Origin of the sequence: Amycolatopsis sp. cmx-11-32 (assembly GCF_047608695.1) — a bacterium.
Lineage (GTDB): Bacteria > Actinomycetota > Actinomycetes > Mycobacteriales > Pseudonocardiaceae > Amycolatopsis.
Genome location: NZ_JADNQN010000017.1, coordinates 57,672 through 173,014, shown reverse-complemented (window position 1 = coordinate 173,014; position 115,343 = coordinate 57,672). Strand labels below are relative to the sequence as shown.

Below are 115,343 nucleotides of genomic sequence, written 5' to 3'. Positions count from 1 at the left end.
GATCGGGCCCCAGAGGGCGAGCGGGGTGACGCATATCGTCGCCAAAGTTTCCCAGCCGTCGCTGAGGTAACCGACACTTTCGGTCACGCCGAACACGGTCAGCTGACGGTCGCCGCCGAGTGGAACGGAGCTGAACAGCGCGGTGAGGACCAGGCCGCCGAGGACGGCGGGAACGACGGCCGCCATCGGCCGGACGGGTTTGCCGCCGAGGAACGGAATCCATCGGGGCGCCACCTCGCCCCAGCCGCGGACCAGTCCGATGGCGAGGATCGCGGTCACTTCGGTGAGCACACTGAGCGAGAGGACGTACGGGACGCTCAGCCAGAGCGGCGGCATCCCGCGATCGTGGAGCTGGCCCATCTCGAAGTGGACGGCGAAGGGCAGCCGCCACAGGCACGAAGGCAGCAGGAGCCAGGGAAGCGCGTACGCCAGGCGCATCGCCCAGCGGGGGACCGGCTGTTCGGTGTCACCCACGGCCGGGGGCAGGTGAAGGATCTTCTTGAGCATGAAGCCGATCTTCGGGCGGCGGGTGTCCCGAAAGATCACTCGCGCGGACCGGTTCGCTCCTTCTCAAGGGTGAGCGCGCGAGAAGGCCCGGCCTCGGGGCAGTCGAGGCCGGGCCGGTTCCCGCAAATCAGGCGTCCACCTTGTCCTTGGGCTCCGTCTCGTCTTCGGCGGTGGGACGGGCAGGCAGGAAACGCTTGATCAACGGAAAGAACAGGATCACCAGGATGATCACGTAGACCACTATCGCGAACGGGGTGTCGAACAGCCCGCCGAGGTTGCCGTCGCTCAGTTGCAGCGCGCGTCGCATCTGCTGTTCGGCGGCCGGGCCGAGGATGACGCCGATGATCGCCGGCAGCACCGGCAGGCCGTAGCGGCGCATCGCGAAGCCGATCAGGCCGATCACGAACATCACCAGCAGATCGAAAATGTCCGCGTTGACCGCGTACGCGCCGACGCTGGCGAAGAACAGGATTCCCGCGTAGAGGTACGGCCGCGGAATCCGCAGCAGCTTCGCCCACAGCGGCGCCAGCGGCAGGTTCAGCACCAGCAGCAGCGTCAGCCCGACGAACAGCGAGGCGATCAGGCCCCACACCAGCGAAGACTCCCGCTCGAACAACAGCGGTCCCGGCTGGATGCCGTACTGCTGGAACGCCGCCAGCATCACGGCCGCGACCGCGGTGGTCGGCAGGCCGAGCGTCAGCATCGAGACCAGCGTCCCCGCAGCCGAGGCCGACGCCGTCGCCTCCGGACCCGCGACGCCTTCGATGGCACCCTTGCCGAACTCGTCCTTGTGCTTCGAGAGCCGCTTTTCCGTGACGTACGAGAGGAATGTCGGGATCTCGGCGCCACCGGCGGGCACCGCGCCGAACGGGAACCCGATGAGCGGACCGCGCAGCCACGGCTTCCACGTCCGCTTGAGGTCGGCGCGCGACAGCCACGGCCTGCCGACCGGGATCGGCTGATGCGCGGTGCGCCGCAGGTGCGCGGCGACCCACAGCGACTCGCCGACCGCGAACAGCGCGACCGCCACGATGACGACGTCGATGCCGTCGGCAAGGTGCAGCGAGCCGAAGGTCAGCCGCTGCTGCCCGGTCATCTCGTCCAGCCCGACGAGACCGATGGTGAGGCCGATCAGCAGCGACGCCACGCCGCGGACGCGGGAGCTGCCGAGCACCGAGGTGACCGCGATGAACGCCAGCACCATGATCGCGAACAGGTCTGGCGCTCCGATGTCGACGGCGTGCTTCGCGATCACCGGGGCCAGCACGACCAGCGCGATCGTGCCGAGGATGCCGCCGACGAAATGCCCGATCGCCGCCGCCGCAAGCGCTTGCGCCCCGCGACCCTTGCGGGCCATGGGATTGCCGTCGATGGCCGCGACGACCGCCGCGCTCTCACCGGGGGTGTTCAGCAGGATCGACGTCGTCGAACCGCCGAACATCCCGCCGTAGTAGATGCCGGCGAACATGATGAACGCGCCGGTGGGTTCCAGCCCGTAGGTCACCGGGAGCAGCAGGGCCACCGCCATGGCCGGGCCGATGCCCGGCAGCACGCCGATCGCGGTGCCCAGCAGGACACCGATCGCCGCCATCGCGATGTGGGTCGGGGTCAGCGCGGTGCCGAAGCCGTCGATGAGTTGCTGGAACATCAGAACACCTCCATCAACGGGCCACCGGGGAGTGGGACACCGAGCAGGTTGTTGAAGACCAGGAAGGTCACGACGGACATGCCCGCCGCGATCAGCGGGTCACGGACCAGGTTGCGGCTGCCGAGCGCGTAGGCCGCGCCCCAGAACAGGAACGCGCCCGAGATCGGGAACCCGACCAGCCCGATCAGTGCCGCGTTGGCCAGGAAAGCGCCGCACAGCAACAGGACCGTGCGCAGGTCGGCGGGCTCGGTGAGGTCGATGTCCTCGCCGCCCTCGGCCTCTCCCTTGCCGCCGCGCAGCACGTCGCGCGCCAGCAGCACCGCGACGATCAGCAGCAGCGAGCCGACCAGGATCGGCACCGCCTTCGGTCCTACCGGGCCGCGCTGGGCGAAGTCGGTGGGAATGCTCAGCGCGTCGGTCAGCACCAGCACGCCGAGCACCACGAGCCCGACGCTCACCCCGAGTTCGGAGCGCTCCTTCAGCCACGTGGTCGTCATGCCAGACCCAGCTCTTTCAGCACCGTTGCCACTCGAGTGTTCTCCTCTTCGAGAAACGAACCGAACTGCTCCCCTGGGGCGAACGCCCCGGTCCATCCGTTGCGTTGCAAAGCTTCCTGCCACTGCGGTGTCTTCTGCAGCCGCTCGAACAGGCTCACCAGCTTCGTGCGGTCCGACTCGGAGATGCCGGGCGGCGCGACGATGCCGCGCCAGTTGGTGAACTTCACGTCCACACCGGACTCCGACAGCGTCGGCGCGTCGATGCCCGGGATCCGCTTCTCGCTGGTCACCGCCAGCACCCGGAGCGTGCCCGCCTGGATCTGATCGCGGTACTCGCCGACGCCGGACACGCCGAACGCGACCTTGCCGCCGAGGACCGAGGCGAGCAGTTCCCCGCCGCCGTCGAACTGGACGTAATTGACCGCCTTGGGCGCGAGCCCGACCGCCTTCGCCATGAGCATCGGCGCCAGGTGGTCCGGCCCGCCCGGTGACGAACCGCCGCCGACCTGGACCGCGCCCGGATCGGCCTTCCACGCCGCGATGAGCTGGTCGATCGTCTGGTACGGCGAATCCTTGCCGACCACGACGATGTCCGACTCCTCGATCAGCTTCGCCACCGGTGTGGTGTCGAGCAATGAAGACGGCGACTTGTTCGTGAACACGCTGCCGACGACGCCGAGCCCCATCGACATGACGAGCTTGCCGTTGCCGCGTTCGGCCACCGTCCGGCCGAGGCCGACCGTGCCGCCGGCGCCGGGGAGGTTGAAGACCTCCGCGTTGCCGAGCAGGTCCGCGTCCTCCATGGCCTTGGTCGCCGTGCGGGCCGTGATGTCGTAACCGCCGCCGGGTGCGTTGGGCACGAGTACCCGCAGCGACCGGATCTGCGAACCCTCGTCGGCCTCGCCGCCCGGGGTGAGCAACGGTGGCACCAGCAAGACGGCGACGAGCGCCGCCGCGATGGCCAACCAGCTACTGGGCTTCACTGTGATCCCCGCCTCTCTGCCGCGTGGTTGGACATGGTGCACTCGGGTCAACAGAGATGTCCCGCTTGCGGGCCCAATGGTTGTTGTGGTCGTTTTGGTCACGCGGAGGTGGCGATGGGTGCTCGGGGTTCCTTGGCCCGCCAGCTCCTCGCGTGGCAACTGGTGGTCGTCAGCTGCCTACTGTGCGCGGTCGGCGTGCTGGCCGTCGTCCAGGCGGGGAACAACTTCCGCACGACCGAGGGACGCCGGGCGCTTTCGGTCGCGGAGAGTGTCGCCGCGCAGGGTGTCGTGGGTGATCTTGAAAACGGCCCGTGGGAACTGAACGCCCCCGCCGAAACCGCGCGAAGCTTCTCCGGGGTGGATTCCGTCGTGATCGCCGGCGCGGACCGCTACGTGCTGGCGTCACCCGATCCGGGTCAGCTGAGGACAACGCTCGACATCGGCGAGAGCACCGTCCTTTCCGGACGGTCCTGGGTCGGTGATATCGACGGCTCGATCGTGGCGCACGTCCCGGTGCTCGACGAGAAGGGTGGCAAAGTGGTCCGCATGGTCGCGGCCGGTTCGAAGTCGCCTGGTTTCTTCGCCGGCGTGCTCGACTCGCCGGACAACGCCCTGCGGGTGCTGGGGGTCGCGCTGGTGATCGGTGTGAGCGGTTCGCTGCTGCTGGCGCGGCGGGTGAAGAACCAGACGCTCGGCCTGGAGCCACACGAGATCACCGCGCTGGTGGAGAACCGGGAGGCGCTCCTGCACGGCATCAAGGAGGGTGTCGTCGGCCTGGATCCGCAGCACCGGATCACCCTGGTGAACGAGCACGCCCGCGAACTCCTGGCCCTGCCGGAAGACGCCGTCGGCCGGTCGGTCGAGGACCTCGACCTCAACGAGCGGATCCGTGACCTGCTCACCGGCCGCGCGACCGGCGCCGATCAGATCGTACTGAGGCAAGGAAAGGTGCTGACCCTGAACCGGATGCCGATCGACGTGCGCGGTGCCGTGGTGACCCTGCGGGATCGCACCGATCTGATGACCCTGCGGGACGAACTCGACGCCAGCAGGCACGCCACCGACACGTTGCGGGCCCAGGCGCACGAATTCAGCAACCGGCTGCACACCATTTCGGGCCTGCTGGAACTCGGGGAATACGACGAGGTCCGCGGTTACGTCAGCCGGATCAGCTCGGCGCAAGGCGAGTGGCGCGCGGAGGTCGGCTCGCGCATCGGCGACCCGGCGGTGGCGGCGCTGCTGATCGCGAAGGCGTCGCTGGCCGCCGAACGCGGGGTGGGCCTGCGGATGGCGCCCGACAGCGAACTGGACCGCGTCGAGGACGCGCTCTCCACGGATTTGGTGACGGTGCTGGGAAATCTCGTCGACAACGCGCTGGACGCGCTGAGTTCGGCCAAGAGTGGTGAACGCGGCTGGATCGAGGTCGGCGTGTGGCAGGAGGAGGACGAAGTGCGGGTGGAGGTCCGTGATTCCGGGCCCGGTGTCGCGCCGGAAATCGCCGAAGAGGTGTTCGAACACGGCTTCACCACGAAGGCGGCGGCGCATGGTCAGCGTGGTCTCGGGCTCGCGCTGATCCGGCAGGCGTGCGTCCGGCGGGGCGGCTCCGTCGAGGTGCACAACGACGACGGCGCGGTGTTCACGGCGAGGCTTCCGCGATGATCAGGGTCCTCGTCGTCGACGACGATTTCATGGTCGCGAAAGTCCACAGTGGATACGTCACTCGCACGGAGGGATTCGCCGTCGTCGGGGTCGCGCACACCGGGGCCGACGCGATCCGGCTGGCGCGGGAGCTGAAACCGGATCTGGTGCTGCTGGACGTCTATCTCCCCGATCTCGACGGGCTTTCGGTGCTGCGGGAACTGCGCGCCACCGAGGACGTCGACGTCATCCTGATCACCGCCGCCACTGACGTCGAGACCGTGCGGCAGGCGATGCGCGGCGGGGTCCTGCACTATCTGATCAAACCGTTCGAGTACGCGGCCCTGCGGAATCAGCTCACCCATTTCGCGACGTTGCACCAGCGGCTGGACCGGCTGGCCGAGGCCGGGCAGGCCGACGTCGACCAGGTCTTCGGCGCGCGGCCGAGCGCGAAACCCGTGCTGCCCAAGGGACTCACCGCCGAAACCGCGCGGCTGGTGGAAACCGCGCTGCGGGGCGCGCCGGGCGGGATGTCCGCGAGCGAATGCGCCGAGGCGACCGGCGTCGCGCGGGTGAGCGCGCGCCGGTACCTGGAGCATTTCGTGGCGACGGGGAAGGCCGAGGTGACCCTCAAGTACGGCGGGACCGGGCGGCCCGAGCGGCGCTACCTGTGGTCCTGAATGCCCGCTGCCGCATTTAGTCCTCTACTTGCGGCGGTCCGTGTGACTGGACGGACAACACGCGTGTCCAGCCGGACGACACGCGTGATTGGATGGATAACACGCGTGTGTGGACGGATAACACGCGTCCGAACCGGCCGCAGGTGTGTTGTCCGTCCAGTCACACGTGTTATCCATCCAGTCACACGTGTTATCCGTCCAGTCACGTGTGTTGGCCATCCAGTCACGCGTGACGTCCGTGTCGGTACGGGGATCGCCGCCCTGTACCGACGGACCCCGCGCAACTAGAGGACTACTTGCGGCCGGCCAGGAGGTCGTTGAGGGTGCCGTAGTCCACGGCCTCCTCCAGCCGCGTGTACGTGCCTGTCGAGAACAGGTCCCGTGCGCTTTCCCGCGCGACGGCGTAAGCGGCCTGGCTGATTCCGGAGCCGACGCTCACCCGCGCGACCCCGAGTGCGGCCAGTTCCTTGACACTCGGCGCGCCGGGGTGGGCCATCACGTTCACCGGTGCGTCGATGCCCTCGACGAGCGCGGTGATCACGGCGGGGTCGGTGGCGCCGGGGACGAAGATCCCGTCCGCGCCCGCCGCCAGGTACGCGGCGGCGCGCTCCAGGGTCTCCGGCACCCCGCCGAGCCCCCTGAGGAAGGTGTCGATCCGTGCGTTGACGAAGACCTCGCCGCTCGCCGCGCGGGCCGCCGCGATTCGCGGCACCACCTCTTCGGGCGGCCGCGGGCCGTCCTCGATGTTGATCCCGACGGCGCCCGCGGCCACCACGGCGGCGACGGTTTCGGTGACACCTTCGGGCGTGCCCGCGTAGCCGCCTTCGATGTCGGCGGTCACCGGGACACCCGCGCCGCGGGCGATCCGGGCGATCAGGTCCACCGCGAGGTCGCGGCCGAGCAGGTCGCCGTCGGGAGCGCCGAGGCTCCAGGCCGCCCCGGCGCTGGTGGTGGCGATCGCCGCGGCGCCGGCGTCCTCGACGATCCGGGCGCTCGCGACGTCCCACGCGTTGGCCAGCACCAGCGGTTTCGAAGGGAGGTGCAGGGAGCGGAACAGCCGGGCGTCGTCGGTCGTCATGCCGCCATTTCAGCAGCTATGCGACATCCTGGTCTGGCGGATTTGCGACATCGACGTCGGCGCGGAGCCCGGTGATCAGCCGGGAGAGGCCGTATTCGAACGAGGCGGCCGGATCTTCGGCGTGGTCGACAGCCGATTCGCCGTCGACGTGCTGCTGTTCGTCGATCGCGCAGCCGAGGGTGTACCGGCTGATGGCGAGGATCGCGTGTGTCGCGTCCTCCGCGGTGAAACCCGCTTCCAGCAACGGTTTGATCAGCGGCGTCATCGCCGACCGCCCGGTCGGGCGGGAGCCGGCGTGCAGGCGGGCGCCGTCCCGGTAGGACAGCAGTGTGCGGCGGATGGTGCGGGCGCGGCGGGTCAGCCACTCGGCCCAGTCGCCCACCGCCGCGGGATCGTCCAGCGGGGCGAGGTGGTCGTCCAGCATGGTTTCGGCCATCTGGTCGAGCAACGCCTGCTTGCTCTTGAAGTGCGTGTAGAGCGCGGGACCCCGCACACCGAGTTTCTCCCCGAGCTTGCGCAGGCTCAATCCGTCCAGCCCGACCTCGTCGAGGAGTTCGAGCGCGGCTCGAACGTAGCCATCGCGTCTCACGACCATGCGCACACCTTCGCCGGTCCGTATCGGACTTGACAAGCCGAAGGAATCTTATCACTGTTAAGATCTTAACGCTGATAAGAACGGCTGGTAGGATGATCGGGCATACCGATGACGAGCGCATCACCCCCGCTCTGTGGGGGATGACTTCGATCTTGACCCTCGGCGGGTTCCTGTCGATGTTCACGTCAACCGTCGTCAACGTCGCGCTCGGCACGATCGCGGCGGAGTTCCGCGCATCGCTCGGCACCGTGCAGTGGATCGTCACCGGCTACCTGCTCGCGCTCGCCGCGATGGTGCCGGTAAGCGGATGGGCGAGCCGTCGCTTCGGGGCGGCCAGGCTCTGGCTGGTGTGCGTCGGCTTGTTTGCGGTGTGTTCCGCGCTCTGCGCGACGGCGACGTCGATCGAGGCGCTGATCGTTTTCCGTGTGTTGCAGGGCGCCGCGGGCGGACTGCTGGTCCCGGCCGGGCAGATCTTGTTCGCGGTGACGGCGGGGCCGAAGCGGCTCGGCCGGATGATGGCCGTGCTGAGCATCCCGATCTATCTCGCGCCGGTGCTCGGCACACTGGGCGGCAGCCTGCTCACCGAAGGACTCGGCGTGCCGTGGCTGTTCCTGGTGAACGTGCCGATCGCGGTGCTCAGCCTGCTGCTGGGCTGGAAATGGCTGCCGATGCAGACCCCGGCGGGCGCCGAGCCGCTGGACCGGCGCGGTCTTCTCCTCACCGTGACCGGTCTGCCGTCGCTCGTGTACGGCGTCGCGGAAGGCGCCCCGATCCCGGCGATCGCCGGCGTCGTCCTGCTCGCGATCTTCGCTGCCACCGCGTCGCGGTCGCGTGCCCCGCTGCTCGATCTGCGGCTGTTCCGCGACCGCGCGTTCTTCTCGGCCGCCGCCGTGATCTTCGGCATGGGGGTCGCGCTGTTCGGCGCGATGATCGTCCTGCCGCTGTACTACCTCGACGTCCGGCACGAGAGTCTCGTCGCCACCGGGCTCCTGACCGCACCGCTGGCGCTCGGCACGGTGGCGGCACTGCCGCTCGCGGGCAGGCTGACCGACCGGATCGGCGGCGCCAGGGTGATCTTCGCCGGGCTGATCGTCACGATCATCGGGACGGTGCCGCTCGCGCTGCTCACCGGATCCGACGACTACTGGTGGCTCTCGGCCGTGCAGGTCGTCCGAGGCTGCGGCATCGGGCTGACCACGACACCGGCGCTCGCCGCCGGGCTGATGCTGGTGCCCAAGGACCGGATCTCCCACGCGATGCCGATCTTCGCCATGCTGCAACGGATCGGCGGATCCTTCGGGACGTCGATCCTGACGGTGCTCGTCTCCACGGGCCTCGCCGCCACTCCGGGGGCCGCGGCGGCGATCGCGGACACGCACTGGTGGATCACCGGGATCACCGGGATCGTGCTGATCCCGTCGTGGATCCTGGTGCGCGCCGAAAAGTCCACAGTGGACTAGGGCGTGTCTCGCGAACTGGGGTTGGCAGGTTGGGCGAGGACACGCGTGCGTCTTTTCGGTTGGAGGCCTCGGGTTTGCGGAGGCGGGCCGCTGGTACGGCTGGGTGAGGGATCAGCTGGTGTCGCGGCCCGGCTGCGGAAATCCGAAAGCACGCTTCGATAGACACAGCCTAGACGGGCGCCGGTGGGTTTGTTCCCGCCCGGGCACCCCCGAGGGTTCCGAATGTCATGTGCGAGTCTCCGCCGTGGCATTCGGGACACCCCGGGGCGAACGCCGTAGGCTCGGCTGAATGAGCACGGCATCCACCACGGAGCATCCGATGGTCGAAACCCGGCACCAGACCCAGTTGCTCACGTTGCTGCGGGACGAGGGCCCGATGTCCCGCGTCGAACTGGGGGAGCGGCTGGAGCTGCCGCGTGCCCGGGTGGGTGCGGAGGTCGCACGGCTGGCCGAGGTCGGCCTCGTCGAAACCGCGGGTCCGTCGGCGAGCCGGGGCGGTAGGCGGTCGACCCTGGTGCGGCTGGCGGGGGACCTGCGCGTGCTCTCCGTCGACGTCGGCGCGACGTCGGTCGGGGTCGCCCTCACCGACGCTTCGTGCGAGGTGCTGGTGCACACCGTCGAGGACTGCGACGTCCGGCAGGGGCCGCACGCCGTCCTCAAACGCATCGCCGGGCTGGCGGAGAAGATCCGCGAAGACCTACCGGGGAAGCTGATCGCCGCGGGGATCGGTCTCCCGGGGCCGGTGAGCTTCGCCGAGGGCATGGCGGTCGCGCCACCGATAATGCCCGGCTGGGACCGGTTCTCCGTACGCGACCATCTCGGCGGACTGCTGGGCTGCCCGGTCACCGTCGACAACGACGTGAACTCCATGGCGCTCGGCGAACGGCACGCCGGGGTCGCCCGCTCCATCGACGACCTGGTGTTCGTCAAGATCGGCACCGGTATCGGCTGCGGGATCGTGCTGGGCGGCAAGGTGTACCGCGGCGTCGCGGGCACCGCGGGCGACATCGGGCACATCCGCCTCGACGACTACGGACCGACCTGCGCCTGCGGTGAGACCGGATGCCTCGAGGCGTACTTCGGCGGCGCCGCGCTGGCCCGCGACGGACTGACGCTGGCCCGCAGTGGCCGGTCGGCGTACCTCGCCGACGTCGTCGCCGACCGCGGCGCGATCACCGCCCAGGACGTCGGCCGCGCGGCGGCGTCGGGCGACTTCGGCGCGGTCAACCTGATCCGCGACGGCGGACGGCGGCTCGGCCAGGTGGTCGCCTCACTGGTGAGTTTCGTGAACCCGGGGATGGTCGTGATCGGCGGCGGCGTCGCGCAGCTCGGGCATCAGCTGCTCGCCGAGATCCGCAGCTCGGTCTACCGGCGGTCGCTGCCGCTCGCGACCGGGAACCTGCCGATCGTGCTGTCCGAACTGGGGGACACCGCCGGGGTCATCGGGGCCGCTTGGTCGGCCACGGACCGGGCCTTCACCCTCAGTAGCTGACGTTCTTCGGTGCTCGTGAGCGGTAAGGACGCCAGGATCGCGGTCCATGAGGGACTCCTTGCCTCCCCTCAGGGTCAGGGCGCGGCAAAGTCGAGGTTGCGGGCCGGGCTGCTATTGGTCGCTGTGTGAGGTCGCGGGGTCACACCGGTTGCGGTTCTTGATCAACAGGGGTTCAGGGACAGGTCCCCCGGCATACGCCCGAGTGGGGAAGATTTCGGACGTTGAACGTCTCAAATCCTCCCCGCTCGGCCCCTCGCCGGCACCGACGATGTCAAGTCCGGATTGCCGGCAGCAGCGCTGACCAGCAGCTCTGCGACTTTGCCGGGAACCCCTGACCCTGTGAAGGTAGAAAAGGGGGCCTTCACAGCCTCGGACACCTGTCTGCGGCCTCCGGGGTCCCACCAGTCACAAAGATGGCCAACCCGGTGAGCTAGAAGACGCCCTTCTCCGCTCTCCACGCGGCGAAGGGTGCGTTCATCTCACGCGGCAGGACCGGTCGGCGGCACGCGGAGCAACCGACGGATTTCGGTGAGTAACGTCAATATCGTACAGACTTTAGCTTGTAAAGTGCAAAAGTCTGTACCAATCTGGACGGCTATTCGGGTGACGGCGGCCATTTCTGTCCTGTTGTCACCTTGACGAGTGACACGGACCACCCTACTTTCGCTGGCTAAGTAACAAAGTTTGTTACGGCCGATTCGTAAGTGAGGGCAGTGTGGCCGCGACTGATCCCGGGCAGTTCGACCCGGTCAGCCCACGCACGGCGAACCTCGCCGCGCTCCTGCGGGCGCTGCGCGCGGGGTCGCTCTCGCGTACCCAGCTCGCGGCGCGGTGCGGGCTCACCAAAGCGGCCGTCTCCGGGTTGATCACCGAGCTGTCCGGACGCGGCCTCGTCCGCTCCGCCGGACTGCGGGCGGGCGGCAACGGCAGGCCCAGCCAGCTGGTCGAGCTGAACGGCGACAGCGCGTACGGGCTCGCGCTCAGCGTCGAGGCAGACCGTTTCGCCGCCGTCGTCGCGAACCTCGAAGGCCGCGTCATCGCCGAACGGGTCGAGACCGCCGACGTCGCCGGGCTCGGCCTCCACCGGAGCATGGACGAACTCGCCTTCCTCGCCGGGCAGGTGCTGCGTGACGAGCGGCCGGTCGGCGTCACGGTGTCCGTTCCCGGCCTGGTCGACACGGCCGCCGCGGTGTTGCGGTTCGCGCCGACCCTGCGCTGGCGCGACGCCGAGATCGCCGACCTCCTGGCGGCCCGGCTCGGTCTGCCGGTCGACGCCATCGCGGTCGACAACGAGGCCAACCTCGGCGCGGTCGGCGAAGCGGTCGCCGGGGTCGGTGCCGGGGTGAGCGAACTCTTCTACCTCAGCGGCGGGATGGGCGTCGGCGGCGGGCTCGTGTCCGGCGGCGCGATCCTGCGCGGTGCCAGGGGGTTCGCCGGCGAGGTCGGGCACATCACCGTCGACCCCTCCGGCGAACAGTGCCAGTGCGGCCGGGTCGGCTGCCTGGAGACCAAGGCCGGGCTCAACGCGGTGCTGCGTGGCGCCGCCTCGCCCGGTGACCCGTTGCACGATCCCGCGCCCGGCGTCGACGGCCGGGTCGGGCTGCTCAAGCACCGTGTACAGCGCGGTGACCAGCGCGCGGTCGCGGCCGTCTCGGAACTCGGGGTAGCGCTCGGCATCGCGGTGTCCACTGTGGTCGACGTGCTCGACCCGGACGTCGTGGTGCTCGGCGGCTACTTCGCCGAACTGGGCGAGTGGCTGGTCGAGCCGGTGCGCCGCGAACTGTCCGCGCGTCCGCTCGGGCACGAGCCCGCCTGCCGCGTCGAGCCGTCGCCGCTGGGCACCACCGCCCCGCTGCGCGGCGCCGCCCACCTCGCCACCGAACGGCTTTTCGCCGATCCGACGCTCGTTCCGCTTGCCACCACCGAGGCCGAGGAGGCGCCGGCATGACCTTGCTATCCGTCCGGGGGATCGTGAAGACCTTCCCCGGGGTGCGCGCGCTCGACGGCGTCGACTTCGACGTCGAGCCCGGCGAGGTGCACTGTCTCCTCGGCCAGAACGGCGCGGGCAAGTCCACGCTGATCAAAACCCTCGCCGGGGCACACCGTCCCGACGAAGGCGAGATCACCTGGCAGGGCGAACCGGTCACGCTGCCCTCGCCGGTCGCCGCGCTGAAGATCGGCATCGCCACGATGTACCAGGAACTCGACCTGGTACCCGGGCTTTCCGTCGCCGACAACATCTTCCTCGGTCGTGAGCGCGCCACCTTCGGTTTCACGCGGATCAGCGAATCCCGGCAGAAGGCCGCCAAGCTGATGGCCAGGCTCGGACATCCGGGGATCGCGCCGTCGACCGAGGTCGGCAAGCTTTCCGCCGCCGGACAGCAGCTGGTCTCGATGGCGCGGGCGCTCGCGTACGACGCGAAGCTGCTGGTGATGGACGAGCCCACCGCGGCACTCGCCGGGGAAGAGGTCGACAACCTCTTCCGCATCGTCGGTGAACTGACCGCCGAGGGTGTCGCGATCGTCTACATCTCCCACCGGCTCGAAGAACTGCGCCGGATCGGGCACCGCGTCACCGTGCTCAAGGACGGCAGGACCGTTGCCACCGGTCTCGGCGCCAAGGAGACACCGACCTCGGACCTCGTCGCGCTGATGGCGGGCCGCAAGGTCGAGACCGTCTTCGGCCCGCGTCACCAGGAGCACGTGGACCCGGACACCGAGGTCCTCAAGGTGGAGAACCTGACCACCGCCGGCGAGTTCGAGAACGTGAACTTCACCGTGCACGCGGGCGAAGTCGTCGGGATCGCGGGCCTCGTCGGCTCGGGGCGCAGCGAGCTGCTGGAAACGATCTTCGGGGCACGCAAGCAGGACACCGGATCGGTCTCGGTCAACGGGAAGACCATCCGGCCGGGAAGCGTGTCCGCGGCGGTCAAGGCCGGGATCGGCCTGGCGCCGGAGGAACGCAAGAGCCAGGGCCTGCTGCTGGACCTGTCCGTCGCGCACAACGTGACTTTGGCGAGCCTGGGCAAGTACGCGACGTTCGGCTTCTCCGACCGGTCGCGCGAACTCGAAGACGCCGGGGAAAGCCTGCGGCGTCTCGATCTCCGGCCCGCCGACCCGCAGCGGATCATCCGCACGCTCTCCGGTGGCAACCAGCAGAAGGCGGTGCTCGCGCGCTGGCTGGTCCGCGGCTGCCGGGTGCTGCTGCTGGACGAGCCGACGCGCGGGGTCGACGTCGGCGCGCGGGCCGAGCTGTACCGGCTGATCGCCGAACTGGCCGCGACCGGGGTCGCGATCGTACTGGTCTCCAGCGAGATCCCCGAAGTACTCGGACTGTCCGACCGGGTGCTGGTGCTGCGTGAAGGACGTGTCCTGGCTGAAAAGCCGTCTGCGGAGCTGACAGAGGCGGATGTGCTCGACGTGATTCTCGAGGGGAGTGCGGCGTGACTGACCAAGCCGAGTCGGTGCGTACGGGAACCGTCGTGGAACCCGTACCACCGAAGAAACAGGGATTCAAGTTCACCGTCGACCCCCGGTTGCTCGGGCTGGCCGGTGTGCTGGTGATCCTGTGCGTCGTCGGGAGCGTGACCCGGCCCGACCAGTTCTTCACCGACGGCAACCTCTCGACGATCCTGCGGCTCGCCGCGGCCATCGGCGTGGTCAGCGTCGGGATGACGTTCGTGATCATCGCCGGCGGCATCGACCTCTCGGTCGGGTCGATCGTGGCGCTCTCCAGCGTTTGGCTGACCACCTTGGCCACCCAGTCGTACGGCCCGTTCGTGATGATCCTTTGTGGACTCCTGGTCGGCCTCGGCTGCGGTCTGGTGAACGGGATCCTGGTCTCCTACGGGAAGATCGTGCCGTTCATCGCGACCTTGGCGATGTACGTCTCGGCCCGCGGGCTCGCGGAGCGCATCAGCGGCCGCCGCACGCAGGTGGTGTCGGAGGCCGGGTTCCTCGAATTCTTCCGCGGTGACCTGCTCGGTATCCCGGTGCTGATCTGGATGTTCGCGCTGGTGTTCGCGGTCGGCTGGGTGGTGCTGAACCGCACCACGTTCGGCCGCCGCACCTACGCCGTCGGCGGCAACGCCGAAGCCTCGCGCCTGGCGGGCATCAACGTCAAGCGGCACACCGCTCTCGTCTACGGCGTCGCCGGACTGTGCTGCGGTATCGCCGCGCTGATGGTCGTCGCCCGCACCACCGCGGGCGCCTCGACCAACGGCATGCTCTACGAGCTCGACGCCATCGCGGCGGTCGTCATCGGCGGCACGCTGCTCACCGGTGGCCGCGGCTCACTTATCGGCACCCTGATCGGCGTGCTGATCTTCACCGTGCTGTCCAACATCTTCACGCTCAACAACCTGGACACCGACATCCAGAACATCGCCAAGGGCGTGATCATCGTGCTGGCCGCGCTACTGCAGTTCCGCTCCGTGAAGAAAACCAAGACGAGTACTTGATCACCGTGGATGGAGAGTCGTCATGACCGAACAATCCCTGCATCGCCGCCGCTTCCTGCTGGGAGGCGCGGCCGTCGGAGCGGGTGCGCTGCTGACCGCGTGCACCTCGAACGAGGCACCGGCGCAGAACAACGCCGCCAACGTCGCGAACGCGGGCGGCAACGCGCAGCCCGGAACTCCCGTCACCATCGGGTTCTCGGCGCCCGCCGCGGACCACGGCTGGATGGCGGCCATCACCAAGAACGCCCGCGCGCAGGCACAGAAGTTCAGTGAGGTCACGCTCAACGCGACCGAGGGCACCAACGACGTCAACCAGCAGATCTCCCAGGTGGAGACGCTGATCAACGCCAAGGTCAACGTGCTGGTGATCCTGCCGTTCGACGGCAAGGCGCTCACCGCCGTCGGCCAGCAGGCGATGGACGCCGGCATCCAGGTGATCAACCTCGACCGCGTCTTCGACACCCCGCTCGCGTACCGCATGTGGATCGGCGGCGACAACTACCGGATGGGCGTCAACGCCGGGAACTACATCGCCCAGCAGATGAAGGCGAAGAACATCGCCGGCCCCGTGATCGGCGAGGTCGCGGGTATCGATTCGCTGCCGCTGACCCAGGAACGCAGCAAGGGCTTCAAGGACGCCTTGGCGCGTCAGGGTTTCGCGGTCGGCCCACGCGTTTCGGCGCAGTTCACGCCGGAGTCGGGTGAGCAGCAGACGTCGAACCTGCTGCAGTCCGCGCCCAAATTGGACGCGCTCTGGAACCACGACGACGACCAGGGTGTCGGTGTCATCGCCGCGATCAACAACGCCAACCGCAAGAACTTCCTGATGGTCGGCGGCGCCGGGTCGAAGAACGCGATGAACCTGATCAAGTCCGACGCCGAGCCGTTGAAGGCGACGGTGCTCTACAGCCCGTCGATGGCGTCTTCGGCGATCTCGCTCGCGCGGCTTCTCGGCCAGAGCAAGGGTGCCGCCGACTTCGCCGAGCACGAGATCCCCGCCGAGATCACCACGTACTCCGCGGTGGTCACCAAGGAGAACGTCGACAAGTACATGGACGTCGGCTTCGACTCGTAAACCCGCGTTCCCGACACGCAGCAGCACGATCTAGGAGGGGCATGAGCACGGCAAAGGAAACGATCGGGATCGGCATGGTGGGCCACGCGTTCATGGGTGCGGTGCATTCGCACGCGTGGCGCAGTGTGCACCGCTTCTTCGCGCCACCGCTGATCCCGAGACTCGCCGTGCTCGGCGGCCGTGACGAGGTGCGGGCGAAGGCCGCGGCGGAACGGTTCGGCTGGGAAGACGTCGAGACGGATTGGCGCGCGCTGATCGCCCGCGACGACGTCGACCTGGTCGACATCTGCACGCCGGGCGACAGCCACGCCGAGATCGCGATCGCCGCGCTCGAAGCCGGGAAGCACGTGCTGTGCGAGAAACCGCTGGCCAACACCCTCGGCGAAGCCGAAGCGATGGCCGAGGCGGCGGCGAAGGCACGCGCGAACGGCGTCCGGTCGATGGTGGCCTTCAACTACCGCCGGGTGCCCGCGCTCGCGCACGCCAGGAAGCTGGTCGCGAGCGGGGCGCTCGGCGAGATCCGCCACGTGCGGTCGGTGTATTTGCAGGACTGGCTGTCCGACCCGCGGTCGCCGATGACCTGGCGGCTGCACAAGGACAAGGCGGGCTCGGGTGCGCTGGGGGACCTCGGCGCGCACATCGTCGACGCCGCCCAGTTCGTCACCGGCGAGACGATCACCGGGGTTTCCGCGCTCACCGACACCTTCGTCAAGGAGCGGCCGGACGGCGACGGCGGGACAGGGCAGGTCACGGTCGACGACACCGCCCTGTTCCTCGGCCGGTTCACCGGCGGGGCGGTGGCGAGTTTCGAGGCGACCCGGTTCGCGCTGGGCCGCAAGAACGCGATGCGGCTGGAGATCAACGGGTCGAAGGCGAGCTTCGCGTTCGACTTCGAATCAATGAACGAACTGTCCTGGTTCGACGGTGGGCAACCCGCCACCGAGGCCGGGTTCCGCCGGATCCTGGTCACCGAACCCGAGCATCCGTACGTCGGGGCGTGGTGGCCGCCGGGGCACCTCCTCGGCTACGAGCACACCTTCACCAACGAGGTCGCCGACCTGCTCACCGCGATCGGCGGCGGCACGGATCCCGAGCCGTCCTTCGAGGACGGATTGAGGGTTCAGCAGGTTCTCGACGCGGTCGAGCGCAGCGCGGCCGAAGAGGCGCGATGGACCGCTGTGCCCGGTGTCACTGCGAAGGGGAGTAACTGAGGACATGGGGAAAAACCGAGGAGGCGGGGTGGTAACAGCAGCGTAGATCCAGCCGAAAGTCGCATGACGGCTATCACTGCGACTTGGTTTGATCCGGAAACGTCCGACCATCCGATGGTGAACACAATTGACGTTTTCGGGTTTGGGAAAGGTGGAGAAATGCCTGCTCACGAGCGTACGGGCATCTGGTTGATCGGTGCGAGGGGGTCTGTCGCCACCACCGCCGCGGTAGGGCTGCTCGCCCTCCGCGCGGGGGTGACGGGCGGTGGCGGTTGCGTCACCGAACTGCCGGCTTTCGCTCGCGTTCCGTTGCCGGACTGGGATGATCTGGTCCTCGGCGGGCACGACATCGTGCACACCCCGCTGGAGAAGCGGGCCGAGCAGCTGGCGCACGCCGGCGTGTTCGGACATTCGGTGTTCTCGGCGGTCCGGTCCGGGCTGGCCGAAGTGGACGCCGAGATCCGCGACGGCTACCACCCGGCGACGCATACGGGTGCCCAGTCCGACGCGGCCGCCCGGCTCACCGCGGACATCCGAGCTTTCGCCGGTCGGCACGACCTCGCGCGGGTCGTGGTGGTCAACGTGTCCTCCACCGAGGCCCCGTGCCCCCACCTGCCCGAACACGAGGACCTCGACGTCCTCGAAAACGCACTCGCGGATCCGGCGCGGGCGGTCCTGCCCTCCAGTTCGCTTTCGGCCTACGCGGCACTGAAGGCGGGTTCTCCGTACGTCGAGTTCACGCCGTCCGCCGGGATCACCCTGCCCGCGCTGCGGCAGCTCGCCGAGCGGGAAGGCCTGCCGTACGCGGGTTCCGACGGCAAGACCGGCGAGACCCTGCTGCGCACCGTCCTCGCGCCGATGTTCAGCGCGCGGGCGCTGAAGGTCCGTTCCTGGGCGGGCACCAACCTCCTCGGCGGCGGTGACGGCGAGACGCTGGCCGACCCGGTGACCGCGAACAGCAAGCTGGAATCGAAGGCACGCGGACTCGCGGCACTGCTCGGCGAGGACGTCGTCGCACCGCTGCACATCGACAACGTGCCCGACCTCGGTGAGGTCAAGACCGCGTGGGACCACGTGTCGTTCGAGGGATTCCTCGGCGCGCGCATGAGTCTGCAGTTCACCTGGACCGGGTATGACTCCGCGCTCGCGGCACCGCTGATCCTCGACCTCGCCCGCCTGGTCACCACCGCGCACGCCGCCGGACACAGCGGCGCGCTGACCGAACTCGGCTTCTTCTTCAAGGATCCACTGGGCAGCGACGAGCACCGCTTCGCCGAGCAGTCCACCCGCCTGATCGCCTGGGCGGCCGCCCTGTGAAGGCTCCCGCTTTGAAACCGTACGTGGAACTCGTGCGAGCGCCCGCCGCGCTGACGGTGCTCGGCGACACGGTCGCCGGGTCCGCCGCGGCGGGACTCAAGATGACCGGGCGACGACTGCTGCTGCCGCTGTCCTCGGTCGCCTTCTACTGGGCCGGAATGGCCCTCAACGACTGGGCGGACCGGAAGCTCGACGCCGTGGAGCGTCCCGAGCGGCCGATCCCGTCCGGGCGGGTGAGCGCGGGCGCGGCGCTCACCACCGGGGCCGCGCTGACCGCGGCCGGGCTCGGCCTGGCCGCGCTCGGCGGTGGCCGTACGGCGATGAAGGTCGCGGTCCCGCTCGCGGCCGCGGTCTGGGCCTACGACACCGTCCTCAAACCGACCCCGGCCGGACCGGTGGCGATGGCGGCCTGCCGCACGCTCGACGTCCTGCTGGGTGCGGGTGGCGAAACTCGTCGTGCTCTTACCTCCGCGGCGGCGGTGGGCGTTCACACGCTCGGCGTCACGGCGTTGTCCACCGGGGAAGTACACGGTGCGAGCCCGGGAACGGCTCGTGCCGCGCTCGCCACGACCTGTGCGGCGACAACGTTGGCATTGACCGGTCCGGCCCGCGGTGGCAGGCACCGGATGGCGTCGATGGCCGCCGGCTCGGGATACGCGGGGATGGTCGGCCGGGCGCAGGCGGACGCCGTCCGCGACCCGTCGGCGAAGGCCGTGCGCACGGCGACCAAGACCGGCATCCACGGCATGGTCCCGCTGCAGGCGGCGGTCACGGCCAAGGGCTCCCTACTGGGGGCGGCGCTGGTCGCGGCCGCGTTGCCGATCGCCCGCAAGCTGTCGCGGAAGGTGAGCCCCACATGAGCTTCCAGCTGGGATACGGCACCAACGGGTTCTCCAACCACCGCCTCGACGACGCGCTCGCCGTGCTCGCCGACCTCGGCTACACCGGGGTGGCGCTGACGCTGGACCACGACCACCTCGACCCGTTCGCCGACGATCTGGCGCGACAGGTCGACCACGTGGCCTCCCGGCTTTCGGCGCTCGGCCTGAATCGGGTCGTGATCGAAACGGGTGCGCGCTATCTGCTCGACCCGTGGCGCAAGCACTCGCCGACGCTGCTCTCCGACGATCCCGCGCTTCGGATCGACTTCCTGGCGCGGGCCTTGCAGATCGCGAAGGACCTCGGTGCCGATTGCGTCTCCTTCTGGTCAGGCGTGTCCACTATGGACAATGACGTCGCGTGGTCCCGGTTGCGCGAGGGCGTCGCGGTGGTACTGGAGCACGCCGCGCGGCTGAACGTCCGGCTCGCGATGGAACCCGAGCCCGGGCACCTCGTGCAGCAGCTGAGCCAGGTCCTTGACCTGCGCAAAGAACTCGGCGAACCGGAACTGTTCGGCGTCACGCTCGACGTCGGGCACTGCGTCGCCGTCGAGCCGGTGGACGCGGCCGAATGCGTCCGCCTCGCCGGTCCGCTGCTGTGGAACGTGCAGCTGGACGACATGCTGCCAGGAGTCCACGAACATCTGGAGTTCGGCGACGGGCAGCTGGATCTGCCCGCGACTTTGGGGGCACTGGCCGAGATCGGCTACACCGGGTTGGCCGCGGTCGAGCTGCCCCGGCACAGTCACGCCGCCCCGGACACCGCACGGCGTGCCTTCACGGCATTGACCGCGGCGATGCCGGAGTCGTGGCTGGAAAGGGCGGAAGGCAGGATCCGGGAGAAGCCGTCGGTCGTCGGCTCGCTCTTCCCGGCCGCCGGTCGTGAGGTCGGCCGGGCCGCGCTGCGACCCGGTACCGATCCGCAGGGGCTGGTCCACGGCACCATCGACGACCGGGCACGCGTCCGGCTCGTCATGGTGCTGGCCGACGTCCTCGACGCCTCGGCACTGGCCGCCGAACTGCGGGACCTCTACCGCTACGGCGACGACGCCGAGCGGCGCGGAGTGCTGCGGGGGCTCAACGCGCTGGAGTCCCCGGCCGCCGAGGTCATCGACGCCGGTGTCCAGCTGGTCCAAGACGCGCTGCGCGCCAACGACATCCGCCTGGTCGGCGCCGCCATGGGTGCCTTCGCCCGGCACCTCGACGGGCACACCTGGCGGCACGGTGTCCTCAAATGCGTCTTCGTCGGCGTGCCACTGGCCGCCGTCGCGGACCTCACTTCCCGCGCGGACGACGAACTCAGACGCATGCTCGCCGATTTCGCCGACGAACGCAGGGCGGCCGGACGTGACGTTCCCGCCGACGCCCTCGAACTCCTCAAGGAGAACTAGCACAATGCGCATCTTCGATCCCCACATCCACATGTCCTCCCGGACCACCGACGACTACGAAGCCATGTACGCCTCCGGCGTCCGCGCACTGGTCGAACCCGCGTTCTGGTTGGGGCAGCCGCGCACCAGTGTCGGCTCGTACACCGACTACTTCGACGCGCTCATCGGCTGGGAACGGTTCCGCGCCGCCCGGTTCGGCATCCGGCACCACTGCACGATCGCGCTGAACCCCAAGGAAGCCAACGATCCCCGCTGCCGCGAGGTGCTCGACGTGCTCCCGAGGTACCTGGCCAAGGACGGCGTCGTCGCGGTCGGCGAGGTCGGCTACGACTCGATGACCAAGGAAGAGGACGAGGTCTTCGCGCGGCAACTGGCGCTGGCCCTCGAACACGACCTCCCGGTGCTGGTGCACACCCCGCACCGCGACAAGCTGGAAGGCACCAAGCGCACACTCGACGTCGTCCGTGAGGCAGGCGTCGCGCCGGAGCGCGTGGTCGTCGACCACCTCAACGAGGTCACCGTCGAACTGGTCAAGGATTCCGGTGCCTGGATGGGTTTCTCGATCTACCCGGACACCAAAATGGACGAACACCGGATGGTCGAGATCCTGCGCCGGTACGGGCTGGACAAGATGATCGTCAACTCGGCCGCGGACTGGGGCCGCTCCGACCCGCTGAAGACCGCCAAAACCGGTCAGGCGATGCTCGACGGCGGGTTCACCGAGGCCGACGTCGACAAGGTGCTGTGGCAGAACCCGGTCGACTTCTACGGCCAGAGCGGCCGCCTCACGCTCGACCCGCTGCCCGGGTTCACCGGTGAGGCAGTGACCTTCGAGGGCAACTCGGTCCTGCGAGGTGCCCGCAAATGATCTCCTACTGTACGAACGTCCACGCGGGCGAGGACGTCGAGGGCATCGTCGCGCAGCTGGAGCGGTACGCGCTCCCGGTGCGTGAGCGGCTGGGCGCCGACCGGCTCGGCGTCGGACTGTGGCTCTCCGCGCCGGTCGCGCGCGGACTCGCCGACAACGCTCAGGCGCGCAAGGACTTCCGCGCCGAACTCGACGCGCGCGGGCTCAGCGTCTACACGCTCAACGCGTTCCCGTATGGCGGTTTCCACGACGAGGTCGTCAAGCACGCGGTCTACCGTCCTGAGTGGACTGATCCGGATCGGGTCGCGTACACGATCGACTGCGTGAACGTGCTGTCCGACCTGCTCGCCGAGGACGCGACGTACGGCAGCATCTCCACGTTGCCGCTCGCGTGGCGCGAGCCGTGGACCGAGCACGACGACCGCCGCGCGGCCGAGGCTTTCGGCCAGGTCGTCCGGGCGATCGGTGACCGGCCGATCAAGTTGGCCGTCGAACCCGAACCCGGCTGTGTCCTCGACACCGTCGCCGACGCGCTCGACTGGCTTTCCGGCCGCGTCGACCCGGAGTACGTTGGGCTGTGCCTGGACACCTGTCACCTCGCGGTGTCCTTCGCCGACCCGGCGGAGACCATCAAGGCGATCGTGGAGTCCGATGTGGACATCGTCAAGGTGCAGGCCTCCGCGGCGTTACACGTCGAAAAGCCTGCCGAGGCACGTGAAGTTCTGGCCGCCTTCGCCGAACCGCGCTACCTGCACCAGGTGCGGGAACTCGGCGCCGACGGCGTCGTGCACAAGGCCGACGACCTGCCAGAGGCATGGACGGAACTGCCGGGGGAAGGCCCGTGGCGGGTGCACTTCCACCTGCCGCTGCACCAGGCCCCGGCCGCGCCGCTGGCCACCACGACGGACGTCCTGCGCACCGTCGCCGCCGGGCTGCCCGGCGAACCGCACATCGAGGTCGAGACCTACACCTGGAGCGTGCTCCCGGACGCGGGTGACCTCGTCGGCGGGATCGCCGCGGAACTCGAGTGGGCCGAGGCGAACCTCACCAGGGAAGGGGTTTCCGCATGAAGCCACTGGTCGTCATCGACGTCGTCGGGCTGACCCCGAAGGCGTTGCGGGACATGCCGAACCTGTCCGCCGTCGCCCGCGACGGCTGGCAGGCCGAACTGGGCACGGTGCTGCCCGCCGTCACCTGCAGCGCGCAATCGACGTTCCTCACCGGGCTCATGCCCGCGCAGCACGGGATCGTCGGCAACGGCTGGTACTTCCGCGAACTCGGCGAGATCTTCCTGTGGCGCCAGCACAACCGGCTCGTCGGCGGCGAGAAGCTGTGGGAGACCGCGCGGGCGGCGCACCCCGGCTACACGTCGGCGAACGTGTGCTGGTGGTACGCGATGGGGATGAGCACCGATGTCACGGTGACCCCGCGGCCGATCTACCACGCCGACGGCCGCAAGTCCCCCGACGCGTACGTGCGCCCGCCGGAACTGCACGATCAGCTGACCGGCGCGCTGGGGGAGTTCCCGCTCTTCCAGTACTGGGGCCCGACGGCTTCGATCAAGTCCAGCAAGTGGGTCATCGGCGCGTCCCGGCAGATCCTGCGCGAGAAACGCCCGGATCTGCTGCTGACCTACGTCCCGCACCTGGACTACGACCTGCAGCGCTTCGGCCCCGACGCGCCGCGGGCCAGGAGCGCCGCGCGGGAACTGGACAACGCGCTCGCGCCACTGCTCGACGACGCCCGCGACGCCGGGGCGACCGTGGTCGCGCTCAGCGAGTACGGGATCACGAACGTCAGCAGGCCGGTCGACATCAACCGGGCACTGCGTCGCGAGGGCTTGCTGGAGGTCTACACCCAGGCGGGCATGGAGTACCTCGACCCGTGGGCGTCACGCGCGTTCGCCGTCGCCGACCACCAGGTCGCGCACGTCTACGTCCGCGACTCCTCCGAGGTGGAGCGAGTGCGTTCGATCGTCGGCGAACTGACCGGCGTCGACGAGGTCCTCGACCGCGAGGCGCAGGCCAAGTACGGGATCGACCACGAACGCGCCGGTGAACTCGTCGCGGTCGCGGAGCCGGACTCGTGGTTCACCTATTACTACTGGCTCGACGACGAGCGGAAGCCCGACTTCGCACGCGGCGTCGAGATCCACCGCAAACCGGGTTACGACCCCGCCGAGCTGTTCTTCGACCCGGAGGACAAGTTCGCCAAGGCGCGGGCCGGGCTCAACCTGGCGAAGAAGTTCGCCGGGCTGCGGTACGCGATGGACGTCGTCCCGACCGACCCGCGCTGGGTGCGCGGTTCACACGGGCGGCTGCCGGATTCCACCGAGGACGGTCCGGTGCTGCTCTGCTCCGACCCGGCCTTCCAACCGTCCGGCCGCATCGTCGCGACGGACGTCCACCCGCTGCTTCTTTCCCTGCAAGGCCTGAAATGACGGGAGGGTCAGAGGCCGGCTAGCCGGGACGTGTCGCGAAAGCCACTTTCGCGACGTCTGGTGTCCCGAAAGTGGCTTTCGCGACACACCCCATCCCCAGATCTCACGAAAGGAAGCTCCACTCGCATCCGGTTCCTTGATCGCCGCCGCTCATCGAAAGGATCGCCACAGCTATGTCCTTGAAACGACGACTAAGCGTGCTCGTCACGTCGATGGTCACGGCTTTGACAGGCGTCGCGCTACCGGTGCAGGCCGCACCGGAGCACGAAGCGGCGACGGTGCTCGTGTTCTCCAAAACCGCGGGCTTCCGCCACGATTCGATCCCCACGGGGATCCTGGCGATCAAGGAACTGGGTGCGCGAAACCACTTCGGGGTGGAAGCCACCGAGGACGCGGCGGTCTTCACCGACGCGAACCTCAAGCGCTTCAACGCGGTGGTCTGGCTTTCCACCACCGGTGACGTGCTGAACGCGGACCAGCAGGCCGCGTTCGAGCGGTACGTGAAGGGAGGCGGCGGGTATGTGGGCGTGCACGCCGCCTCCGACACCGAATACGACTGGCCCTGGTACGGCGACCTGGTCGGGGCGTATTTCAAGTCCCATCCGCGGATCCAGAAGGCGAACGTCAAGGTCGAGGACCACGACCACGTGTCCACTGTGGATCTGCCGGAGACCTGGCCGCGTACCGATGAGTGGTACAACTATCGTGAGAACCCGCGGAGCAAGGTCAACGTCCTGGCCAGCCTGGACGAGAAGAGCTACCAGCCCGGCGACGGCGCGATGGGCGACCACCCGATCGCCTGGTGCCACGAGAACTCCGGCGGCCGCTCCTGGTACACCGGCGGCGGGCACACCAAGGAGTCCTACACCGAACCCGCGTTCCGCTCGCACCTCGTGGGTGGCATCAAATACGCCACCAAGCTGAGCAAGGCGGGTTGCGCCAAGCAGGCGGAGGCGGATCCGGTGGACGCGGACTTCGACCAGATCACCCTCGCCAAGGGCGAGGAGAAGACCGGTGAGCCGATCGCGCTTTCCGTGCTGCCCAACCGCGACGTCCTGCACACCTCACGTGACGGCCGCGTCTGGTACACCAGCTCGTCGGCGACGACCAAGCCGGCCGCCACGATCCCGGTCTACCACCACGACGAGGACGGTCTCCAGGGCGTCGCCATCGACCCGGACTTCGCGAAGAACCGCTGGGTCTACCTGTATTACGCGCCCAAGCTGAACACTCCGGCCGGTGACGCGCCGGAGAACGGCACCCCGGCCGACTTCGCGCCGTTCAAGGGTTACAACCAGCTCTCGCGGTTCAAGCTCGATACCGACAACAACCTGGATCTCGCGAGCGAGCAGAAGATCCTCCAGGTCCCGGCCGAACGCGGCATCTGCTGCCACGCCGGCGGCGAGATCGACTTCGACGCGCAGGGCAACCTGTATCTGTCCACAGGGGACGATTCCAACCCGTTCTCCTCGGACGGTTTCACCCCGATCGACGAACGCGCCGACCGTAACCCGGTCTACGACGCGCAGCGCAGCTCCGGCAACACCAACGATCTGCGCGGCAAGGTGCTGCGGATCAAGGTCGACGCCAAGGGCAAGTACACCGTGCCCAAGGGCAACCTCTTCGCGAAGGGCAAGCCCAAGACCAAGCCCGAGATCTACGCGATGGGCTTCCGTAACCCGTTCCGGTTCGCCGTGGACCGCAAGACCGGCTGGATCCACCTCGCCGACTACGGACCCGACGCCGGTGCGGCCGACCCCAAGCGCGGCCCGGGTGGCACGGTCGAGTTCAACCTGATCAAGAAACCGGGCAACTTCGGCTGGCCCTACTGCATTGGGGACAACCAGCCGTTCATCGACTACGACTTCGCCACGAAGCAGTCCGGTGCCGCCTTCGACTGCGCCAAGCCGAAGAACACCAGCCCGCGCAACACCGGGCTGACCGATCTGCCCCCGGTCGAGAAGGCGTGGATTCCCTACGACGGCGGTTCGCTGCCCGAGTTCGGTACCGGCCCCGAATCCCCGATGGGTGGCCCGGTCTACCAGTACGACGCGAAGAACCCGTCGCAGACGAAGTTCCCGGAGTACTTCAACGGCAAGACCTTCGCCTACGAATGGGAACGCGGCTGGATCAAGGAGATCGCCGTCGGCAAGAACGGTGAACGCGGTGCCATCAAGCCGTTCTTCGACTCGATGGACCTGGTCCGCCCGATGAACATCGAATTCGGCCCGGACGGCGCGATGTACGTCCTCGACTACGGCACCGGATACTTCGGCGGCTCCAAGGAATCCGCGGTCTACCGCGTCGACTACACCAAAGGCAGGCGGACACCCGTCGTCAGGGTGGCCGCGGACAAGACGTCCGGCCAGGCGCCGCTGACCGTCGGGTTCGACCCGGCCGGGACGAACGATCCCGACGGAGGAGCGCTGACCTACGCCTGGGACTTCGACGGGAACGGCACGACCGACTCCACCGAAGCGGCCCCGGTTTCCCACACCTACCCCGCGAACGGCCAGTACACGGCGAAGCTTTCGGTCACCGACCCCACCGGTCTGACCGGCTCGGCGAGTGTGGTGGTCACCGTCGGCAACACCGCGCCGGTGGTCACGCTCAAGACCCCGGTCAACGGCAGCGTGTTCAGCTTCGGGGACAAGGTCCCGTTCAAGGTCGAGGTGATCGACGCCGAGGACAACCCGATCGACTGCGCCAAGGTGACCGTCGAATACATCCTCGGCCACGAGGGGCACGGACATCCGCTGAGCCGCGCGACCGGCTGTGAAGGCACCATCGCCACCCCCGCCGACGAAGGCCACGGCGCGGACGCCAACGTGTTCGGCGTCATCAACGCCAGCTACACCGACAACGGCGGAAGCGGTGTCCCGGCGCTGACCGGCGAGGCGGAATCCTTGCTGCAGCCCAAGGTGAAGCAGGCGGAGTTCTACACCCGGTCCAGCGGGATCGAGGTCGTCGGACACGACGGCGCCAGTGGCGGCAAACGCGTCGGCCACATCGAAGCCGGTGACTGGATCGAATTCGACCCGGTGAACCTCGTGGGTGTCAGCGGCATCGGCTACCGAGTCTCCTCCGGTGGGGACGGCGGCACGATCGAGGTCCGCTCGGGTGCGGTGGACGGTCCGCTGGTGCAGACGGTCACCGTCGCCAACACCGGCGGCTGGGACACCTACGCCGACATCTCGCCCGCCGCGATCACCGACCCCGGTGGGACCGGCCCGCTGTACCTCGTGTTCCGCGGTTCGGGCACCGGAAGTTTGTTCGACCTGGACGCGATCACCTTCGAGCAATCTGTGAGCGGAGCTGAGGTGAATTCGAAGGGGTGACCATACGCGTGAACCCACTGCGACATCTATGGCGGTTTCACCACCAGATAGAGAAGGAGAACTGATGAGCCGTCCGATCACCCTGTTCACCGGCCAGTGGGCGGATCTCCCGTTCACCGAGGTGTGCAGGCTGGCCAGCGAATGGGGCTACGACGGCCTTGAGATCGCGTGTTCCGGCGATCACTTCGAGGTCGACCGCGCACTGTCCGAAGAGGACTATGTGCCAAAACGACAGAAGCTGCTCGCCGAGCACGGCCTCAAGGTGTGGGCCATTTCCAACCACCTCGTCGGCCAGGCCATTTGCGACGACCCCATCGACGAACGCCACCGGGCCATAATTCCTTCTCGGGTGTGGGGCGACGGTGAACCGGAAGGCGTCCGGCAGCGGGCCGCGATGGAAATGGCCGACACCGCCCGTGCGGCGGCGAAACTCGGGGTGGACACGGTGATCGGCTTCACCGGTTCGAAGACGTGGAAGTACGTCGCGATGTTCCCGCCGGTGTCGCAGGCGGTCATCGACGACGGCTATGCCGACTTCGCCGACCGGTGGAACCCGATCCTCGACGTCTTCGACGAGGTCGGTGTGCGGTTCGCGCACGAGGTGCATCCCTCGGAGATCGCTTACGACTACTGGACGACAAAGCGTGCGCTCGAAGCTGTCGGTAACCGTCCGGCGTTCGGGCTGAATTGGGATCCTTCGCATTTCATCTGGCAGGACCTCGACCCGGTCGGCTTCATCCTCGATTTCGCCGACCGGATCTACCACGTGGACTGCAAGGACACCAGGAAGCGGTTCGACGGACGGAACGGACGGCTCGGCTCACATCTCCCCTGGGGAGACCCCCGACGCGGCTGGGACTTCGTTTCGACCGGGCACGGCGATGTGCCGTGGGAGGACTGTTTCCGGGCACTGAATTCGATCGGCTACGCCGGTCCGATCTCGGTGGAGTGGGAAGACGCCGGCATGGACCGGCTCCGGGGCGCGGCGGAAGCCGTGACCTATCTGCGGGGGCTCCTGTTCGACAAGCCGTCGGCGGCCTTCGACGCGGCTTTCAGCAACCAGAAGTGAGGGCGGTTTCATGTGCGGTGAAGAAGCTGAGCGGTTCCACTCTCGACGGTCACTCCTCCGAGGTGCCGCGACGGCGGCGGTCGCGGTCGGCGCGGCGGTAGCCCTGCCGGGGCTCGCGCACGCCACGACCGAGGTGGAGACACAAGGGCACGGACACGGTCATGGCCACGGCCGTGTCCCGGTCGACAAGATCAGCATCCAGCTCTACTCCCTGCGCGCCGCGCTGGAGGCCGATCTACCGGGCACCCTGTCCGCGTTGGCGGAAATCGGCTACCGGAAGGTCGAACTGGCCGGGACCTACGGCCGTACGGCCAAGGAGTTCCGCGGCCTGCTCGACAAGAACCGCATCCGGGCGACGTCCACGCACATCGGCATCGACGGCGATCTCGACAAGACCATCGCGGACGCGAAGGTCCTCGGGAACACCCGCGCCAATGTGCCGTGGGCGAACTTCGACACCATCGACGGCTGGAAGCAGTTCGCCGGACGGATGGACACGGCGGCACGGAAGTTCCGCCGGGCCGGGATCCCACTCGGGTACCACAACCACGCGCACGAGTTCACGCCCATCGGCGGCGTGCGCCCGTACGACGTGCTCACCAGGAACACGAACCCGCGTCACGTGCACTTGGAGATCGACCTGTTCTGGGCGGTGGAAGGCGGCGTCGACCCGATTTCCCTGTACCGCCGACACTTCCCGCGCGTGGTCCAGTACCACGTCAAGGACCGGACGGCGGACGGGAAGATGGTCGACCCCGGCCAGGGTGTCATCGACTTCCCGCGCATCTTCCGGAACACCCGCGCGAACGTGGGCGAGTACATCGTCGAGCACGACAACCCCACGGATCCCCTGAGCACCGCCCAGACCGGATTCACCTATCTCCGCAACGTCCGCTTCTGACTGGGGACTCCACAATGGACAAGCACAAACGCGGGTTGTCCCGCAGATCGATGCTCGCGGGTACCGCGGCCGGGGTCATCGCCCCGGTCGTGGTGTCGGCCGGCGCCGGTTCGTCACCCGCCGCCGCGGCCGGGATGACCCGCAACATCACGGTGTACGCCGACTACGTTCCCGGTTCGACCCGGGTCGGTTACGGGCTCGAGCCCGGTAAACCGACGATCCCCGGGCCCCTCCTGGAGTGCTACGAGGGCGACACGCTGGTGATCGAACTGGTCAACAACACCGACCAGCGGCTTTCGATTCACCCGCACGGCGTCAACTACGACACCAAGTCGGACGGCTCGCCGTTCAACGATTCGTTCAACAAGCCGTACGAGACCAAGACTTACACCTGGAAGACGCGGACGGCTTACCAGGCGGCCAACGGTTTCTGGATGCCCGGCAGCGCGGGGTACTGGCACTACCACGACCACGCGTTCGGCGGCGACCACGGCACCACGGGCCTGATGAAGGGGCTCTACGGCGGTCTGATCGTGCGCAAACGCGGGGATCTGCTGCCCAGCAAGCAGTTCACCGTGGTGTTCACCGAGATGTGGGTCAACCACCAGATCGCCCCGAACACCCCGATCTTCGAGGCGAACCTCGGCGAGCGCGTCGAGTTCCTCTGCATCGGGCACGGCAACCTGATGCACACCTTCCACCTGCACGCGCACCGCTGGGCGGACACCCGCACCGGCATGCTCACCAGCGCGACCGACAACGCCCCGATCCTCGACAACAAGACCCTGGACCCCGGTAACTCCTTCGGGTTCCAGGTGATCGCCGGTGACGGCGTCGGGCCGGGCGCGTGGATGTACCACTGCCACGTCCAGCAGCACTCGGACGACGGCATGTCCGGGGTGTTCCTGGTCCGCAACGCCGACGGCGGGATGCCCTCGGGCGCCCAGGAGGCGATCGACCGGTTCAAGGGACACCAGCACGGCACCACGGCCAAGCCGGACGCCACCGGCGCCTCGGCCCATCACCACTAGACTTGAAAGGAGCGAGATCTTGAGACGAAACGTTTCGCAACGCCGGCTCCGCAGACGGTCACTGGCCGCGTTGGCGGTCGGGGCCGTGGTCACCGCGGGACTTCCGCTGGCCATCGCACCGGTGACCGCACAGGCCGCCACGAACGTCCCGATCAACGTCCTGGTCTTCCACGGCACCGCCGCGGACCAGAAGGACCCCGTCCTGCGCGCCACGGACGCGATCGCGAGCCTTGGCCAGTCGAACGGGATCTCCGTGTCGTCCTCTTCGGACCCCGCGGTGTTCACGCAGGCCAACCTCGCGAAGTACCGCGGCGTCGTCTTCCTTTCCGCGCAGGGCATCACGCTCAACCGCGACCAGGAAAGCTCGCTGCAGAACTACATGAAGGCGGGCGGCGGTTTCCTCGGCCTGTCCGACGCCGCTCGTGCGCAGGACGGTTCGCAGTGGTTCTCCGGGCTGATCGGAGCGCGTCCGGTGGGGGCTCGTCCCACCCCGGAGGTGGTCGCCGCGGTCACCGCGAGCGCCGAGAACGCGCCCAACGAGGGCAAGGAGAAACTGGCCGACAACAACGAGAACACCAAGTGGCTGGCCTTCACGAACACCGCTTGGATCGCCTACAAGCTGGCCGCGCCGGTCGCGGTGAGCAGCTACGCGCTCGTCTCGGCGAACGACTTCGCCGGTCGTGACCCGAAGAGCTGGACCCTGCAGGGTTCCCACGACGGGGCCACCTGGACCGATCTGGACACCCGAACCAACGAGGCGTTCGCCGACCGGTTCCAGAGCCGTACGTTCACCTTCGCCAACACCACGGCGTACGCGAACTATCGGCTCAACATCACCGCCAACGCCGGGGAATCGGCCACCCAGCTGGCCGACTTCAAGTTGTTCAAGGACAACTCGACCACCCCGCCGCCGCCCGAACCCGACCCGGCGCAGGCCACGGTCGACGTCCTCGACAAGGCGAACCCGGCCACCGCGGGCCTGCCGCAGAAGTGGATCCGCACCGACCGGTGGCTCAACTGGGAGGTCAACCCGGTCGGCACCGTGCACACCGTGGCGCAGGTCGAGGAATCGACCTACAAGCCGGGAGTCGGCGCCAACGGCGCCTTCCACCCGGTCTCGTGGTGCCGTGACTACGACGGTGGCCGTTCCTTCTACACCGGGATGGGCCGGACCGAGGCGAGCTACGGCGAGGCCCAGTTCCGCAGCCACCTCCTCGGCGCACTGAAGTGGACCACCGGCATGGTGCGCGGGGACTGTAAAGCGGGCATCGCGGCCAACTACAAGGTCGAACGCCTGACCGCGAAGAACCAGGCGGGCCAGCTCGACCAGATCGGCGAGCCGCACGGGCTGACCATCGCCGCGAGCGGCCGGGTGTTCTACATCGGCCGCGCGGCCTGCCCGACCGGTTTCGTGGAAAGCTGGGACGACCCGAACGTCGGCCTCGGCTGCGGCACGGTCCACCAGTGGGACCCGGTCACCAAGAAGGCGAAGCTGCTCACCACGTTGAAGGTGATGGGCAACCGCGGCAACACCAGCGAAATGATCAAGAACGAGGAAGGCCTCCTCGGGCTCATGCTGGACCCGAAGTTCAGCGAGAACGGGTTCATGTACGCCTACTGGATGCCGCACGAGTCGATCGACCGCGACAAGCGGATCGGCAAGCGCACGGTCTCGCGGTTCACCTACGACCTGAAGAACCAGACGCTGGACCAGGCGACCCGCAAGGACCTGCTCTCGTGGGACGTCCAGATCCACAGCTGCTGCCATGCCGGTGGCGGCATGGACTTCGACAAGGACGGAAATCTTTACATCGGTTCTGGTGACAGCAACTCGTCGCAGGGGTCCAACGGGTACTCCGGCAACAACTGGACCCAGGAATACAAGGGCGTCTCGTTCCAGGACGCACGCCGCACCGCCGGTAACACCAACGACCTCAACGGGAAGATCCTGCGGATCCACCCGGAGGCCGACGGCACGTACACCAACCCGGCTGGCAACCTGTTTCCCGAGGCGAACGACCCCGGAAACAAGACCAGGCCCGAGATCTACGTGATGGGCGTGCGGAACATCTCGCGTCTGCAAGTCGACAAGAAGACCAACTGGCTGACCGCCGCGTGGGTCGGACCGGACGCGTCCTCGCCGAGCCCGGAACTCGGCCCGGCGAAGTACGAGACCGCCACGATCATCACCGAGGCAGGCAACCACGGCTGGCCGTACTGCATGGGCAACAAGCAGCCGTACCGTGACCGCAGCAGCACCGACGCCGCGGTCCTCACCGGCTGGTACGACTGCGACAACCCGGTCAACACCTCGCCACGCAACACCGGCCTGGTGAACCTGCCGCCGGTCAAGAAGAACATGATCTGGTACTCGCCGGACGGCGGCGGGCCGGTGTTCCCCAACCGTCCCAACAGCTCCGTCCCGACGTACAACGCGGCCGAGGCCACCTACACGCAGCCCTACCTCAAGGGCGGCGGCCAGGCGGTCATGACCGGGCCGACGTACCACCGCGACCTGGTCAACACCAACAGCGGTGTCGCGTGGCCGTCGTACTGGAACGACAAATGGTTCATCGGTGATCAGAGCAACGGCCAGAACCGGATCGCGGTCACCGTCGACCCGAACGGCGTCCCGAAGCAGGATCCGCCGTTGTTCGCCGAAACGGTGCGGCAGATCCTTCCGACCGGCGGTGGTGACCAAAAACTGCAGAGCTGGATGGACGCCAAGTTCGGGCCGGACGGCGCGCTGTACGCGCTCGACTACGGCAACGGGTTCTTCACCCTGGACGCCAACCAGAAGCTGCTGAAGATCAGCTACACCGGCGGCGAGGCGACCCCGTCCGCGACGGCGATGTCGACCATGGTGCAGAACAAGCCGCTCACCGCGGCCTTCACCGGGTCGAAGTCCGGCGGCGTCTCCTACCGGTGGGAATTCGGCGACGGCACGATCTCGACGCAGGCCGACCCGCGGCACACCTACCCGCGCACCGGGCTCTACACCGCGAAGCTGACCGTGACCTACGCGGACGGCGAGACGGTGACCACACGGAACTCGGTGAGTGTCGGGTGCTTCGTCGCCGATTCCGGTGCCACGGTGACCATCGGTGACACCGATACCGGGGTGGCCAACCGGAACGCGGGCGGCGGGTGCAAGGTCGACGACTTGATCGACGACGAGAGCACGTGGACCTCCCACACCGGTTTCGTCAACCACGTCACGCAGGCCGTGGACCGGCTCGGTGACCTCGGGGTGCTGAACTCGGCCGAGTCGGACAAGATCAACGCGACGGCCGCCGCGTCGCCCATCGGCAACAAGGGCGTCACCGGCTACGACGCGATCTACGACGGCACGGCGGAATCGTTCCGCAACTGGTCGCAGGCGCCGTCCGGGCAGTTCGCCATCCAGCCGGACGGGTCACTGCGACCGTCCGGTGGGCTGGGGATGCTGTGGTACTCGGCACGGCAGTTCGGCAACTTCTCGGTGAAGCTGCAGTTCAAGGACATCGCGCCGACGGGCAGTGCCAACAGTGGTGTCTTCGTCCGGTTCCCGGACCCGCGGACCCCGCTGGAGCAGCGTCCGCCGGGCAGCTGCGGCACCGTCGGTTCGGCGAAGACGTCGCAGGCCTGGGTCGCGATCTACTGTGGACACGAGGTCCAGTTGTACGACGGGGCCACCGGTGAACCGCAGAAGACGGGGTCGATCTACAACTTCGATCCTCGGCCGCTGGACCAGGCCGGCGTGAAGCCGAAGGGGACCTGGAACGAGTACGAGGTCAAGGTCGTCGGGCAGAAGTACACGATCAGTCGCAACGGCGTCGTGATCAACGAGTTCGAGAACGCGCCGGGGATCAACTCGTCGCGGGCGGGCGACCCGTCGACCGACTTCCGGCAGTTCGTCAGCGGGTTCATCGGTCTGCAGAACCACGGTGACAACGACCTGATGGAGTTCCGCAACATCCGGGTGCGGCAGCTGTAGCCAAGATCGGCCGGGCGCGACCTCCCTCGCGCCCGGCCGGTCTCCCTGTACGGAAGGTTTCCCTGCGATGTCCCCACGAAATCTCGCTGTGGCCGTCCTGGTCACGGCGTTCGCCTTACTGGGCCTGGCGTTGCCGGGCTCCTCCGCACCCGCCTCCGCCGCCCCGGTCCAGACCCTGGAATGGACCGCGGGCGACAGCACCGACCACTACCTCAGCGCGCCTGCCACCGCCGTGGCAGGCGAGACCACGATCCTGTTCAAGAACACCGAAGCCCTCGGCTCGACGATGTCGCACTCGCTGACGTTCGACACGTCGACACCGGGCTACAACCACGACGTCATTCTGAACATCTTCGCCAACCCTTACGACGAGCAGAACGGCGAGCACGAAGCGACCGTGACGCTCACGCCCGGGAAGTACCGGTTCTACTGCACGGTGCAGGGGCACAGCAAAATGTTCGGCGAGCTCGTCGTCACCGACGGCGGGGGCGTCGACACCACGCCGCCGACCGTGACCGCCAACGTCACCGGCACCAAGGACACGGCGGGCAACTACGTCGGTTCCGCGACGGTGAACCTGGCCGCTTCGGACAGCCAGTCCGGGGTGGACAAGGTCGAGTACCAGCTCGACGGCGGTGCCTGGACCGCGTACACGGCGCCCGTGGTGGTCTCCGCGGCCGGTTCGCACATGGTCCACTATCGCGCTTCGGACAAGGCCGGGAACGTTTCACCCGAAGGGATGTCGTCGTTCAGCGTCGTCGCAGGCCAGCCCGGTGACAAGACGCCGCCGACGGTGACCTCCGAGGTGACCGGGAACAAGGACGGTGCGGGGAACTACCTCGACACCGCCACCGTGAAGCTCACCGCCACCGATGCCGGAACCGGTGTGGACAAGGTCGAGTACAAAGTGGACGATGACGCCTGGACCGCGTACACCGCGCCGGTCGCTGTTTCCGCGCCCGGTATGCACATGCTGCACTACAAGGCGTCGGACAAGGCGGGCAACGTCTCGCCGGAAGGCATGGCGCATTTCACGGTGGTCAGCAGTGACACCACCGCGCCGACCGTGACCTCAGCGGTGACCGGGAACAAGGACGCTAACGGCGACTACGTCGGCAAGGCGACCGTGACACTGACGGCCACGGACGCCGGTTCGGGCGTCGGCAAGGTCGAGTACAAATTGGACGGTGGCCCGTGGCTGACGTACTCGGCGCCGCTCGCGCTGACCGTCGTCGGCGCCCACACGGTGAACTACCGCGCGACCGACAAGGCAGGCAACGTCTCGCCGGAAGGCGCGGCGACGTTCACCATCGTCGAAGGCGACGACAGCACCGCGCCGATCGTTTCCGTGGTGGTGAGCGGTGACCTGGACGGAAGCTGGTCGTACATCGAGGACGCGACCATCAACCTGACCGCGACGGACACCGGGTCCGGTGTGGACAAGATCGAGTACAAACTGGACGGTGGGGCCTGGACGGGGTACACCGCGCCGGTCAAATCGACCGCGCTCGGCACGCACACCCTGACCTACCGTGCTTCGGACAAGGCGGGCAACGTCTCGGCGGAACAGGGTGGCGCGTTCACCATCGTCGCCGCGCCGCCGGGCCCGGACGCGTGCCCGGACTCCGACGTCCGCGACACGGTGATCCTCGGCACGGCGGACAGCCAGGTCGAGAACCGCGACACCGGCAACGGCTGCACGATCAACGACGTGCTCGACGACGAGTCGGACTACTCGTCGAACGACCAGTTCGTGACCTACGTGCGGGCGGTGACCCAGGAACTCCTCGACGGCGAGGCCATCTCGTCCGACGAGCGGAACCTGATCGTCACGGCGGCGATCGACTCCGGCATCGGCGGCTCGACCGCTGAACCGCAGAAGCGGCCGGAGACGAAGAACCCCGGTATGAAGAAAGTCGTGAAGACGCCGATCAGGGACGTCTGAGCGAAGGACCTGCTACGCAAGTAGTCCTCTAGTTGCGATCAGGGTTGCGATCCCGAGGTCCGTGAAGGCCTCCCTGAGGGACCCAGAGTCTCTCAAGGAGGCCTTCACGGACCCGCCACCTGACAAGACACCTTTAGTGTTCAGCCCCCACCACCGGTAACGACATGATCGGCGAAACCCTGGCGACCGCGTTCGAGGAGCAGCGTGGTCGCCTGGTGGCGGTGGCCCACCGGATGCTCGGGTCGCGGGCGGACGCCGAGGACGCCGTCCAGGAAGCCTGGCTGCGGCTGGCCCGCCAGGACGACGGCACGATCGACAACCTCGCACTGTGGATCGTCGCCGCTCTTCTGGCGGTCATGTATCTCGTGTCCGGCGTCGGGAAACTGTTCATTCCGCGGGAAGAGATCGCCGGAGTGGCGTCCGGCGCGGGCTGGGTGCTGGATTTCGGCCCTGGCGCGGTGAAGGCCATCGGGGCGATCGAGATCGCGGGTGCCGTCGGCCTGATCCCTGCCCGCGCTGCTCGACATCGCCCCGGTGCTGGTGCCGCTGGCCGCGCTCGGGCTGGCGCTGGTCATGGCGGGTGCCGTGGTCCCGCGGCTCCGCCGTCACGAACCCGAGATCGCGCTGCTGGATCTGGGCTACCTCGCGCTGTGCGCCTTCGTGGCCATCGGCCGTGCCTGACTCCGGGAGTACGTGAAGGCTCAGGGGCCAGGCAAAGTCGCGGAGTTGCTGGTGGTAGTCCGGGCTTGACATTTCTGGTCCCTGCAAGGGTCGAGCGGGGAAGATTCGGGACGGTGAACGTCCGAAATCTTCCCCGCTCGGGCGTGTGCCGTAGAGGGCATGTCCCTGAACCTCTGCTGGTCAGCTTCGCGACCGGTGTGATCCCGCGACGATGGAGGAATGGGGACACTCGACGTCCCCATTCCTCCATCGTCAGCTCGCGCAGCGACGAAGAGGAAGGGGTCCTTCATGTACTCAGAGCATCAGGACTTCTGCTTCGAGCGTCCGAGGATGCGACGGCGTCCGTGGCCGTTGGTGCGTTCCTCGTGCAGTTCCTTCAGCGACAGCATCATCGCGTCTTCCTGCTTCATCAGCGGATCGTTGCGCAGGTCCTTCCAGACCGACGCGCACAGCCCGACCATCACGAACACGAACGGCACCGCGATCAGGATGGTGAGGTTCTGCAGACCGGTCAGCGCCTTGTTCCCGCCGACCAGCAGCATCACCGCCGCGACGGCGCCCATCAGCACGCCCCAGAAGATGACGACACCCTTCTTCGGATGCACGCTTCCGCGCTGGGACAAGGTGCCCATCACCACCGACGCCGCGTCCGCACCGGAGACGAAGAAGATGGACACCAGGATCATCACCAGGATCGCGATCGGGATGAACCACGGCAGTGTCTCGAGCAGTTCGAACGTCGCCGACTGGGCGCTGCCCGCGCCCGCGATGTCCGTCCCCGCCCGCTGCCTGCTGATCGCCGCGCCGCCGAAGATCGCGAACCAGATCAGGCTCACGACGCTCGGGATGGCGATGACGCCGAAGATGAACTGCCGGATGGTGCGGCCGCGGGAGATCCGCGCGATGAACATGCCGACGAAGGGCGTCCACGAGATCCACCACGCCCAGTAGAAGACCGTCCAGCCACCGAGCCAGGTCTGCATCTCGTCGCCACCGGTCATCCCGGTGCGGCCGGACATCTCGGCCAGTTCGCGGAAGTAGTCGCCGATCGCGCCCGGCACGATGTTGAGGATCAGCACGGTCGGTCCGACCACCAGCACGAACACCGCGAGCACCGCGGCGAGCACCATGTTGATGTTGGACAGCCACTGGATCCCCTTGGCCACCCCGGACACCGCCGACGCGATGAAGGCGATGGTGAGGATGGCGATGATCGCGACCAGCAGGCCCTTGCCGGGGTCGTCGATCCAGCCGACGGCGCCCATGCCGCCGCCGACCTGGAGCGCGCCGAGGCCGAGGGACGCGGCCGAACCGAACAGGGTGGCGAAGATCGCCATGATGTCGATCGCCTTGCCCAGCGGGCCTTCGGTGCGCCGCTTGCCGATCAGCGGCGCGAACACCGAACTGATCAGCTGGGTGCGGCCCTTGCGGAAGGTGCTGTAGGCGATCGCGAGACCGACGACGGCGTAGATCGCCCACGGGTGCACGGTCCAGTGGAACAACGTTGTGGCCATCGCGGTGTGGACGGCTTCGTCGGAATTCGGGGCCGCGGTGCCAGGGGGCGGGCTCGCGAGGTGGGAGACCGGCTCGTACACGCCGAAGAACATCAGGCCGATGCCCATCCCGGCGCTGAACATCATCGCGATCCACGACGAAGTCCGGAATTCGGGCAGTTCCTTGTCCCCGCCCAGCGGAATCCGGCCGTAGCGGCTTATGGCCAGACAGACCGCGAAGACCACGAAACCGCTCGCGGTGAGGACGAAAGCCCAGCCACCGTAAGGGATCACGGCGTCGTTGAGGAGGGTCGACGCGACATTCGCGAGGCTCTCCGGCGCGAGGACACCCCAGACGATGATCGCGAGCGCGAGGGCCGCCGCCACAACGAAAACGGTCCGATCGGTCTCGGCGGGTCGTTCGGAGGCGAGATCGAGGGGGACGTGCTCATCGGGCGTGTGCCCGGGACCTGTCGTATCCGGGGCGTTGGCGAGGTCTGTCGCGGTCCCCGCGACAACTTCTTCCGCTTGTTTACCGTCCTGCGAACTCATGTTCAGCCACGCGCCGATGACAGCGCGATCTCCTTCCGCCTTAGTCAACCCGTTTGCATCACTGCACCCTAACCAGAAAACTGGTAACCGGCAGGAAATACGGACCAAGAGGTTTAAACCCGTGATTGTGGGTCTGACCTCGACGGATGTCGGTCTGGTTCACGGTCTCGGCGGGAAAGTGTCGCTCGCGACACCGGCGGTCAGGAGATCGTGCGGAGTGTCTCGCGAAGGGCCCTGCTGAACTGCGGTTCTTCGGCGAGGCTTTCCGCGCATCCCTCGGATTCGACGCCCGCCACCCCACGGGCGCCCACCGGGAGCGAAACGCCCCCACCTCACGATCGGCGGGGCGAGGTGGTCACGACGGGTTTCAGACCGCGGCGCCGCCCCTCCAGAAGGGGTGACCGAGCGGGTCGCCACCGGCGGCGGTCGGACGGCCCTGCCGCGTGTGATTGCGCTCAAGCAGGTAGGTGACGAGGGCGATGAAGGCGAGGGTGACGATGATTGCGGTCATGGCAGTAAGTTTGCGCCACTGGATATCCTGCCAAAAGTGGCAGTTCTGTCGTTGTGCGTCAAGATCCTGCCAGCTATGCTCCGGCCATGCTGAAGAGCGTCGCCGTAGTGCTGCTGGACAACTTCGCCCCCTTCGAGTTCGGCGTCGTCTGCGAGGTGTTCGGCTACGACCGCACCGATGACGGAGTGCCACTGCTCGACTTCCGTGTCTGCGGGGAGCGAGCGGGAGAACCGCTCAGTCTCGGCCACGGCGTCAAGGTGACCCCGGAACACGGTCTCGAAGCGACCGAGGGCGCGGACCTCGTCGTCGTTCCCGCCTGCGACGTGCGCGACGAGTACCCGGCCGCGGTGCTCGAAGCGCTTCGCGCGGCTTCGGCGCGGGGAGCCACTTTGCTTTCGGTTTGCAGCGGCGTGTTCGTGCTGGGTGCCGCCGGCCTGCTCGACGGGCGCCGGTGCACGAACCACTGGCGGCACAGCGCCGGGTTCCGGAAGCGGTTCCCGCTGGCCCGCCTCGACCCGGATGTCCTCTTCGTCGACGATGGCGACATCATCACCAGTGCGGGGACGGCCGCCGGTATCGACGCCTGCCTGCATTTGGTCCGGCGCGAACTGGGGTCCGCCGCGGCCACCGCGATCGCCCGGCGCATGGTGGTGCCGCCGCAGCGTGAGGGCGGGCAGCGGCAGTTCGTCGAGGTGCCGATCCCGGAGAGTGCCGGCGACAGCCTTCAGCCCGTGCTCACCTGGATGCTCGACACCATCGACCGTGAGCATCTCGTCGCCGATCTCGCTCGCCGCGTGCAGATGTCCGAGCGCACCTTCGCCCGCAAGTTCGTCGCCGAGACGGGCACCACGCCGCACCGGTGGCTTTCGACGCAGCGAGTGCTGCACGCGAGGTCCCTGCTGGAGGAGACGACGATGGGCATCGACGAGGTCGCACGCCACTGCGGGTTCGGTTCGGGTGCCCTGCTGCGCCACCATTTCCACAAGGTCGTCGGTGTTTCCCCGCAGGACTACCGCCGGACCTTCGCACCGCAGCGCGTCTGATCCACAAAGGACGATCAGAGGGCGAACACGGTGACGTATTCCGCGTCCCGCACGACGTAGCCGAACCGTGCGCGGAGTTCGCGGACGACCGCGCGCATATGCTCGGCGCCGTAGACCACGCCGATCGTCCCGGGCTCTTGGTGTCGCCGCTCATGCAGTCCGGCCAACGCGTCCACGAGGAGTTTGTCGCGGCTGCCGCTGATCAGGTCGTCGGATTCGGGCATGGCCTCGGCGGATTCGACCCACGAATCGTCTTCGTCGTCGACGGTCAGGAACCGCGCCAGCATCCCGCGGGTGCCGAAGCCACGCAGGAACACCCCCAGTGTCGGAGCCAGGACGGAAATCATCAGCCTGTCGCCGAGCGGGACGCGTCGCCAGCCCTCGGCGAAACCCGTGCCGTCGAGGTCCGGGCGGACGGTCGGCGCGGTGAAGGTGTCCGCCTATAGGTCCTGCACCACCAGTCCGAGTCGCTTGTTCCGTGCCGCGAGCCGGTAGCTCGCGGTCAGCCGCGACACCGGCCTCGCGTCGCCGACGCCCTCCGCCACCACCACGTCGCATTCGTTCGCTTGCCGCCGCACGGCGTCGAAGTAGGCCTGCGTACCGATGTGCACCATGGGGAACAGCCGGAACTCGAGCGCCGATCCCTTGGCGCGCAACGTCAGAACCACGGCGCGGACACCCAATTCGTTCGCGACGACGATCTCCATGGCCACCACCTCCCGTGCTGGGAGAACGCGCGACCGGGCCGGAAGGTTGCCGTGTGCCTCAGGCGGGACGACGTCCGACGGCTTCCGAGATGTCGTGAGCCAGTACGGCGGCGCCTTCGGTGAACCCGTTGATGAGGATCTTCTTGCCATCGGTGAGCCTGACGAGACAGCCGACATCGCCGCCGAGGGCCCTGGCGAGGATGTTGTTCTTGGTGTGGTCGATGACCGCCTCGACCTCGTTCCACGGCACGACGGTGGTCGACCTGCTCCAGGTGTGCACGAATCCCCGCTCGTACAGGGTGAAGGTCTCGCCCCGTTTGCTGATCGCGTGCCAGCAGGCCCAGGCGCCCATCAGCATCAGCCCCAGCCCGCCGCCGATGACGACGCCGAGGACCGTCTCCCCGCCGGAGGCCCCCGCTTGCTGTCCCATCAGGAACAGGACGACTCCGACGATGGCGATCGGTGCGCCGATCGCCATCGCGGCCAGACCCCGCAGCGCGCGGCTACGGGAATTCGTCTCGAAGCGTTCGATGCAGGCGCCCAGTTCGGTCACGCGCGGAACGCTAACGGCGAGCGCGGGGACCGGTCCCTAGTCCTTCGGCGCCTTGGTGAAGAAACCGAGCGACTGGGCGAGGGCCGCGCCGCCGACCAGCACGGCGATGGGCAGGGTCTTGACCCAGAAGGCGTCCGCATCGAGCGAGACCAGCAGCGCGATCATCCCGCCCGCCAGCACCGCCAAGACGAGCATTCCCAGCGCGACGCGAGGCTTCGAGACCATTTGTCCTCCAAAGTGGGTCGAAGGAGCAAGTTTCGCGACGGCTCAGCCGCGGAACGAGGTCATTTTTGCCGCTTCGGACTCGTCGCCGCGCGGAGCGTGTGCCTCTCCGGTGCTTCGCCGATCAGTGCAGGGCCGATCAGTGCAGGGCCGATCGAGTTTGCGCGGCGACCGAAGCCAGGCGTACGATCAGGGCAGTCGTACAGGACGAACGCCCTAGGAGGCGGAGGTGGCAGGCTCCCCGGCCGCGGAACGTGGTCAGGCCGTGCGGCGGCGGTTGCTGGAGGCCGCGGTCGAACTGGTACCGGAACGAGGCTGGTCCGCGGTCAGCACCCGGATCCTGGCCGAACGCGCCGGGGTCACGCCGAGCGTCGTGCACTACCACTTCCTTTCGTTGCGGGCGTTGCTGATCGAGGGCGTGCTGGGAGCGATGCGCGAGGTCGCCGGTGCCTTCGAGCCTTTGCTGGAAACCATCGACACGCCCGCGGCCGCGGTGGACGCGCTGCTGGCGTCGGTCGGCGAGTACACCGGGGTCGATCCGATGTCGTTGCTGTTCGCCGAGGCCTATCTGACCGCGACTCGCGATGAGGCCTTGCGCCAGGGCATCCAGGAGATCCTCACCGGTTTGCGTACCCGGTTCGGCGGTTGGCTTGCTGAGCGTGGAGTGGCCGACGCCGACGGTACCGCGGCGGTGCTCTTCGCCGCGGTGGACGGGCTTTTGCTGCATCGCGCGCTCGAACCGGAGGCCGATCGCGATGTCACTGTGGCTGTCCTCCGTCGACTGGTCAGCTGAACTCGAAAGGGAAGAACTCTGATGAAGGTGGCGATCTGCGGTGCCGGTATCACCGGTCTGGCACTGGCGCACCGGCTCGCGGCGCGGGACGTCGAGGTCGTGGTGCTCGAGCGTGCCAAGGGCCCTCGGGAACAGGGCTACATGATCGACTTCTTCGGGCCGGGTTTCGACGCGGTCGAGGAGATGGGCCTGCTTCCTCAGGTCGAAGCCGTGGCGTACCAGGTGAATGAAGCGAGTCTGCTGGACGAGCGAGGCCACCGCCGGGCGGCGATCGACTACGGCCGGTTCGCCAAGTCCGTTGGCGGCAGGCTGTGCAGCATCATGCGGCCGGATCTGGAACGAGTGCTGCGTACGACACTGCCGTCCACAGTGGACGTCCGGTTCGGCGCCGGGGTCTCGGAAGTCGAGGATCTCGGCGACCGGGTGCGGATCACGCTCGCGGGCGGCGAGGCGCTCGAAGCCGATCTGCTGGTCGGCGCCGACGGGATCCATTCGACCGTGCGGCGGCTGGTTTTCGGTGACGAGAGCCGGTTCGTGCGCTATCTCGGATTCCACACGGCGGCGTTCGTCTTCGAGGACGAAGAGATCCGTGCGCGGGTGGGGGAGCGGTTCTGCCTGACCGACACCGTCGGGGCGCAGATGGGCTTCTACGGTCTCCGCGACGGCAAGATCGCGGCGTTCGCCGTGCACCGCGCGCCGGATCCGTCCCTGCCGGGCGATGCTCGGGCGGCGTTGCACGCGACCTACGGTTCGCTCGGCTGGGCGGCGCCGAAGGCGCTCGATCTTTGCCCGCCCGCCGAGGAGGTGTACTACGACCAGGTCGCGCAGGTCGACATGCCGTCGTGGAGCCGCGGCCGGGTCGTTCTCGTCGGCGATGCCTGCTACGCCGTCTCACTTCTCGCTGGTCAAGGCGCTTCTCTGGGGATCGCGGGCGCGTTCGTGCTGGCCGAACAGCTCGCCCGGACGTCCTCGATCGAGACAGCGTTCACGGAATACGAAAAGCTGGTCCGTCCCGTGGTGACCGAGAAGCAGCAGGTCGCCCGCCGGGGAGCCCGCTGGTTCCTGCCCGCGAATCGGCTCGTGCTCCAGGCGCGCCGCGTTTTCCTTCGGCTGGCACGGCTCCCGGGCCTCGAACGCCCGCTCGCAGCCGCTGTCACGGGTAAGTCGACGGCACTGGTGACGAATCTGAAGCGAACACGTCAGAACAACATGAAAACCGTTCGATGACGGAAGGTGAAGCCACGCCCTCACCGGCGCACGACGATGAGTCCCTGAACAAGACAACCTACCCATAGATCGCGCCCCCGGGGCCCGCTATCGGGTGGTGGTCCGTAAAAGCCTCCTTCCCTACTTTCAGGGCAGGGCTCCGGCAAAGTCGCGCAATTGCCGTTTCGGTGTCGCGAAAGCCACTTTCGGGACCTCTGGTGTCGCGAAAGTGGCTTTCGCGACACCGGGGGGGCGGCCGCGCTTGACGTCTGAGTCACGTTTGGTCGGGGGTGGGTAAGTCGGGTGGGGGCGGATCGGTAGTTGCTTGCCCACGTGTGGTCAGGCCGACGGCGCGGGGCCTCGGGCCTTGATTGACGGAGGATGGGGGACATCCGACGTCCCCGATCCTCCGTTGATCATGGTCAACTCGGTCGAGTGGGGAGGATGACACCGTTTTCAGCCAGTAGGCAAAGACAGGTCGGGCAGAAACCGAATCGCCACTCACGACGCGCTTGACCAGCTCTGCGACTTTGCCGGGACCCTACTTTCAGGGTAGGGAAGGAGGCCTTCACGGAGTACGAGGTGACCCCACGCTACCTTCGGCCAAGCGGCGAGGACGCTCCTAAGCCCTGAAACACAAGGTGCCCCACTGGAACCCCGCCCCGATCGCCGACACCACGAAAGTGTCACCCTGCCGCACCGAGCCCTCCGAGAAACCCTTGTGCAGCACGGTGAACACGCCCGCCGAACCGGTGTTGCCGAGCCGGTCGACGGTGATCGGCGCACGGTCCCGCGGCACACCGAGTTTGTCCATCGCCGCCCACAAGATGTTCAGATTGGCCTGGTGGAGGAAGAAGTGGCGCACGTCGTCCACCGACAACCCGGCCTGCCCGGTGGCGTTCAGGACGCTGTCCGGCAGGCATCGGGTGGCGGTGTCCCAGACGGCCCGGCCGTTCATCTTGAGGTAGTGCCGTTTGTCCTCGAACGTCGTCGCGCAGGCGGGTTGCCGCGAGCCGCCGGCCGGGATCTCGACGTCGTAGGACAATTCGGCGCCGAAGTCCCAGCCGAGCAGTCCGGTGCCGGGTGTCGTCGCCGGGGTCAGTACGGCGGCGCCCGCGGCGTCACCGAAGAAGACCCTGGTGGTGCGGTCTTCCGGATCGGTCACCCGGGACGCGCAGTCGGCCGCGATCACCAGGACCCGTTCCGCGGCGCCGGTCCGCACCAGCAAGGAACCGAGGAACAGCGCTTGGACGCCGTTCGCGCAGGCGGCCTGGGTGATGTCGAAGGTGAGTGCCCGGTACGCGCCGAGGGCCTCCTTGACGATCAGGGCCGTCGAGGGCAAGGGCTGGTCGTAGGTGTAGGTCGCGACGATGATCGCGTCGACGTCCCTCGCGGCGCACCCCGCCGCCGCGAGCGCGGGATGGGCGGCGGCCACGCACATGTCCGAAGTAGCGAGATCCGGGGCCAGCCGACGGCGTTCGCGGATCCCGGTGCGGTGGACGATCCACTCGTCGGAGGTGTCGAGCGTTTCGGTGAGCCGGCGGTTGGTGACGATGTCCGGTGGCAGGTGGACGCCGGTGCCGGCGATCCGCACGGGCAGCGAGGTCACGTGACCGTGCTCCGCTCCGGGCTGAGCTGGCGGTCGAGGTCGGTGTAGAACCGGCCGGACGCGCACGGCAGGTCGAGCAGGATGCGCCGCGCGGCCTCACCGCAGAGCGCGCCGCCGAGGGCGACCCCCGAAGCCAGCTGCGGCCAGCTGCTCAGCGTGCGACCGAGTTCGCCGAAGGAGGCGGCCAGTTCCGGGCTGATCCGGTCGGCGTCGACCATGGCCAGGATCAGTTCGACCTTCTCCTGATGGTCCAGGTCGGCGACGTCCACGGACTTGATGTCGCCGAGCAGGCCGTGCAGCAACGGCCGGTCCGGCTCGAGGTCGAAGCGTTCGACGTCGAGCATGCCGCGGTCGTTGCAGTCCATGACCACCGGGATGCGCAGGTCGCGGGCGTATTCGCGGGCCGCGACCTTGATCCACGGGGTGTCGCACTCCTCGATCAGGAGGTCGATCGTGCCCTGTCCGCCGGTGAAGAACGCCTCGATGTTGTCCTCGGTCAGGCCGCCCTGGTGGATCTCGATGTCGAGGTACGGGTCGATCTCGAACATCTGGCGCGCGGACAGGACCGCTTTGTTGACCCCGAGTTCGTGCACGCCCGCGCGCAGCCGGTTCAGGTTCGAGAGACTGAAGTCGTCGAAGTCCGCCAAGGCGTAGGCGCCGCCGATGCCTTCGAGCGCGAACGTGAGCGCCGCGCTGTTGCCCACCGAGAGACCGATGATCCCGATCCTCTTGCCGAGCAGGCGGCGCTGTTCCGGCCGGTCGACCTTGCCGCGGTTGCGATCCGTGCGCACCAGCCGGAACTCGTCGCGCGGCAGGACGTGCACGAGCCGCCGCGACCACGGGTACCAGACCCAGGTGCCGTACTCCCAGTCCGCCGCCCCGGCGAGTTGTTCCCGTTTCCTGGCCCCGATTTCGGCCGTGTCCCGGCACGACGGTTCGCGGCTGCGGACCAGTTCGGCGAGTTGCTCGTCGATGGTGTCGTGGACTTCGCGGACGTCGCCGGAGGCCAGTAACGCCGTCAGGACCGAAAAATCCGCCGGGTCGCGGGGTTCGAGCAGCGTCGGCCGCCACAGGTCGCGATCGGGTGCGGAGATATCGGTGAGCGCGGCGGGTACGGGCCTGCCCGATGATGACCCGGCGGCGAGGGAGGCCGGAGCCGAAGCGGCGGCCTGCGGGAATTCGTCCCGCAGCCTGCTGACGAGATCGTGGTGCCGCCCGGCGCCGTCGGCGACGCGGTGGAACATGATCACGACGTCTTCGGTGTATCGCTCGACATAGCGCCGGGTTCCCGGCATCCCGCGAAAGCCGAACTGTTCGTGGAAACGGTCCTGGCCGTCCTTCGTCCCCGACGTGCCGATCATGGCCCGGGCACCGAGATGGTGCGCGGCACCGATCGCGAGCGCGTTGAGGTACTGCCCGAGCCCGAGCTTCCGGGACCGATGTTCGACGACGAGCCTGCTGTGCTCGAAGACGTGACGGGGCTCGACGCCCTGTGCGGCGAGCAATTCCTCGTACCTTTCGGTGCCGAGGTAGGCCCGTGACTGGAAGCTGTCGCCGGTGGCGGGGGTGGAGAGCCGGATGTAGCCGAGCGGCGGGCCGTCCGGATGCTGCCGGGCGATGAAGTGCCAGGCCCCGAAGTCGAGGTCCTGGTCGTCGGCGTGCGAACCGTCCGCCTGCCGGAAGGCCGGACGACGGCCGCGGTCGAACAGGATCCGGGCCCGGAGTTCGCGCACGGAGTCGAGCAGGCAGGCGTCGGCCCCGAGGAACGCGGCGACGATCCACGGGTGGTTGAGATCCGTCAAGTGGTGCCTTTTCTGAGGAAGATGCCGGAGTTCGGCGAGAGAATCGTGGGATTGGTCCGGAAATTCGGAGAAAATCGAAGGGTTCCGGACAAACGAGACTGTAGCAGCGAGTTGATCGTCCATCACTGAATGTATGCATGTCAGGGAAGGCGCACGATCGGGTTCAGTAATCGTTTACTGTTGCAGCGCTTGACGCTCCGTCACGATGAGCGCAACCAGATCTGATGAAGCTCGCCGGGATTCCTACCCGATGGTGTGACAGCCCGTTTCATAGCGAAAGCAGCTCAAACCTCGTCGTGTGACAGAGGTCACACGACCATGATCACCAGGTGGGATGCGTGGACACGCCGCCGTCCACGGTCAGGTTGTGTCCCGTGATCCATGCCGCGAGCGGCGAGGCGAGGAACAAACACGCGTTCGCGACGTCGGCTGGAGTGCCGAGCCTGCCGAGTGGGGCGGCCTGTTCCCAGCGGCGGACGCCCTCCGGCCAGGCCTCGCCGAGTCCGGGACGGTCGATGAGCCCGGGGGAGACGGTGTTGACGCGGATGCCTCGCGGGCCGTATTCGAGTGCGGCGGCGCGGGCGTGCACGACCAGGGCGGCTTTCGCGCTGCTGTAGTGCGCGTGCCCCGGTGCTGGCTGGGCCGCCTCGATCGAGGCGATGTGGACGACGCTGCCGCCGTTCATCACCTCGGCCGCGGCCTGCGTGCACGAGAACGCGCTGGTGAGGTTCGCGTCGAGGACGGCACGCCAGCTTTCCGCCGACATCCCCGGCAGCGGCTCGACGGGCTGCGCGCCGGCGTTGTTGATCAGGGTGTTTAGCCGTCCGGTCCAGGCCGCGGCGGCGGCCACGAGCCGTCGGCACTCACTGTCGTCGGTGAGGTCGGCGGTGAACGCGGCGGCGCTGCCCCCGGCCGCCTCGACGCGTTCGACGAGGTCGAGCGCCGAGGCCTCGGCATGGTGGTAGTGCACGGCGACGGCGCTGCCCGCTTCGGCGAAGCGCAGGGCGATCCCTTGGCCGATGACGCCGCTCGCGCCGGTGATGAGCGTGGTGGTGCCGGTCAGGTCCATCGGTCTCCCTGTCGGTTTCGCAGTGCACGCACGCCCGAAACGGCGACGCCCGCCCGCGCGACGAGGCAAGAGAGATTGTATCGGGTCAGGACCACCGCGCCCGCCGGTCGGCCTGGTCTACGTCAGCCGGTGACCACGCGGCCGCTGGGACGGCGCGGAAAGGGCCAAGACCTCGGGTTCGGTCGAGGCGCAGCAGCCACCGGCCGACGGCTGATCCGGCTCGTCGAACAGGCCCGACCCGCCACACACCCCGGTTTCGGCAAGGCGCAGTTCGACCCGGTCCGCCGCGGCGTGGTCGCCCGCGAGCCGGGCGGCGATGCTGCGCACCTGTTCGTAACCGGTCGCGGCCAGGAAGGTCGGTGCCCGGCCGTAGCTCTTCATCCCAGCCAGGTAGAAGTCCCGCTCCGGGTGCGCGAGTTCCTTCGCGCCGTGCGGGTAGACCGTTCCGCACGAGTGCACGTTCGGGTCGATCAGCGGGGCCAGCGCCACCGGCGCCTGCAATGTCGCGTCCAGGTCGAGACGGATTTCCGAGAGCCAGGTCAGGTCGGGGCGGAAGCCGGTCAGCGCGATGACCTCGTCGACCTGCTCGATCCGTTGGCCTGCCGAGGAAACCAGGGTCAAGCCGCCGTCGCGTTCGACGGCCTCGGTCCGGAAGCCCCGCACCACGGAGACCAGTCCGGACTCCACGGCCTCCTTGGCGCGGGTGCCGAGCGCGCCGCGGGCGGGCAACTGGTCGGCGTCGCCGCCGCCGAACGCGTTGCCGACCGAACCGCGGCGCAGTACCCAGCTGATCCGGGTGTCGTCCAGCGCGGACAAGGCGACCAGCGCGGTGAGCGCGGAATGTCCGCTGCCCGCGACCACGACGTGCGCGCCCGAGAACCGTGCCCGGACGGCTTCGTCGCCGAGATCCGGTACACGGTAAGAGATCCGGTCCGCCGCGGCGCGTTCCCCGATGGCGGGAAGCCCTTCGCCGCCGAGCGGGTTCGGTGTCGTCCAGGTGCCGGACGCGTCGATCACCGCCCGTGCCGTGATCCGTTCTTCGGTGCCGTCGGAAGCGCGAACGTAGACGGTGAACGGCTCGTCGTCCCGGCCGCTGTCCACGACGCGGTCCCGTCCGCGGCGGGCGACTCCGGTCACTTCGGCGCCGAAGCGCACCCGGCCGGTCAACGCCTCCGCCAGTGGGCGCAGATACGAGTCCGCCCATTCCTCGCCGGTCGGGTACGTCTCGCCGTCCGGACGGTCCCAGCCGCGCGCCTCCAGCAGCCGGCCCGCCGCCTGGTCGACGAGTTCGGACCACGGCGAGAACAGCCGCACGTGACGCCACCGCGCGACGGCGGCCCCGGCTCGCGTGCCGCTTTCGAACACCAGCGGTTCGAGTCCCCGTTCCGCCAGCTGCGCGGCCGCGGCCAGGCCCACCGGTCCGGCGCCGATCACCACTACGGGCAGCTCAGTCATTTCCGGGACACCTTTCATCGATGAACTTCGATCGAGTAGTCGTCCGGACTGTATCGACGACGGTCGATTGACGCAACCATCGATCCTGGTCGATACTGGGTCGATGACCAGCGTCGCCCCTGTGCTCTTGCCCGACCGTGAAGCCGCGACCTACGCCGAATGGTTCGCCTGCCTGGCCGAGCCGACGCGCGTCAAACTGCTGCACGTGGTCGCGACGGCGTCACGGGGTCTCACCGTCGGCGCGCTGACCGAGGTCCTCGGGACCAGCCAGTCGACGTGTTCCCACCACGTGCGCAAACTGGCCGAAGTCGGCTTCCTGCGGCTGCGAAAAGAGGGAACGGCGACGGTCGTGACGATCAATCAGGCTTGCTGCAGCGGGCTTCCGCACGCGGCCGACGCGGTGATGGGCCTGCTCGCCCCGCGTCCGTGCTGCCCCGACGACCTGCCCTCCGACGTCGCCGTCCGCGCCGCGGCCGAGGACGACTGGGCCGCGGTGCGCCGGATCTATGGCGAAGCGATCGCCACCGGTCTCGCGACCTTCGAGACCGAGGTGCCCGGCAAGCGGACGCTCGACCGGAACTGGCTGCCGGAGCATCGCTGGGTGGCCGAACTCGACGGCGAGGTCGTCGGGTGGGCGGCGGCGTCCCCGGTGTCGGATCGCCAATGCGACCAGGGTGTCGCCGAAACGTCCGTGCAGGTCGCCGAAGGTCATCGGGGCCGCGGCGTCGGAAAGGCCCTCGTTCACCGGCAGGTCACCGAGGCCGACTCTGCCGGCCTCTGGACGCTTCAGGCCTCGGTCATCACGGAAAACCGAGGCGGTATCGCGTTGCTTCACAGCGCCGGCTACCGGACGGTCGGCGTCCGCGAACGCGTCGGCAGGCTCGAAGATGTTTGGCACGACACCGTTTTCCTTGAACGGCGAAGCCCGGTCGTCTAGAAAGCGGGGAGAAACCCTCGATCAAGCGACTTCCGTCGGCAGCGGTGGCACCACACATTGGTCTAGACTTTTTATTCCTCAGTGTGGTGAAAGGGACCGGTCCATGCGTGGAACAACGGTGTTGCCGAGGACGCCTTGCCTGCAGCCGAAGGCGGGGGAATTGCCACTGCACCGGCTGGAAATCCGTGCGCCGGACGCCCTGCCGTTCACGGTCGGCACCTTCGACACGATCGGACCGATGTCGCGGGCCGCTTTCCCGCATCGGCACACTTTCTACGAAATCGTCCACGTCACCGGCGGTACCGGTGACCACGTCGTCGATTTCACGCGCTGGGAATTGGGGCCACCGCAACTCGCGGTCATAACACCGGGGCAGGTGCATCATTGGGATGCCCACGAACTCACCGGATTCGTCGTGTTGTTCACCGACGACTTCCTTCTCGAACATCCGGCCGACCGCGAAACCCTGCGACGGCTGAGCCAGCAGCCGTGGCGGCTCGGCGAACGTGCCGCCGAGGAAACGACACGGCTGGTCGCCGAATTGGACGAAGAATTCCGTTGTGGCGGGCAGGGCACCGATTCGGTGCTGCGTGCCCTGATGCACGTGCTGATCGTGCGGGCGGGACGGCTTCCGGGACTGGCGGACACCCGCCCGCCTGCCAGGGCGCAGTCGGTGGGAACGGAATTCACGCGACTGCTCGGCAGGCCCGATCTCGGGCTCTGGTCGGTGGGCGCGCTCGCGGAACGCATCGGCGTCACCCCGGGATACCTGACCGACGCGGTGAAGACGGCGACCGGCCGGACGGCGGCGCAACTGATGCGTGAGGCCAGGACGCGGGAGGCGAAACGGTTCCTGCTCGGCACGGATCTCACCGTGCGGCAGGTCGCCAGCCGGGTCGGCTTCGCGGATCCCGCCTATTTCTGCCGGTTCTTCCGGCGGGAGACCGGATTGAGTCCCGGCGATTACCGGCGGACGGGCGACGCGTCCCCGGAGATTCACCACGACTGACCATGCCAGTCCATCGTCCGCAGCTGATCTTCTCCATACCGTCGAGGGTGATTCCCGAAGCCCCCACGAGGAGCAGGTATGGACGAAGAAAAGAAGCTCAGCCGAAAGACTGTCCTGAAAGCCGCACTCGCCGCGGGCGTCGTGGCACCGATCGCGCTGATCGGCGGCCCCGCCCTCGCACGCACCACCGTCGCGAGCGGCCAGGTACCAGAGCTGACCCCGTCCTGTGACGACGGCGACGACCCGACCCCGGCGCAGACCGAAGGTCCTTATTTCAAGCCGAATTCTCCGCAGCGCACCTCGCTGGTCACGCCGAACACGCAGGGCACGAGGCTCACCGTCTCCGGTTACGTCTTCGGTCTCGGCTGCCTGCCGATCGCCCGTGCGCTGCTGGACTTCTGGCAGGCGGACGTCAACGGCGCCTACGACAACGTGGGGTACACGTTCCGCGGTCACCAGTTCACCAACGACCAGGGCGCGTTCACGCTGAGCACGATCGTGCCCGGCCTGTACCCGGGTCGTACGCGGCACATCCACGTCAAGGTCCAGGCGCCGGGCGGGCGGGTGCTGACCACGCAGCTCTACTTCCCCAACGAGCCGCGCAACAACACCGACACGATCTTCGACCCGCGGCTGCTGATGACCGTGCGTGACGCGCCTCCCGCCAAGCAGGCCGCGTTCGATTTCGTGCTCAACGTACCGCAGACGTCGACCACCCGGCCGACCAGCACGACGCGGACGACGTCGAACCCGCCAACCACCTCGACCTCCAACCCGCCCGGCGGGACGACCTGGGCGGCGGGAACCGGCTATTCCGCGGGCGCCCGGGTCACCTTCAGCGGTCGCGGTTATGTGTGCTTGCAGGGGCACACGGCCCAGCCTGGCTGGGAGCCGCCGTCCACGCCCGCGTTGTGGCGCGCGGAGTGACGAACAACCGCTGCGGAGGGAGATAAACGCGGGTGGATTCCCGCCGCCGGGACCCACATCCCGGCGGCGGGGGTCCACCCGCTTTTCGCGGGGTGGGGTTTTCCCCCGTCCGAAGTCGGAGCTCTGCTACAGCGCGCCGCCGCCGATGCGCGGGTGATGATCGCCTACGACATCGAGCGAAGGAACGAACGACATGGCAGACACGAAAAAGCGCTGGGGCAGACGGGGACTGGTGGCGGCCGCGGTGGTCGTGACGGGAGCGGTGCTCGCGCCCATGGCGAGCCCGGCTTTCGCGAGTACGGCGGAGACGGCCGCGGCCTGGCGGGACCCGGTGCGGTCGTTGGATCGGGCGGCGCATCCGTTGTTCTCGACCGAGCCCGGCCGGAACACCGTCGACCTGCGGGCCCTTGGCGCGATGATCGGCGGCGCGAAGGTCGTCGGCCTCGGTGAGGCCACCCACGGTTCCCATGAGTTCTTCTCCATGAAGGAGCGGGTCTTCCGCCACCTCGTCGAAGAGAAGGGGTTCCGGGCCTTCGCGCTGGAGCTCAGCTGGTCCGCCGGTCTCGAGATCGACGAGTACGTCCAGACCGGCCGCGGGGACACCCGTGCGATCGCGAAGCGGACGCTGACCGGATCCCCGTGGGATCGCGAGGAGTTCGTGAGCCTGATCCGGTGGATGCGCGACTACAACCGCGCCCACCCCGGCCGCACCGTGCACTTCGTCGGCGACGACCTCGGCGCGCCCTCGGTGAACGACGCGTTCTTCGCCAAGATCACCGACTACGTACGGCAGCACCACCCGAAGGCGCTGGCCCGGCTCAACGGGCTGTACACCGGCCTTCGCCCGATCGACGACGCGTTCGTCTACCTCCGCAAACCCCTCGACGAGCGACAGCGGCTCGCAGGCCAGGCGGAGCAGGCCTTCGAACTGATCGAGGGCCTGACGGGCACGGACGCTCTCGACTGGACTCAGCAGCACGCCCGGTTCGTCGCGCAGACCGCCCGGTTCCTCGCCGTGGACCTCGCGGACCCGAAGTCGCTGCCCGCCGCGCAGGTCCTGCGTGACCGCGCGATGGCGGAGAACGTCGCCTGGTGGCAGCGGCGGACGGGCCACAAGGTCCTGCTCTCCGCGCACAACGGCCACGTGTCCTACGTCACCGACAACCCGGGGCTGTACCCGAAGACCCAGGGCGCCTTCCTGCGCGAGACGTTCGGCCGGGACTACCTGCCGATCGGTTTCAGCTTCGACAAGGGCTCCTTCCTGTCCAAGGACACCGCGGTGGGCGGGGACTGGAAGCGGTTCTCCGTCCCGTCCGCGCCGTCCGGCTCGAACGAGGACACCCTCGACAACGTCCGCTTCCAGGACTTCTACCTCGACGTTCGCACCGCGCCGCCCGCCGCGCGCGCCTGGCTGGACACCGCCCGGCCCACCCGCACCATCGGCACACAGTTCCCCGTCGATCCCGCGACGATCTCGCTCGGCCGTTCCTACGACGTCGTCATCCACCTGCACGACGTGCGTCAGGCCGAGCCGAGGAAGTAGTGAAGGCCTGCCGCCTACCTTCAACTACCCGCCGATGTGGCCCCTGGTGACACTGGGACAATCGTCACGTCGACCTCGGACCCGTCACCTGACACGACACGTTGCCCTTCCCGTCAACTACCCGGTTTGCCTGGCGTGCCGCGGCGGATCTCGGTAGTAGTCGGATGTGTTCGCTTTCGCGGCACCTTGTTCCAGTACCCAGCGGAGGAAATCCCTGATGTTCAAACGGATGCTCAGCGCCTTCGGGGTCGGCGGCCCGTCCGTCGACACCGTGCTCGACTCACCGCACGCCGTACCCGGCGAGGTGATCACCGGCCAGGTCCGCATCCAAGGCGGTTCGAGCGACGCCCAGATCGAGGAGATCCTGCTTTCGCTGGTCACCCGGGTCGAGGTCGAGCACGGCGACCACGAGCGTGCCGGGACCGCGGAGTTCCTGCGGGTCAGCGCCGGCCGGAAGGTGCGGGTGGCCGCGGGGGAGCTGACCACGGTCCCGTTCCAGATCGCGCTGCCGTGGGAGACGCCGATCAGCGCGGTCGGCGGACGTGAGCTGCCGGGCATGGTCGTCGGCGTGCGGACCGAACTCGTCATCGCGGGCGCGCCGGACAAGGGCGACCTCGACCCGGTGCTGGTCGGACCGCTGGAATCGCAGGACCGGGTGCTGGAGGCGTTCGGCGAACTGGGCTTCCAGTTCCGCAGCGCCGACGTCGAAGCCGGGCGCCTGCACGGCGTCCGGCAGGAACTCGGATTCTTCCAGGAGATCGAGTTCTTCCCGCCGTCGCGCTACGCCGGCCGTGTCAGCCAGGTGGAGCTGACCTTCGTCGCGAGTCCTGGCGAGCTGGCGGTGGTGCTGGAGGCCGACAAACGCGGTGGCATGTTCCGCTCCGGCGGAGACACCTTCGGCCGCTTCCACGTCTCGCACGAGGAGGCCCTGCGCACCGACTGGGCCGCGGCCATCGACGGCTGGCTGGCCAACGTCGCCGGGTCCGGCGGCGGGCACGCCATGTTCGGCGGTCATCAGGGACACGACTACGACGACCACGGTCACCACGGCAGGCGTGGGCCGGGGATGGGCGGTGTGGTCGCCGGTGCCGCGGCCGGTGTGGTCGGCGGCATGATCCTCGGCGAGGTCATGGAAGACGTCTTCGACGGCGGAGACGAGGGCTTCGAAGAGTGACGCCGGTTCCGGCAAGTACATGAAGGCCCCCTTCCTCGCGCCTGGCGCAGGGTCCCGGCAAAGTCGAGGTCTTGCAGGCCAGGCGGTTCTTCGTCGCTGAGTAAGGCTGACGATGGAGGAATGGGGACGTTGAATGTCCTCATTCCTCCATCGTCGCGGGATCACACCGGTTGCGAAGCTTGACCAACAGAGGTTCAGGGACATACCCACTCGGCCCCTGCAGGCACTAACAAGGTCAAGCCCGGACTACCAGCAGCTTTGCGACTTTGCCGGTACCTTGCGCCTGGCGCGAGAAGGGGCCTTCATGTACTTGAAGAACTAGGGGTCAGCGAAAGGTCAGGGTCACTCAGGTGTACCAGGTGGGTTCCGGGATTTCGTTCGACAGCGCGTAAGCCCCGACCTCGCGGCGCTTGTAGGCCACCGGGTCGTGGAGCGAGTGCGTGCGCAGATTCCGCCAGAAGCGGTCCAGCCCGTATTTCGTGGCGCTCGCGCGGGCGCCGGTCAGCTCGAAGACTTTCGTGCCGGTCTCGAGTCCGGTGTCGATCACGCGCTGCTTGGCGGCGGCGATGAGGACAGCGATTTCGCCGCGTGCCTCGGGCGTGAGTTCTTCGCGCGGCGCGTGCAGCACGGCGGAGATCGCCGCTCCCGCCTTGTCCACGAGCGCTTCGGCGGCCCACAGCTTCGACTGGAGCTCGCCGTAGCCATCGAGGATGTACCACTCTTCGCTGGAAGACGCCTTGTTGTCGCCGCCGTACGGCCACGCGCGGGTGTGTTCGCGGGTGTACTCCAGCGCGGTTTCCAGCGCTCCTTGTGCGATACCGAGATAGAAGTTGGCGAACACCAGCTGAATCGCCGGGACGTTGAGTGTGTTGTAGGTCAACGGGTGGAACTTCTTGTCGACGTAGCCCGCCGCGCTCGCCCACGGGACGCGTACGCCGGTGATGGTCACACTGCCCGACTCGGTGAGCCGCTGGCCGATGTTGTCCCAGTCGTCGTGGAACACGATACCGTCCTGTTTGGACGCAACGATGGCGAAAACGTGGTCTTCGGTGCCATCGAGGACGCCTTCGAGCACGGTCAGGTCGGAGACCTTGCCGCCGGTGGAGAACGACTTGTGTCCGTTGTAGACGATCTCGTCGCCGTCCTCGGTGATCAGCAGATCGGAATCACGCGGGTTGACCGCGCCACCGAACACGAAGTTGTTCCGCGTGTACAGCTCTTCGACCGCGGCGATCTGCTCCTCGGTCGCCACCAGTCGCGCGGCCCAGGCCCAGAGGTAGTGGTAGCCGAGTACCTGGCCGATCGACCCGTCGCCGCGCGCGACCTCGCGGGTCACGCGATAGGCGGTCTCCCAGGTCTGCCCGCCGCCGCCGTGTTCGACCGGGCCGAGCAGCGTCACCAGGCCGGAATCCTTGAGCAGCCGCACTTCCGTGTAAGGCGTTTCGTTCTTCCGGTCGCGCTCGGCCGCGTCCACCGCGAGTTGCGCGGCGACGTCCTTCGCGACGGCCAGCCATTCCGTGGCGGACCGGACCCGGTTCTCGGTCGTGGTCATGCTGAATTCCGTTCTGTGCGAGGGTGAACGGGAATTTCGGGCAGGGCGGAGCGCCCGGAATTCCCGGGTGGTTCTCAGAGTGAGCGCGGAGACTGCTTCAGGCCGGACAGAGAGTGCCTTCCATGCGTCCGAGTAGAGCAGTGGCACTACGGGGTGTCAACGAACGTCCGCGCTCTGAGACCGGGGTAATCTCCGGGCGTGCCGGATCACGTTGACCACATTCTCCGCCAGTGGGCCGAAGCCCGTCCCGACCTCGACGTCTCCCCGATGGCCGTCATCGGGCGGCTGACCAGGCTGACCCGGGTGCTGGACGGTGAACTGCGCAAGACGTTCGCGCGGCACGACCTCGACCGGTCCTCGTTCGACGTACTGGCCACATTGCGCCGTGCCGGCACACTGACCCCGGCCGACCTGATGCGTTCGGCGATGATCACCTCCGGCGCGGTCACCCAGCGGCTCGACCGCCTCGAAGAACGCGGCCTGGTGGTCCGCGCGCCCGACGAGACGAACGGCCGCCGCGTGCTGGTCGACCTCACCGAGCGGGGCCGCGAACTCATCGACCGGGCGCTGCCCGACCACGTCGACACGGAGCATCGTCTCCTGAGCGCGGTCAGCCCCGGGGAACGGGACGAACTGGCCGTCTTGCTGCGAAACCTGTTGCAGTCACTGGGAGACGTCGCCCTGGAGGACTGACACCCGCTGCTCTGAGGGAACCCGTTTGACTTAGCGCTAAGCATTGAATAGCTTAGCGCTAAGAGGTTCGCGGGGCTGTCCCGCTTGCCGCAGGGGTTTCTTCGTCATGCTCGTGAATCGAGAGAAAAGAAAATGGTCAACCGAACCGAAAGCGCGCATTCCACCCTGAAGGGCTGGGCCGGGGTCGCCGCGATCACCGCCAGCCTGTTCGTCTTCCTCACCACCGAACTGATGCCCGTCGGCCTGCTCACGCCGGTGAGTTCCAGTCTGGGCATCTCGGTGGGCGTCGCCGGCCTGATGGTCACGCTCTACGGCGTCTCGGCAGGCCTTGGCGTGCCGTTCATCGTCGCGTGGACGCGGCGGATCAACCGGCGCGTCCTGCTCTCCACGTTGCTCGCGATCCTGGCCGTCGGCAACCTGATCACCGCCCTCGCGCCGAGCTATCCGCTGGTACTGGCGACGCGGCTCGTCATGGGCTTCGCCAACGGGGCGTTCTGGGCCATCGGCGTCGGCATGGCGATGCGGATCGTCCCGGACCGCCACGCGAACCGGGCGGCGGCGGTCGTGATGTCCGGTATCTCGATCGCCACGGTGCTGGGCATGCCGCTCGGCACCATCCTGGAAAGCCTCACCGGGTGGCAGACCACGTTCCTGATCTGGAGCGGGCTCAGTGTCCTGGTCTTCCTCGCCGTCGTCATCCTGGTTCCGTCGCTGCCTTCGGCGAACGCCGTTTCGGTCCGCGAGGTCTTCAGCCTGCCGCGGGTGAACGTCCGCCTGCGCTCGGTCCTGATCACCGTGGTGTTGTTCGTGCTCGGGCATTTCGGCGTCTACACCTTCATCCGTCCCTTCCTGGAAGGCGATTCCTCGGCGTCGCCCACCTTCATCACGGTGTGCCTGGTCGTTTTCGGCCTCGGGGGAGCGGCAGGGAACTTCGTCGCCGGCTATTTCGTGTCGAAGAACGTGCTGGCGAGTTTCACGGTCGGGGCCGTCTCGCTCGTGGTGTCGCTGGTACTGCTGCTCACCATCGGCCATGGCCAGGCCGGGGTGATGATCGCGCTGGTGCTCTGGGGTTTGTCCTACGGTGTCGTGCAATTGAGCCAGCTCACCATGACGCAGCAATCCGCACCCGACACGTTCGAGGCCGCGATGTCGCTCAACACTCTGGCGTACAACACTTCCATCGCACTCGGCGCGTTGTTCGCGGGACTGCTGGCGGACAACGCCGGCATCACCAGCGTGGTGTGGTTCGGCGCGGTGCTGACCGCGGCTTCACTGTTCTTCACGGTCGGCACCCGCCGGGTCAGGACCTAGCGTCAGAACCAGTGCAGGCAATGCGGGGAACGTTCGGCACGGAAGAGGGCGTCGGCGAGCGCGGGTGCGTCCGGGCGGTGGGCCCGGACGTGCCCGGCGCGAATGAGCTTGCTCGGGGTGGTTCCGCCGAGATAGATCGAGCCGAGGTCGCTCACGTCCAGGGACAGTCGGGCTCCAGGTTCGTCGGGACGCACTCGGCCTTGCCCTCCCGGACGGGTCAGCAGACAGCGGCCGTGCTCGCCGAGCGCCGGGTCGTCGACGTCGAGGACGAGCTCGCCGTCGGTGAACCAGCCACGCGAGGTGAGCGCGCGAGGGATGTCCAGCAGCCGCACCCAGAGCCAGTCGGTGTCTTCGCTGACCTCCGCGGCACGGAAGTCCTCGAGCTGCCAGAGCAGCGCCTCCGAGGCCAGCAGGACGGAGACGTCGTAGTCCTCGTCGGTGGTGGCACGGATCTCCCTCGGCACAGTGCATCGCCGTCCCGTGGCCGGGTCAAGCGCTTTGCCGGGCCCGGCGCGGGGTTTCGCCGAGTTCGGCGAGCAGGGGATCGGGAAGAGTGTGGCCATCGACCTGACCGAGCCAGGCGGCTCGACCAGGCCCAGGGTCGGCCTCACCGCGTGGCGCCTGCGCGGCGGGTGAGGCACTACTCAATGATCTTCGCCGGATACTCAAAAAACGCCTTCGGCCGTCATGAACATAAATAGGTAGCCAACGCGAACTTTCGTCGGTTTCCGGCTTCCCTTGGCACGACACAGAATCAGCGCGTTCGTCCCCACTGACGCGGCTGTGAACCGGCCGCAGAAATGAGTCGGAACATGCGACTGCGCTCCCTCGTCCTGCTGGCCGGCACCGCCTTCATGGCGTTGCTCGGCTCGACCGCCCCCGCCGCGACCGCCGCCGAGCCTTCCGGCGCGCAGCCGATGATCATCGGTGGCCAGTACGCGCAGAGCGGTCCCTGGGCGGCCCGGCTGTTCGTGAACGGCCAGCAGAACTGCAGCGCGACGATCATCGCGCCGCAGTACATCCTCACCGCGAAGCACTGTGTCGCCGGCAGCGGCAGGTACACCTTCCGGATCGGCAGCCTCGACCAGCAGAGCGGTGGCACCATGGCCACCGGGTCGACCATCACCCGCCACTCGGGCGCGGACCTCGCCATCGTCCGGCTTACCAGTTCGGTCAACGCCACCTACGCGCCGCTCGGCACCACGAGCAATGTCGCGGTCGGCCAGAACGTGCAGGTCTACGGCTGGGGCGCGACCAGCCAGTGCGGTTCCGAGATCAACTGTCAGTCCCGTTACCTGAAGGTCGCCACCGTCCGGGTGAACTCGGTCAACTGCGGCGACTACCACGGCGGCGTCGCGGTGTGCGCGAACCGCGTCGACGGCATCACCGCCGGCGGTGACTCGGGCGGCCCGATGTTCTCCGGCGGCCGCCAGGTCGGTGTCGCCTCGACCAGTGACCGGTCGAACAACACCGCCTACACCAACATCACCCGCTACCGCTCGTGGATCCAGCAGGTCGCCGGCGTCTGACCCCGGTGAAAACGGAGCCCTCCCCGGCGCGGTCGGGGAGGGCCCCGTTCGTGGTGAGGAAATCACCGGCACGGTAATGGCTGACTTATTTGTCATCTGATACCCAACTCGGGGGCGATCGACGCGATAATGTGGCGGTCGGCGCCGGTGGGTCGGCGCCGTGGACCTTGGGAGGGGGCCAGTGGCGCAATCGACGCAGGCTCTCGACCGCACGATCGTCGTGGTGGACGTCGAGGGCTTCACCTCCCCGGACCGGAACCCCCTTGACAGGCTGGCCGTGCGCCAAGGCATGTACGAGGTGCTGAAGACCGCGTTCGGTGAGAGCGGTGTCGATTTCGATTCCTGTGCGGCGGAGGATCGCGGCGACGGCGCGCTGATCCTGTTACCGCCCGGCACGACCAAAAGCCTCGTCGTCGACCGGCTACCGGACCGCATGTCGGTCGCCCTCCTCCGGCACAACCACACGCGGACCCCGCAGGCGCAGATCAGGCTGCGAGTGAGCCTCAACTCCGGTGAAGTGCTGAACGACGGGAACGGATGGGTCGGCGAGGCGGTCGACACCGCTTTCCGCATCCTGGACGCCCAACTGGCGAAGGACGCGTTCGCGAGATCCGGCGGTATGATCGCTTTCATCTCTTCGAAGCGGTTTTTCGACGACGTCATCGCGTCGGATCCTGGCCTGTTGCCCGAGTTGTACCGGCCGATACCGGTTTCGGTGAAGACTTTCACCGGAACGGCTTATTTGCGACTACACGGCGAGCTCGTCGAGCCGGTTCCGAAACTGCGCGCTTTCGAACCCGAACCGTCGGTTGGCCGGCTTCCCGTCGACTCGAACGGCGATGTTCTCGATTTGATCCCCCGCAAGGATCTGGTGGATTTGCACCGCCGGTTGACCCAAATGGATGTCCCCCATCTGGCGGTCATGATGAGTCGTGCGCTCGGACCCGCTATTCCGGTGCCCCGGTTGGACGGTGTCACCGACGCCTGGAGCGCGTTCCGTCTGCTCGCCGACTTCAACGCGGGCCCGGACGGAATTCCGCCCTCCGTAACGTTTCTGAGACTGCTGGCCGAACACGTCGGCGGCGAGGTGGGGGCCATGATCCTCAGCTGGATCGACGGCCAGGCTCGGTCGTTGCGCATCGTGCCCGCACTCGGTCATCAACGGCAGAGCAGGCCGCCGATTCCGGAAAACCCCCATCTTCATTTACTGATCATGCTGGAACCGGTTTCCGCGGATCCGACGCGATGCACTCTCGCATTCTGGCGTCAGGATGACCCGGAAGTGTGGCCTCCCGCGCTGGCCGGAGTTCGGGAAATCGCGATAGACAGGGTCGAGTTCGAGGTCGATGACGTCATCCTGGAGACTGAAGGAGTCTGGTCCGGTCAGAGCGTGTCCGCGTCGGTGGAATTCCTGTTGCCGCGCGCCTTGATCACCTTGCCGGTCCAGCGGTGGTCCAAAGAACACGGGACCGGCAGGCCACAGCCGCTGCGGTACGGGTACCGGCTGGGAATAAGATCACTGGAGAGGATGCGGGCGAAGCATTGGCATCGCGAATGGCGCGTTCGCTGGGACTCGATGGCGAAAGACCCCTCACCCGACCGGCTGCATTATTCCGGGGGCGCGGAGTCCGGGGATCACCCGATCGACGCGATACTGAGCGACGAACACTGGGTCGGAGTGGTGCTGGCGAAACCACCGTCCCCCCAAGCGGAACCGGATGCCGCACCGGACGAGTTGACGAGCGCCCTCCGCAGCGGCCTGCCGGTGATCCTGTGGCATCCGGACGCCGAGCCGGAGAGTCTGCGCGAGCTGCTGGACTGGGTATTGGGCACGAAGCACGGTTTGCGGGAACTGCCGCATCGCCGCAAACTCGCGAATTCGGGCGCGGCCGTACCGGTCAAGAAATCGCTGGCTCACGATCTGGTGGTAATATGGGACGATCCGGAGCGTGTAATTGTTCTCGACCAACCGTTGATCCCGACTCGACCGTAGGGGGATACCGCGGATGAGCGTGAACGATCAGGACGCGACCGTGCACGGCCGGGCGACGACACCGGACGCACCCGATTGGTGGATTTATCGGGGCACCGGCAGGCCGATCCACGACATCGACCTCGCGCAGATCCTCCCCGCACCACCACCCTGGCGTTCTTACCGCGGTGACCCGCCGCCGGAGCACGACGTGCCGCCGCCGGACGACGGTGAGGCGGAGCGCCGGCTCGGCACCGCGTTCACGCTTTCCGAGCAGGACATCGACGCGAGCGAATTGAACATGGTCAACGCCGCCCTCTACCTGCGGCGCCCGTTGCTGGTCACCGGGAACCCGGGCACCGGGAAGTCCAGCCTCGCCTATCGGATCGCCAGGGAACTCGGTCTCGGCCGGGTGCTGCGCTGGGCGATCACCAGTCACACGGCCTTGAGTTCCGGTCTGTACGGCTACGACGCGATCGGCCGGGTACAGGCGGCGGCGACCGAGCAGGCGCAAACCGGTGAAGAAGCGGAAGAGCCACCGATCGGGGATTTCGTCCGGCTCGGCCCGCTGGGCACCGCGTTCCTTCCCAGCAGGCTGCCGCGCGTGCTGTTGATCGACGAACTCGACAAGTCCGAAGCCGATCTGCCCAACGACTTGCTGTCGATCTTCGAGGACGGCGAATTCGCGATCGAGGAACTGGCGAGGGCGCGCAATCGCCATCCCGAGGCGATCGTGCACACCGCCGACCCGCAGCGCACCACCGTCGTCCGCGACGGCCGGATCGCTTGCCGCGCCTTCCCGATCATCATCATGACCAGCAACGGGGAGCGGGAGTTCCCGCCCGCGTTCCTGCGCCGGTGCCTGCAATTGCGGATCCAGAACCCGGATCACGACCAGCTCGCCGCGATCGTGGCCAGTCACCTGGTCGGCGAGGACGGCGAACACCGCGACACACTCATCCGCGACTTCGCCGAACGGAGCAAGGCGGAAGGCGGCCTGCCGACCGACCGGTTGCTCGATGCCGTCTACCTCGCGACGTCTGGCGCGTATCAGCCGGATCAGGAGGCGTGGCCGCGGTTGGTGGACGCTCTCTGGCAACGACTGACGGTGCGGTGACATGGGCGGGCCGGGCGGTGTCCCCGACTCGCGTGCTGCCGGTGCGGCGCGAACAGTCGACTTTCCCAGCGGTGCCAAGCGGTTCGAGCTCGAGGACCTGAGCTGGACCGATGTCGCGGACATCGTGTGGCTGGCCGCTGCCATCACCCCCGCGGACACGCCCGCGCCAGGCCCCGCCGAGGAACCGGAGCCCGCTGTCGAGAACGACGTTCGGATTCGCAACTCGCCTCCGGAACGCCGGGGCGACCCACCGCCCGCACCCAGACGATTCCAGGCTCCCGTGGTCCAGGAGACAGGATCGGGCGAAGGCGACGGGGTCGTGGAGATCGGCACCGTTCCCGCCGACCTGCCCGAACCGACGGTGGACGGCATGGGAACAGGCGGTGTCGCGCTACCCGAGTCGTTGAAGTACTTCCGCGCGCTGAGAACATTGAAACGCGAGACGATTTCCCGGCGATTCCACAAGGTGGTCCTGGACGAAGAGGCGACCGCCGTCCGGGCAGCCGAGACCGGCTGGTGGTGGCCGGTCACCCGACCGAAGACAGAGCGCTGGCTGGACCTGACGCTCGTCCTCGACAACGGGCCCTCGATGGCGTTGTGGCACCCCCGGGTGTCGGCGTTCATCGAATTACTCAATCGGGTGGGTGCTTTTCGTACCATTCAGGTCCGTCTGTTGGAAACCGCGAAGGGAAATGGCCGGGAGGATCTCGTTCTCCGTGGCGGCACGCCCGGCGCACCCGCCCGCGACCCGAACGAGATCCTGGATTCCTCGGGGCGGCGCGTGGTCCTCCTGCTGACCGATGGTGTCGGCGATGCCTGGCAGAAGAAGGATGTGCTGTACCCGCTTCTGGCCCGCTGGGGCCGGACGATGCCGGTGAGTATCGTGCATCTGCTCCCGCACTGGCTATGGGGACGCTGCGGCATGAGTCCCCGCAAAGCCCGGTTGCGGGTGCCGAACCCGTTGGCTCCCAACGATCTCTGGGGCCTCGACCTCGCCGACGCCTGGCTCGAACCCGATTCGGCGGTGCCGGCCGGGACCGTGCCGGTACCGGTGCTCGAACTGCGGCCGAGCGCGCTGGCCTGGTGGGCCGGGTTGATGACCGGCGAAAACGCCGGCGCGGCCGAAGGTACGGTCGTGCTCACCACGGAACGGATTTCTCCAGCCGAATCCGATGACCCGTCGGTAACTTTGTCATCTTTCGAGAGGGTTCGGCATTTCAGGAGCGTGGCTTCGCCCGCGGCGCTACGCTTGGCGCAATTGCTCGCGGCCGTACCGGTCCGGCTGGACGTCGTCAAGGTGGTGGGACAACGCTTTGTGCCGGAAGCGGGCCTCGAGCACCTCCTTGAACTCCTCGTCTCGGGCATCATGTACTCTCCCGGACTTAAGGAAGGGCAGTCCACTTGGGACAAAGGTGGACTCTTCGCCTTTCCCAAGGCAGTCCGTGAATTGTTGCTCAGCGGTGCGAGGCGTTCGGAAACGGCGAGTGTCGTACGAGTGGCGGCCACCCATTTCGGTGAACGGATTCCGCTGCTCGGCCACCTCCGAGACGCTATCGCCGACCCGCACAACACCCCGGATCCGGTACTTACCCACGAGTCGTCGGCCGACGTTGAGCTGGAGAGCGCGCTCCTTCGCGCTCTCTCGGGCCCGTATCTTTCACGGGCCGATCGGATACAGCGGCAAGGTCCCCCTGCATTCGAATCCGAACCAAACAAGACCTCAATGAAGACTGAGAGCCCCAAGATGCCTGAGCTGGCCGAAAGTCCCCCCGTCTCGACGCAGAGGACGGAGGGTCGGTCGTCCCATCTCGGCGAACCCGATTCGAATGAACCGACGACCAGGATCGCGCATCCCTCCGCTTCGGACACGACTCGGAGTTTTCCGGCGCGTCAGGCCGATGATCCTCCCTTGGTGTTCGGGAACGTGCCTCCGCGTAATCCGAACTTCACCGGTCGCGACGAGTTGCTGGAACAACTGACCAGGCGGCTCAGCAGTGGCACCACCGCCGTACTGCCTTCGGCGCTCCACGGACTCGGCGGTATCGGCAAGACGCAGATGGCCGCCGAATACATTTATCGACATCTACAGGACTATGATCTCGTCTGGTGGATCGACGCCGCACACCCCACCCAGATCCGCGCCGGGCTGACGGAACTGGCCCGCCTCCTCGGCATCCCCGGCGCGTCGGAGGCCAACATCGCGGTGCCCGCGGTGATCGAGGCACTGCGCACCGGACGCCCGTTCCGCCGCTGGCTCTTGGTCTTCGACGCCGCGGAAAGCCCTGACTCCGTGCTGCCGTTCTTCCCCCGCAACGGGCCCGGCGAAATCCTGATCACCTCCCGGAACTCCGACTGGGCCGGTATCGCCCGCCCGCTCGAACTCGCGGTGTTCAAGCGTGACGAAAGCATCGAACTGCTCGGTCGCCGCGGCCCGGAAATCGCGCCAGGGGAGGCCAACGAACTCGCGGAGAAGCTCGGCGACCTGCCGCTGGCGGTCGAACAGGCGGCTGCCTGGCGAGCGGTGACCGGGATGCCCGTGCGGGAGTATCTGCGGCTGTTCGACGAATCGGTCGAAGAAATCCTCGACACCGCGACGGCGCCTGACTACGAGGTGTCCGTCGCCGCGGCATGGAACGTTTCGTTCGAGGAGCTGAAGACCCGCAACCCGGCGGCACATCAGATCCTGCACATTTGCGCGTTCTTCTCCCCGGAGCCGATCTCGCGTGATCTGCTCACCGGGGTCAGCCGGGTGTCCATTTCCCCGGAGCTGGACTCCGCGCTTCGCGAGCCGATCAAACTCGCGAGGGCCATCCGTGACATCAACAGGTACGGCCTGGCGAAGATCGACCACGGCAACAACACCCTTCAGTTGCACCGGCTGGTCCAGCTGGTGCTGCGTAACCGGGTGATGGCCCGGCAGGTGCACGCGCAAATGCAGCACGGTGCCCACCAGCTGCTCGCCGCGCTGGATCCGAACGACCCCGAGTCGAGCAGGCATTGGCCTCGCTACCGCGAATTGCTCCCCCACGCGTATGCGGCGAACGTGCTGGACTGTGACGACGGCTGGCCGCGTCAGCTCTACATCAACCTGATGCGCTATCTGTTCGATTACGGGGACCACGAGGAAGCCGCCCGGCTCGGTCTCCAGGCGCGGGAGCGACTCACCGAGACCCTCGGCCCCACGCATCCGCAGACACTGGACGTGTCGTCGAGGCTGGGGCTCTACCTGTGGGCGATCGGTCGCTATGCCGAGGCCGCGGAGCTCAACCAGCGGACCCTCGCGCTTCGTCTCCAGGTATCCGGCGAGGAGAACGAGGAGACCTTCGCACTGCAGCGGAACATCACCATCGATCTTCGCGCCAAGGGCGACTTTTCCGCGGCCGCCAAATTGAGCGAAGAGATCTATCACAAAGCCGTCCGCATGTTCGGCGAAGACGACCCCGAGACACTCAACGCCGCGTACCAGCACGCGATCAGCCTCCGGCTGTCCGGTGCCTACCGCGCGGCCGCGACATTGGACGAGGACACCCTCCGCAGGCGAGGCGAGGTGCTCGGCCGTGACCACGACCGCACTTCCAACTCGAACAGTTCGCTGATCGTGGACCTGCGTGAGGCCGGTGAGTACGGCCAGGCCCGGGTCCGGCAGGAGAGGCTCACGGAGAACTACCGGGCACGCCACGGCGAGGAGCGGATCGGCTGGGTGGTCAACTCCTTCCTGCTCGCGGTGACCCGCCGGAAGGACGGTGACCACACCGGTGCGCTCGCCCTGTCCGCGGAAGCGTTGCGGCGGCTGCGGCTCGCCTATGGCGACAACCACTCCGTCACGATGTGCTGCGCGCTCGCCCACTCGATCGATCTCCGCCACACCGGCGATCTCGCCGCGGCGAAGGAGCTAGGTGAACAGACGTTCGATCGGTACCGGAGTGGTCTCGGTGAGCGCCACCCGCACACCCTCACCACCAGCGTCGACCTCGCGGTGACGTTGCGGCTCCAGGGTGACGTCGCGGCCGCGCGGGACCTTGACGAGCGCGCTCTGGAGTACCTCCGGGCCAGTATCGGCCCGGATCATCCGTACGCGGTCATCACCACGATCAACCTGGCGAGTGATCTCGCCGCGTTGGGTGAGGTCGGCAAGGCGATCGAACTGGGCCGGGACGCGGTCGAGCGTGGTGGTCAGGTGCTCGGCGAGGAACACCCCACCGTGCTGGCGGCGATCTTCAACCTCGGCTCGGACCTCGTAGCCGACGGCCGGGCCGATGAGGCCGCGTCTCTCCAGGAATCGATCGTGGCCACGTACCGCCGGGTCTTCGGCGAAGCACACCCCGCGACACAGGGCGCGATCCGTGGTGACCGGGCGAACTGCGACATCGACCCGATGTTGATGTAGCGGCGGAGGCGGCGGTCAGCCCGGAACGAGCTGGCCCATCCAGGAGGCGAGCCGCTCCACGGCCGGTGGTCGCGGAGTGGTGCCGCGCAGATGCCGATGCACCGCCCGGACGAGTTCAGGACGGTGGAGCAGGGCTCGGGCGGCCGGGTGCGGGCCTCGTGCGGACAGCGCGAGGCCCAGCCCGGACAAGGAGGTCGGCCTGTCGGGGTCAACGGCCAGTTCGGCACGATAACCCTCGATCGCTTCACGGAAGTTTCCGCGTACGTAGGCGAAGTCGGCGGCCGTGGCATCGGGGACCGCCCGCTGTTCGTCCGGAGACAGGGGCGGGGTCGCGGCACCGACCGTCAGCCGGATGAGGTCCATTCGTGCGTGGGACCAGGATCCGTCCGGCACCGGCGTCGGTGGCAGGCCGGTCTCGTCGGCGGTGACGGGTGGCCGGGAACGGCCACTCAGCCAAGCCTCCGCCACATCGGCGACCGTCGCCGGGTCCGGGCGCAGATGGCGGGCACGCCAGCCCGCGAGATGATCACGGCAGGCGGCCGCGGCGAGTTCCTTGGCCTCGGTTGATACGGTCTCGTCCTGCCACGGACCCAGGCGCTCGGCCACGCCATCGAGGAAACGACGTCCGGCATCGGTCAGGACCGGGTCGGCACGCAGTGCTCGCAGGGTGTGCCAGGTCTGCCTGCGCCAGTAGGCGAATTCGAACTCCGCGCGCCGGGAATCAAGGCCGGCCCTGGCGAGTGCTCGCCAGAACGCGGTGACACCGAAGAAGGCGTAGACGCCCTGCAGCGCGCCGCTCATGGGCCGCGGATCATCCCGCCACGCCACATAGATCCGCTCGCGGGGATCCGGCTCGGACAACTCGACCAGGTGCAGCAGACCGCCGAGCGTGATGTGCTGGAATTCGTGGATCAGGGTGGCGGCGAGCGCCGCGCCATCGGTTGGCAGGCCGACGACCGCGCTGCCGAACGCCTCCCCGGTCGACGCGCTCGGATTCCGGAACAACTCCGGTGGCTTCGGCACCAGCGACACCAGCCCGACCGGCATGATCCTGGCCAGCCCGGGCAGATGGACGGCGATCAGACGGCAGGCCTCGTCGATCAGCAGCTGCCATTTCGCGAAGTCCTTACCGGGGATCCGATCCGGTGGGATCGGTTCGTAGAGGCCGCGATAAGGGTCGAGATCGTCCAGCCACAGGGTGAACCGGCGTGAGCCCGCTTGGCTCCGCACCCGCCGGATGCTCCGCCAGCCGGGGCCGTCGGCGCCGGGATTGCTCGGAAGGCGGACCGTGGTTTCGGCGGCGGACACGAAGTACCGGCCGCCGACGCCGCGGACCGTGGCCACGGAGAACGGCTCGGTGGCGGGAAAACAGGCCATGCCGAGAGAAGGAAGTATGGTGTCGCCGTGCCACATCGGGACGCGGGCCTCGAAGTCCAGCTCCGCCCGGATCGCGGCGGCGGCCGCGATCGCGTGCGCGTGGCCGAGGTGGATCCACAGTGGACCGACACCGCCCGTTCCGTTGCGCAGCAGGCGGGTCGTATAGCCCGCCCAGCTCCCGGTGTACGGATTGGTGATCATTCTGTGCACTGCACGGGGCGCTCGGGCTTCGGCCCGCGCCAGGAGTTCCCAAGCGGAGTCGAGCGGTGGCAAGGGCCGCAGTTGATCTGGATTCTTCGCGGCTTCGGTCAGTAGCGCGTGGATCAACAGTTTGCGTCGGCTTCTTTCGGCGCGACGCAGGCGGCGAGCCATGTCCTCGTCGCCCTCGAGTCGCGCGAACGCGTCGAAATCACGCCAGGGAAGCCGGTGGAAGGCGAGGCGAGCCTCGGCCGGTGGAACCATCAGTCGATCCGCTCACCGCCGGAATTGCCCGCAGACCGATAACGCGCGCGAGATCGCGTTGTGCGTTCGACGACGTGGTGCGCCGAATGGCGGAAGGCTTCACTGTCCAGATCCCGTAACGCGGTGAACGAGACCGCGTCGAGATCGATCACCGTGGATTCGATGTCCGGTTCCGTGCTTGTCGAGAAAGAACTCATCGTGCCGATTCCCTCCACCCCGTGAAACGGTTGCGAGAGTCGAACCTTGACAAGGATAGCCGAGATTCCGTGACTGTTCAGGCCCCTTCTGCCGGTGGTGGCCGTCCGGCGGCCAGGTCTCGGAGTGCGCGAGGGCGGGTGATGGTGACGCGCTGGCGGGCGGTGCGCACCACGCCCAGTCGCCGGAGTTCTTCGAGGCCCCGGATCAGGGTGCTACGCGAGACACGGGCGAAGCCCGCCAGTTCCCCTTGGTTGAAATGGAGATCGACCTGTTTCTCGTCCGTCCAGTCGAGGGCGTGCTGGAGTGCCAGTTCCAGGAGTACCGCCGCGAGGCGTTGCGGGAAATCCGGCCCGCCGGATTCGAGACGCAGCCGATCGGACTGCTGGAGGCGGATCGCGGCGGTACGGAAGATCTCTTCGGCGATACGCGGCCGGTCGCGCAGCACGCCGAGGAATTTCTCCCTCGACACGACGAGGGTGTGCACCTCGTCGATCGCCGACATGGTGGCGGAACGGGGGAGTCCGCTGATCGGCGCCAGTTCGCCCACGATTTCCGCGGGCCCGCGGGCGGCGAGGGGGGCGTCTTCGCCGCGGTAGTTGGTGGCGCTGATCTTCACCCAGCCGCGCAGGACGATGAACATACTGGTGGGCGGACTGCCTTGGAGGGCGAGGATCTGGCCGGGGCGCCACACCTTCAGATGGCCCGCGTCGCGGAGAGCGGCTTGCTCGGTGGGCGTCAGCCGTCGCCAGATCCCGTACTCACCCGTGGCGGAACCGGTCATCCCGGCGCCGTCGGTTCCGCGGGAACCGGATCGGCGCTGTGTTCCATATGACGCATCAGTCACTCCCCCGATTCGTCAGCATGGTCAGTAGGCAGAACGACCCGGAAGTTTCGAACCGCAACCGGTAATTGTGCCAGGCAAGAGGTGACTTCACCAGGCCTCGGGCCGGCGACGGGGGAGGATGTCATGCGTAGTGCCGAAAGTGTCATGAAACGGCCGAAGGATCACCGCCACGCACCGGCCGGAGAGGATTTGCGGACGCCCAAGGCGTTCGGGCGAAGACCGGCTTTCTTCGCGCCGCACCCGCCCTTGATGTCCGGCGGGTGGTACCAGGGCGCCGACCACGAGGTCGCCGGCCCTGGCCGGTACCCGGTTCCCCGTCCGCCGGCCAAGTCCGTGAAGGCGGCGTTGTTGTGGGCTCTGTTCTTGGGGCCCCTGGGACTTTGTTATGTGTCACCCGTCGGTGGGTTGATCGCGACGGCGGCCGCGGTCACGGCGATCACGTTCGGGGGTGCCTCGATGGTGGCCGTGATCTGGGCGCTCGTCATGGCGCTCTCGCTGACGGCCTTGTCCCGGCGATCCGGGAATGGGAAATGAGTGCCACGAAGAGCGTCCGGCCGGTTTCGGCCGGGTGAAACCGGGTGGGGGCCGTTCAAGGGGGGCGGCCCCCACCGCGGTGTCGTCAGTCGAAAGTCGCGTCTTGTTGCTCCGATCAACCGAGTAGGCGACTGTGTTCTATCTGCTCGATAGTCGTGCTAAAGCCGCAGTTTCGAACACGATCGAACGGGTTCACGCAGCTTCTGGAGGGCCGGTCGCCACCAGAACCTCCCCCGACGACGGCGTCCCGAAGACCCTTCGTTTCTGGCCGGCGCGAGCCCGCTATGTTCGCTTCCGCGCCCTCACCGAGGCGGGCGGGCGCGGCCCGTGGACTTCCGCGGCGGAGGTCGCCCCGCTCGGCTGGGCCTGACCGATCGGGCAGAATTCCGTGCTCCAAAGGAAGATGCCTGACGACACTGAGGTTGCTTTTGTGAGGGCAGCGTCATCGTGACGCCTCTTTCCGGCCAACTGGCCGTCGGATCTGCCCGGCCGCGCCAGGACGCCGCCACCTAAGGCCCGAGAACGGAGCGATCTCGCGACGATGTGGAAGTCGGGAGATTTGACGTTCCGATTCCTGCATCGTCAACCCGCCAGTAGCTCGCCGGTGATGAAAGCTCATCCTGCCCCGTACCCCGCTCCCTTGTATCATGAGCTTGATACAAGGGAGGTTGATCGTGCCGTTCGACAACATCGTGGCCGTGGCCCTGTTCATGGGCCTGCTCGGGCTGCTGCTCCTGATCTTGCTGTGGCCGGGCGAAAAGCAGGGCGAGAAGGTGCTGCACCGGTGGGGCGTCGACGATCCCTCGCCGTCCGACGTCGCCGAAGCCGTGCGTTATCTGCGGCGCCGCCGGTTCTGGTACCCGTGGCTGTTCCTCGGTTTGCCGGTGCTGGCCGATCTCGCCGGAGTGCGCGGCGACACCACGTCGTTCTTCCTCTCCACCCTGCTCATCGGCGCGCTGATCGCCGAGGTGCTGGCGCAGCGGCCGCGGAAGAGTGCTCGCCGTGAGGCCGGGTTGGACCGGCGTTCGGTACGCGGGCTCATTCCCGTCTGGGGTCTGATCACTTACGCGGCGATCGTCGCGGCGGCTGCGGCCTGGCTCGTGGTCCATCGGTGGTGGGGGCTGCTCGGAATCGCCGCGGCCGTCTCAGCGGTCACCTGGCTGGTCATCCTGCTCGCGGTGCGCCGACCGTCCACAGGGGACAGTGTGGCGGACGGTGCGTTGCGGGTGCGCAGTGCCAGGGTGGCCGCGGGGCTGGGCCTGGCCGCCACCGTGACACTGGCGATCCCGGAAGTGACGAACCTGGTCTCGTGGATCCTGGTCGTCGCCGGCTTCGCCGGCTGGTACAACCTCGCCCACCGATCGCGGGCCGAAGCGGTCTGATGTCGCTGAAGGTCGTCGTCGACACGGATCTCGGGATCGCGCCGTGGCGGCAGGTCCGGGACCAGATCGTCCGGTTGATCACCACCGGCGCGCTGGCCCCGGGCACCCGGCTGCCGCCCATCCGGCAACTCGCCAGGGATCTGGCGCTGGCTTCGGGCACGGTGGCCCGGGTCTACCGGGAACTGGAAGAGGGCGGCTGGGTGCGCACCGCTCGCGCCAAGGGCACGGTCGTCGCCGAAACCGCCGACCGTCCCGGCAAAGCCGCGCTCCTGCGGGCCGCGGCGGACGAGTACGCCCGCGCCGCTCGTGAACTCGGCGCCGACCCCGCCGCCGCGCTGGCCGCTGCCGCCGCCGCGCTGGACGAGGCCTGAACCCGGCGTCCATCGAGTTGCACTTTCCGCTTGGAGACAGCAGATCACCGCACTCGCCCTGGCCGTTCGCGCAGGAGCTCGGCGAGTTCCGTGACGGTCGGGTGGTCGAACAGGACGCGTGCGGACAGCTCCAGTCCGGTCAGTCCACGGAGCCGGGTGGCCGAGGACCTCGGCGAGTTCGACGCGGAGCAGGTCCCGTAGCTGCTGTTCCGATGGCTACACGGTGGTTGCCCGATCGTGCAGTATTCGGTGACTCACGGCTCGTGCACGAGCCTCAGGCCCCGGCGCTCTCTGGAAGTACATGAGGGCCCCCTTCCTCGCGCCTGGCGCCAGGGTCCCGGCAAAGTCGCAGAGCTGCTGGTGGTGATCCGGGTTTGGCATCGCTAGTGCCGGTGAGGGTCGCTCGCGCGTATGCCGGAGGGGGCATGTCCCTGAACCTCTGTTGATCAAGCTCCGGGATCGCATAGCGACGAATAACGCCTGTCCCGCGAGACCTGCGACTTTGCCGGGACCCTGCGCCAGGCGCTAGGAAGGGGCCTTCATGTACTGGGGAAGGAGGGTCTTCACGTGGCCCAGGTCACCGGCAATTCGTGGACGCCGTAAATGTTCATGTCGGTCTTGAGTTTCACCTCGTCGGCGGGGACGGCGAGCGCGAGGGACGGAAAACGGCGCAGCAGGCCCTCGAAGCCCGCACGCATCTCGATCCGCGACAACTGCTGCCCGAGACACTGGTGGATACCGTGGCCGAAGGACAGGAGACCGCGGGCGTTGCGGTGGATGTCCAAGACGTCGGGGTCTTCGAAACGCCGCGGGTCGCGGTTGGCGGCCAGCAGCGACACGATGACGGTCGAACCCGCGTGGATCGTTTCGCCGCCGAGTTCGAGATCTTCCGTGGCGTAGCGGAAGAAGATGTCGGCGACGGACAGGTAGCGAAGAAGTTCCTCGACGGCACCGGGGAGCAGTTCCGCGTCGGCACGCAGTTCGGCCAGCTGCACGGGGTTTTCCAGGAGCGCGAAAGTGCCCAGCGCCAGCATGTTCGCGGTGGTCTCGTGGCCGGCGAGCAGCAGCAGGAACGCGGCGCCCGCCAGCTCTTCGACGGTGAGGTCGTCGTAGCGGCCCAGGTCGGACAGGATGTCTTCGCCGGGCGTCTCGCGTTTGCGCGTGACCAGTTCGGTGAGAAACGTGTTCATCCCGATGAACGCGGCCATCTTCTCTTCCAGCGTCTGGTCCCTGACCATGAGCTGGGCGGAGTTGGCCTGGAAGTTTTCCCGGTCCTCGTAGGGGACCCCGAGCAGTTCGCAGATCACCAGCGATGGCACCGGCAGCGCGAATTCCTTGACCAGGTCGACCGGCGGGACGAGGGCGGCCATCGCCTCCAGGTGCCGTTCGGTGATCTCGACGATGTGCTCTTCGAGCTGCTTCATCCGCTTCACGGTGAAGGCACCGGTGAGCCGCTTCCGCAACCGGCCGTGGTCCGGCGGGTCCATGGCCACGAACATGCCCGGCATCGGCGGGGACGGTTCGGTCTGGGCGGGCATTCCCGGGGTCTCGTACGGCAGGTGGAGGATGCCGATGTCCTGGCGGGAGCTGAACCGGGGGTCGGCCATCATCTGCCGGACCTCGTCGTAGCCGGTGACGAGCCAGCCCTCGTGACCGTCGGGGAAGACCATGGGACTCACCGGGCGGGCTTCACGCAGCCGGGTGATCTCGCGGGGCGGGTCGAAGGGACCCGCGTCGCGCTGCATGGGGAGGCCCTGCGGGACGGGAACCGGCTGAGTCATCGGGTCGCCTTTCGTGGTGGTTGTGACGACCACGATCACCGAGGGGCCTGACACCGGGCTGACACGGCGCTGACGTCGGCGCCGCTCGTGTCAGCGCCGTGGCGGGGGCGTGTCAGACCCGCCGTCCACTGTTGCTCCCATGACAGAAACAGCGATCGCGGTCTCCGGGCTGCGTAAGACCTTTGGAGACAAGGTCGTGCTCGACGGCATCGATCTGGAAGTCCCCGCGGGCACCATCTTCTCATTGCTCGGTCCGAACGGGGCAGGCAAGACGACCACGGTGAACCTCCTGACCACCTTGATGAAGGCCGACGGCGGGGCGGCCAGGGTCGCCGGGCACGACCTCGTGACCGAGGCCAAGGCGGTGCGCGCGGCGATCGGGGTCACCGGCCAGTTCGCGGCGGTGGACGAACTGCTGACGGGGCAGGAGAACCTGCGGCTGATGGTGGACCTGAACCGGAACTCCCGCGGTGGCGAACGGGTCGTGACCGAGTTGCTGGAACGCTTCGACCTGGTGGAGTCGGCGAAAAAGCAGGCGTCGACCTACTCCGGTGGGATGCGCCGGAAACTGGACTTGGCGATGACGCTCGTCGGGAACCCGCGGATCATCTTCCTCGACGAGCCGACCACGGGACTGGACCCGCGCAGCCGCCGCACGATGTGGTCGATCATCCGCGAGCTGGTGGCCGACGGCGTGACCATCTTCCTCACCACCCAGTACCTCGAAGAAGCCGACCAGCTCGCCGACCGGATCGCGGTCCTCGACCAGGGCCGCCTGGTCGCACAGGGCACCGCCGACGAACTCAAACGCCAGATGCCCGGCACGCACGTCCGGCTCCGGTTCACCACCGTCGCCGAACTCGACACGGCGGCGCGGATCTTCCCCGGCTCCACCCGGGACGACGAGGCACTGGCCTTGCGGGTCCCCAGCGACGGCGGGACGAAATCCCTGCGGGCACTGCTGGACCGGCTCGACGAGTACACGATCGCCGCCGACGAGTTCTCCGTCCACACCCCTGATCTCGATGACGTTTTCCTCGCCCTGACGGGCCACAGCAGCACGGAGGCAGCACAGTGACAACTCAGAACATGACCACTCGGACGAGCACCCCGACCAGGCGCGCCAAATCCCCCTCGATGGTGATGTTGCGCCGCAACTTCAAGCACCTCGCCCGCAACCCGACGTCGGTGTTCAACGCGATCCTGATGCCGGTCGTGATGATGCTGATGTTCGTGTACGTGTTCGGAGACGCGTTCAGCGTCGGCGTCGACTACGTCGACTACGCGACACCGGGATTGATGCTGCTGGCCGTTTGCTACGGGCTCGGGGCCACCGCGACGGCGGTGAACTCCGACATGACGAAGGGCATCATCAATCGCTTCAAGGTCATGGACGTCTCGCGGGGCGCGGTGCTGACCGGGCACGTCGTCACCAGTGTGCTGACCAACCTGGTCGCGATCGTGGCGCTCACCGGTGTGGCCTTCCTGCTGGGTTTCGCCCCGGCCGCGGGCTTCCTCGACTGGCTCGGCGTCGCCGGGATCATCGTGCTGCTCGGTTTCGCGGCGGGCTGGCTCACGGTGGCACTGGGCTTGGCGGCGAAGTCCCCGGAAACCGCGGGCATGGCCTCGGTGCCGCTGGTCATGCTGCCGTTCTTCAGCAGTGCGATCGTGCCGGCGGAGAAGATGGGGCCCGGACTCCGGGAATTCGCGGAGTACCAGCCCTTCACGCCGATCATCGAGACACTGCGGGGGCTCCTCGACGGGGCACCGGCCGCCGGCGACGTGATCCCCGCCCTCGGGTGGTGCGTCGGGATCGCGCTCGCCGGGTACCTGTGGGCGTCCTCGACGTTCAAGAAGCGAGCGTGACTTCGACCAACTCGGTCCAGCTCGTCCGTGCGCCCTCTCGCGCCGCCTCCGCGAACTTCGCTTCGCCGAGGCGGCGCAGCACTGCCTGCTCGATCCGGGCCACGTCCGGGCGCGAACGATCCGGCAGCCCGCGCAGCTCGTCGGCCGCGCCGAGCAGCCGCGCGGCCTGCCAGGGTTCGTCGCGGCGCAGCGCCAGGTCCGCGACCCCGACGAGCATGTGGGCGACCAGGGGAACGTGCCGCACCTCAGCCGCCGCCCGAAAAGCCGACTCACGGTGCGAGCGGGACTCCTCGACGTCTTCGGCGAGGTAACCCAGCAGGTCGTGGGTGATGGCGCGGACGTGCCCCAGATCCGCTTCCTCGCCCATCACGGTCGTCGCGAGGGCGAGTTGCCGCGCAGTTTCTTCCGTTTCGCCGCGCCAGTGGGCGAGTTCCGCCCTGGAAAGGGCCAGCATGCCCAGCGCCCCCGGCCAGGTGACCCGTTGGGCGTGCCGCTCCGCCTCGGCCGAAGCGGCCGCGCAGGACTCCTCATCGCCCATCAGCCAGTACAGCTGGGCCTGCCGCGACCACAGCCGGATGAGGTCCTCGACGGAACCGACCTCGGCCACGACCGCGACCGCCTGTTCGTAGTACTCGCAGGCGGTGGCGAAGTCTCCGCGCGTGGCGAGCCGGTCCGCCAGTTCGGTCAGCGCGAACGAGATCCCGAACCGTTCGCCGAGGGCACGGAACTCGGCGAGCGCCTGCTCGAGACACGTTTCCGCGTCCGGCCCGGGGTAGCCGAGCGTGATCCGCATCTTGCCGAGGTGCAGCCTGCCCAGCGCGCGGACCCAGGCGTTTTCGTCCTCCAGCACCGGTTCCCAGGCGGACAACGTATCGCCGCCCCGCAACATGCGTTCCAGCGGGACGATGAGTCCCAGCAGCGGGTGATTCGCTTCGTTGTTCCGGCCGAGCCGGTACGACTCGTGGATCCACTTCGCCGCGGTGTTCTCGTCGGCGAAACCGGAACTCACGAACAGCGAGACGAGTCCGTACACCACGGCCCTAACCTCGTCGGATACCTCGCCGGGCGTTCCGACGGCCGCGCTGACCAGCTCCATGCCTTCCGACCGGTGCCCGCTGAGCCACCAGTACCAGCCACAGGCCGCCGCGAGCCGCATCGCCGCCGGCGCCTCGCCCGCCGCGAGGGCGCCGCGCATCGCGGAACTGATGTTGTCGTTCTCGGCGTTGAGCTTGGCGAGCCAGTCCAGCTGCTCGGCACGGCGGAGCATCGGTTCCGCGGCCTCGGCGAGCTCGGTGAAATAGGCGAGGTGCGCGTGCCGCGCCAGCAGTGTTTTCTCCGCCTCGGCGAGCCGTTGCGCGGCGTACTCCTTGATCGTGCCGAGCATCCGGTAGCGCGGCGCTTCGTCGCCCGCGGCCACCAGCAGCGACTTTTCGGTCAGCGCGGTGAGCAATTCGAGTACCTCGTACTGCTCGACGGCTTCGCTGACGCAGACCCGCTCGGCCGCTTCCAAACTCGCCCCGCCCGAGAACACCGAGAGCCTGCACAGGACCGTCCGCTCGGCGTCGGTCAGCAGCTCCCAGCTCCAGTCGACCATCGCACGCAACGTCCGGTGCCGGGGCAACGCGATCCGGCTGCCGCCGGTCAGCAGACGGAAGCGGTCGTCGAGCCGGTTGGCGAGCTGGTCGATGGACATGGTGCGCAACCTGGCCGCGGCCAGTTCGATCGCCAGCGGCATCCCGTCCAGGACCCGGCACACGCGCGCCATCGTGGCCATCGTGGCCTCGTCGGCCACGAAATCCGTGCGCACCGCGCTCGCCCGGTCCCGCAGCAACCGGACGGCGGGGGAGGATTCGATCTCGGCGGGATCCGCGTGCCGGTCCGGCAGGGCCAGCGGCACGACGTGCCACAACGCCTCACCGGTGATACCGAGCGGTTCCCGGCTCGTCGCCAGGATCCGCAGACGGCGGCATTCCCCGAGCACGCGGTGCGCGAAGGCCGCGGCCGACTCGATCACGTGCTCGCAGTTGTCCAGGATCAGCAGGACTTCCCGCTCGCGGATCGCGGCGATGACCCGGTCGGTGGGTTCGGCGCTCGGCGTGTCGCCGAGCAAGGCGTCCCTGAGCCCGAGTGCGGCAAGCGTGGACTGGGCGATATTGTTCCCGCCCCCCTGCCCTTCGGGCCCGCTCCCCGTGTCACCGTCCGCGCCGATGGCCGCGAGTTCCACCAGCCAGGCGCCGTCGGGCAGATCGCCGAGCAGAGCGCGCGCGGTTTCCGTGGCCAGCCGGGTCTTTCCCGAACCGCCGGGCCCGATCAAGGTGGTGAGGCGCTGTTCGGCGACCAGTTCGCGAACCCTGGCGACATCGGCGTCCTTGCCGACGAAGCTGGTCAGCTCGGCGCGCACGTTGGTCTTGCGGTTCTCCTGCCGCCGTCCCAGCTCGCCCCGCAGCAGCGCGACGTGCACGGCGGACAGTTCCGGCGAGGGGTCGACGCCCAGCGCGTCGGCCAGTGCTTCCCGTGTGCGCTGGTACACGAGCAGCGCTTCGGTGTCGCGCCCTGTCGCCGCGAGAGCCCGCATCAGCGCGGCGACGAGCCGCTCGCGCAAGGGATGCGCGGCCACCAGATCGGTCAGTTCGGTGACCAGTTTCGCACCGTGGCCGAGGGCGATCTCCGCGTCGAACCGCTCTTCCATGGCCGTCAGGCGAAGCCCTTCGAGCCGGGTGACCGCCGCGTCGAACGCGCCGCTGTCGGGCAGGCCGACGTCCTGCATGGCCGCGCCGCGCCACAACGCGAGGGCTTCGCGCAACCGCCGTGTCTCGTCGCCGCCTGCCTGGCCGAGGAGACGTTCGAACCGCACGGCGTCGACGGCGTCGGGGTCCACCTTCAGCCGGTAGCCGTCGGTCTGAGCTTCGACGACCCCTTCCGGAAGCACCTTCCGCAGCCGGGAAACCAGGCGCTGCAAGGCATTCGTCGCGTCGGCGGGTGGTTGCTCGCCCCAGATCCAGTCGACGAGCGCCGACTTCGGGACCACCCGGCCCGGTTCGAGCGCCAGGGCGATCAGCAGCCCGCGCAACCGGGCGCCCGGAACGTCGGCGAGGACGCCGTCGGCCGTGCGAACCTCGAAGGGGCCGAGCATCCCGATCTGCATTGCGCCGATTTTGCCACGGGTGATCAGCGGGCCTCCGGCCGCGGACGTGGGATGGCTCTGGGTATTCCGCCGACGCCACCGCGCTACGACTCGCCGCTGATCCTGGCCGAGCCGATCGAGGCCGCGGTGATCGCCCTGGCGGCCGTCTGGGTCGACGAACTGGAGTTCAGGCCGGTGAGCGACGTCTGGTTGAGGGCGTGCGCGACGAACTCGTAAGTGTTCACTGTCGAGGGTGAGCACGGTCCCTGGTAGCCGTAGAGGCTCGCGCTCCCGCGGTAGTAGATCTGCCTCGCTCCCGCGGGAACCGAAGGCCGGTAGGCGTGCTGGACGTTCTGGGGGAGCGAGGCCGTGGCCACCGGGATGTCGTAGATGACCCAGTGGATGAGGTTGGCGTTGTCGAGGTCGCGCATGACGATCGCGTAGCTCTTGGCCGCGGCGGGCGCGCCCGACCAGGCCAGTGGCGGGGACTCGTTCTTCTTGGCGGGGTCGTTCCCGCCGCCGCTGGTGCACTCGTGGACCTTGGGCAGCACGCCGCCGTTGGCGAACGCGGTGCTGGACAAGGTGAACGCGTGGTGCTCCGCTGACGCGGACGGCGCCGAAACAGCGGCCAGGCCGGTGACGAGTAGAGCGCAGAACACGATTCTCGTGCTTCTCACTGAAGTCTCCCGACGATACGTGGTCCGTGAGGCGAAGGGGTGCACGCGCGCTCAACTCAGCGTAGGCACTCCGGATTCCGGCGGCTAGCGCACTTTCGGGGCCGAACGAGGTGAATTCACCGGCTCCCGGCCCCGCCGCCCACCGGCGAACGGACGACACGCGTGATCAGACGGACGACACACGTGATTAGACAGACGACACGCGTGATCAGATGGGTGACACGCGTGATCAGGCGCGTCGTGACACTGCGGGGCTGGACGCTCGACGACGTCCCGATGGGCACCGCGCCGGACTACTTCGCCGCGTGGAAAGCCGCCCTCGGCGAGGCCCGGAACCTCTGACCGGCTCAGCCGGCGGGGAAGCCGACGACCGGGGCATCCCCGTCGCGGGCGGCGACCAGGGCACCAGGGGCGGGGACGAGCGCGTGGCGTGCCCTTCCGGTGAGCAGACCGACGGCCGTTTCGGTGGGCGGCGGCCAGCCGATCGGGAGGGTCGACGGCGCCGAACCGTCGAGTTCCTGCCGATGCAGCACCATCCCGCCGCCGGGCGAGGCGCACAGGCGCAGGTAGGCCGTCGGCGTGGTGGCGTGCGCCCGCCGGTCCGGGCACGCGGCGAGGTCGACCGCCATCCCGCCGTCCAGGGTGGCCGAGGTGACCTTGCCGTTCTCGTCGCGTTCCGAAACGGCCACCGGGCCGAGCGTGATTCGCTTCGGCGCCCTGGGGTCCATTGTGGACACGATGGTGCCGGTGGCGGCGTCGAGGACGACGTCGGTGTCGGCGCCGGTCGCCAGCCCGGCATACCGCAGCGTCAGGGAAACGGTGCCGCCGCCGGGGGCGGAGCGCAGGTAGTAGTCGGCCTTCTCGTCGGAGGGCCGCGTCACCGGCAGCCGATGCTCCCAGCGCGGCGTGCCGGTGCGTTCGTCCAGGCCGAGCACGCTGAGCCGGTCCTGGCACAGCAGCGGCGCCAGCACCACGTCGCGGCCAGCGCGAACGGCGAGACACAGCCCTCGGGCGCCTGCCAGGACCACCGCTGGTTCCCGCCGCGAAGGTCGAGCGCGTCGACGCGGAAGTTGTCGTCTCCCAAGTTGGCGAGGCTCGGCAGCACGGTGGAGGTCGGTGCCACCGGATCCGCGCCGTGTACGTCCTCGATCAGGGTCTCCCTGACCGGTTCGCCGGTGAACGCGTCGAGAACCGCGAGGTGGTGGCGGTCGGTACCGCCGTCGCCGGGGGCGTGGACGGCCAGCAGCAAGAGCCGGTCCGGCGTGGGGACGAGCGCGCGTACGTGGGCTCCAGGGCGGGCGTAGGTCCAGCGCACCGCGCCGGTCGGCCCGTCGAGCGAGGTGACCTCACCGCCCGTCCCGGCGACCGCCACCCCGGCGCCCGCCGCGACCACGTCCAGCACCTTGGTCGGCGAGGTCCAGGTCCACGGTGAGGGCACCACCCGGTCGGCGAGCGCGGGCGCCGCGATGGCAACGGCCGTCGTGGACCGCACCGCCAGCGTGGGCACGACCGTCACCGCGGTCACCGTCCCCGCCGCGAGCACGACGACCAGCGGGACGGCGAGCCACCACCGAACCGGTCGGGGGAGCCCCGTCGCCACCAGCGACACGATGGCCGCGACCGCGAGTACCGCCGTCGAAACACCCGGTGTGCCGCTGCCGAGATCGGCACTGAGGCAGTAGATGGCCCAGCCCGTGGCACCGGCGGCGAGAACCACCGCGGAGATCTTCGCCCCTTTGGACTTCCCGAATGTCAGCAGTGCCGCGAGTACCAACGCCGCCGCGACCAGTGCCACCTCGAGATCCGGCCGGTCCGGGCGGGCCGCCCCGCCGGAGAGGAACACCGCCGCCACCGCGCAGCCCGCGGCGAGCGCCGCGACCACCGCCCCCATGTTCCGCCCCTCAGCCTCCGCCTGCCTCGACCGGGAAATCCTCCCTCGGCCGGACTCCCGGCGGGACCGTCGAAATGACCACACCTCGCGCCGACTCGCTCACCCGCTCTGCTGTTCCTCGATGGGCTCCACCCGGCGGCGGGTGCGCGCGACGCCGATCCACAGCAGAACGGAGACGACGGCGCTCGGCACCGCCGTCAGATAGACCGGCCACGCTCGGAATCCCGACACCCACAGCATCGTGGCCAAACCGAGGGTGATCAGCGTCCAAGCCAGCGCGTGAGTGTTCCCTCTCCGCTTCCAGCGCGCGATGAGGCTACGCATCCTGCTCCCTCCTCGCGATACCAAGGTCACGGTGGTGGGTACCCGTTCAGTGCCTGGTCAACCCACGAAAATCAGACGCGCGACGACATCGGTGCGCAGCCGGGGCGAATGTACTGCCGTGTCTCCCGCCTCGACCTCGACCTCTGACCCGGCGTATACGGTTTGTCGGCACCGCGTGGCCAGGCTCGGACGGATGGTGGAGCCCGCACACCATCGAACTCGCCGCCCTGCTGCCCGTGTCGGCGGAGCAGCTGGAGCGCTATCGGGCGATGGAGTTCCCGTCCATCGGGGAGCAGGTCGGTGCCCGGTTACGGCGCCGAGCAGGGTCTCGGTCCTCGCGCGTGCGGGTCACCGCGGCCGCGGGCTGGGGATCTACCCCGTGCACGGCGGCGGATGGTGCGTCGGTACGTCGCTCACCGAATGGGTGATGAAGTACGACGCCGTTTCGGCGGGAGCGGCGGGGCGCACCCGACGTCTCGCCGTATGCCGCCGCGGCCCGCGCCACGGATCTCGGCGGGTCGCCACCGATGTTCATCGACGCCGGCGCGGTCGAGGTGTCCCGCGACGAGGCCGTGGCCTACGCCAGTGCCATCTTGGCCGCCGGAGGCGAAGCGGAACTGCGTGCCTGGGGCGCTTTTCACGGCTGTTACGACCTCGCCCCCGAACGGCTGTCACCCGAGCGTGTCTCACCGCGAAGAAATCCTGGCTGGAACGGCTGCTCGCCAGACATGAACGAAATTCCCCGAATTGCCACGGCAACGGGCCGGTGTAACCCTGGTCATACCGAACGACACCACCACCACGAAACACAGGAGTCGTTATGACCACCACTGAAATGCCCGCTGTCCACGAATGCACGGTCAGCGGATGTTCTTACAACCACGACGGCTGTCACGCTTTCGCCATCACGGTGGGCGGAGGCAACGGGTCGGCCGATTGTGGAACCTTTGTCCCGCTGAACACGAAAGGCGGGCTCGATCGGGTGACCGCGCAGGTCGGCGCCTGCTCCCGGTCCGATTGCCGTCACAATTCCGCCCTGGAATGCACCGCGTCGAGTGTCCGTGTCGGACCCGGCGAAGGTGACCACGCCGCCAATTGCCTGACCTACGCCCCGTAACGGCGCCGGTGACTCGTGCGTGAAGGCCTCGTTCCCTCGATTCAGTCGAGGGAGGAGGCCTTCACGCACGTCAGGCCTCAGTGGGGAACGCGCAATTCGGTGTTGCCGTCGTAGAACACGCATTCGCCGTTGGGGAAGTAGAGAATCCTCAGGCCCTCGCAGGTTCCCGCTTGTTCGTTTCCGGTTCCGGCCCACCTGCCGACGACCGTGTAGGATTCCTCCGCGGCGGAAGCCGGCGCGGCCACGGAAACCGCGGCGCCGAACGCGACGACGGTAATGCCGAAACCGGCTGCAAGCTTGCGCAACATCACTGTTCTCCTTGGTCATAGGGTTTGTTTTCGCTTGCGTGGAAACGTAACAAGGTCACGCGCCGGGCTTCGGATGGAAGGCGTTTGCGGGCAGAGGGGCTGCCCGAACTACCTTCGCCGGGGAGGGTCAGCTACCGGCCTGGGCGCAGGTCGCGGCGTCGGCACCGAGCACCGGGTCGGTGACCGGGCGGGAGGTGATCGGCAGGCTGCGCTGGGCGGTCAGCGCGCCGTCGCGAAGGGTGTAAACGGTGCGGGTTCCGCTGTAGGTGAGCGGTTCCGCGCTGACGTCGTCGGCCTCGGAGGCGACGATTTCCATGGTGCGCCCGCCGCCGTTGAGCGGGGTGCACTGGTAGCCGAGGTGGGCGGCGACTCCGCCGCCTTCGGCGACCGAGAGAGGCTTGCCGTTCTCGTCGACGACCTGGCTGAGGTTACGGCCGTCGTAGTGCAGGGCGGTGAAGAAGGTGGTGTTCGCCCCCACCGACTGGGTGACGATGAGTTCCGCGCGGCCGTCGCCGTTGAGGTCGGCGACGCGCGGGGCCGCGAGGGGGACGGAGCCGTCGGCGCCGAGGTGGATCGAGGTGAACGCCCTGTTCACGGTCGCGGAGATCACCTGATCGTTTTCGCCGGTGAGCTGGGCGGAGACCGTCTCGATCTCGCCGTCGCCGTCGAGGTCGGCCACCGTGGTGACCGGGTCGGCGGCCGGGGCGGCCGACGGGTTGGACAGCGGGCTGGGTTGCGGAGTGGCCAGGGCCGGGACGATGGCGGCGAGGCCCAGGGCGGCGGTGATACCGGTGATGGTGGCGGTGCGGACGATGCCCGTGCGGTTCATGATGATCTCTCCCTCCACTCGTCCGGTGAACTTTTCACCGAAAGTGTTCTCGTAAGGGGAGACGGCCACGAGGCCGGGAAGTGCAGTGAAGGTGTGATGGGCCACACAGACGCAACCCGAGGCTGAAGGACGCGTGTGGCCCGCCCCGGATCACAACCCCTTTCAAGAGGGAGTCGCGCGGGATCACGCGGCCACTAATTCCTGCGTCGACACGCGGGCCATCAGCCTCGCGGATCCTGGTGTTCTGGAATGTCCAAGGTGCGCGAAGGGGACTTTCCCCGGATGACATGCGGGGAAAGTCCACTTCGCGCCTCAGGAAAGTGGGGATCGGTACGCCGTCCGCCTCAGGCCGGTCACCGTGCTCGCCCACCTCGTCGCGACACGACCTCCTGACGCACAGCGAAATCCATTGCCGGGGTCCGGTGCCTGCGACACCGCCGGAAGTTCCGGTATACAAGGTCATTTATCCGGAACTCGGCTGGTCACCCCAGTAGCCACGACGGCGAGTGAAGGCTCCTTTCTTGCGCCAGGCGCAAGCAAGGAGCCTTTATGTACTTCAGGTGGGCAAGGCCGCGCCGGGAACTGTTCACTCGATCCGGTCACCAGCGCCATCGTGCGGCGGTCCGTGGGTACTCCTCGGGAAACGGAGGAGGCAACGATGCCCGACAACGAGCTTCCGGGGTTCCTGATCATCGGCCTGATCTTCATCATCGCGGACGGCCAGATCCTCTATCGCGGCGCCCGTCGCTTCCTGAGCGCGCCGGACGCCCGCGAGGGAGGCGGATCGGTGGCCTGGATGGTGGTGACGGTCTTCCATCTGGTCGCGATCGGGGTGCTGGCCCTGCTCTCGGTCGTGGCCCCGGACTGGTCCGGTTCGGCCGCCGCGTTCATCGGCAGGCTGGGCGTCTTCCTGCTGCTCATGGCCGTGGCCCACGTCCTCACGCTGTCGGTGCTCTCCCGCCGGCGACAGGACCACGTCGTCGAATCCCGCTATCGCGGACGCAAGACCGAGCGGCCGGTGCGGGCCGACCGGTCGGTACGGGCCGACGCGGCCGCGCAGCCGACGGTCACCCCGGTGCCGGGGCAGGACGGGCGGGCTCCGCAGGTGAGCCCGGATCTCAGGGATCAGGGTCCTTATCGAGCTTGAGGCCGAGCGCGAGGTGGAGCTGGCGCGCCCACCAGCGCACCTGGGCGGCTGACTCGTCCGAAGCGGGACCCGTGACTCCGGCACTGCGCCGAAACGCGCCTCCGTACTGGGCCTCCATCGCCATCGCCTGATGCAGGGCCGCGACGGCCAGCCGGGTGTCGTCGATGGAGCAGCCGGGTGGCCGGAGCCGGTGGAGGGCGTCGACGACCGGGGTGAGCATGCCGCTGCCGGGGTCGCGCCATCCCGCCGCGTGCAGTGCCACCGCGAGTTCGCCGTATCCGTGCCGGTAGAGCGACTGGAGAGCCTCGACGAGTTCGAGCAGGTCGGCGTCGCGGTCCAGCCAGCGCGCGAGGAGGTCGTGGAGCCCGTCTCGAAGGCGGCGGCCGCCGTGCCGGAGCAGTTCTGCGAGCAGCTTTTCGCGATTGCCGAAGTGGTGGGCGACGCCGGCGTCGGTCATGCCGACCCGCGCGGCCACCGCGCGCATCTGGACGGCGGCGACACCGGACTCGGCGAGCAGCGAGGCCGCGGCGTCGAGGATCAGGCGTCGCGCCTCCTCCGGAGTCCTTCTGGCTCGAGGTGTCGTCACGATCGGCATCGTACCTTGATGCGCCAAGGTATGTGGGTTACCTTGGCATCTCAAGGTAACTGGGGCAGGAGAAGACAATGACCGAAATCAGCCTCACGCTGGGCGATGTGACTCTGCGGGGTACGGTGACCGGCTGCGGCCCGACGGTCCTGCTGCTCCACGCGGGCGGGGAGCGGCGGAGCGTCTGGGAGCCGGTCGCGGCGATATTGGCCCGGCAGGGGCTGCGGACGGTGGCCTACGACCTGCGTGGTCACGGTGACAGTTCCGGCAAGGCGACCACGCTCCGGACCCTCGCCGACGACGTGGTCGAAATGATCGGCCGCGAGCCCGTGCCGATCGTCCTCGTGGGTGCCTCGATCGGCGGGATGGCCGCCATCGCCGCCCTCGCGGAACCTGCCGTCGCGAAACGCGTCGCCGGTCTCGTGCTCGTCGACGTCGTACCGGACCTCGCTCCGGCACGGGCGCGCTCGTGGCTCGACTTTCACGGACTCGGCGGCCGCCACACCCACCTCGTGGACGACGTCCTCGGGTCGGGGCCCGCCCTTTTCGCGACGGCCGGGGCCTTGGACCTGCCCATCCTGGTGGTGCACGCCGGGCGGGAATCGCCGCTCAGCGAGTCGGATGTGCGCCGTCTGCGCGCGGCCAACCGCCGGGTCACGGTCGCCAGGGTTCCGGCCGCCGGTCATCTCGTGGCGCGGGACGCGCCGGAAGAGCTCGCGCGCCTCGTATCGGCACACGCCGTCGCGTGGCAGAGCGCGGTGCCGACGGTTGAACGGTGCTAAGGTTGCCCTGGAGCGAGGGTGTCCTCCGTCACGGGACGGTTCCGGGACGCGGGCCGGGCGGGCAAGATCGGTTGTCAGCGGCCATCGCGCAGGTGAGCGGGGACGCCGGGCAAGGGTTCGCCTCCGGGGATGAGCACAGCGTGCACGCGGCGCTACCTACCGGTAACCTACCGTCGGCGCGTCGAAAACCCCGTCCAAGGCGACCTCGGCACGCTGCCTACAATGTCCGCCATGACCTACAGCGAACCAGCGCGATCAGAGGCACGTCGCACCCGATCGCTGGCGTCCGCGTCCTCCTCGGCCGAACAGGCCTGTGGGATCACGATTTATGGATGTGGGCAGGACGAGGCCGTCCTGTTCAAGGAGATGGCGCCTCGTTTCAGCATAACGCCGACCATCGCGGAAGCGCCGGTATCCGAAGCAAATATCGAATTGGCGTCCGGTAACCGGTGTATCAGTGTCGGTCACAAGACTCCGATCTCGAACCCCCTTCTTCTCGCACTCGGCGAGGCAGGCGTGGAGTACATCTCCACGAGGAGCATCGGGTTCAATCACATCGATGTGAAATACGCCGAAAGCGTCGGCATCACCGTCGGAAACGTCGCGTACTCGCCGGACAGCGTCGCCGACTTCACGCTGATGCTGATGCTGATGGTGGTGCGCGACGCCAAATCCATCATCCGCCGTACGGAAGTTCATGACTACCGGCTGAACGCCGTACGCGGGAAAGAGCTGCGCGACCTGACCGTCGGGGTGGTCGGAACAGGGCGCATCGGTGTCGCGGTCATGGACAGGCTGAAGGGTTTCGGCTGCCGGGTACTGGCCTACGACACGATGCTCAACGCCTCCGCCGATTACGTCCCGCTCGACGAATTGCTGCAGCAGAGCGATATCGTGACACTTCACGTGCCACTCAACACGGACACGTATCACCTCCTCGACCGTCGGAACATCGAGGAGATGAAGGGTGGCGCGTACATCATCAACACCGGGCGCGGTCCACTCATCGAAACCGAGGCCCTCATCTCGGCCCTGGAAAGCGGAAACCTCGGCGGCGCGGCGCTGGATGTCCTCGAAGGGGAGGAAGGAATCTTCTACGCCGACTGCCGGGACAAGACCATCGACGGCAACAAGCCCTTGCTGCGGCTGCAAGAGCTGTCGAACGTGATCATCAGCCCGCATACCGCCTATTACACGGACCACGCTCTGAGCGACACTGTCGAAAACTCCATCATCAATTGTCTCAACTTCGAAAGCGGGAAGTAGTATGGATAGGTTGAAAATCGGAATTCTGTTCGGCGGCCTTTCCGAAGAGCACCCTATCTCCATCAAGTCTGCGCTGGAGGTCCAGAAGCACCTCGATCTCGGTAAGTACGAGCCGTACTACATCGGGATCACGCAGGGTGGCGCCTGGATGCTCTGCGACGGCCCCGCCGCGGATTGGGAGACCAGCGGGAACTGCCGTCCGGCCGTTCTGTCGCCGGACCGGGGGGTGCACGGGCTGCTGGTCCTGGACGAGGGCAAGTACGAGACGATCGCCCTCGACCTGGTGCTGCCCGTCCTGCACGGCAAGCTCGGTGAAGACGGTGCGATGCAGGGCCTGCTGGAGATCTCCGGCATCCCCTACATCGGCTGCGATGTCCAGAGTTCGGCCCTGTGCATGGACAAGTCCCTCACCTATTCCGTCATCAAGGGCGCGGGAATCCCCACGCCGAACTTCTGGATCGTCACGGACGACAACGACGTCGACCCCGGCGAACTCAGCTACCCCGTCTTCGTGAAGCCGGCCCGGTCGGGTTCGGCCTTCGGCGTCAGCAAGGTGTCGAGCAAGGAAGAACTGTCCGCCGCGCTGGCGGAGGCACGCGAGTACGACTCGAAGGTGCTGATCGAAGAAGCCGTCATCGGCAGCGAGATCGGCTGCTCCATTCTGGGCAACGACGACGATCTGCTGGTGGGCGAGTGCGACCGGGTCGCGCTGACCCACGGATTCTTCAAGATCCACCAGGAAGAGAGCCCCGAGACCGGCTCCGAGAACTCGAGCTTCATCGTTCCCGCCGACATCTCGGCGGAGTCGCGCGCGGTCGTCCAGGAGACCGCGAAGGCCATCTACCGCGCCCTGGGCTGCCGGGGACTCGCGCGGGTCGACCTGTTCCTCAAGGAAGACGGAAGCGTGGTCCTGAACGAGGTCAACACCCTTCCCGGCCTGACCTCGTACAGCCGCTACCCGCGGATGATGGCGGCCGCCGGCCTCTCGCTCGGCGACGTGATCGACAGGCTGGCGACGCTGGCCTTGGCGGGGCGCAACGGATGAAAGACGATTTCGTCTTCGTCGACGAGGTTGTGCCCGGGATCCGCTGGGACGCCAAATACGCCACCTGGGACAACTTCACCGGTAAACCGGTGGACGGCTACCTGGTGAACCGCGTCGTCGGTACCCGCGCCTTCTGCGCGGCGTTGGAGAAGGCACGAGAGAAGGCCGAGGCTCTCGGCTTCGGCCTGCTCCTTTGGGACGTCTACCGTCCGCAGCGCGCCGTGGATTGCTTCATGCGCTGGGCGGAACAGCCCGAAGACGGCCGGAAGAAGCTCAGGCACTACCCGAACATCGACCGGCCCCAGATGTTCGAAAAGGGTTATGTGGCCACCAAATCGGGCCACAGCCGGGGCAGCACGGTGGACCTGACGCTGTACCGCCTGGACACCGGCGAACTCGCCGACATGGGCGGCGACCATGATGTGATGGACGTCGTTTCGCACCACGGGGCGGCGGGAATCACGCCGGAGCAGGAAAAGAACCGTGAGCACCTGTGTTCCATCATGGTGGACAGCGGTTTCAATCTGTACGAGTGCGAGTGGTGGCATTACAGCCTGAAGGATGAACCTTATCCGGACACCTATTTCGACTTTCCCATCGCAAGCTCGTGAGTGTTCTGGGCCGTTAGAACGACCCGGAACACGGGTTTGAGTACATGAAGGACCCCTTCCTTGCGCTAGACGCAGTGAAGGGGTCCTTCGCGTACCTGCCCGGGGATGTGCCACGGACCGGTTCGTGAAGGCCGCCTTGCCTACCTTGAGGGTGCAGGGTTCCGGCGAACTCGCGGAGATGTTGGTCAAGCGGGTCGCGTGTGGCGATTCGGGTTCTGACGGACCTGTATTTGCCTACGGGGACGTTGATCGAGGCCCGACGCCCTGCGCCGTCGGGCTGACCATACGTGGGTACGCAACTACCACCCCCGACCGAAGCGTGACTCAGACGTCAAGCGCGGCCGCCCCCCGGTGTCGCGAAAGCCACTTTCGCGACGTCAGATGTCCCGAAAAGTGGCTTTCGCGACACCGGCCAGCCGATAGTAGGTACCCAAGCCACCCCTTGGTTCTACCCGAATTGCCACTCAAGGCCACCCCGACCCACCTCCTTTCGGGCACTTGACGAAGGCGGGCCCGGTTCGCCAAGAGCGGACTGAACGGCAGCTCTGCGACTTCGCCGGTCGAGGTAGGGAAGGGGGCCTTCACGTGCTTCAGGCGAGCAGCGCCCCCGCAGTGTTGCCGTGGGCGGCCTCCTCAGGCGCGTCGCCGCACTGTCTGACTGGACGCTTGACGGGGGCCGCCCACCGCGTTCGGCACCCCTCCCGCTACCGCGCCGAGCGGGTTACCCGTCGGCTTCGCCGCTTTGTCCTCGCACGGCAAAAGAGGTGTGCGGTAGTGGGATTCTTTTTCAACTCGCGTCCAGGTGACGACCTCACCGCCGCAACCGCCATCAGGATGAAGGCGCTCTTTTTCTCTTGGCGAGTCCATTTGTGTTGGCTACCCACTAATGGGCCTTGACGTCGTACTTCGCGGTGAGTAACAGGTGACGATTGAGAGAGCAAAAAGAGAACTTGTCGATGGCGAATGCCCTTAGTTGAAATTCCCCATACCAGCCGCCTCGGCTTCTCTGTATCACCCACACGGAGGAGACTTCCGCAAACGTCGACCGGGAACCGTTCGGGTGGACCAAGAACGCCGCGGCCGAATCCGCGAGAGCGGAAACGCGAGCTGCGAACGGACTAGCTGGATCGGCGAACAGCCTAGCCCGTTTCCCTCGTGCTGATACGAAAAGCGTAGGTTCGCGAGTCGATCTTGAACGAAGACCTTGGACGGCGACCTTCACTGTGAGGTATCCCCATTGTTCGTCAATTGCCGACAAGGATTGGTCGTGCCATGCTGACCAGGTGTGCACTCACTGGGGACTGAGGGGGCGCGAGGTTCACTCGCGACCACAAGGCAATCGCGGATTCCGACCGGCTGAGCGACTGAGCCGATCCCGACATGTCCCCACCTGGTGCGTCGAAGTGGACCTTGGTTTTGTTCTGGCCGAAGTCGTCGAGCAAAACTCTCGGTAGTTCGCCGGAGCACACGCCACCGCCGGTCATCTCGGAGGCGGCCCGCCGTCAGGCGGGCCTGCCGGTGGCGCTCATGGGGATCCTCAGTGTCGAGGACGCCCGCCACACGGCACAGGGCTGGTGCGGACGGGCTCGTGGTGTCCAACCATCGTGGCTAAGCAGTTGGACGGTGCGGTTCTCTGCCGTATCGCAAAGTGGACGGATAAAGATCCAATGGGGCTAGGTGGATCCGATGAGGGTTGACATATTCGCTCTCCCGGTCGTCGAAATCGAGCTGTCCCGGCTGTCTTCCGTATCTTCGCCGAGAACTTCAGGTGAAGATCCGGAGCACGTCGAGACACTGTTGTCGGCCGAGGGGGAACTTCCGCCAATTCTCGTTCACCGACCGACGATGCAGGTCGTCGATGGCCTGCACCGGCTCAAGGCGGCGCGGGTCAGAGGCGACACGACGATCGTGGCGAGGTTCATCGACGGAGCCGAATCCGACGCGTTCGTCCTGGCCGTCGAGGCGAACATCCGGCACGGTCTGCCGCTCTCACTCGCCGATCGCAAGCGTGCGGCCCTTCAGATCATCGGGACGCATCCTCAGTGGTCCGATCGGCGGGTGGCGTCGGCGACCGGTATCTCCGCCGGCACGGTGGCCGACCTGCGCAGGTGTGGAGGAGACGCCGGAAACGAGGCCAGAATCGGGCGGGATGGGCGCATCCGTCCCGTCGACAGTTCGGAGAGGAGAAGACACGCCGCCGACCTCATTCGCAGTGATCCGGGCCTTTCGCTCCGGCAGGTCGCCAAGCAGGTCGGCATCTCGCCGGAGACGGTCCGGGACGTGCGCGGCCGGTTGGAGCGTGGTGAGAGCCCGACTCCGGACGGGGGCAGGAGGTTACGGACCAAGCCGCTTCCGCTGGGCCGGACGGAACCCGACATCGGCCGTGCCGTGGATCGAGAGCGTCTCGCCGTGCTGGAGCAGCTCAAGGCCGACCCCGCGCTGCGGTTGAGCGAAGTCGGCCGAATCCTGCTGCGAATGCTCTCCATGCATTCCATGGACGGGCAGGAGTGGGAGAAGATCCTCCACGGCGTACCGCCGCATTTGTACGGTGTGGTCGCCGGGTTCGCCAGAGATCACGCCAGGGTCTGGGCGGGGTTCGCGGATCACTTGGAGAACCGGGCGACCGATCTCGCCGCGGGATGACCCGGTGAACGGTATAAGGAGCAGAGGTGCCCATCGAGAAGGCGCTTGTGGTCGGCACTGGTCTGATCGGTACCTCGGCCGCGTTGGCCCTTCGCGAGAAGGGCGTGGCGGTCTACCTCTCCGACGTCGACGCGCACGCCGTCCGGCTGGCGTGTGAACTCGGCGCGGGCCAGGAGTGGGCCGGTGAGGAAGCGGACCTGGCGTTGATCGCCGTGCCGCCGCATCTGGTGGGGGAGCGGCTGGCCGGGCTGCAGAAACAGCGGGCCGCGCCGGCGTACACCGACGTCGCCAGTGTCAAGGCCGAACCGATCGCGGACGCGGAGCGGCTTGGGTGTGACCTGACCTCCTATGTGCCGGGTCACCCGCTCGCCGGCCGGGAGCGATCCGGACCGGCCGCGGCCCGCGCCGATCTGTTCTTGGGTCGTCCCTGGGCGCTCTGCCCCGGGTCTGAGACGGGAGCGGATGCCTTGCGGCGGACGCGGGAGCTGGTCTCGCTGTGCGGGGCGAACGTGGTCACCGTCGGCGCCGGCGAGCACGACTCGGCGGTGGCGCTGGTGTCACACGCCCCGCACGTGGTGGCGTCGGCGGTGGCGGCGAGCCTGGTGAGCGGGGGCGACGTCCCGCTGAGCCTCGCCGGGCAGGGGCTGCGCGACGTGACGCGCATCGCCGCCGGGAATCCCCTGCTGTGGCGGAAGATCCTTGCCGGGAACACCCTGCCGGTGGCCGGCGTGCTCGAGCGGATCGCGGCCGATCTCGCCTCGGCGGCTTCGGCCCTGCGGTCCGGTGAGCTGGATGACGTGCTGGATCTGCTGCGGCGGGGTGTGGAAGGCCACGCCCGGATCCCCGGCAAGCACAGCGGGCCGGGGATCCGGGCGTTCGCCGTGGTACAGGTGGTGTTGCGGGACAGGCCGGGAGAGCTGGCCAGGTTGTTCAACGCGGCGGAGCTGGCGGACGTCAACATCGAGGACGTCCGGTTGGAGCACTCGACGGGTCTGCCGGTCGGTGTCGCCGAGATGTCCGTGCGCCCGGAGGACACCGGCAGGCTCGCCGAGGCACTCCGCTTCCATGGCTGGCACGTTCCGCCCGTGCCCGTCGGGACCCCTGCGGGGCGTTAGGTTCCTGTGCCGGGCAAGGTGCGAGACCGGCGCTGCCCTCGTGACGATGTGGGCGGTCCGGCGTAGGCAGACGAACACCAGTGTCGCTTGTGGACGGTCATGGCCGCGGATCCCGAGTGCTCGCGGAGATGGTCGCTTGGACCCACTCGTGGACATCGACACGATTCAGCACGATTGAGATCGCGGACTTCGCGCGTGGGAGGAATGACGGTATGGACGTAGTGATGCGCTTCGGCGCACCGAACCCGAGGGATGACGACCCCGATCCCTGGTCGACGAAAATCCGCCGGGGGACGGTGCGCAGAGTGCTCGGCTACTTTCGCCCGCATATCGGGAAGGTGGCGCTCTTCGTTCTCATCGCCGTGTTGGAGGCCGTCGTCATCGTCGCGACCCCCTTGATCATGCGGGAGCTCATCGACAACGGCATTCTGAAGAACGACCTCGATGTCGTGCTCTGGATGGCGGGCCTGACCGGCATCCTCGCCCTACTGGCCGCGGGCTTGTCGCTGGTGTCGGCTTACATCGCCGGGAAGATCGGGGAAGGGGTCACCTATGACGTCCGGACCCAGGTGCTCGACCACGTCCGGCGGCTGCCGATCGCGTTCTTCACCCGGACCCAGACCGGGGTACTGGTGAACCGGCTGCACACCGAAGTGATCATGGCGCAGCAGACGTTCGGCCACCTGCTGCTGGTAGCGACCAGCGCGGTCGCGGTCGTGCTGGTACTGGCCGAGCTGATCTACCTGTCGTGGCTCGTCGCCGTCGTCACGCTGGTGGTGGTCGCGCTGTTCCTCGTGCCATGGGTCTACGTGGGACGGCTCATCGGGCAGCGCACCGGAAAGATGATGGATGCCAATGCCAGCCTCGGCGGCCTTCTCCAGGAGCGGTTCAACGTCCAGGGGGCGATGCTTTCCAAGCTCTACGGCCGTCCGGACGAGGAGATGGCCGACTACCAGCAACGTGCCGGGGGGATCCGCAAGCTCGGGGTGAGCCTTTCCGTCTGGGGCCGGATGTCCTTCGTCATGATGACGCTGATGGCCTCGCTCGCCACGGCGATCGTCTACGGCATCGGTGGCGGACTCGTGCTCGACGGTGCGTTCCAGCTCGGCACGCTGATCGCCATCGCCACCCTGCTCGCGCGGCTGCTGGGACCGATCACCCAGCTGTCCGGGATGCAGGAGACCGCGCAGACCGTCGTGGTGGCCTTTTCCCGGTTCTTCGAGTTGCTCGATCTGAAGCCGCTGATCAAGGAAAAGCCCGAAGCGGTGGAGCTCACGAAGGACGTGGCACCGGAGATCGAGTTCGACGAGGTGATGTTCCGCTATCCCACCGCGGACGAGGTCTCGCTGTCGTCGCTGGAGCATGTGCGGGCCGCGAAGGGACGCGGGGAAGTGACGTCGGATGTCCTTCGCGGGGTGAACTTCCACGTGCCCGCCGGGACCCTCACCGCGCTCGTCGGCCCGTCCGGCGCCGGGAAGAGCACCATCACCCATCTGGTGACCCGGCTGTATGACCCGACCTCCGGAACCATTCGCATCGGCGGACAGGATCTGCGGGACCTCACCTTCGATTCGCTCCGCGAATCGGTCGGGGTGGTCAGCCAGGACTCCTACCTCTTCCACGACACGATCCGGGAAAACCTGCTCTACGCCCGCCCGAGCGCCACCGAGGACGAGCTGATCGAGGCCTGCAAGGGTGCCCAGATCTGGGACCTGGTCCAGTCCCTCCCCAGCGGGTTCGACACCGTCGCCGGCGATCGCGGCTACCGCATGTCGGGCGGGGAGAAGCAACGGCTGGCGATCGCCCGGCTGCTGCTGAAGGCGCCGTCGGTCGTCGTGCTCGACGAAGCCACCGCTCACCTCGACTCCGAGTCGGAGGCCGCGGTCCAGCGGGCGCTCAAGACCGCCCTGCGCGACCGCACTTCGCTGGTGATCGCCCACCGGTTGTCCACGATCCGCGAGGCCGACCAGATCCTCGTGATCGACGGCGGCGGGGTCCGGGAGCGCGGGACGCACGACGAACTGCTGGCCGCCGGCGGTCTTTACGCGGAGCTCTATCACACGCAGTTCGCCAATCCGGAAAGCAACGGAACCAAGGCGGACGGCAACGGAACCGGGTTCGACGACGAGCCCGAGCCTGAGCCGGTGTTCTACGGCCTTCACGGAGGATGACGATGAGTTCCGCAGCGGGGGCCACACCGACGGTGCTGGATCTGTTCGCCCGGCAGGTGGACCGGACGCCCGGCGCGGTGGCCGTGTCCGACGGGGATCGGGTTCTGACGTATCGGGAACTCGATGAACTCGCCTGCCGGTTGTCCGGTCGGTTGACCGGCAGGGGCGTCCGCCTCGGCGACCGTGTCGCGGTCATCATGGACCGTTCGGCGGACTTACTGGTGTCACTGCTCGCCGTCTGGAAGGCGGGAGCGGCGTACGTACCGGTGGACGCCGCCTACCCCGCGCCGCGGATCGCTTTCCTGCTGGCGGATTCGGGCGTTTCCCTGACGGTGTGCTCGATCGCGACGCGTGATCGCGTACCGGAGGGGATCGAGTCGGTCGTCGTCACGGACGAGGACCCGGGCGACGCACCCGTTGTCACGGTGCGCCCGGAACACCTGGCGTACGTGATGTACACGTCTGGTTCGACGGGTACCCCGAAGGGGGTGGCCGTTCCGCATGGGAGTGTCGCGGAACTGGTGGGGGATCCAGGCTGGGGGATGGGTTTCGGTGACGCTGTCCTCATGCACGCGCCGCATTCTTTTGATGCGTCGTTGTGTGAGATCTGGGTTCCGTTGGTGTCGGGGGCCAGGGTGGTGGTCGCCGGGCCGGGTGCGGTGGATGCCCGCCGTTTGCGGGAGGCGGTCGCGGCGGGGGTGACGAGGGCGCATCTGACGGCGGGTAGTTTTCGTGTGGTGGCGGAGGAATCGCCGGAATCGTTCGCGGGGCTCCGCGAAATCCTGACCGGTGGTGATTCGGTGCCGGTGCGCGCGGTGGAGCGGGTGCGGGAGGTTTGTCCCGGGGTGCGGGTCCGGCATTTGTACGGCCCGACGGAGACGACGTTGTGCGCGACGTGGCAGGTGCTGGAACCGGGTGATGTGCTGGGTCCGGTGCTGCCGATCGGCCGTCCGCTCCCGGGGCGCCAGGCCCACGTGCTCGACGCGTCGCTGCGGCCGGTGGGGCCGGGAGTGACCGGCGATCTGTACCTTTCCGGCGCCGGTCTGGCGCACGGTTACCTGGACCGGGCGGGACTGACGGCGGAGCGGTTCGTGGCCGATCCCTTCGTCCCGGGTACGAGGATGTACCGGACCGGGGACCTCGCCCAGCGGACCATCGACGGCGAGTTGCTGTTCGGGGGCCGGGCCGACGATCAGGTGAAGATCCGCGGGTTCCGGGTCGAACCCGGCGAGATCGAGGCCGCGATGACCGCCCAGCCGGACGTCCACGAGGCCGTGGTGGTGCCGATCGACGGCCGCCTGATCGGTTATGTGGTGGCGGACGCGGACCCCGCTCTCGTTCGCGAGCGTCTCGCGGCCGTGCTACCGGAGTACCTGGTCCCGGCCGTGGTGCTCCCGGTGGCCGCGCTGCCGCTGACCGGAAACGGCAAGGTGGACCGGGCGGCGTTGCCCGCGCCCGACTTCACGGCGAAAACCGGCGGTCGTGAGCCTGTCACCGAGGCGGAACGCGTCCTTTGTGGACTGTTCGCCGAGGTGCTCGACGTGGCACGAGCCGGTGTCGACGACGGTTTCTTCGATTTGGGCGGGGATTCGATCCTCGCGGTGCGCTTGGCGGCTCGTGCGGCCAAAGCGGGCCTGCTGGTGACGCCGTCCCAGATCTTCGGGGAGAGGACCCCGGCCCGGCTCGCCGCCGTGACGAGTGCCGTACCGGTCGACAGGCCGGTCGACGGCCCCTTGATCGACCTGACCGCGGAAGACGAGGCGGAGCTGGCGATCGCCGTCCCCGGCGTTCGGGAGGTCTGGCCACTGGCGCCGCTGCAGGCGGGACTGCTCTTCCAGTCGACCCTCGATGACCAGGGTCTCGACATCTACCAGACGCAGTGGATCGTGGAACTGGCCGGACCGCTGGACGTGGCTTTGCTGCGGTCCGTGTGGGAAGCGGTTTTCGCCCGGCACGCCGAGCTTCGGCTGACCTTCCACCGGCTCGCGTCGGGAAAGACGGTGCAGGCCGTCGCCGGGCACGTCGACCTGCCGTGGCGCGAGGTCGACCTGACGGGGGCAGGTGACATCGAGGCGGCCGTCGAGGCCGTGGCCGCGGAGGAACAGCGGGAACGGTTCGACCTCACCAAGGCGCCGCTGTTCCGGCTGGTGCTGGTCCGGGTCGGCGAGGACCGGCACCGCCTGCTGGTCGTCAACCATCACATCCTGACCGACGGCTGGTCGGTGGCGGTCATCCTCAACGAGGTGTCCGCGGCCTACACGTCCGGTGGACACTTCCCGGACCGGACCGGTGCCGCCTCCTACCTGGACTACCTGGCCTGGCTCGAGCGGCAGGACAAGGACGCGGCACGCGCGGCGTGGCAGGCGGAACTGTCCGACATCGACGTACCGGCGCTGGTCGCCAAGTCGGACTCCGTGAGTGACTACGACTACCGCGTCACCCATCTTTCGCCGGATCGCCACACCCGCCTGACCGAGTTCGCCCGCGACCACGGGCTGACGCTGAACACGGTGGTGCAAGGCGCGTGGGCGATCGTGCTGGCGCGGCTCGCGCGGCGGACCGACGTGGTGTTCGGCACCACCGTCGCCTGCCGTCCCGCGGAACTCCCCGGTGTGGAGTCGATGCCGGGGCTCATGATGAACACGGTGCCGGTCCGGGTCTCGCTGGACGGCGACGCGTCCATTGTGGACATGCTCACCGGGCTGCAACGCCGTCAGGTGGCCTTGATGCCCCACCAGCACCTGGGACTGACGGACATCCAGAAGACGGCCGGACCGGGCGCGATGTTCGACACGCTGCTGGTGTTCGAGAACTATCCGCGGGACTTCGCCGACCAGTTCACCTATCTGGGCACGATCGAGGGGACCCACTACCCGGTGACCGTCGGCGTCATCCCTGGCGAACGGTTCAGGATCCAGCTCGCCTACTGGCGGGGGCAGATCGACGAGGCCGTCGCCGATTCGCTCCTGGAGTGGTTCGTCGGTGCCCTCGGTGCGGTGGCCGCCGATCCGTCCGGTCTAGTCGGGCGGACCGGCATGGGCGAGATTCCGTTGCCGCACTGGAAATCCGCGGTGGTGGCGGATGAGCCGCTACCGTCGTTGATCGGGCGGATGGCGGCGGAGCGGCCGAACGCGGTGGCGGTCGCGGACGGCGACGGCGAACTGACGTACGAGGAACTGTGGGATCGGGCGGAGAGGTTCGCCGCCGTCCTGCGGGCCGGCGGGGTCGAGCGGGAGCGCCGCGTCGGGCTGGTGGTCGGCCGGTCCGCGTGGTGGCTGATCGGGATGCTGGGGGTGTCGCTGGCAGGCGGCGTCTTCGTCCCGGTGGATCCCGCGTATCCGGCCGAGCGCGTGAAGCTGATCTTCGGCAGCGCGAATCCGATGCTGGTGGTGTGCCAGGGAAAGACACGCGAGGCGGTGCCGGAGGAGTTCGCCGACCGGATCGTGGTGCTCGACGAGCTGGACCTGGCGGCGGCCCCGAGCGTGGTATCACCGCGGGTGGGGATGCGTGACGCGGCGTACGTGATCTACACGTCGGGATCCACCGGAACGCCCAAGGGTGTCGTCGTCACCTACTCGGGCCTCGGCAACCTGGCGATGGCGCATATCGAACGGCTCGCCGTGACGCCGTCGTCCCGTGTCCTGCAGTTCGCGGCGCTCGGCTTCGACACCATCGTGTCCGAGGTGATGATGGCGTTGCTGGCCGGGGCGACGCTGGTGATGCCACCGGACCGGGATCTGCCGCCGCACGCGTCCCTGACCGACGCGCTGGAACGGTGGGACATCACGCATGTGAAGGCCCCGCCGTCGGTGCTGGCCACCGCCGACGCGATCCCGGACAGGCTGGAGACGGTGACCGCGGCGGGAGAACTCTGCCCGCCCGGCCTGGTGGACCGCCTGTCGGCCGACCGCCGGATGATCAACGCCTACGGGCCGACCGAGACCACGATCTGCGCGACGGTGAGCATGCCGTTGGCGCCGGGCGGAGAGGTGATCCCCTTCGGGGCGCCGATCGCCGGGGTCCGCGGCTATCTGCTGGACGCGTTCCTGCGCCCGCTGCCGCCGGGTGTCACGGGTGAGCTGTACCTGGCCGGGATCGGGGTGGCCCGCGGCTATCTCGGCCGCTCGGCGCTGACGTCCGAGCGGTTCGTCGCAGATCCCTTCGTACCGGGTGAGCGAATGTATCGGTCCGGGGATCTGGCGTACTGGACGGACCAGGGTGAACTGGTGTCCGCCGGGCGGGCCGACGACCAGGTCAAGATCCGCGGGTTCCGGGTCGAACCCCGCGAGATCGAGTTCGCGTTGTCCAACCACCCCAGGGTCACCCAAGCCACGGTGACCGTCCGCGAGGGCCGCCTGGTGGCCTACGTGTCACCTGGCGACGTCGATCCGCAGGCGCTGCGGAAGGAACTCGCGGAACGGATGCCCGCGTACATGGTGCCCGCGGCGGTGATGGCGCTGGACGTCCTGCCACTGACTCCGCACGGGAAAATCGACCGGAAGGCGTTGCCCGAACCGGATTTCTCCTCGAAGACGGCCGGCAGGGAGCCGTCGACCGAAGCCGAGCGGCTCCTGTGCGAGGTGTTCGCCGAGGTCCTCGGTCTGGCGCGGGTCGGGGTCGAGGACAGCTTCTTCGAACTGGGCGGTGACTCGATCTCGTCGATGCAGGTCGCCGCACGTGCCCGTCGCGATGGGATGTCCCTGACCCCGCGGCAGGTGTTCGAGCACCGGACCCCCGAGCGGCTCGCGCAGCTGGTGGGGGAAACACCGCTGCCGCACCGTGCGCACGCCACGGTGGCCGACGGTGTCGGTGAAGTCGCGTTGACGCCGGTGATGCGCATGTTCGGGGACGGTGTCGTGGCGCCGGGGTTCGCGCAGTGGGTGGTGGTGTCCACGCCGTCGGATCTGACGGAGAAGGCCTTGGTGACGGCGTTCACGGCGGTGGTGGACACGCACGACATGCTGCGGGCACGGGTCGTCGACGGCGAGCACGGCCGCCGGATGGTGGTCGGTGAGCCCGGGTCGCTGGAGGTGGCCGGCTTGGTCACCCGCGTGCAGGTCGACGCCGGCTCGCTGGACGAGGCGGTGAGGGCCGCGGAGCGCGACGCCGTCGGCCGGTTGGATCCGGCGGCGGGCGTGCTGGTCCAGGCGGTCTGGGCGGATGCCGGGCCGGGCAAGGTGGGCAGGCTGGTCGTGGTGGCACATCACTTGGTGGTCGACGGGGTGTCGTGGCGGGTGCTGCTGTCGGACCTGCGGCTGGCGAGTGATGCGGCGACCGCGGGCCGGGATCCGGTGCTGGAGCCGGTAGGAGTGTCGTTCCGGCGGTGGGCGAGTCTGCTTCAGGAGTGGGCGGTCTCCGCCGAGCGGGTAGGGGAATTGCCGGCGTGGAAGGCGATTCTCGGCCAAGAGCGGCCGGAGCGTGCCGCCGTCGCGGGTGCCGGTTTGCGCTCGCGGTCGTGGGTGATCCCGGCGGCCGAGGCCTCGGTGCTGGTGGGGCGGGCTCCGGTGGTGTTCCACTGCGGGGTGCACGAGGTCCTGCTGGCCGGGCTGGCTGGAGCGGTGGCGCGCTGGCGCGGCGAGGACACGGTGCTGGTCGACGTGGAAAGTCACGGTCGCCATCCCGTCGAGGGGATGGACCTGTCCAGGACGGTCGGCTGGTTCACCAGCACGCGTCCGGTGCGGCTGGACGTGGCCGGGATCGATCTGGCCGGTGCGCTCGCCGGTGAACCGGCGGCCGGGACGTTGCTGAAGGTGGTCAAGGAGCAGTCGCGGGCGGTGCCCGGCGACGAACTCGGCTATGGATTGTTGCGTTACCTCAACGCCGAGACAGGGCCGGTTCTGGCGGCGCTGCCGTCTTCGCGGATCGGTTTCAATTACATGGGCCGGTTCGTCGCCGGTGACCAGCGTGACCGGCAAGCGTGGCACCTGGTCGGGGAAATGGGCAGTTCGATGGAACCGGGTATGGAACTGCCACACGCGGTCGAAGTCAACGCGATTGTCCAGGATCTGCCGAATGGTCCTGAATTGACGCTCGTCGTGGAATGGCAGGGCGCGCTGATCGACGAGCCCGAAATCGAACGACTGGTCCAGGAACTGCTGGACATGTTGTCCGGGCTCGCCCGCCAAGCGGATGATCCCACCGCGGGTGGACATACCGTATCCGACTTCGGCCTCCTCGATCTGGATCAGGACGAGATCGAGAGCTTCGAAGCACTGGCGGCGGAACTCAGTGAGGGGCAGACATCGTGACCACTTCGACCACATCCTCCGGATCGGCGCTCGACGAAGTCTGGCCGTTGTCGCCGATGCAGGCGGGAATGCTCTATCACGCCTCATTCGACGACGACGCTCCCGATATCCACGTCATTCAGCAATCGCAGATCATCGACGGGCCACTGGACACGGAGCGGTTCCGAATCTCTTGGGAAGCCCTCCTCAACCGCCATGCGGCGCTTCGCGCGAGTTTCCAGCGCCGGAAGAACGGCGAGTCGGTCCAGCTCATCACCCGGAAAGTGAAGCTCCCCTGGGCCGAATTCGATTTGTCCGGCCTGGCCGAGGAAGACGCGCAGGCCGAGATCAGCGTGATCGCGGAGAAGGAGCGCTTCAGGAGATTCGACCTGAAGAAGCCGCCGCTGCTGCGGTTGACGCTGATCCGGCTCGGCCGGGACAGACATTGTCTGGTGACGACGAGTCATCACCTGCTCATCGACGGCTGGTCCCGGGCGATCATCGAGGCGGACCTTCTCGAGATCTACGCGGCGGGTGGCGTCGCCACGATGCCGCGGTCCGCGGGGTCCTACGGGGACTACTTGGCCTGGTTGGGCCGGCAGGACAAGCAGGCGGCGCGCGAGGCGTGGCGCGCGGAACTGGCAGGTGCCGACGAATCGACACTCGTGATCCGCGAAAGGCGAGGGAAGGCTTCGGGACTGCCGGAGCGCGAGGTGTTCCGTCATTCACCGGACTTCATGTCCGCCCTCGTCGAGTTCGCCCGAGGGCACGGGTTGACGCTGAACACGCTGGTGCAAGCGGCGTGGGCGGTGGTGCTGGCCCGGCTGGCGCGTCGTCGTGACGTGGTGTTCGGCGCGGTGGTTTCGGGGCGCCCGGCGGATCTTCCCGGCGCCGAACAGGTCGTGGGGCTGTTCATCAACACCGTGCCGGTGCGCGTGCGGTTGGACGGCGGGCAGTCGGTCCTGCGGCTGCTGACCGGGCTGCAGGAGCGGCAGTCCGAGCTGATCTCGCATCACCACCTCGGCCTGCCGGAGATCCAGAAGTTGGACGGGGCGAACTTCGACACGATCGTCGTGTTCGAGAACTACGCCGACCCGGCGACGAAAGCGGACTCCCCGAGCGGTCTCAGCCTGACCCTGCGGGAGTTCCATCAGGCGACGCCGTACGCGCTCACTCTGGGTGTCCTGCCAGGCGAGAGTCTGGACACCGTCCTGGAGTATCAGCCAGAGGCGGTCGACGCCGAAGTCGCCAAGCAAGCGCTGCGCCGGATCGCCAAGGTGCTGGAGCGGATGATCGCGGAACCGGAGGCGCCGGTCGGCCGGTTGGACGTGGTGGACGACGCCGAGCGTGAACTGGTCGTCGAGCGGTGGAACGAGACCGGCGACGCGGTGGCCGCGGCCTCGGCGGTGGAACTGTTCCGACAGCAGGTGGAAAGGACACCTCAAGCGACCGCGGTGATGGCCGGGGACCGGGTCTGGTCGTTCGAGGAACTCGACGAGTGGTCCGGCCGGGTGGCGGGGGCGCTGACGGAGCGGGGTGTGCGACGCGGCGACCGCGTCGGGGTGGTGCTGGAACGATCGGCCGAGGTGACGGCGGCCTGGCTCGGGGTGTGGAAGGCGGGCGCGGCGTTCGTGCCGGTCGCGCCGGACTACCCGGCGGACCGGGTGGCGTTCATGCTGGCCGACTCCGCGGTCGCGGTGGTGCTGTGCGGAGTGGAGACCGCGGGTGTGGTGCCGCCGGACCATGCGCGGATCATCGTGGACGAAGCCATCGAGGGCGCGGTTTCCCCGGTCCCGATCGGGGCGGACGATCTGGCGTACGTGATGTACACGTCTGGTTCGACGGGTACCCCGAAGGGGGTGGCCGTTCCGCATGGGAGTGTCGCGGAACTGGTGGGGGATCCAGGCTGGGGGATGGGTTTCGGTGACGCTGTCCTCATGCACGCGCCGCATTCTTTTGATGCGTCGTTGTGTGAGATCTGGGTTCCGTTGGTGTCGGGGGCCAGGGTGGTGGTCGCCGGGCCGGGTGCGGTGGATGCCCGCCGTTTGCGGGAGGCGGTCGCGGCGGGGGTGACGAGGGCGCATCTGACGGCGGGTAGTTTTCGTGTGGTGGCGGAGGAATCGCCGGAATCGTTCGCGGGGCTCCGCGAAATCCTGACCGGTGGTGATTCGGTGCCGGTGCGCGCGGTGGAGCGGGTGCGGGAGGTTTGTCCCGGGGTGCGGGTCCGGCATTTGTACGGCCCGACGGAGACGACGTTGTGCGCGACGTGGCAGGTGCTGGAACCGGGTGATGTGCTGGGTCCGGTGCTGCCGATCGGCCGTCCGCTCCCGGGGCGACGGCTGTATGTGCTGGATGTCTTCCTGCGGCCGTTGCCGCCGGGCATCGCGGGCGATCTGTACATCGCGGGCGAAGGGCTGGCACAGGGCTACCTGAGTCGCGCGGCGTTGACGGCTGAGCGGTTCATCGCCGATCCGTTCGCCCAGGGTAAGAGGATGTACCGGACGGGAGACGTGGCGTACTGGACCCAGCAAGGCGAACTGGTCTTCGCCGGCCGGGCCGACGACCAGGTCAAGATCCGCGGCTATCGCGTGGAGCCGGGCGAGATCGAGGCGGTGCTGGCGGCACAACCGGGCGTCGACCAGGCGGTGGTGGTGGCTTGTGACGGACGGTTGATCGGCTACGTCGTGTCCGATGACGACGTGGATCCGGTACGGCTACGCGAGCGGATCGGCAAGGTGCTGCCGGACTACCTGGTACCGGCGGCGGTGCTGGCGCTGGACGCCCTGCCGGTGACGGCGAACGGGAAGATCGACCGGGCGGCGTTGCCGGATCCCGACTACGGCGGACGCGTTTCCGACCGGGAGCCGGTCACGGAGATCGAGCGGATGTTGTGTGCTCTCTTCGCCGAAGTGCTCGGTGTGGAGCAGGTCGGTGCGGACGACAACTTCTTCGAGCTGGGCGGCGATTCGATCACGTCGATGCAACTGGCGGCGCGGGCCCACCGCGACGGAATGGTCTTCGGCACGCCGGAGGTATTCGAGTACAAGACCCCGGCGGGAATCGCGATGATCGTCGAACCGGAAGTGGAGAAGCCCGACGACCCGGGCGGACCCGCCACATCCGACGTCGAACTCCTCGATCTGGGCAAGGACGAGATCGAGGAATTCGAAGCCGAATTCGACGCTTCTTAACCGGGTCGTGAATGGCGTTTCATGTTCTAGAGGGTGAGGCAAAGGTGTCGTGTTCGGGCTCACGCCACCCATGCCGGACACCCACGTCTGACGAGAGCCGCGGTGCCGGTGACCGGCCCGATGCTGGACCGTGTGGCTCACTGTGTGGATTTTGGGACGTCAGGTGACCCAAAATCCACACGGTCCCGCACGAAAGTCCCTGTGCCCACCGGATCCGGAGGGGTGTGTGGAAACAGGGACACTCGATGTCCCTGTTTCCACACACCCCTAACCCGGCGTTGCCTTTTCCTTACCTCTCAATAGAACCCGAATCGCCACTCGCGACCCCACGATCGACGAGAGCCGCTGTCCCCAATGTCGGTTCCTTGGACATGTTGTCCGGGGCGGCTCGTCGGGCGGATGATTCCTTCACCGGGGACATCTCGCATTCGACTTCGGCCTCTCGGCTTGGACCAGGACGAGATCGAGGAATTCGAGGCTGAGTTCGACGACGAACTTCAAGCCCTTCGCAGATCGAGGGAGATATTGATGGCTCAGTCGCGGATCGAGGAAATCTGGCCGCTGTCGCCGCTGCAGGCCGGGTTGCTCTTCCACGCGGTCTACGACGGCGAAGGGCTCGACGTCTACATAGGACATTGGATCCTGGACCTGGAAGGACCGGTCGACGCGGCCAGGCTGCGTGCGGCTTGGGAGGCGCTGCTGAACCGGCACGCCTCGCTCCGGGCTTGCTTCAGGCAGCGCAAATCCGGTGAGACGGTGCAGATCATCGCCAGGCAGGTGGAACTGCCGTGGCGCGAGGTCGACCTTTCCCACCTCGACGATCCCTCGGAGGCCGTGCGAAAGCTGGCCGAAGAGGATCGGACGAAGAGGATCGACCTCGCGACGGCGCCGTTGCTGCGGCTGACCTTGATCCGTCTCGGCGACACCACGCACCGCCTGGCGGTGACCTGCCATCACACGATCATGGACGGCTGGTCGATGCCGATCGTGCTCGACGAGCTGTCGGCGCTGTACGCGGCCGATGGCGGCACGCCGGATCTGCCGGAAGTGACGTCGTACCGGGACTACCTCGAATGGCTGAGCCGCCAGGACAAGACGAGGGCGCTGTCGGCATGGGCGGCGGAGCTGAGTGGCGCCGAGGAGCCGACGCTGGTGGCGCCCGCCGATCCGGCGCGAGCGCCCTCCGTGCCGGAGAGCGTCGAAGTCGAGCTGCCCCAAGACCTCACGCGATCGTTGGACGAGCTGGCTCGCCGCCACGGGTTGACGCTGAACACGGTGGTACAGGGCGCGTGGGCGCTGGTGCTGTCGCAGCTGGCAGGCCGGACGGACGTGGTGTTCGGGGCGGTGGTCTCGGCGCGTCCGCCGGGGTTGCGCGGTGTCGAGGGGATGGTGGGGCTGTTCCTCAACACCGTTCCCGTGCGCGTGCGGTTGCGTGGCTCGACGCCGGTCGTCGAACTGCTGGCGGAGTTGCAGAAACGGCAGTCGACGCTCGTCCCCGACCAGTTCGTGGGGTTGGCGGACATCCAGCAGGCGGCGGGCCCCGGCGCGGTCTTCGACACTTTGCTCGTCTTCGAGAAGTTCCACCGTGAGCCCGGCGGATCGAACTCCGCCAAACCTTTCGAACTCCGGGTGAATCAGGGCAGGGAAGCCGCCCACTATCCGCTCACGCTGGTCGCGGTTCCTCGCGAATCGCTGCTCCTCAAACTCGACTATCTGACCGATCTCTTCGACCGGGGAACCGCCCTCTCCATTGTCGAGCGGTTCAGTGGGGTGCTGCGTCAGCTGACGGCGGCGAGCGGGATCACGGTGGCCGAGGTCGAGGTGACGACCGCGGCCGAGCGTGCCTTGGTGGTGCGGGAATGGGGCGCGTCCCCGGCTGAAGCGCCGAGCGTGCCTGCCCTGGATCTGTTCGACCGCCAGGTGGAGCGCCACCGTGACGCGACAGCGGTTTTCGACGGCGATCAGGCGGTGTCGTACGGAGAACTGGCCGAGCACGCGGAGAGGCTCGCCGGTTATCTGAGCGGCCGGGGTGTCCGGCGCGGGGATCGCGTGGCCGTGGTGATGGAACGGTCACGCGACCTGATCGCGACGTTGCTCGCGGTGTGGAAAGCGGGCGCGGCGTACGTGCCGGTGGATCCCGCCTACCCGGCGGAACGGGTGAAGTTCATGCTGGCCGACGCGGAGCCGTCGGCGGTGGTGTGCACGGAAACGTACCGGGACGCCGTGCTGGACGGCGGACTCGATCCGATCGTCCTCGACGATCCGGAGACGCGGCGGGCGGTGGCGGAATCCACTCGCCTGTCGGTCGGGGTGAGTGACGGCGACCTCGCGTACGTGATGTACACGTCGGGATCGACGGGGACACCCAAGGGTGTCGCGGTGTCCCACGGCAATGTCGCGGCGCTGGTCGGTGAGCCAGGCTGGCGGGTGGGCCCCGGCGACAGTGTGTTGATGCACGCCTCGCACGCGTTCGACATCTCCTTGTTCGAGATGTGGGTGCCGCTGCTGTCGGGTGCCAGGGTGGTACTGGCCGGATCGGGCGCGGTCGACGGCGAAGCACTGGCCGGATATGTGGCGGGCGGGGTCACGGCCGCCCACCTGACCGCCGGCTCCTTCCGGGTGCTGGCCGAAGAGTCACCGGAGTCGGCCGCCGGTCTGCGCGAGGTGCTGACCGGTGGGGACGCGGTGCCGCTGGCGGCGGTGGAGCGGATGCGGCGGACGTGCCCGGACGTGCGGGTGCGGCATCTCTACGGGCCGACGGAGGCCACGCTGTGCGCGACGTGGTGGGTGCTCGAACCCGGTGACGAGACGGGATCGGTCCTGCCGATCGGACGTCCGCTCGCGGGGCGGCGTGTCTACGTCCTCGACGGCTTCTTGCGACCCGTGCCCCCGGGAGTGGCCGGCGAGCTGTATGTCGCCGGAGCCGGTGTGGCGCAGGGCTATCTGGGCCGTTCGGCGTTGACGGCCGGGCGATTCGTCGCCGACCTGTACGCCGCCGACGACGCAGCGGCGCGAAGCGCCTCCGTGGGGGGTGGTGGTCGGGTGCCGGGTGGGAGGATGTACCGAACCGGTGACCTGGCGTACTGGACGGATCGGGGCACGCTGGCGTTCGCCGGTCGAGCGGACGACCAGGTGAAGATCCGCGGCTACCGGGTGGAGCCCGGTGAGGTGGAGGTGGCGCTCGCCGCCCTGCCCGGTGTCGGTCAGGCCGTGGTGTCCGCGCGGGGCGAGCAGCTGATCGGTTACGTGGTCGCGGAAACGGGGCACGAAGTCGACCCGGCGCGGCTGCGCGAACAGCTCGCCGAGACGCTGCCCGAGTACATGGTGCCCGCCGCGCTGCTGGTGCTGGACGAGTTGCCGTTGACAGTCAACGGAAAGGTCGACCGGCAGGCCCTGCCCGAACCGGACTTCGCCTCGAAGGCGGTGGGCAGGGAGCCCGCCACCGAGGCCGAGCGAGTCCTTTGTGGAGTGTTCGCCGAGGTGCTCGGCCTCGACCAGGTCGGGGTCGAGGACGACTTCTTCGAACTGGGCGGGGACTCGATCTCGTCGATGCAGGTGGCGGCCCGCGCCCGCCGGGAGGGATTTTCCCTGACGCCGCGGCTGGTGTTCGAGCACCGGACCCCCGGCAAACTGGCGGCTCCGGCCAACGTCGCCCAGCCGAAGCAGCCGTCCACAGTGGACGCTGGTGTGGGGGAGATCCTTCGGACGCCGGTGATGCGTGCCCTCGGGGACGACGCGGTGCGCCCCGGCTTCGTGCAGGCGCGAGTCGTCGTCACCCCGGCGGGCTTCGACCAGGACGCGCTGGTGACCGCCCTGCAAGCCGTTCTGGACGCGCATGACCTGTTGCGGGCACGGGTGGAGCCCGATGGACGGCTGATGGTGGCCGAGCCGGGTGCGGTGACCGCGGCGGACCTGGTCTCGCGAGTGGCCGCCGGGTCCGAAGATCTCGACGAGGCCGCCGAACGCGAGGTCAGAGCGGTGACGGGCGAGCTGAACCCGTCGAAGGGAACCATGCTGCGGGCCGTCTGGGTCGACGCCGGAGCCGCCGCGCCGGGCCGGTTGGCCTTGGCGGCGCATCACCTGGCCGTCGACGCGGTTTCGTGGGGGATCCTGTTGCCGGATCTGCGCGCGGCGTACGACGAGGTGATCTCCGGCGGGACCCCCGCCCTCGAACCTGTGACGACGTCGTATCGCCAGTGGGCGCGACGGCTGACCGAGCAGGCGTTCAGCGAGCGCACCGTCGCCGAAGCCGAGCACTGGGTCGCCGTGCTGGATGGGGCGGAGCCGGTGCTGGAGCAGGATTCCGGGGAGTCGCACTCGTGGTCCCGGACGCTGTCCGGAGCCGAAGCACGCGGCCTGGTTGCCCACGTTCCGGGGGCTTTCCATTGCGGGGTCCAGGAAGTCCTGCTGGCGGGCCTGGCGGGTGCGGTCGCGCGACCGGACGGCGCCGGGGTCCTGGTGGACGTGGAAGGCCACGGCCGCCACGCCGCCGACGGCGAGGATCTGCTGCGCACCGTCGGCTGGTTCACCAGCGTGCACCCGGTCCGCCTCGATGTCTCCGGCGTCGACCTTTCCGCCGCGGCAGCGGGGAAAGCGGCGGCGGGGGAGTTGCTGAAGGCCGTGAAGGAACAGGTCCGCGCCGTCCCCGGCGAGGGTCTCGGCTACGGGCTGTTGCGCCATCTCAACCCCGAGACCGGGGCCAGGCTGGCGGCCTCGCCGTCCGCGCGGATCGGTTTCAACTATCTCGGCCGGTCCGGCCTCGCCGCCGCCGCCGGGGACACCGCGTGGCAGGTCGCGGAAGGGGCGCTCGGCGGCGGCCCGGACCTGATCCTGGCCCATGCCGTCGAGGTCGGGGCGGACGTTCAGGACACACCGGACGGACCCCGGCTGAGGCTCGCCATCGACAGCAGGGATCTCGACCCCGCCGTGGTGGAGCGGCTCGGGGAGGCCTGGGTCGGCATGCTGACCGGCCTCGCGGCCCTCGCCGGAACCCCCGGCGCGGGCGGACACACCCCGTCCGACTTCGAACTCGTCACGGTGACCCGGCGGGACGTGGCGGACCTGGAGGCCGCGGCGCCGGGACTGACCGACATCTGGCCGCTGTCGCCCCTGCAGGAAGGCATGCTCTTCGAGCGAGCCTTCGACGAGGACGGCGTCGACGTCTACCAGAGCCAGCGGATTCTGGACCTCGACGGGCCACTCGACGCGGACCGGCTGCGTGCGGGATGGAACCAGGTGGTCGCCCGGCACGAATCGCTCCGGACGAGCTTCCATCAGCTGGGCTCCGGCGAGACGGTGGCGGTCGTCGCGGACGAGGTCGACCTCCCGTGGCGGACGGCGGATGTTTCACACCTCGATGAGGCGGACGCGAACGCGGAGGTCGAACGCCTTCTCGCGGAGGACCAGGCGGAGCGGTTCGACGTGACCAAGCCGCCACTGCTCCGGCTGTCGCTGATCCGCCTCGGCGAGGGGCGGCACCGGCTCGTGGTGACGTCGCACCACGTTCTGCTGGACGGCTGGTCGACACCGCTCATCCTCGGCGAGATGTCGGCAGGCTACGCGGGTGGGCGGGGTTCGTCGATGGCGCCGTCCTATCGGGACTACCTGACGTGGCTGAGCCGTCAGGACCTGGAGGCGACCAGGGCGGCGTGGCGGTCCGAGCTGGCCGGGTCGGACGAACCGACCGTGGTGGACGCCGACGCGGGCAAGACGATGGTGATGCCGGACAACCATTCCGAATGGCTGCCCGAGGAGGCGACCCGGGCACTCGCCGACTTCGCCCGAGGTCATGGCCTGACGGTGAGCACGATCGTGCAGGGCGCGTGGGCGCTGGTGCTGGCCCGGCTGGCAGGCCGGACGGACGTGGTGTTCGGGACGGTGGTTTCGGGGCGTCCGGCGGAGGTGCCGGAGGTCGAGCGGATGGTGGGGATGTTCATCAACACCATCCCGGTCCGCGTGCGGCTCGAAGGCGACCAGCCGCTGGTGGAGATGTTGCGGGACTTGCAGGGGCGCCAATCGGCGCTGACCGAGCACCAGTACCTCGGGCTGCCGGAAATCCAGAAGGTGGCGGGGACGAGCGCGGTCTTCGACACCATCGTGATGGTCGAGAACTACCCGCACGGCGCCGCCGGTCTCGGCGACGACGGCGGGGTCGTGATCAGCTCGGTCGTCACCAGGACCGGTACCAGCTATCCGCTGACCATGAACGTCAGTCCCGGTGAGCGCCTGCGGATCAACGTGGCCTACCGGCCCGATCGGATCGGCGGAGAGACGGCGGCCGAGGTGGCCAGGCAGGTCGTCCGGGTACTGGAACGGGTGGTGCCGGATTCCGCGCTGCCGGTGGGCCGCTTGGGCGTGACGAGCGACGCGACGCGCGTGTCCGTCGTGGAGCGCTGGAACGCGACGGGTGACGCGGCGGCCGCGTCGTCGGTGCTGGAGTTGTTCCGGCGTCAGGCGGGCCGGTCCCCGGACGCGGTGGCGGTCGTGGACGGCGGACGCACCCTCTCTTACGACGGCCTCGACCGGGCATCGGATCGGCTGGCGGGCTACCTGGCCGGGATCGGCGTGCGGCGTGGTGACCACGTCGGCGTGGTGCTGGAGCGCGGCGCGGATCTGTTCGTCGCCCTGCTCGCGATCTGGAAGGCGGGGGCCGCGTACGTCCCGGTGAACGTGGACTACCCCGCGGACCGGATCGAGCGGATGCTGGCCGACGCCGGAACCTCGGTGGCCGTCTGTGTGGAAGCGACCAGGAACGCGGTGCCGGACGGCGTCGAGCCGGTGGTCATGGACGCGCCCGCGATCGAGGGAGCGCGCCGCGATGCGCCGCCGCTCACCGTCGGGTCACACGACGTGGCCTACGTGATGTACACGTCGGGATCGACCGGTGTGCCGAAGGGCGTCGCGGTGCCGCACGGAAGTGTGGCGGCACTGGCAGGCGACCCTGGCTGGTCGCAGCGCCCCGGCGATGGCGTGCTGCTGCACGCGTCGCACGCGTTCGACGCGTCGCTGGTCGAGATCTGGGTGCCGCTGGTCAGCGGGGCCCGCGTGCTGGTCGCGGAACCGGGCGCGGTCGACGCGCAGCGGCTGCGGGAAGCGATCGGACGTGGCGTGACCACCGTCCACCTGACGGCCGGGACCTTCCGGGTGGTGGCCGAGGAATCGCCGGAGTCCTTCAGCGGGCTGCGAGAGATCCTGACCGGTGGGGACGCGGTGCCACTCGCCTCCGTCGCCCGGATGCGCCGGGCCTGCCCGGACGTGCGCGTGCGGCAGCTTTACGGCCCCACCGAGATCACCCTCTGCGCCACCTGGCTCGTTCTCGAGCCGGGGGCCGAAACGGGCGACATCCTGCCGATCGGCGGACCGCTGGCCGGCAGGCAGGCGTATGTCCTCGACGCGTTCCTCCAGCCGGTGGCCCCGAACGTGACCGGTGAGCTCTACCTCGCCGGTGCCGGGCTGGCGCACGGTTACCTCGGCGCCAACGGTTCGACGTCGCAGCGGTTCGTCGCCAACCCGTTCGCGTCCGGTACGAGGATGTACCGCACCGGCGACCTGGCCCGCTGGACGGATCAGGGCGAGCTGGTGTTCGCCGGCCGGGCCGACTCCCAGGTGAAGATCCGGGGCTACCGCGTCGAGCCGGGGGAGATCGAGTCGGCGCTGGCCGAGGTCCCCCACGTCGCGCAGGCGGTCGTGGTGGCGCGGGAAGAGCGTCCCGGCGAGAAGCGGCTGATCGCTTATGCGACCGCCGAAGCGGGGCGGGAGCTGGATTCCGGGGTGGTCCGCGAGCACCTCGCGGCGCGGCTGCCGGAGTTCATGGTGCCGGCGGTGGTGCTGGTGCTGGACGGCTTCCCGTTGACCCTCAACGGAAAAATCGATCGCGCGGCCCTGCCTGCCCCCGAATTCACCGGGAAGCCCGCCGGTCGCGAGCCGCGCACCGAGACCGAACGAGTGTTGTGCGGCCTGTTCGCCGAGATCCTCGGTGTGGACCGGGTCGGCGCCGACGACGGTTTCTTCGAGCTGGGCGGGGACTCGATCCTCTCGATGCGGTTGGCCGCACGGGCACGACGCGAGGATCTCGTCTTCGGTGCGAAGCAGGTCTTCGAACAGAAGACGCCGGCGGCGATCGCGGTGATCGCCGAACGTGGCGGGGAGGCACCGGCCGACGTCGCGGACGGCGTCGGTGAGGTCGCCTGGACGCCGGTGACGCGGGCACTGCTCGAACGCGATCCCCACGCGATGACCCGAGGCGCGCCCGCGCAGTGGGTGACCGTCGGCGCGCCCGGCGATCTGTCGCTGGAGGCGCTGACGGCCGGTTTGGGTGCGGTGATCGACGCACACGATCTGCTGCGGAGCCGGGTCGTCGTGACCGAGGGGCAAGAGCCCCGGCTGGTCGTGGCCGAGGGGGGAACGGTCGACGCGGTGAGGCTGGTCGAGCGGGTCGAGGCAGGCAAGGCCGACCTGGACGAGATCGCGGAGCGGTGCGCCGGTGAGGCGGCCGGACGACTGGATGCCGCGGAAGGCGTGCTGGTACAGGCGGTGTGGGTGGACGCGGGACCCGGCCGTGTCGGACGGCTCGTGGTGGCGGCGCATCACCTCGCGGTCGACGTCGTGTCGTGGCGAATCCTGCTGCCGGACCTGCAGCAGGCCTGTGAAGCCGCGATCGACGGCCAGGAACCGGCGCTCGACCCACCCGCCGTTTCGTTCCGGCGCTGGGCACGGACGTTGACCGAGCAGGCGATGATCCGGACCGCCGAACTGACGACGTGGACGGAGATCCTCGACGGCGCGCAGGCGCGGCTGGGCGAACTCGACCGCGCACAGGACACCGTCGCGACCGCGGGACGCAGGTCGTGGACCTTGCCGCGGGACCGGGCGAGCGTGCTCGTGGAGAAGGCCACCTCTACCTTCCACTGCGGTGTCCACGAGGTGCTGCTGGCCACCCTGGCGGGCGCGGTGACCCGCTGGCGCGGCGGCACCGCCGTCGTGGTGGACGTCGAAGGTCATGGCCGCCAGCCCGTCGAGGAAATGGACCTGTCGCGGACGGTCGGCTGGTTCACCGACGTACATCCGCTCCGGCTGGACGTGACCGGGGTCGACACGGCCGAAGCGATCGCCGGTGGCGCCGCCGCGGGCAGGTTGCTGAAGAACGTCAA

At 68.2% G+C, this 115,343-nt stretch carries 85 protein-coding genes and 2 pseudogenes (2 of these 87 cut by a window edge); 57 read left to right on the top strand and 30 right to left on the bottom strand.

The window, feature by feature from the left end; translation table 11 throughout:
- The 4 genes from ACM6LR_RS35570 to ACM6LR_RS35555 all read right to left on the bottom strand — a co-directional run.
- Window positions 1-507, bottom strand: partial view of a hypothetical protein gene (locus ACM6LR_RS35570; protein WP_414945359.1) — the 5' portion only. The gene continues 54 nt to the left of window position 1, outside the view; the window shows 507 of its 561 coding nt (coding positions 1-507); its start codon is at window positions 505-507; its stop codon lies beyond the left edge, outside the window.
- Window positions 508-634: 127 nt separating this feature from the next.
- Window positions 635-2,155: a tripartite tricarboxylate transporter permease gene (locus ACM6LR_RS35565; RefSeq protein ID WP_414940040.1), complete on the bottom strand. Its 1,521-nt coding sequence runs from the start codon at window positions 2,153-2,155 to the stop codon at window positions 635-637.
- The gene (locus ACM6LR_RS35560; RefSeq protein ID WP_414940039.1) at window positions 2,155-2,652 is read right to left on the bottom strand and encodes a tripartite tricarboxylate transporter TctB family protein; all 498 of its coding nucleotides are present in this window, start codon (window positions 2,650-2,652) and stop codon (window positions 2,155-2,157) included. The genes ACM6LR_RS35565 and ACM6LR_RS35560 overlap by 1 nt, the downstream gene beginning before the upstream one ends.
- The gene (locus tag ACM6LR_RS35555) at window positions 2,649-3,617 is read right to left on the bottom strand and encodes a Bug family tripartite tricarboxylate transporter substrate binding protein (protein ID WP_414940199.1); all 969 of its coding nucleotides are present in this window, start codon (window positions 3,615-3,617) and stop codon (window positions 2,649-2,651) included. The genes ACM6LR_RS35560 and ACM6LR_RS35555 overlap by 4 nt, the downstream gene beginning before the upstream one ends.
- A 132-nt stretch (window positions 3,618-3,749) precedes the next feature.
- On the opposite strand from ACM6LR_RS35555, the gene ACM6LR_RS35550 reads away from it, so the two are divergent.
- Complete coding sequence (locus ACM6LR_RS35550) at window positions 3,750-5,294, top strand: ATP-binding protein (protein WP_414945358.1); 1,545 nt, start codon at window positions 3,750-3,752, stop codon at window positions 5,292-5,294.
- Entirely contained in the window at window positions 5,291-5,953 is a 663-nt protein-coding gene (locus tag ACM6LR_RS35545) for a response regulator (RefSeq protein WP_414945357.1), read from the top strand. The genes ACM6LR_RS35550 and ACM6LR_RS35545 overlap by 4 nt, the downstream gene beginning before the upstream one ends.
- Before the next feature lie 292 nt (window positions 5,954-6,245).
- Here ACM6LR_RS35545 and ACM6LR_RS35540 read toward each other — a convergent pair whose 3' ends face one another.
- Window positions 6,246-7,031 carry an isocitrate lyase/PEP mutase family protein gene (locus ACM6LR_RS35540; protein ID WP_414940036.1) on the bottom strand — a complete coding sequence of 262 codons (786 nt, stop codon included), beginning with the start codon at window positions 7,029-7,031 and terminating at the stop codon, window positions 6,246-6,248.
- A gap of 16 nt (window positions 7,032-7,047) precedes the next feature.
- Window positions 7,048-7,626, bottom strand: a complete 579-nt coding sequence (locus ACM6LR_RS35535; RefSeq protein WP_414940035.1) for a TetR/AcrR family transcriptional regulator C-terminal domain-containing protein — start codon at window positions 7,624-7,626, stop codon at window positions 7,048-7,050.
- 140 nt (window positions 7,627-7,766) lie between these two features.
- Here ACM6LR_RS35535 and ACM6LR_RS35530 point away from each other — a divergent pair, with 140 nt between their 5' ends.
- The 22 genes and pseudogenes from ACM6LR_RS35530 to ACM6LR_RS35425 all read left to right on the top strand — a co-directional run bounded on the left by ACM6LR_RS35530 (window position 7,767) and on the right by ACM6LR_RS35425 (window position 37,159).
- Window positions 7,767-9,086: a DHA2 family efflux MFS transporter permease subunit gene (locus tag ACM6LR_RS35530; protein ID WP_414945356.1), complete on the top strand. Its 1,320-nt coding sequence runs from the start codon at window positions 7,767-7,769 to the stop codon at window positions 9,084-9,086.
- 289 nt (window positions 9,087-9,375) lie between these two features.
- Window positions 9,376-10,578, top strand: coding sequence for an ROK family protein (locus tag ACM6LR_RS35525; protein ID WP_414940033.1), 1,203 nt, complete (start codon window positions 9,376-9,378; stop codon window positions 10,576-10,578).
- Between the two features lie 715 nt (window positions 10,579-11,293).
- Window positions 11,294-12,526, top strand: a complete 1,233-nt coding sequence (locus tag ACM6LR_RS35520; protein ID WP_414940032.1) for an ROK family protein — start codon at window positions 11,294-11,296, stop codon at window positions 12,524-12,526.
- A complete protein-coding gene (locus ACM6LR_RS35515; protein WP_414945355.1) occupies window positions 12,523-14,025 on the top strand; it encodes a sugar ABC transporter ATP-binding protein in 1,503 nt (500 codons plus the stop codon). Before ACM6LR_RS35520 ends, ACM6LR_RS35515 begins: the two co-directional genes overlap by 4 nt.
- Before the next feature lie 35 nt (window positions 14,026-14,060).
- Entirely contained in the window at window positions 14,061-15,038 is a 978-nt protein-coding gene (locus ACM6LR_RS35510) for an ABC transporter permease (RefSeq protein WP_414945365.1), read from the top strand.
- Between the two features lie 22 nt (window positions 15,039-15,060).
- Window positions 15,061-16,113 (top strand): substrate-binding domain-containing protein, encoded by a 1,053-nt coding sequence (locus ACM6LR_RS35505; RefSeq protein ID WP_414940030.1) that lies wholly within the window; start codon window positions 15,061-15,063, stop codon window positions 16,111-16,113.
- Window positions 16,114-16,154: 41 nt separating this feature from the next.
- A complete protein-coding gene (locus tag ACM6LR_RS35500; RefSeq protein WP_414940029.1) occupies window positions 16,155-17,324 on the top strand; it encodes a Gfo/Idh/MocA family protein in 1,170 nt (389 codons plus the stop codon).
- Window positions 17,325-17,483: 159 nt separating this feature from the next.
- Window positions 17,484-18,641, top strand: a complete 1,158-nt coding sequence (locus ACM6LR_RS35495) for an inositol-3-phosphate synthase (RefSeq protein ID WP_414940028.1) — start codon at window positions 17,484-17,486, stop codon at window positions 18,639-18,641.
- An 11-nt stretch (window positions 18,642-18,652) separates the two neighbouring features.
- Window positions 18,653-19,501: an SCO3242 family prenyltransferase gene (locus ACM6LR_RS35490; RefSeq protein WP_414945354.1), complete on the top strand. Its 849-nt coding sequence runs from the start codon at window positions 18,653-18,655 to the stop codon at window positions 19,499-19,501.
- Window positions 19,498-20,910 carry an EboA domain-containing protein gene (locus ACM6LR_RS35485; protein WP_414940025.1) on the top strand — a complete coding sequence of 471 codons (1,413 nt, stop codon included), beginning with the start codon at window positions 19,498-19,500 and terminating at the stop codon, window positions 20,908-20,910. Before ACM6LR_RS35490 ends, ACM6LR_RS35485 begins: the two co-directional genes overlap by 4 nt.
- Before the next feature lie 4 nt (window positions 20,911-20,914).
- Complete coding sequence (locus tag ACM6LR_RS35480) at window positions 20,915-21,778, top strand: TatD family hydrolase (RefSeq protein ID WP_414940024.1); 864 nt, start codon at window positions 20,915-20,917, stop codon at window positions 21,776-21,778.
- Complete coding sequence (gene eboE, locus ACM6LR_RS35475) at window positions 21,775-22,848, top strand: metabolite traffic protein EboE (RefSeq protein WP_414940023.1); 1,074 nt, start codon at window positions 21,775-21,777, stop codon at window positions 22,846-22,848. Before ACM6LR_RS35480 ends, eboE begins: the two co-directional genes overlap by 4 nt.
- On the top strand, window positions 22,845-24,218 hold the full coding sequence (locus ACM6LR_RS35470; RefSeq protein ID WP_414940022.1) for an alkaline phosphatase family protein: 1,374 nt from the start codon (window positions 22,845-22,847) through the stop codon (window positions 24,216-24,218). Before eboE ends, ACM6LR_RS35470 begins: the two co-directional genes overlap by 4 nt.
- Window positions 24,219-24,430: 212 nt before the next feature.
- The gene (locus ACM6LR_RS35465; protein ID WP_414945364.1) at window positions 24,431-27,556 is read left to right on the top strand and encodes a ThuA domain-containing protein; all 3,126 of its coding nucleotides are present in this window, start codon (window positions 24,431-24,433) and stop codon (window positions 27,554-27,556) included.
- A gap of 64 nt (window positions 27,557-27,620) precedes the next feature.
- On the top strand, window positions 27,621-28,625 hold the full coding sequence (locus tag ACM6LR_RS35460) for a sugar phosphate isomerase/epimerase family protein (protein WP_414940021.1): 1,005 nt from the start codon (window positions 27,621-27,623) through the stop codon (window positions 28,623-28,625).
- A gap of 10 nt (window positions 28,626-28,635) precedes the next feature.
- Window positions 28,636-29,526, top strand: a complete 891-nt coding sequence (locus ACM6LR_RS35455) for a sugar phosphate isomerase/epimerase family protein (protein WP_414945353.1) — start codon at window positions 28,636-28,638, stop codon at window positions 29,524-29,526.
- A gap of 14 nt (window positions 29,527-29,540) precedes the next feature.
- Window positions 29,541-30,557 carry a multicopper oxidase domain-containing protein gene (locus ACM6LR_RS35450; protein WP_414945352.1) on the top strand — a complete coding sequence of 339 codons (1,017 nt, stop codon included), beginning with the start codon at window positions 29,541-29,543 and terminating at the stop codon, window positions 30,555-30,557.
- A 19-nt stretch (window positions 30,558-30,576) separates the two neighbouring features.
- Window positions 30,577-34,533 carry a ThuA domain-containing protein gene (locus ACM6LR_RS35445; protein ID WP_414945351.1) on the top strand — a complete coding sequence of 1,319 codons (3,957 nt, stop codon included), beginning with the start codon at window positions 30,577-30,579 and terminating at the stop codon, window positions 34,531-34,533.
- A 67-nt stretch (window positions 34,534-34,600) separates the two neighbouring features.
- Complete coding sequence (locus ACM6LR_RS35440; RefSeq protein ID WP_414945350.1) at window positions 34,601-36,478, top strand: OmpL47-type beta-barrel domain-containing protein; 1,878 nt, start codon at window positions 34,601-34,603, stop codon at window positions 36,476-36,478.
- Between the two features lie 164 nt (window positions 36,479-36,642).
- A pseudogene (locus tag ACM6LR_RS35435) lies at window positions 36,643-36,825 on the top strand (sigma factor); the annotation flags it as partial.
- A 9-nt stretch (window positions 36,826-36,834) separates the two neighbouring features.
- Window positions 36,835-36,942, top strand: a pseudogene (locus ACM6LR_RS35430) (DoxX family protein); the annotation flags it as partial.
- Window positions 36,943-37,012: 70 nt separating this feature from the next.
- The gene (locus ACM6LR_RS35425; RefSeq protein ID WP_414945349.1) at window positions 37,013-37,159 is read left to right on the top strand and encodes a DoxX family protein; all 147 of its coding nucleotides are present in this window, start codon (window positions 37,013-37,015) and stop codon (window positions 37,157-37,159) included.
- A gap of 302 nt (window positions 37,160-37,461) precedes the next feature.
- Here the strand turns inward: ACM6LR_RS35425 and ACM6LR_RS35420 are convergent, their stop codons facing one another.
- Complete coding sequence (locus tag ACM6LR_RS35420; protein ID WP_414945348.1) at window positions 37,462-39,204, bottom strand: BCCT family transporter; 1,743 nt, start codon at window positions 39,202-39,204, stop codon at window positions 37,462-37,464.
- A 367-nt stretch (window positions 39,205-39,571) separates the two neighbouring features.
- A complete protein-coding gene (locus ACM6LR_RS35415; protein ID WP_414940015.1) occupies window positions 39,572-39,715 on the bottom strand; it encodes a hypothetical protein in 144 nt (47 codons plus the stop codon).
- Window positions 39,716-39,801: 86 nt separating this feature from the next.
- Here ACM6LR_RS35415 and ACM6LR_RS35410 point away from each other — a divergent pair, with 86 nt between their 5' ends.
- Window positions 39,802-40,758 (top strand): GlxA family transcriptional regulator, encoded by a 957-nt coding sequence (locus ACM6LR_RS35410; RefSeq protein WP_414940014.1) that lies wholly within the window; start codon window positions 39,802-39,804, stop codon window positions 40,756-40,758.
- A gap of 14 nt (window positions 40,759-40,772) precedes the next feature.
- Here ACM6LR_RS35410 and ACM6LR_RS35405 read toward each other — a convergent pair whose 3' ends face one another.
- The 4 genes from ACM6LR_RS35405 to ACM6LR_RS35390 form a co-directional block, all read right to left on the bottom strand.
- Window positions 40,773-41,105 (bottom strand): hypothetical protein, encoded by a 333-nt coding sequence (locus ACM6LR_RS35405; protein ID WP_414945347.1) that lies wholly within the window; start codon window positions 41,103-41,105, stop codon window positions 40,773-40,775.
- 93 nt (window positions 41,106-41,198) lie between these two features.
- Entirely contained in the window at window positions 41,199-41,465 is a 267-nt protein-coding gene (locus ACM6LR_RS35400; protein WP_414945346.1) for a hypothetical protein, read from the bottom strand.
- Between the two features lie 58 nt (window positions 41,466-41,523).
- Window positions 41,524-42,018 (bottom strand): hypothetical protein, encoded by a 495-nt coding sequence (locus ACM6LR_RS35395; RefSeq protein ID WP_414940012.1) that lies wholly within the window; start codon window positions 42,016-42,018, stop codon window positions 41,524-41,526.
- 36 nt (window positions 42,019-42,054) lie between these two features.
- Complete coding sequence (locus ACM6LR_RS35390; protein ID WP_414940011.1) at window positions 42,055-42,243, bottom strand: hypothetical protein; 189 nt, start codon at window positions 42,241-42,243, stop codon at window positions 42,055-42,057.
- 226 nt (window positions 42,244-42,469) lie between these two features.
- Between ACM6LR_RS35390 and ACM6LR_RS35385 the strand changes: the two genes are divergently transcribed.
- Together ACM6LR_RS35385 and ACM6LR_RS35380 are read left to right on the top strand one after the other, a co-directional pair.
- Window positions 42,470-43,033 (top strand): TetR/AcrR family transcriptional regulator, encoded by a 564-nt coding sequence (locus ACM6LR_RS35385; protein ID WP_414940010.1) that lies wholly within the window; start codon window positions 42,470-42,472, stop codon window positions 43,031-43,033.
- Between the two features lie 21 nt (window positions 43,034-43,054).
- Window positions 43,055-44,260 (top strand): FAD-dependent oxidoreductase, encoded by a 1,206-nt coding sequence (locus ACM6LR_RS35380; protein ID WP_414945345.1) that lies wholly within the window; start codon window positions 43,055-43,057, stop codon window positions 44,258-44,260.
- 601 nt (window positions 44,261-44,861) lie between these two features.
- Here ACM6LR_RS35380 and ACM6LR_RS35375 read toward each other — a convergent pair.
- The 4 genes from ACM6LR_RS35375 to ACM6LR_RS35360 all read right to left on the bottom strand — a co-directional run bounded on the left by ACM6LR_RS35375 (window position 44,862) and on the right by ACM6LR_RS35360 (window position 50,174).
- Window positions 44,862-45,848, bottom strand: coding sequence for a 3-oxoacyl-ACP synthase III family protein (locus ACM6LR_RS35375; protein WP_414945344.1), 987 nt, complete (start codon window positions 45,846-45,848; stop codon window positions 44,862-44,864).
- A complete protein-coding gene (locus ACM6LR_RS35370) occupies window positions 45,845-47,650 on the bottom strand; it encodes a ThiF family adenylyltransferase (protein ID WP_414940007.1) in 1,806 nt (601 codons plus the stop codon). Before ACM6LR_RS35370 ends, ACM6LR_RS35375 begins: the two co-directional genes overlap by 4 nt.
- Window positions 47,651-47,972: 322 nt before the next feature.
- A complete protein-coding gene (locus ACM6LR_RS35365; RefSeq protein WP_414945343.1) occupies window positions 47,973-48,719 on the bottom strand; it encodes an SDR family NAD(P)-dependent oxidoreductase in 747 nt (248 codons plus the stop codon).
- A 117-nt stretch (window positions 48,720-48,836) separates the two neighbouring features.
- The gene (locus ACM6LR_RS35360) at window positions 48,837-50,174 is read right to left on the bottom strand and encodes an FAD-dependent oxidoreductase (protein WP_414940005.1); all 1,338 of its coding nucleotides are present in this window, start codon (window positions 50,172-50,174) and stop codon (window positions 48,837-48,839) included.
- A gap of 103 nt (window positions 50,175-50,277) precedes the next feature.
- On the opposite strand from ACM6LR_RS35360, the gene ACM6LR_RS35355 reads away from it, so the two are divergent.
- From ACM6LR_RS35355 to ACM6LR_RS35335, 5 genes are all read left to right on the top strand, one after another.
- Window positions 50,278-51,111 carry a helix-turn-helix domain-containing GNAT family N-acetyltransferase gene (locus ACM6LR_RS35355; protein WP_414940004.1) on the top strand — a complete coding sequence of 278 codons (834 nt, stop codon included), beginning with the start codon at window positions 50,278-50,280 and terminating at the stop codon, window positions 51,109-51,111.
- Window positions 51,112-51,214: 103 nt separating this feature from the next.
- Window positions 51,215-52,120 carry an AraC family transcriptional regulator gene (locus ACM6LR_RS35350; protein ID WP_414940003.1) on the top strand — a complete coding sequence of 302 codons (906 nt, stop codon included), beginning with the start codon at window positions 51,215-51,217 and terminating at the stop codon, window positions 52,118-52,120.
- Window positions 52,121-52,198: 78 nt separating this feature from the next.
- Window positions 52,199-53,047 carry a carbohydrate-binding protein gene (locus tag ACM6LR_RS35345; protein WP_414940002.1) on the top strand — a complete coding sequence of 283 codons (849 nt, stop codon included), beginning with the start codon at window positions 52,199-52,201 and terminating at the stop codon, window positions 53,045-53,047.
- A 193-nt stretch (window positions 53,048-53,240) separates the two neighbouring features.
- Window positions 53,241-54,590 (top strand): erythromycin esterase family protein, encoded by a 1,350-nt coding sequence (locus ACM6LR_RS35340; protein ID WP_414945342.1) that lies wholly within the window; start codon window positions 53,241-53,243, stop codon window positions 54,588-54,590.
- A gap of 217 nt (window positions 54,591-54,807) precedes the next feature.
- Window positions 54,808-55,764 (top strand): sporulation protein, encoded by a 957-nt coding sequence (locus ACM6LR_RS35335; protein WP_414940000.1) that lies wholly within the window; start codon window positions 54,808-54,810, stop codon window positions 55,762-55,764.
- Between the two features lie 346 nt (window positions 55,765-56,110).
- Here the strand turns inward: ACM6LR_RS35335 and ACM6LR_RS35330 are convergent, their stop codons facing one another.
- On the bottom strand, window positions 56,111-57,316 hold the full coding sequence (locus ACM6LR_RS35330) for an acyl-CoA dehydrogenase family protein (protein WP_414939999.1): 1,206 nt from the start codon (window positions 57,314-57,316) through the stop codon (window positions 56,111-56,113).
- A gap of 198 nt (window positions 57,317-57,514) precedes the next feature.
- Here ACM6LR_RS35330 and ACM6LR_RS35325 point away from each other — a divergent pair, with 198 nt between their 5' ends.
- A complete protein-coding gene (locus ACM6LR_RS35325; protein WP_414939998.1) occupies window positions 57,515-58,009 on the top strand; it encodes a MarR family winged helix-turn-helix transcriptional regulator in 495 nt (164 codons plus the stop codon).
- A gap of 132 nt (window positions 58,010-58,141) precedes the next feature.
- Window positions 58,142-59,320, top strand: coding sequence for an MFS transporter (locus ACM6LR_RS35320; protein ID WP_414945341.1), 1,179 nt, complete (start codon window positions 58,142-58,144; stop codon window positions 59,318-59,320).
- A 2-nt stretch (window positions 59,321-59,322) separates the two neighbouring features.
- Here ACM6LR_RS35320 and ACM6LR_RS35315 read toward each other — a convergent pair whose 3' ends face one another.
- Window positions 59,323-59,784, bottom strand: coding sequence for a sterol carrier protein domain-containing protein (locus tag ACM6LR_RS35315; RefSeq protein ID WP_414939996.1), 462 nt, complete (start codon window positions 59,782-59,784; stop codon window positions 59,323-59,325).
- Between the two features lie 16 nt (window positions 59,785-59,800).
- Here ACM6LR_RS35315 and ACM6LR_RS35310 point away from each other — a divergent pair, with 16 nt between their 5' ends.
- The 5 genes from ACM6LR_RS35310 to fxsT all read left to right on the top strand — a co-directional run bounded on the left by ACM6LR_RS35310 (window position 59,801) and on the right by fxsT (window position 68,325).
- On the top strand, window positions 59,801-59,956 hold the full coding sequence (locus ACM6LR_RS35310) for a hypothetical protein (RefSeq protein ID WP_414939995.1): 156 nt from the start codon (window positions 59,801-59,803) through the stop codon (window positions 59,954-59,956).
- Between the two features lie 176 nt (window positions 59,957-60,132).
- A complete protein-coding gene (locus ACM6LR_RS35305) occupies window positions 60,133-60,849 on the top strand; it encodes a S1 family peptidase (RefSeq protein WP_414939994.1) in 717 nt (238 codons plus the stop codon).
- 181 nt (window positions 60,850-61,030) lie between these two features.
- Window positions 61,031-62,842 (top strand): hypothetical protein, encoded by a 1,812-nt coding sequence (locus ACM6LR_RS35300; protein WP_414945340.1) that lies wholly within the window; start codon window positions 61,031-61,033, stop codon window positions 62,840-62,842.
- A 13-nt stretch (window positions 62,843-62,855) separates the two neighbouring features.
- Entirely contained in the window at window positions 62,856-63,938 is a 1,083-nt protein-coding gene (locus ACM6LR_RS35295; protein ID WP_414939992.1) for an AAA family ATPase, read from the top strand.
- Window position 63,939: 1 nt separating this feature from the next.
- On the top strand, window positions 63,940-68,325 hold the full coding sequence (gene fxsT, locus ACM6LR_RS35290) for an FxSxx-COOH system tetratricopeptide repeat protein (RefSeq protein WP_414945339.1): 4,386 nt from the start codon (window positions 63,940-63,942) through the stop codon (window positions 68,323-68,325).
- A gap of 15 nt (window positions 68,326-68,340) precedes the next feature.
- Here fxsT and ACM6LR_RS35285 read toward each other — a convergent pair whose 3' ends face one another.
- The 3 genes from ACM6LR_RS35285 to ACM6LR_RS35275 form a co-directional block, all read right to left on the bottom strand.
- Window positions 68,341-69,903, bottom strand: coding sequence for an aKG-HExxH-type peptide beta-hydroxylase (locus tag ACM6LR_RS35285; RefSeq protein ID WP_414945338.1), 1,563 nt, complete (start codon window positions 69,901-69,903; stop codon window positions 68,341-68,343).
- Window positions 69,904-70,163: 260 nt separating this feature from the next.
- The gene (locus ACM6LR_RS35280; RefSeq protein WP_414939989.1) at window positions 70,164-70,361 is read right to left on the bottom strand and encodes a hypothetical protein; all 198 of its coding nucleotides are present in this window, start codon (window positions 70,359-70,361) and stop codon (window positions 70,164-70,166) included.
- A 77-nt stretch (window positions 70,362-70,438) separates the two neighbouring features.
- A complete protein-coding gene (locus tag ACM6LR_RS35275) occupies window positions 70,439-71,143 on the bottom strand; it encodes a Crp/Fnr family transcriptional regulator (protein ID WP_414945337.1) in 705 nt (234 codons plus the stop codon).
- A 312-nt stretch (window positions 71,144-71,455) separates the two neighbouring features.
- Here ACM6LR_RS35275 and ACM6LR_RS35270 point away from each other — a divergent pair, with 312 nt between their 5' ends.
- The 3 genes from ACM6LR_RS35270 to ACM6LR_RS35260 all read left to right on the top strand — a co-directional run bounded on the left by ACM6LR_RS35270 (window position 71,456) and on the right by ACM6LR_RS35260 (window position 73,493).
- Window positions 71,456-71,740 carry a hypothetical protein gene (locus ACM6LR_RS35270; protein ID WP_414939987.1) on the top strand — a complete coding sequence of 95 codons (285 nt, stop codon included), beginning with the start codon at window positions 71,456-71,458 and terminating at the stop codon, window positions 71,738-71,740.
- Window positions 71,741-72,414: 674 nt separating this feature from the next.
- Entirely contained in the window at window positions 72,415-73,122 is a 708-nt protein-coding gene (locus ACM6LR_RS35265) for a hypothetical protein (protein WP_414939986.1), read from the top strand.
- Window positions 73,122-73,493 carry a GntR family transcriptional regulator gene (locus ACM6LR_RS35260; protein ID WP_414939985.1) on the top strand — a complete coding sequence of 124 codons (372 nt, stop codon included), beginning with the start codon at window positions 73,122-73,124 and terminating at the stop codon, window positions 73,491-73,493. Before ACM6LR_RS35265 ends, ACM6LR_RS35260 begins: the two co-directional genes overlap by 1 nt.
- Before the next feature lie 563 nt (window positions 73,494-74,056).
- On the opposite strand, the gene ACM6LR_RS35255 is transcribed toward ACM6LR_RS35260, so the two are convergent.
- Window positions 74,057-75,274 (bottom strand): cytochrome P450, encoded by a 1,218-nt coding sequence (locus tag ACM6LR_RS35255; RefSeq protein ID WP_414945336.1) that lies wholly within the window; start codon window positions 75,272-75,274, stop codon window positions 74,057-74,059.
- Between the two features lie 139 nt (window positions 75,275-75,413).
- Here ACM6LR_RS35255 and ACM6LR_RS35250 point away from each other — a divergent pair, with 139 nt between their 5' ends.
- Complete coding sequence (locus ACM6LR_RS35250) at window positions 75,414-76,352, top strand: ATP-binding cassette domain-containing protein (RefSeq protein ID WP_414939983.1); 939 nt, start codon at window positions 75,414-75,416, stop codon at window positions 76,350-76,352.
- Window positions 76,353-76,363: 11 nt separating this feature from the next.
- Window positions 76,364-77,140, top strand: coding sequence for an ABC transporter permease (locus tag ACM6LR_RS35245; RefSeq protein WP_414939982.1), 777 nt, complete (start codon window positions 76,364-76,366; stop codon window positions 77,138-77,140).
- On the opposite strand, the gene ACM6LR_RS35240 is transcribed toward ACM6LR_RS35245, so the two are convergent.
- The 5 genes from ACM6LR_RS35240 to ACM6LR_RS35220 all read right to left on the bottom strand — a co-directional run bounded on the left by ACM6LR_RS35240 (window position 77,124) and on the right by ACM6LR_RS35220 (window position 83,156).
- The gene (locus tag ACM6LR_RS35240) at window positions 77,124-80,285 is read right to left on the bottom strand and encodes a BTAD domain-containing putative transcriptional regulator (RefSeq protein WP_414945335.1); all 3,162 of its coding nucleotides are present in this window, start codon (window positions 80,283-80,285) and stop codon (window positions 77,124-77,126) included. The genes ACM6LR_RS35245 and ACM6LR_RS35240 overlap by 17 nt on opposite strands.
- 83 nt (window positions 80,286-80,368) lie before the next feature.
- A complete protein-coding gene (locus ACM6LR_RS35235) occupies window positions 80,369-80,923 on the bottom strand; it encodes a YbhB/YbcL family Raf kinase inhibitor-like protein (RefSeq protein WP_414940195.1) in 555 nt (184 codons plus the stop codon).
- Between the two features lie 365 nt (window positions 80,924-81,288).
- Window positions 81,289-81,876, bottom strand: a complete 588-nt coding sequence (locus ACM6LR_RS35230; protein WP_414945334.1) for a hypothetical protein — start codon at window positions 81,874-81,876, stop codon at window positions 81,289-81,291.
- The gene (locus tag ACM6LR_RS35225) at window positions 81,819-82,832 is read right to left on the bottom strand and encodes a hypothetical protein (RefSeq protein ID WP_414945333.1); all 1,014 of its coding nucleotides are present in this window, start codon (window positions 82,830-82,832) and stop codon (window positions 81,819-81,821) included. The genes ACM6LR_RS35230 and ACM6LR_RS35225 overlap by 58 nt, the downstream gene beginning before the upstream one ends.
- A 99-nt stretch (window positions 82,833-82,931) precedes the next feature.
- On the bottom strand, window positions 82,932-83,156 hold the full coding sequence (locus ACM6LR_RS35220) for a hypothetical protein (protein ID WP_414939979.1): 225 nt from the start codon (window positions 83,154-83,156) through the stop codon (window positions 82,932-82,934).
- 527 nt (window positions 83,157-83,683) lie between these two features.
- Between ACM6LR_RS35220 and ACM6LR_RS35215 the strand changes: the two genes are divergently transcribed.
- Both ACM6LR_RS35215 and ACM6LR_RS35210 read left to right on the top strand, forming a co-directional pair.
- Window positions 83,684-83,980, top strand: a complete 297-nt coding sequence (locus ACM6LR_RS35215) for a hypothetical protein (RefSeq protein ID WP_414945332.1) — start codon at window positions 83,684-83,686, stop codon at window positions 83,978-83,980.
- On the top strand, window positions 83,977-84,273 hold the full coding sequence (locus tag ACM6LR_RS35210) for a DUF1540 domain-containing protein (protein ID WP_016331847.1): 297 nt from the start codon (window positions 83,977-83,979) through the stop codon (window positions 84,271-84,273). The genes ACM6LR_RS35215 and ACM6LR_RS35210 overlap by 4 nt, the downstream gene beginning before the upstream one ends.
- A 77-nt stretch (window positions 84,274-84,350) precedes the next feature.
- Here the strand turns inward: ACM6LR_RS35210 and ACM6LR_RS35205 are convergent, their stop codons facing one another.
- Together ACM6LR_RS35205 and ACM6LR_RS35200 are read right to left on the bottom strand one after the other, a co-directional pair.
- Window positions 84,351-84,581 (bottom strand): hypothetical protein, encoded by a 231-nt coding sequence (locus ACM6LR_RS35205; RefSeq protein WP_414945331.1) that lies wholly within the window; start codon window positions 84,579-84,581, stop codon window positions 84,351-84,353.
- 127 nt (window positions 84,582-84,708) lie between these two features.
- Window positions 84,709-85,410: an FG-GAP repeat domain-containing protein gene (locus ACM6LR_RS35200; protein WP_414939976.1), complete on the bottom strand. Its 702-nt coding sequence runs from the start codon at window positions 85,408-85,410 to the stop codon at window positions 84,709-84,711.
- A 658-nt stretch (window positions 85,411-86,068) separates the two neighbouring features.
- On the opposite strand from ACM6LR_RS35200, the gene ACM6LR_RS35195 reads away from it, so the two are divergent.
- Window positions 86,069-86,557: a hypothetical protein gene (locus tag ACM6LR_RS35195; protein ID WP_414939975.1), complete on the top strand. Its 489-nt coding sequence runs from the start codon at window positions 86,069-86,071 to the stop codon at window positions 86,555-86,557.
- On the opposite strand, the gene ACM6LR_RS35190 is transcribed toward ACM6LR_RS35195, so the two are convergent.
- Window positions 86,529-87,143: a TetR/AcrR family transcriptional regulator gene (locus tag ACM6LR_RS35190; RefSeq protein ID WP_414945330.1), complete on the bottom strand. Its 615-nt coding sequence runs from the start codon at window positions 87,141-87,143 to the stop codon at window positions 86,529-86,531. The genes ACM6LR_RS35195 and ACM6LR_RS35190 overlap by 29 nt on opposite strands.
- Window positions 87,144-87,220: 77 nt before the next feature.
- On the opposite strand from ACM6LR_RS35190, the gene ACM6LR_RS35185 reads away from it, so the two are divergent.
- From ACM6LR_RS35185 to ACM6LR_RS35140, 10 genes are all read left to right on the top strand, one after another.
- The gene (locus tag ACM6LR_RS35185; protein ID WP_414945329.1) at window positions 87,221-87,925 is read left to right on the top strand and encodes an alpha/beta fold hydrolase; all 705 of its coding nucleotides are present in this window, start codon (window positions 87,221-87,223) and stop codon (window positions 87,923-87,925) included.
- 222 nt (window positions 87,926-88,147) lie between these two features.
- A complete protein-coding gene (gene vanH-Ac1 / locus ACM6LR_RS35180; RefSeq protein WP_414939972.1) occupies window positions 88,148-89,191 on the top strand; it encodes a D-lactate dehydrogenase VanH-Ac1 in 1,044 nt (347 codons plus the stop codon).
- 1 nt (window position 89,192) lies between these two features.
- On the top strand, window positions 89,193-90,236 hold the full coding sequence (gene vanA / locus ACM6LR_RS35175; RefSeq protein WP_414939971.1) for a D-alanine--(R)-lactate ligase: 1,044 nt from the start codon (window positions 89,193-89,195) through the stop codon (window positions 90,234-90,236).
- Window positions 90,233-90,847 carry a D-Ala-D-Ala dipeptidase VanX gene (vanX, locus tag ACM6LR_RS35170; RefSeq protein ID WP_414939970.1) on the top strand — a complete coding sequence of 205 codons (615 nt, stop codon included), beginning with the start codon at window positions 90,233-90,235 and terminating at the stop codon, window positions 90,845-90,847. The genes vanA and vanX overlap by 4 nt, the downstream gene beginning before the upstream one ends.
- Before the next feature lie 1,677 nt (window positions 90,848-92,524).
- On the top strand, window positions 92,525-93,490 hold the full coding sequence (locus tag ACM6LR_RS35165; RefSeq protein WP_414939969.1) for a helix-turn-helix domain-containing protein: 966 nt from the start codon (window positions 92,525-92,527) through the stop codon (window positions 93,488-93,490).
- Between the two features lie 26 nt (window positions 93,491-93,516).
- Window positions 93,517-94,605 (top strand): prephenate dehydrogenase, encoded by a 1,089-nt coding sequence (locus ACM6LR_RS35160; RefSeq protein WP_414945328.1) that lies wholly within the window; start codon window positions 93,517-93,519, stop codon window positions 94,603-94,605.
- Window positions 94,606-94,817: 212 nt separating this feature from the next.
- A complete protein-coding gene (locus ACM6LR_RS35155; protein ID WP_414939967.1) occupies window positions 94,818-96,776 on the top strand; it encodes an ABC transporter ATP-binding protein in 1,959 nt (652 codons plus the stop codon).
- Between the two features lie 2 nt (window positions 96,777-96,778).
- Window positions 96,779-103,024, top strand: a complete 6,246-nt coding sequence (locus ACM6LR_RS35150; protein ID WP_414945327.1) for an amino acid adenylation domain-containing protein — start codon at window positions 96,779-96,781, stop codon at window positions 103,022-103,024.
- Entirely contained in the window at window positions 103,021-106,194 is a 3,174-nt protein-coding gene (locus ACM6LR_RS35145) for an amino acid adenylation domain-containing protein (protein ID WP_414945326.1), read from the top strand. Before ACM6LR_RS35150 ends, ACM6LR_RS35145 begins: the two co-directional genes overlap by 4 nt.
- Window positions 106,195-106,722: 528 nt before the next feature.
- Window positions 106,723-115,343, top strand: partial view of an amino acid adenylation domain-containing protein gene (locus tag ACM6LR_RS35140; protein ID WP_414945325.1) — the 5' portion only. Its footprint extends 3,637 nt past the window's final position; only the first 8,621 of its 12,258 coding nucleotides appear in the window; it begins with the start codon at window positions 106,723-106,725; the stop codon falls past the right edge of the window.

Coding starts and splice junctions, on each gene's coding strand:
- ACM6LR_RS35150 (WP_414945327.1), top strand. CDS start 96,779: ATGAGTTCCGCAGCGGGGGCCACACCGACGGTGCTGGATCTGTTCGCC.
- ACM6LR_RS35280 (WP_414939989.1), bottom strand. CDS start 70,361: ATGAGTTCTTTCTCGACAAGCACGGAACCGGACATCGAATCCACGGTG.
- ACM6LR_RS35195 (WP_414939975.1), top strand. CDS start 86,069: ATGCCCGACAACGAGCTTCCGGGGTTCCTGATCATCGGCCTGATCTTC.
- ACM6LR_RS35200 (WP_414939976.1), bottom strand. CDS start 85,410: ATGAACCGCACGGGCATCGTCCGCACCGCCACCATCACCGGTATCACC.
- ACM6LR_RS35545 (WP_414945357.1), top strand. CDS start 5,291: ATGATCAGGGTCCTCGTCGTCGACGACGATTTCATGGTCGCGAAAGTC.
- ACM6LR_RS35345 (WP_414940002.1), top strand. CDS start 52,199: ATGGACGAAGAAAAGAAGCTCAGCCGAAAGACTGTCCTGAAAGCCGCA.
- ACM6LR_RS35250 (WP_414939983.1), top strand. CDS start 75,414: ATGACAGAAACAGCGATCGCGGTCTCCGGGCTGCGTAAGACCTTTGGA.
- ACM6LR_RS35330 (WP_414939999.1), bottom strand. CDS start 57,316: ATGACCACGACCGAGAACCGGGTCCGGTCCGCCACGGAATGGCTGGCC.
- ACM6LR_RS35205 (WP_414945331.1), bottom strand. CDS start 84,581: ATGTTGCGCAAGCTTGCAGCCGGTTTCGGCATTACCGTCGTCGCGTTC.
- ACM6LR_RS35355 (WP_414940004.1), top strand. CDS start 50,278: ATGACCAGCGTCGCCCCTGTGCTCTTGCCCGACCGTGAAGCCGCGACC.
- ACM6LR_RS35530 (WP_414945356.1), top strand. CDS start 7,767: ATGACTTCGATCTTGACCCTCGGCGGGTTCCTGTCGATGTTCACGTCA.
- ACM6LR_RS35185 (WP_414945329.1), top strand. CDS start 87,221: ATGACCGAAATCAGCCTCACGCTGGGCGATGTGACTCTGCGGGGTACG.
- fxsT (WP_414945339.1), top strand. CDS start 63,940: ATGGGCGGGCCGGGCGGTGTCCCCGACTCGCGTGCTGCCGGTGCGGCG.
- ACM6LR_RS35275 (WP_414945337.1), bottom strand. CDS start 71,143: ATGACCGGTTCCGCCACGGGTGAGTACGGGATCTGGCGACGGCTGACG.
- ACM6LR_RS35365 (WP_414945343.1), bottom strand. CDS start 48,719: ATGGACCTGACCGGCACCACCACGCTCATCACCGGCGCGAGCGGCGTC.
- ACM6LR_RS35305 (WP_414939994.1), top strand. CDS start 60,133: ATGCGACTGCGCTCCCTCGTCCTGCTGGCCGGCACCGCCTTCATGGCG.
- ACM6LR_RS35225 (WP_414945333.1), bottom strand. CDS start 82,832: ATGGGGGCGGTGGTCGCGGCGCTCGCCGCGGGCTGCGCGGTGGCGGCG.
- ACM6LR_RS35460 (WP_414940021.1), top strand. CDS start 27,621: ATGAGCCGTCCGATCACCCTGTTCACCGGCCAGTGGGCGGATCTCCCG.
- vanX (WP_414939970.1), top strand. CDS start 90,233: ATGAAAGACGATTTCGTCTTCGTCGACGAGGTTGTGCCCGGGATCCGC.
- vanA (WP_414939971.1), top strand. CDS start 89,193: ATGGATAGGTTGAAAATCGGAATTCTGTTCGGCGGCCTTTCCGAAGAG.
- ACM6LR_RS35525 (WP_414940033.1), top strand. CDS start 9,376: ATGAGCACGGCATCCACCACGGAGCATCCGATGGTCGAAACCCGGCAC.
- ACM6LR_RS35465 (WP_414945364.1), top strand. CDS start 24,431: ATGGTCACGGCTTTGACAGGCGTCGCGCTACCGGTGCAGGCCGCACCG.
- ACM6LR_RS35495 (WP_414940028.1), top strand. CDS start 17,484: ATGCCTGCTCACGAGCGTACGGGCATCTGGTTGATCGGTGCGAGGGGG.
- ACM6LR_RS35255 (WP_414945336.1), bottom strand. CDS start 75,274: ATGACTCAGCCGGTTCCCGTCCCGCAGGGCCTCCCCATGCAGCGCGAC.
- ACM6LR_RS35415 (WP_414940015.1), bottom strand. CDS start 39,715: ATGACCGCAATCATCGTCACCCTCGCCTTCATCGCCCTCGTCACCTAC.
- ACM6LR_RS35295 (WP_414939992.1), top strand. CDS start 62,856: ATGAGCGTGAACGATCAGGACGCGACCGTGCACGGCCGGGCGACGACA.
- ACM6LR_RS35420 (WP_414945348.1), bottom strand. CDS start 39,204: ATGAGTTCGCAGGACGGTAAACAAGCGGAAGAAGTTGTCGCGGGGACC.
- ACM6LR_RS35560 (WP_414940039.1), bottom strand. CDS start 2,652: ATGACGACCACGTGGCTGAAGGAGCGCTCCGAACTCGGGGTGAGCGTC.
- ACM6LR_RS35350 (WP_414940003.1), top strand. CDS start 51,215: ATGCGTGGAACAACGGTGTTGCCGAGGACGCCTTGCCTGCAGCCGAAG.
- ACM6LR_RS35405 (WP_414945347.1), bottom strand. CDS start 41,105: ATGATTTCCGTCCTGGCTCCGACACTGGGGGTGTTCCTGCGTGGCTTC.
- ACM6LR_RS35340 (WP_414945342.1), top strand. CDS start 53,241: ATGGCAGACACGAAAAAGCGCTGGGGCAGACGGGGACTGGTGGCGGCC.
- ACM6LR_RS35215 (WP_414945332.1), top strand. CDS start 83,684: ATGTTCATCGACGCCGGCGCGGTCGAGGTGTCCCGCGACGAGGCCGTG.
- ACM6LR_RS35155 (WP_414939967.1), top strand. CDS start 94,818: ATGGACGTAGTGATGCGCTTCGGCGCACCGAACCCGAGGGATGACGAC.
- ACM6LR_RS35505 (WP_414940030.1), top strand. CDS start 15,061: ATGACCGAACAATCCCTGCATCGCCGCCGCTTCCTGCTGGGAGGCGCG.
- ACM6LR_RS35360 (WP_414940005.1), bottom strand. CDS start 50,174: ATGACTGAGCTGCCCGTAGTGGTGATCGGCGCCGGACCGGTGGGCCTG.
- ACM6LR_RS35455 (WP_414945353.1), top strand. CDS start 28,636: ATGTGCGGTGAAGAAGCTGAGCGGTTCCACTCTCGACGGTCACTCCTC.
- ACM6LR_RS35540 (WP_414940036.1), bottom strand. CDS start 7,031: ATGACGACCGACGACGCCCGGCTGTTCCGCTCCCTGCACCTCCCTTCG.
- ACM6LR_RS35500 (WP_414940029.1), top strand. CDS start 16,155: ATGAGCACGGCAAAGGAAACGATCGGGATCGGCATGGTGGGCCACGCG.
- vanH-Ac1 (WP_414939972.1), top strand. CDS start 88,148: ATGTCCGCCATGACCTACAGCGAACCAGCGCGATCAGAGGCACGTCGC.
- ACM6LR_RS35515 (WP_414945355.1), top strand. CDS start 12,523: ATGACCTTGCTATCCGTCCGGGGGATCGTGAAGACCTTCCCCGGGGTG.
- ACM6LR_RS35535 (WP_414940035.1), bottom strand. CDS start 7,626: ATGGTCGTGAGACGCGATGGCTACGTTCGAGCCGCGCTCGAACTCCTC.
- ACM6LR_RS35450 (WP_414945352.1), top strand. CDS start 29,541: ATGGACAAGCACAAACGCGGGTTGTCCCGCAGATCGATGCTCGCGGGT.
- ACM6LR_RS35320 (WP_414945341.1), top strand. CDS start 58,142: ATGGTCAACCGAACCGAAAGCGCGCATTCCACCCTGAAGGGCTGGGCC.
- ACM6LR_RS35400 (WP_414945346.1), bottom strand. CDS start 41,465: ATGGAGATCGTCGTCGCGAACGAATTGGGTGTCCGCGCCGTGGTTCTG.
- ACM6LR_RS35485 (WP_414940025.1), top strand. CDS start 19,498: ATGAGCTTCCAGCTGGGATACGGCACCAACGGGTTCTCCAACCACCGC.
- ACM6LR_RS35480 (WP_414940024.1), top strand. CDS start 20,915: ATGCGCATCTTCGATCCCCACATCCACATGTCCTCCCGGACCACCGAC.
- ACM6LR_RS35390 (WP_414940011.1), bottom strand. CDS start 42,243: ATGGTCTCGAAGCCTCGCGTCGCGCTGGGAATGCTCGTCTTGGCGGTG.
- ACM6LR_RS35210 (WP_016331847.1), top strand. CDS start 83,977: ATGACCACCACTGAAATGCCCGCTGTCCACGAATGCACGGTCAGCGGA.
- ACM6LR_RS35470 (WP_414940022.1), top strand. CDS start 22,845: ATGAAGCCACTGGTCGTCATCGACGTCGTCGGGCTGACCCCGAAGGCG.
- ACM6LR_RS35285 (WP_414945338.1), bottom strand. CDS start 69,903: ATGATCACCAATCCGTACACCGGGAGCTGGGCGGGCTATACGACCCGC.
- ACM6LR_RS35380 (WP_414945345.1), top strand. CDS start 43,055: ATGAAGGTGGCGATCTGCGGTGCCGGTATCACCGGTCTGGCACTGGCG.
- ACM6LR_RS35335 (WP_414940000.1), top strand. CDS start 54,808: ATGTTCAAACGGATGCTCAGCGCCTTCGGGGTCGGCGGCCCGTCCGTC.
- ACM6LR_RS35565 (WP_414940040.1), bottom strand. CDS start 2,155: ATGTTCCAGCAACTCATCGACGGCTTCGGCACCGCGCTGACCCCGACC.
- ACM6LR_RS35260 (WP_414939985.1), top strand. CDS start 73,122: ATGTCGCTGAAGGTCGTCGTCGACACGGATCTCGGGATCGCGCCGTGG.
- ACM6LR_RS35410 (WP_414940014.1), top strand. CDS start 39,802: ATGCTGAAGAGCGTCGCCGTAGTGCTGCTGGACAACTTCGCCCCCTTC.
- ACM6LR_RS35550 (WP_414945358.1), top strand. CDS start 3,750: ATGGGTGCTCGGGGTTCCTTGGCCCGCCAGCTCCTCGCGTGGCAACTG.
- eboE (WP_414940023.1), top strand. CDS start 21,775: ATGATCTCCTACTGTACGAACGTCCACGCGGGCGAGGACGTCGAGGGC.
- ACM6LR_RS35245 (WP_414939982.1), top strand. CDS start 76,364: ATGACCACTCGGACGAGCACCCCGACCAGGCGCGCCAAATCCCCCTCG.
- ACM6LR_RS35220 (WP_414939979.1), bottom strand. CDS start 83,156: ATGCGTAGCCTCATCGCGCGCTGGAAGCGGAGAGGGAACACTCACGCG.
- ACM6LR_RS35440 (WP_414945350.1), top strand. CDS start 34,601: ATGTCCCCACGAAATCTCGCTGTGGCCGTCCTGGTCACGGCGTTCGCC.
- ACM6LR_RS35240 (WP_414945335.1), bottom strand. CDS start 80,285: ATGCAGATCGGGATGCTCGGCCCCTTCGAGGTTCGCACGGCCGACGGC.
- ACM6LR_RS35270 (WP_414939987.1), top strand. CDS start 71,456: ATGTCCGGCGGGTGGTACCAGGGCGCCGACCACGAGGTCGCCGGCCCT.